General features: G+C 44.4%; 78 protein-coding genes, 16 tRNA genes, 2 rRNA genes and 1 riboswitch (2 of these 97 cut by a window edge). Of the genes, 84 read left to right on the top strand and 12 right to left on the bottom strand.

Annotated features, from left to right (window positions below):
* The 3 genes from MHB64_RS26660 to MHB64_RS26650 form a co-directional block, all read left to right on the top strand.
* Positions 1 to 477, top strand: the 3' portion of a protein-coding gene (locus MHB64_RS26660) for a DUF4097 family beta strand repeat-containing protein (protein ID WP_341135742.1). It extends 1,434 nt beyond the left edge of the window; the window shows 477 of its 1,911 coding nt (coding positions 1,435-1,911); its start codon lies off the left edge, out of view; it ends in the stop codon at positions 475 to 477.
* 126 nt (positions 478 to 603) lie between these two features.
* Complete coding sequence (locus tag MHB64_RS26655) at positions 604 to 1,035, top strand: Fur family transcriptional regulator (RefSeq protein WP_094872400.1); 432 nt, start codon at positions 604 to 606, stop codon at positions 1,033 to 1,035.
* A 244-nt stretch (positions 1,036 to 1,279) separates the two neighbouring features.
* On the top strand, positions 1,280 to 3,001 hold the full coding sequence (locus MHB64_RS26650) for a glycosyl hydrolase family 18 protein (protein WP_341135741.1): 1,722 nt from the start codon (positions 1,280 to 1,282) through the stop codon (positions 2,999 to 3,001).
* Positions 3,002 to 3,114: 113 nt separating this feature from the next.
* Here MHB64_RS26650 and MHB64_RS26645 read toward each other — a convergent pair whose 3' ends face one another.
* Entirely contained in the window at positions 3,115 to 3,480 is a 366-nt protein-coding gene (locus MHB64_RS26645; protein ID WP_094872397.1) for a DUF2614 family zinc ribbon-containing protein, read from the bottom strand.
* 127 nt (positions 3,481 to 3,607) lie between these two features.
* Between MHB64_RS26645 and MHB64_RS26640 the strand changes: the two genes are divergently transcribed.
* The 19 genes from MHB64_RS26640 to MHB64_RS26550 all read left to right on the top strand — a co-directional run bounded on the left by MHB64_RS26640 (position 3,608) and on the right by MHB64_RS26550 (position 11,220).
* The gene (locus tag MHB64_RS26640) at positions 3,608 to 4,486 is read left to right on the top strand and encodes a nucleotidyltransferase-like protein (RefSeq protein WP_341135740.1); all 879 of its coding nucleotides are present in this window, start codon (positions 3,608 to 3,610) and stop codon (positions 4,484 to 4,486) included.
* A gap of 429 nt (positions 4,487 to 4,915) precedes the next feature.
* Positions 4,916 to 6,473: ribosomal RNA gene (locus tag MHB64_RS26635) — 16S ribosomal RNA — on the top strand.
* A 233-nt stretch (positions 6,474 to 6,706) separates the two neighbouring features.
* Positions 6,707 to 9,635, top strand: a 23S ribosomal RNA gene (locus MHB64_RS26630).
* The 16S and 23S rRNA genes sit together here with 16 tRNA genes alongside, the layout of an rRNA operon.
* Positions 9,636 to 9,695: 60 nt before the next feature.
* Positions 9,696 to 9,771, top strand: a tRNA-Asn gene (locus MHB64_RS26625).
* A 3-nt stretch (positions 9,772 to 9,774) separates the two neighbouring features.
* Positions 9,775 to 9,867: transfer RNA gene (locus MHB64_RS26620), tRNA-Ser, on the top strand.
* 18 nt (positions 9,868 to 9,885) lie between these two features.
* A tRNA-Glu gene (locus MHB64_RS26615) sits at positions 9,886 to 9,960 on the top strand.
* A 55-nt stretch (positions 9,961 to 10,015) separates the two neighbouring features.
* Positions 10,016 to 10,091, top strand: a tRNA-Val gene (locus MHB64_RS26610).
* A gap of 17 nt (positions 10,092 to 10,108) precedes the next feature.
* Positions 10,109 to 10,185: transfer RNA gene (locus MHB64_RS26605), tRNA-Met, on the top strand.
* A 26-nt stretch (positions 10,186 to 10,211) separates the two neighbouring features.
* Positions 10,212 to 10,289, top strand: a tRNA-Asp gene (locus MHB64_RS26600).
* A 10-nt stretch (positions 10,290 to 10,299) separates the two neighbouring features.
* Positions 10,300 to 10,375 (top strand) — tRNA-Phe (locus MHB64_RS26595).
* A 27-nt stretch (positions 10,376 to 10,402) separates the two neighbouring features.
* A tRNA-Thr gene (locus MHB64_RS26590) sits at positions 10,403 to 10,478 on the top strand.
* A 5-nt stretch (positions 10,479 to 10,483) separates the two neighbouring features.
* A tRNA-Tyr gene (locus MHB64_RS26585) sits at positions 10,484 to 10,569 on the top strand.
* Positions 10,570 to 10,574: 5 nt separating this feature from the next.
* Positions 10,575 to 10,648 (top strand) — tRNA-Trp (locus MHB64_RS26580).
* Positions 10,649 to 10,671: 23 nt separating this feature from the next.
* Positions 10,672 to 10,747 (top strand) — tRNA-His (locus MHB64_RS26575).
* Positions 10,748 to 10,792: 45 nt separating this feature from the next.
* Positions 10,793 to 10,868 (top strand) — tRNA-His (locus MHB64_RS26570).
* Between the two features lie 19 nt (positions 10,869 to 10,887).
* A tRNA-Gln gene (locus MHB64_RS26565) sits at positions 10,888 to 10,962 on the top strand.
* Positions 10,963 to 10,968: 6 nt separating this feature from the next.
* Positions 10,969 to 11,043: transfer RNA gene (locus tag MHB64_RS26560), tRNA-Gly, on the top strand.
* 10 nt (positions 11,044 to 11,053) lie between these two features.
* Positions 11,054 to 11,127, top strand: a tRNA-Cys gene (locus MHB64_RS26555).
* Positions 11,128 to 11,141: 14 nt separating this feature from the next.
* A tRNA-Leu gene (locus MHB64_RS26550) sits at positions 11,142 to 11,220 on the top strand.
* A 134-nt stretch (positions 11,221 to 11,354) separates the two neighbouring features.
* Here MHB64_RS26550 and MHB64_RS26545 read toward each other — a convergent pair.
* Positions 11,355 to 12,104 carry an AraC family transcriptional regulator gene (locus tag MHB64_RS26545; RefSeq protein ID WP_341135739.1) on the bottom strand — a complete coding sequence of 250 codons (750 nt, stop codon included), beginning with the start codon at positions 12,102 to 12,104 and terminating at the stop codon, positions 11,355 to 11,357.
* Between the two features lie 326 nt (positions 12,105 to 12,430).
* On the opposite strand from MHB64_RS26545, the gene MHB64_RS26540 reads away from it, so the two are divergent.
* The 23 genes from MHB64_RS26540 to MHB64_RS26430 all read left to right on the top strand — a co-directional run bounded on the left by MHB64_RS26540 (position 12,431) and on the right by MHB64_RS26430 (position 37,991).
* Positions 12,431 to 13,570: a BMP family ABC transporter substrate-binding protein gene (locus MHB64_RS26540; protein ID WP_341135738.1), complete on the top strand. Its 1,140-nt coding sequence runs from the start codon at positions 12,431 to 12,433 to the stop codon at positions 13,568 to 13,570.
* Between the two features lie 102 nt (positions 13,571 to 13,672).
* Positions 13,673 to 15,235 carry an ABC transporter ATP-binding protein gene (locus tag MHB64_RS26535; RefSeq protein ID WP_341135737.1) on the top strand — a complete coding sequence of 521 codons (1,563 nt, stop codon included), beginning with the start codon at positions 13,673 to 13,675 and terminating at the stop codon, positions 15,233 to 15,235.
* On the top strand, positions 15,228 to 16,274 hold the full coding sequence (locus tag MHB64_RS26530) for an ABC transporter permease (RefSeq protein WP_042131006.1): 1,047 nt from the start codon (positions 15,228 to 15,230) through the stop codon (positions 16,272 to 16,274). Before MHB64_RS26535 ends, MHB64_RS26530 begins: the two co-directional genes overlap by 8 nt.
* Positions 16,271 to 17,209, top strand: a complete 939-nt coding sequence (locus MHB64_RS26525; protein ID WP_094874518.1) for an ABC transporter permease — start codon at positions 16,271 to 16,273, stop codon at positions 17,207 to 17,209. The genes MHB64_RS26530 and MHB64_RS26525 overlap by 4 nt, the downstream gene beginning before the upstream one ends.
* Positions 17,210 to 17,253: 44 nt before the next feature.
* Positions 17,254 to 18,207, top strand: a complete 954-nt coding sequence (locus MHB64_RS26520) for a nucleoside hydrolase (RefSeq protein ID WP_094874517.1) — start codon at positions 17,254 to 17,256, stop codon at positions 18,205 to 18,207.
* 3 nt (positions 18,208 to 18,210) lie between these two features.
* On the top strand, positions 18,211 to 19,608 hold the full coding sequence (locus MHB64_RS26515) for an ADP-ribosylglycohydrolase family protein (protein WP_094874516.1): 1,398 nt from the start codon (positions 18,211 to 18,213) through the stop codon (positions 19,606 to 19,608).
* Between the two features lie 374 nt (positions 19,609 to 19,982).
* Positions 19,983 to 20,744 carry a methionine ABC transporter ATP-binding protein gene (locus MHB64_RS26510; RefSeq protein WP_094874523.1) on the top strand — a complete coding sequence of 254 codons (762 nt, stop codon included), beginning with the start codon at positions 19,983 to 19,985 and terminating at the stop codon, positions 20,742 to 20,744.
* Complete coding sequence (locus tag MHB64_RS26505; RefSeq protein WP_094874515.1) at positions 20,737 to 21,399, top strand: methionine ABC transporter permease; 663 nt, start codon at positions 20,737 to 20,739, stop codon at positions 21,397 to 21,399. Before MHB64_RS26510 ends, MHB64_RS26505 begins: the two co-directional genes overlap by 8 nt.
* A gap of 72 nt (positions 21,400 to 21,471) precedes the next feature.
* Positions 21,472 to 22,299 carry a MetQ/NlpA family ABC transporter substrate-binding protein gene (locus MHB64_RS26500; protein ID WP_094874514.1) on the top strand — a complete coding sequence of 276 codons (828 nt, stop codon included), beginning with the start codon at positions 21,472 to 21,474 and terminating at the stop codon, positions 22,297 to 22,299.
* Between the two features lie 121 nt (positions 22,300 to 22,420).
* On the top strand, positions 22,421 to 23,095 hold the full coding sequence (locus tag MHB64_RS26495; protein ID WP_341136126.1) for an ABC transporter ATP-binding protein: 675 nt from the start codon (positions 22,421 to 22,423) through the stop codon (positions 23,093 to 23,095).
* A complete protein-coding gene (locus tag MHB64_RS26490) occupies positions 23,095 to 25,593 on the top strand; it encodes an ABC transporter permease (RefSeq protein WP_341135736.1) in 2,499 nt (832 codons plus the stop codon). Before MHB64_RS26495 ends, MHB64_RS26490 begins: the two co-directional genes overlap by 1 nt.
* Before the next feature lie 66 nt (positions 25,594 to 25,659).
* Positions 25,660 to 26,337 carry a response regulator transcription factor gene (locus MHB64_RS26485; protein ID WP_341135735.1) on the top strand — a complete coding sequence of 226 codons (678 nt, stop codon included), beginning with the start codon at positions 25,660 to 25,662 and terminating at the stop codon, positions 26,335 to 26,337.
* Positions 26,338 to 26,339: 2 nt separating this feature from the next.
* Positions 26,340 to 27,362: a sensor histidine kinase gene (locus MHB64_RS26480; protein WP_341135734.1), complete on the top strand. Its 1,023-nt coding sequence runs from the start codon at positions 26,340 to 26,342 to the stop codon at positions 27,360 to 27,362.
* Between the two features lie 325 nt (positions 27,363 to 27,687).
* A complete protein-coding gene (locus MHB64_RS26475) occupies positions 27,688 to 27,990 on the top strand; it encodes a LiaF transmembrane domain-containing protein (protein WP_042191767.1) in 303 nt (100 codons plus the stop codon).
* 44 nt (positions 27,991 to 28,034) lie between these two features.
* On the top strand, positions 28,035 to 28,712 hold the full coding sequence (locus tag MHB64_RS26470; protein WP_094874750.1) for a PspA/IM30 family protein: 678 nt from the start codon (positions 28,035 to 28,037) through the stop codon (positions 28,710 to 28,712).
* A gap of 4 nt (positions 28,713 to 28,716) precedes the next feature.
* Entirely contained in the window at positions 28,717 to 29,184 is a 468-nt protein-coding gene (locus MHB64_RS26465; protein WP_094874752.1) for a PspC domain-containing protein, read from the top strand.
* A 3-nt stretch (positions 29,185 to 29,187) separates the two neighbouring features.
* Positions 29,188 to 29,892, top strand: coding sequence for a PspA/IM30 family protein (locus MHB64_RS26460; RefSeq protein WP_094874749.1), 705 nt, complete (start codon positions 29,188 to 29,190; stop codon positions 29,890 to 29,892).
* 124 nt (positions 29,893 to 30,016) lie between these two features.
* Entirely contained in the window at positions 30,017 to 30,664 is a 648-nt protein-coding gene (liaF, locus tag MHB64_RS26455; RefSeq protein WP_094874748.1) for a cell wall-active antibiotics response protein LiaF, read from the top strand.
* A 30-nt stretch (positions 30,665 to 30,694) separates the two neighbouring features.
* Entirely contained in the window at positions 30,695 to 31,729 is a 1,035-nt protein-coding gene (locus tag MHB64_RS26450) for a sensor histidine kinase (RefSeq protein ID WP_094874747.1), read from the top strand.
* 18 nt (positions 31,730 to 31,747) lie between these two features.
* Positions 31,748 to 32,401: a response regulator gene (locus MHB64_RS26445; RefSeq protein WP_179281788.1), complete on the top strand. Its 654-nt coding sequence runs from the start codon at positions 31,748 to 31,750 to the stop codon at positions 32,399 to 32,401.
* Between the two features lie 117 nt (positions 32,402 to 32,518).
* Positions 32,519 to 33,334, top strand: a complete 816-nt coding sequence (locus MHB64_RS26440; protein ID WP_341135733.1) for a YwmB family TATA-box binding protein — start codon at positions 32,519 to 32,521, stop codon at positions 33,332 to 33,334.
* 190 nt (positions 33,335 to 33,524) lie between these two features.
* Positions 33,525 to 35,075: a glucose-6-phosphate dehydrogenase gene (zwf, locus tag MHB64_RS26435; RefSeq protein ID WP_094874745.1), complete on the top strand. Its 1,551-nt coding sequence runs from the start codon at positions 33,525 to 33,527 to the stop codon at positions 35,073 to 35,075.
* A gap of 1,317 nt (positions 35,076 to 36,392) precedes the next feature.
* Positions 36,393 to 37,991 carry a peptide chain release factor 3 gene (locus MHB64_RS26430; protein WP_094871849.1) on the top strand — a complete coding sequence of 533 codons (1,599 nt, stop codon included), beginning with the start codon at positions 36,393 to 36,395 and terminating at the stop codon, positions 37,989 to 37,991.
* Between the two features lie 104 nt (positions 37,992 to 38,095).
* Here the strand turns inward: MHB64_RS26430 and MHB64_RS26425 are convergent, their stop codons facing one another.
* Entirely contained in the window at positions 38,096 to 38,332 is a 237-nt protein-coding gene (locus tag MHB64_RS26425) for a small acid-soluble spore protein SspI (RefSeq protein WP_042130985.1), read from the bottom strand.
* A gap of 232 nt (positions 38,333 to 38,564) precedes the next feature.
* On the opposite strand from MHB64_RS26425, the gene MHB64_RS26420 reads away from it, so the two are divergent.
* Together MHB64_RS26420 and MHB64_RS26415 are read left to right on the top strand one after the other, a co-directional pair.
* Positions 38,565 to 39,224, top strand: coding sequence for a potassium channel family protein (locus MHB64_RS26420; protein ID WP_076285312.1), 660 nt, complete (start codon positions 38,565 to 38,567; stop codon positions 39,222 to 39,224).
* 315 nt (positions 39,225 to 39,539) lie between these two features.
* Positions 39,540 to 40,328 carry a TrmH family RNA methyltransferase gene (locus tag MHB64_RS26415; RefSeq protein WP_341135732.1) on the top strand — a complete coding sequence of 263 codons (789 nt, stop codon included), beginning with the start codon at positions 39,540 to 39,542 and terminating at the stop codon, positions 40,326 to 40,328.
* Between the two features lie 73 nt (positions 40,329 to 40,401).
* Here the strand turns inward: MHB64_RS26415 and MHB64_RS26410 are convergent, their stop codons facing one another.
* The 5 genes from MHB64_RS26410 to MHB64_RS26390 all read right to left on the bottom strand — a co-directional run bounded on the left by MHB64_RS26410 (position 40,402) and on the right by MHB64_RS26390 (position 46,778).
* On the bottom strand, positions 40,402 to 42,162 hold the full coding sequence (locus tag MHB64_RS26410) for an ABC transporter ATP-binding protein (RefSeq protein WP_341135731.1): 1,761 nt from the start codon (positions 42,160 to 42,162) through the stop codon (positions 40,402 to 40,404).
* Positions 42,146 to 43,918: an ABC transporter ATP-binding protein gene (locus tag MHB64_RS26405; protein WP_341135730.1), complete on the bottom strand. Its 1,773-nt coding sequence runs from the start codon at positions 43,916 to 43,918 to the stop codon at positions 42,146 to 42,148. Before MHB64_RS26405 ends, MHB64_RS26410 begins: the two co-directional genes overlap by 17 nt.
* A gap of 111 nt (positions 43,919 to 44,029) precedes the next feature.
* Positions 44,030 to 45,082, bottom strand: coding sequence for a HAMP domain-containing sensor histidine kinase (locus MHB64_RS26400; protein ID WP_218832786.1), 1,053 nt, complete (start codon positions 45,080 to 45,082; stop codon positions 44,030 to 44,032).
* Positions 45,079 to 45,750, bottom strand: a complete 672-nt coding sequence (locus MHB64_RS26395; RefSeq protein WP_341135729.1) for a response regulator transcription factor — start codon at positions 45,748 to 45,750, stop codon at positions 45,079 to 45,081. The genes MHB64_RS26400 and MHB64_RS26395 overlap by 4 nt, the downstream gene beginning before the upstream one ends.
* Positions 45,751 to 45,809: 59 nt before the next feature.
* A complete protein-coding gene (locus MHB64_RS26390) occupies positions 45,810 to 46,778 on the bottom strand; it encodes a LacI family DNA-binding transcriptional regulator (RefSeq protein ID WP_094877118.1) in 969 nt (322 codons plus the stop codon).
* A gap of 112 nt (positions 46,779 to 46,890) precedes the next feature.
* Here MHB64_RS26390 and MHB64_RS26385 point away from each other — a divergent pair, with 112 nt between their 5' ends.
* The 8 genes from MHB64_RS26385 (at position 46,891) to MHB64_RS26350 (ending at position 62,588) form a co-directional block, all read left to right on the top strand.
* The gene (locus MHB64_RS26385; protein WP_280788502.1) at positions 46,891 to 48,303 is read left to right on the top strand and encodes a glycoside hydrolase family 1 protein; all 1,413 of its coding nucleotides are present in this window, start codon (positions 46,891 to 46,893) and stop codon (positions 48,301 to 48,303) included.
* A gap of 274 nt (positions 48,304 to 48,577) precedes the next feature.
* On the top strand, positions 48,578 to 50,443 hold the full coding sequence (locus tag MHB64_RS26380) for a beta-glucoside-specific PTS transporter subunit IIABC (protein ID WP_341135728.1): 1,866 nt from the start codon (positions 48,578 to 48,580) through the stop codon (positions 50,441 to 50,443).
* Positions 50,444 to 50,510: 67 nt separating this feature from the next.
* Positions 50,511 to 51,350: a BglG family transcription antiterminator LicT gene (licT, locus tag MHB64_RS26375; RefSeq protein ID WP_341135727.1), complete on the top strand. Its 840-nt coding sequence runs from the start codon at positions 50,511 to 50,513 to the stop codon at positions 51,348 to 51,350.
* A gap of 208 nt (positions 51,351 to 51,558) precedes the next feature.
* A complete protein-coding gene (locus MHB64_RS26370; RefSeq protein WP_094871834.1) occupies positions 51,559 to 52,581 on the top strand; it encodes an ABC transporter substrate-binding protein in 1,023 nt (340 codons plus the stop codon).
* On the top strand, positions 52,578 to 54,647 hold the full coding sequence (locus MHB64_RS26365; RefSeq protein WP_341135726.1) for an iron ABC transporter permease: 2,070 nt from the start codon (positions 52,578 to 52,580) through the stop codon (positions 54,645 to 54,647). Before MHB64_RS26370 ends, MHB64_RS26365 begins: the two co-directional genes overlap by 4 nt.
* Before the next feature lie 543 nt (positions 54,648 to 55,190).
* Positions 55,191 to 57,263, top strand: coding sequence for a peptidoglycan D,D-transpeptidase FtsI family protein (locus MHB64_RS26360; RefSeq protein WP_445671623.1), 2,073 nt, complete (start codon positions 55,191 to 55,193; stop codon positions 57,261 to 57,263).
* 179 nt (positions 57,264 to 57,442) lie between these two features.
* On the top strand, positions 57,443 to 60,112 hold the full coding sequence (locus tag MHB64_RS26355; RefSeq protein ID WP_341135724.1) for a copper amine oxidase N-terminal domain-containing protein: 2,670 nt from the start codon (positions 57,443 to 57,445) through the stop codon (positions 60,110 to 60,112).
* A 232-nt stretch (positions 60,113 to 60,344) separates the two neighbouring features.
* The gene (locus MHB64_RS26350) at positions 60,345 to 62,588 is read left to right on the top strand and encodes an AraC family transcriptional regulator (protein ID WP_341135723.1); all 2,244 of its coding nucleotides are present in this window, start codon (positions 60,345 to 60,347) and stop codon (positions 62,586 to 62,588) included.
* 68 nt (positions 62,589 to 62,656) lie between these two features.
* Here the strand turns inward: MHB64_RS26350 and MHB64_RS26345 are convergent, their stop codons facing one another.
* Positions 62,657 to 63,541, bottom strand: coding sequence for a carbohydrate ABC transporter permease (locus MHB64_RS26345; protein WP_094871828.1), 885 nt, complete (start codon positions 63,539 to 63,541; stop codon positions 62,657 to 62,659).
* A gap of 305 nt (positions 63,542 to 63,846) precedes the next feature.
* Here MHB64_RS26345 and MHB64_RS26340 point away from each other — a divergent pair, with 305 nt between their 5' ends.
* The 25 genes from MHB64_RS26340 (at position 63,847) to MHB64_RS26220 (ending at position 100,796) form a co-directional block, all read left to right on the top strand.
* Positions 63,847 to 64,782, top strand: coding sequence for an ABC transporter permease (locus tag MHB64_RS26340; RefSeq protein WP_373455834.1), 936 nt, complete (start codon positions 63,847 to 63,849; stop codon positions 64,780 to 64,782).
* An 88-nt stretch (positions 64,783 to 64,870) separates the two neighbouring features.
* Positions 64,871 to 66,418 (top strand): extracellular solute-binding protein, encoded by a 1,548-nt coding sequence (locus MHB64_RS26335; protein ID WP_341135722.1) that lies wholly within the window; start codon positions 64,871 to 64,873, stop codon positions 66,416 to 66,418.
* A gap of 99 nt (positions 66,419 to 66,517) precedes the next feature.
* Positions 66,518 to 67,675, top strand: coding sequence for a glycoside hydrolase family 88/105 protein (locus MHB64_RS26330; RefSeq protein WP_094871825.1), 1,158 nt, complete (start codon positions 66,518 to 66,520; stop codon positions 67,673 to 67,675).
* A 5-nt stretch (positions 67,676 to 67,680) separates the two neighbouring features.
* The gene (locus MHB64_RS26325; protein WP_341135721.1) at positions 67,681 to 69,051 is read left to right on the top strand and encodes a glycoside hydrolase family 28 protein; all 1,371 of its coding nucleotides are present in this window, start codon (positions 67,681 to 67,683) and stop codon (positions 69,049 to 69,051) included.
* Complete coding sequence (locus MHB64_RS26320) at positions 69,051 to 69,944, top strand: dienelactone hydrolase family protein (protein ID WP_341135720.1); 894 nt, start codon at positions 69,051 to 69,053, stop codon at positions 69,942 to 69,944. Before MHB64_RS26325 ends, MHB64_RS26320 begins: the two co-directional genes overlap by 1 nt.
* Positions 69,945 to 69,961: 17 nt before the next feature.
* On the top strand, positions 69,962 to 70,933 hold the full coding sequence (locus MHB64_RS26315) for a pectinesterase family protein (RefSeq protein WP_341135719.1): 972 nt from the start codon (positions 69,962 to 69,964) through the stop codon (positions 70,931 to 70,933).
* Positions 70,930 to 72,516, top strand: a complete 1,587-nt coding sequence (locus tag MHB64_RS26310) for a glycoside hydrolase family 43 protein (RefSeq protein ID WP_341135718.1) — start codon at positions 70,930 to 70,932, stop codon at positions 72,514 to 72,516. Before MHB64_RS26315 ends, MHB64_RS26310 begins: the two co-directional genes overlap by 4 nt.
* A gap of 81 nt (positions 72,517 to 72,597) precedes the next feature.
* A complete protein-coding gene (locus MHB64_RS26305) occupies positions 72,598 to 79,971 on the top strand; it encodes a pectinesterase family protein (protein WP_341135717.1) in 7,374 nt (2,457 codons plus the stop codon).
* Positions 79,972 to 80,194: 223 nt separating this feature from the next.
* A complete protein-coding gene (locus MHB64_RS26300) occupies positions 80,195 to 81,109 on the top strand; it encodes an EamA family transporter (RefSeq protein WP_341135716.1) in 915 nt (304 codons plus the stop codon).
* Positions 81,110 to 81,282: 173 nt separating this feature from the next.
* A complete protein-coding gene (locus tag MHB64_RS26295) occupies positions 81,283 to 82,062 on the top strand; it encodes an isocitrate lyase/PEP mutase family protein (RefSeq protein WP_341135715.1) in 780 nt (259 codons plus the stop codon).
* An 18-nt stretch (positions 82,063 to 82,080) separates the two neighbouring features.
* Positions 82,081 to 83,133, top strand: a complete 1,053-nt coding sequence (locus tag MHB64_RS26290; RefSeq protein ID WP_341135714.1) for a bifunctional transcriptional activator/DNA repair enzyme AdaA — start codon at positions 82,081 to 82,083, stop codon at positions 83,131 to 83,133.
* A gap of 205 nt (positions 83,134 to 83,338) precedes the next feature.
* The gene (locus tag MHB64_RS26285) at positions 83,339 to 84,871 is read left to right on the top strand and encodes a response regulator transcription factor (RefSeq protein WP_341135713.1); all 1,533 of its coding nucleotides are present in this window, start codon (positions 83,339 to 83,341) and stop codon (positions 84,869 to 84,871) included.
* Between the two features lie 24 nt (positions 84,872 to 84,895).
* Positions 84,896 to 86,701: a sensor histidine kinase gene (locus tag MHB64_RS26280; RefSeq protein ID WP_341135712.1), complete on the top strand. Its 1,806-nt coding sequence runs from the start codon at positions 84,896 to 84,898 to the stop codon at positions 86,699 to 86,701.
* A 15-nt stretch (positions 86,702 to 86,716) separates the two neighbouring features.
* Positions 86,717 to 88,255 carry a response regulator transcription factor gene (locus tag MHB64_RS26275; RefSeq protein WP_341135711.1) on the top strand — a complete coding sequence of 513 codons (1,539 nt, stop codon included), beginning with the start codon at positions 86,717 to 86,719 and terminating at the stop codon, positions 88,253 to 88,255.
* A 114-nt stretch (positions 88,256 to 88,369) separates the two neighbouring features.
* Entirely contained in the window at positions 88,370 to 90,076 is a 1,707-nt protein-coding gene (locus tag MHB64_RS26270) for a sugar ABC transporter substrate-binding protein (RefSeq protein WP_094871808.1), read from the top strand.
* 90 nt (positions 90,077 to 90,166) lie between these two features.
* Positions 90,167 to 91,135 (top strand): ABC transporter permease, encoded by a 969-nt coding sequence (locus MHB64_RS26265; RefSeq protein WP_094871806.1) that lies wholly within the window; start codon positions 90,167 to 90,169, stop codon positions 91,133 to 91,135.
* Positions 91,136 to 91,194: 59 nt separating this feature from the next.
* Positions 91,195 to 92,094, top strand: a complete 900-nt coding sequence (locus tag MHB64_RS26260; protein WP_094871852.1) for a carbohydrate ABC transporter permease — start codon at positions 91,195 to 91,197, stop codon at positions 92,092 to 92,094.
* 53 nt (positions 92,095 to 92,147) lie between these two features.
* Entirely contained in the window at positions 92,148 to 93,680 is a 1,533-nt protein-coding gene (locus MHB64_RS26255) for a glycoside hydrolase family 43 protein (RefSeq protein ID WP_341135710.1), read from the top strand.
* A 45-nt stretch (positions 93,681 to 93,725) separates the two neighbouring features.
* Positions 93,726 to 94,745: an endo-1,4-beta-xylanase gene (locus MHB64_RS26250; RefSeq protein WP_094871803.1), complete on the top strand. Its 1,020-nt coding sequence runs from the start codon at positions 93,726 to 93,728 to the stop codon at positions 94,743 to 94,745.
* 111 nt (positions 94,746 to 94,856) lie between these two features.
* Complete coding sequence (locus MHB64_RS26245) at positions 94,857 to 95,651, top strand: Nif3-like dinuclear metal center hexameric protein (protein WP_179281655.1); 795 nt, start codon at positions 94,857 to 94,859, stop codon at positions 95,649 to 95,651.
* A gap of 84 nt (positions 95,652 to 95,735) precedes the next feature.
* Positions 95,736 to 95,909 (top strand): hypothetical protein, encoded by a 174-nt coding sequence (locus tag MHB64_RS26240; protein WP_179281654.1) that lies wholly within the window; start codon positions 95,736 to 95,738, stop codon positions 95,907 to 95,909.
* A 221-nt stretch (positions 95,910 to 96,130) separates the two neighbouring features.
* Positions 96,131 to 96,316, top strand: a riboswitch (cyclic di-AMP (ydaO/yuaA leader).
* Positions 96,317 to 96,421: 105 nt separating this feature from the next.
* Positions 96,422 to 97,231, top strand: a complete 810-nt coding sequence (locus MHB64_RS26235; RefSeq protein WP_341135709.1) for an alpha/beta fold hydrolase — start codon at positions 96,422 to 96,424, stop codon at positions 97,229 to 97,231.
* Between the two features lie 247 nt (positions 97,232 to 97,478).
* The gene (selD, locus tag MHB64_RS26230) at positions 97,479 to 98,537 is read left to right on the top strand and encodes a selenide, water dikinase SelD (protein ID WP_094871799.1); all 1,059 of its coding nucleotides are present in this window, start codon (positions 97,479 to 97,481) and stop codon (positions 98,535 to 98,537) included.
* Positions 98,538 to 98,594: 57 nt separating this feature from the next.
* The gene (mnmH, locus tag MHB64_RS26225) at positions 98,595 to 99,632 is read left to right on the top strand and encodes a tRNA 2-selenouridine(34) synthase MnmH (RefSeq protein WP_341135708.1); all 1,038 of its coding nucleotides are present in this window, start codon (positions 98,595 to 98,597) and stop codon (positions 99,630 to 99,632) included.
* A gap of 51 nt (positions 99,633 to 99,683) precedes the next feature.
* Positions 99,684 to 100,796: a cysteine desulfurase family protein gene (locus MHB64_RS26220; protein WP_341135707.1), complete on the top strand. Its 1,113-nt coding sequence runs from the start codon at positions 99,684 to 99,686 to the stop codon at positions 100,794 to 100,796.
* Positions 100,797 to 100,940: 144 nt separating this feature from the next.
* Here the strand turns inward: MHB64_RS26220 and MHB64_RS26215 are convergent, their stop codons facing one another.
* From MHB64_RS26215 to MHB64_RS26205, 3 genes are read right to left on the bottom strand one after another with little or no spacing between them, the layout of a single operon-like run.
* Positions 100,941 to 102,944: an exosporium glycoprotein BclB-related protein gene (locus tag MHB64_RS26215; protein WP_341135706.1), complete on the bottom strand. Its 2,004-nt coding sequence runs from the start codon at positions 102,942 to 102,944 to the stop codon at positions 100,941 to 100,943.
* Positions 102,945 to 102,984: 40 nt separating this feature from the next.
* Positions 102,985 to 103,137 (bottom strand): hypothetical protein, encoded by a 153-nt coding sequence (locus MHB64_RS26210; RefSeq protein WP_341135705.1) that lies wholly within the window; start codon positions 103,135 to 103,137, stop codon positions 102,985 to 102,987.
* A gap of 38 nt (positions 103,138 to 103,175) precedes the next feature.
* Positions 103,176 to 104,057, bottom strand: coding sequence for a helix-turn-helix transcriptional regulator (locus MHB64_RS26205; RefSeq protein WP_094873952.1), 882 nt, complete (start codon positions 104,055 to 104,057; stop codon positions 103,176 to 103,178).
* A 160-nt stretch (positions 104,058 to 104,217) separates the two neighbouring features.
* On the opposite strand from MHB64_RS26205, the gene MHB64_RS26200 reads away from it, so the two are divergent.
* The 4 genes from MHB64_RS26200 to MHB64_RS26185 form a co-directional block, all read left to right on the top strand.
* Positions 104,218 to 105,615 carry an MATE family efflux transporter gene (locus MHB64_RS26200; protein ID WP_341135704.1) on the top strand — a complete coding sequence of 466 codons (1,398 nt, stop codon included), beginning with the start codon at positions 104,218 to 104,220 and terminating at the stop codon, positions 105,613 to 105,615.
* A 213-nt stretch (positions 105,616 to 105,828) separates the two neighbouring features.
* Positions 105,829 to 106,542 carry a DUF3153 domain-containing protein gene (locus MHB64_RS26195; RefSeq protein WP_094873948.1) on the top strand — a complete coding sequence of 238 codons (714 nt, stop codon included), beginning with the start codon at positions 105,829 to 105,831 and terminating at the stop codon, positions 106,540 to 106,542.
* Between the two features lie 132 nt (positions 106,543 to 106,674).
* Positions 106,675 to 107,685, top strand: coding sequence for a ketoacyl-ACP synthase III (locus MHB64_RS26190; RefSeq protein ID WP_094873946.1), 1,011 nt, complete (start codon positions 106,675 to 106,677; stop codon positions 107,683 to 107,685).
* Between the two features lie 459 nt (positions 107,686 to 108,144).
* On the top strand, positions 108,145 to 115,343 hold the 5' portion of the coding sequence (locus MHB64_RS26185; protein ID WP_341135703.1) for an S-layer homology domain-containing protein. The gene runs 49 nt beyond the window's last position; the window shows 7,199 of its 7,248 coding nt (coding positions 1-7,199); its start codon is at positions 108,145 to 108,147; its stop codon lies beyond the right edge, outside the window.

Genomic DNA, 115,343 nt, shown 5'->3' with positions numbered 1-115,343 from the left:
AAAACACTGAATGGAGCTGTGCGTGCGAGATCCGTCCAGGGCAGTGTTGATTTATCAACGAGCGGTGGCAATATGAATGCATGGAATGTCACAGGAGCCTTGAAATTATCAACGGCAGTTGGCAATATCGGTGCATCCGGGAATGAAGCCGAGATCGATATTTCTAGCAAAAATGGTAATTTAGAGATTGATGGAGCTAGGTCGAAGCTGCATGCAGAATCCTTGAATGGCATCATTGATGTTCGTTCACATGAAGTCGGAGGAGACTGGGACATTTATAGTGCAGTTGGCGATATTCAATTGTATTTGCCGCAGTTAGGGAACTATAAGTTGAATGGCTCAAGTGGATATGGCGATATTATTTCAGATTTACCTATCTTAACCATTGATAAGAAGAAGATATCTGGTGAAGTGGGCACAGGTGAGTTCAAGATTCAGGTTGAGGGAAACAGCAACTTAAATGTGAGAGGTTATTGAAAAAAGTAATTTTTCTTATATAATAATGAATATAATGTATCGACTTCGTTGACAAGATTGAAAACCCAGTCTTACAATTATAAGAAATATTTTTTTTATTTTTAAATTTAAAAGGCGGTGACAGTCATGGGGAGTGGCGTACAACATGCATTGGAACAATTAAAAACAACAGGTGTCCGTATAACGCCCCAGCGTCATGCGATTCTCACGTATTTGATGGAAGCAATGAATCATCCTACAGCTGACGATATATATCGGGCATTAGAGCCTAAATTTCCGAGCATGAGCGTGGCAACCGTATATAATAATCTCAAGATGTTTATGGAAGCTGGCATGGTTCGTGAGTTGACCTATGGGGATAGCTCCAGCCGTTTTGATGCCAATGTGTCTGATCATTATCATGTTATCTGTCAACAATGCGGTAAGATTGAGGATTTCAGTTATCCTTCGCTTAGGGATGTAGAGCTGCATGCTGAGCAAGCTACAGGCTTTAAGATTACAGGATTGCGTATGGAACTGCATGGATTTTGCGAAAGTTGTAAAGAGAAGCAGCATTAAGACTAGAATAGAACGGTGTCAAGGTGATATACCAAGTGGCCACAATAAACGTGCGAAATCCGAAAGCGGAGGACTCACGTTTTTATTTTTATAAAAATATAAAGACGACAATGTCGTTTCTACTTGAATATAACAATTTGTAGGATAAATGACTATTTTCTACTGGTTATACGAAACCAAGTGGATGTTATAATCGTAATGTTAGAATCTATTAAAAATCATATTATTATCTGGAGGATATATTTTGGACAGAAGACTGGGACAGAGGCGCGTCAAAAAGCGCGGAGGTTTTTTTAGGCGTTTATTTGGACTCTTAATCATTGTAGCAGCAGCATATTGGGTAGTGTTTTATGTATTGCCAAATCGTCAGCACATAGATGTAGATTGGAAAGCTCAAGCGCATCCCATCTTTGTAAAAGGAGAGCATACAGGTTATTCTGCCTCTGGAACTGGGGATAGCATGCTATTACCATTACCATTGTTGCAAGAGTATGTGGATCCTTCCATTCGTTATGAAGAGAAGACCAAATCGGTCATTTTATCAACGGATAGTGAGCTCCTTTACATGCAGGAGGATAAAACTGATGCTAGTCTGAATAATCGTCCGTTGCAGCTGCGGTTAGCGCCTGAAGTAAAGGAGAAAGTGACCTACCTTCCTGCGGATGTATTAGAAGATCTATATGGGTTTGAAATACAGGAGGATACAAATACCGGAGCAATATTACTAATGACGGCAGGAGAGTCTGTCTCGCTAGGAAAAGTTAAAGGTGAAAAAGGCGACAAGTCAGTAGCTCTACGAAATGAGGCATCCATTCACGCACCTATAGTTGCGGATATGTCTCCAGGGGCAGTCGTGAATATTTGGAATGAAGAAAATAAGGACTGGCTATTTGTACAATTAAGCAGCGGGTATGCAGGTTATGCCAAGGCAAGTGACATTGTTCGGGATGGTCAAAAGACAGTGGAACCGAAAAAATCCACACCAACACGTGCTGAACGTAACTGGAAAGGGAAGTCAGTGAATTTGTATTGGGAGGCTGTTTACCAACGCAAACCTAACCCAGAAACCTTCGGTGAGCTACCAGGCGTTAACGTGGCTAGCCCCACCTGGTTTAGTATTATAGATGGTGATGGCAATGTGCGCAGTCAGGCCGACAGTGCGTATGTGCAGTGGGCGCATGGGCGCGGATTAGAGGTATGGGGGTTGCTTAGCAATAGCTTCGAGCCAGACATGACTACTGAGGCATTGTCCACCTATGAGAAACGGATGAATGCAATCGTGCAGATCTTAGAGTATTCGGATTTATATAATTTGGATGGAATTAATATCGATTTTGAGAATGTGTATACGAAGGACGGAGAGAATGTCACTCAATTTATGAGAGAGCTAAAACCGATGGCTCAGGCTAAGAATCTAATCGTCTCCATAGACGTGACACCTAAATCTAATAGCGAGATGTGGTCAGCATTCCTTGATCGTAAGGCTCTGGGGTCATTAGTCGATTATCTAATCGTGATGGCTTATGATGAACATTGGGCGGCTAGCCCTATCGCGGGCTCTGTTGCCTCCTTACCTTGGGTAGAGAATTCAATAAGCCGGATCATAGAGGAAGACAATGTGCCGCCTGAGAAGATGATTTTGGGGATCCCATTGTACACCCGCATCTGGACTGAGGCACAAGTAGATGGTAAGACAAAGGTAAGCTCCAAATCGGTTAGTATGAATGCCGTTGAAAAAATTATCAAAGAGAAGAAGCTAACTCCTACATTTGATAAGGATGCTGGGCAGAATTACGTAGAGTACAAGGAAGATGGCGCTCTTAAGAAAATATGGATAGAAGATAAGGTGAGCTTAAAATCAAGAGTTGAGCTTGCTGAGTCCATGGGGCTTGGAGGCATCGGATCATGGAATCGGAGCTTTAGCAATCCGTCAGCATGGGAAGCATTACAAGAGATTCATAAGTAATCATAATTATTTATAGCAAACAAAGAGGCTCCCATATCGGGGGCCTCTTTGTTGTATTAGCAAATATTTGAGTGCATTTTAACTAGTTAGTAATGAGCCTCTGTAAGGTGTGTTTAGCGGTTTAGTTGCTGATGCTCAAGCTGATCCGCAGTAATGGTGGCCTCAGCAGGATCCATAGTAAGAATGGTGTGACAGAACATACAGCGGTCTGTTTTACCGAGCATCTTGGTCAGCTTGTGACATTCAGGGCACTCTAGCTGAACAGCACTCGTTGAGAGCATACCAGCCCAGAAATAGATCGCAAGACTTGCCATCATGGAAATTAAACCGATTACAAGTCCGATTCCGGCGAATACTTTCCCGGTTGATCCCCAGAATACGATGCCTGCTGTACCCAAAACCATAAGTCCCATTCCGAGCATTGTGAGCAGTAATCCCCATGTGCGAAAAGCGTTGATCTTAGCCGTTTTAAACTTCATGAGTGTTTGCTCCTAACTAAATATAGTTGGGTTGTCCAGAAGGAACTGTCTTTCATATGTAGAATAATAATTATAACTGAATTATAACTGACTGGACGCAAATTCGCCAAATTTAATGGAGGGAAGCATGGAATTATCCAATGTAACTTTGTTGAGTGGAGAAACGTTTGAAGAAAATGTTTTAGGAGCTGTCGCTTTGCGGCAGAAAGGGAGTACTCCTTTTCAAAGCGCACTACTTCACGATTTTGATATGGTTGTGTTAGTTTTACATGAGGAACAGGATTTAGAACGTATTGTTCGCCACACCATTGCCGGTGACACACGGACCCAGTCAGTCCATATTGGCCTTTCCGCTTTGGAGAGGGCTGTCATGGCGGGAGATAATAACGAGCTCCTTACTAGTTTGATGATTGGGGAAGTGATTTGGGATCCCAAAGGAATACTAGGGGATATGCGACGGGAGATTTTACAATTTGAAGGGCCTCTTAAGGAACGAGTGGAGTTCATGGAGTTTGCACGATTCTTGCATTTGTATATGAAATCTAAACGGTATATAGAAGCTGGCTACATTATGGATTCGTATAACTGTGTATTGATGGCACTATATCATTGGGCAAGAATAGAAGTGAGTGAATCTGGTTCATTTCCAGAGCCGGCTATTTGGGAGCAGGTTAAAAGTATGAACACCTCAGTCCATAAACTATATGAGGAACTAACCATCAGCACGGAGACCTTAGAACAAAGAGTAGAGCTTGTACTTCTAGCGTGTGAATTTGGGATCATGTCCAAAATGACGGATTGTTGTGCATTGCTTTTTAATATTCTGAATAGCCGTAAGGAAGCGTGGAGTATAAAAGAATTACTACAGCATTCTGGCCTGTGTCAATTAGAGGCTGAGTTGCCCCTAGTTTTACGAAAGCTTGTTTCTCGATCGCTAATCCGTGAGATTACTTTATGGGCTGACGGTCATGGGGGAGAGGGTCATGCGATCCGATATACCTTATAGAGAAGAAATTAGATGCAGGATTTGCCGGTAATCTATAGATAAAATAAGTAGGGATAGGGAGAGGCTAAGCACTCTCTTTTTTGTTTGCACGCTATTATGAAACGCTCATATTTATTCTAATAAATTTATGGTTGACTCTTTCATAGTTCATGTGTTAAATTATAACTCGTCCCTCTGACACAGAGATGTGCTTTCGAAAACATTCGAAAGACAACCGAAAAAAGAAATTAAAAAAAAGGTTGACTAAAACGAGGATGCTGTGATATATTATAAAGGTCGCTGCTGAACAACACAACGACGAAACAAACAGCTTGATCTTTGAAAACTGAACAACGAGTGAGTAGGAAATCACAAAAGTGAAATCCAAAAAAAAGAGAATTAATTTTCTCGTCAGATGTTTCAAAATGAGCATATCGCTCTTTTCAATACTAATTGGAGAGTTTGATCCTGGCTCAGGACGAACGCTGGCGGCGTGCCTAATACATGCAAGTCGAGCGGAGTTATTTTGAAAGCTTGCTTTCAAAATAACTTAGCGGCGGACGGGTGAGTAACACGTAGGCAACCTGCCCCTTAGACTGGGATAACTACCGGAAACGGTAGCTAATACCGGATAATTTCTTTTTTCTCCTGAAGAAAGAATGAAAGACGGAGCAATCTGTCACTGAGGGATGGGCCTGCGGCGCATTAGCTAGTTGGTGGGGTAACGGCCCACCAAGGCGACGATGCGTAGCCGACCTGAGAGGGTGAACGGCCACACTGGGACTGAGACACGGCCCAGACTCCTACGGGAGGCAGCAGTAGGGAATCTTCCGCAATGGACGAAAGTCTGACGGAGCAACGCCGCGTGAGTGATGAAGGTTTTCGGATCGTAAAGCTCTGTTGCCAGGGAAGAACGTCCGGTAGAGTAACTGCTATCGGAGTGACGGTACCTGAGAAGAAAGCCCCGGCTAACTACGTGCCAGCAGCCGCGGTAATACGTAGGGGGCAAGCGTTGTCCGGAATTATTGGGCGTAAAGCGCGCGCAGGCGGTCATTTAAGTCTGGTGTTTAAACCTTGGGCTCAACCTGAGGTCGCACTGGAAACTGGGTGACTTGAGTACAGAAGAGGAAAGTGGAATTCCACGTGTAGCGGTGAAATGCGTAGATATGTGGAGGAACACCAGTGGCGAAGGCGACTTTCTGGGCTGTAACTGACGCTGAGGCGCGAAAGCGTGGGGAGCAAACAGGATTAGATACCCTGGTAGTCCACGCCGTAAACGATGAGTGCTAGGTGTTAGGGGTTTCGATACCCTTGGTGCCGAAGTTAACACAGTAAGCACTCCGCCTGGGGAGTACGGTCGCAAGACTGAAACTCAAAGGAATTGACGGGGACCCGCACAAGCAGTGGAGTATGTGGTTTAATTCGAAGCAACGCGAAGAACCTTACCAGGTCTTGACATCCCTCTGAATCCACTAGAGATAGTGGCGGCCTTCGGGACAGAGGAGACAGGTGGTGCATGGTTGTCGTCAGCTCGTGTCGTGAGATGTTGGGTTAAGTCCCGCAACGAGCGCAACCCTTAACTTTAGTTGCCAGCAAGTAATGTTGGGCACTCTAGAGTGACTGCCGGTGACAAACCGGAGGAAGGTGGGGATGACGTCAAATCATCATGCCCCTTATGACCTGGGCTACACACGTACTACAATGGCCGGTACAACGGGAAGCGAAGCCGCGAGGTGAAGCCAATCCCATCAAAGCCGGTCTCAGTTCGGATTGCAGGCTGCAACTCGCCTGCATGAAGTCGGAATTGCTAGTAATCGCGGATCAGCATGCCGCGGTGAATACGTTCCCGGGTCTTGTACACACCGCCCGTCACACCACGAGAGTTTACAACACCCGAAGTCGGTGGGGTAACCCGCAAGGGAGCCAGCCGCCGAAGGTGGGGTAGATGATTGGGGTGAAGTCGTAACAAGGTAGCCGTATCGGAAGGTGCGGCTGGATCACCTCCTTTCTATGGAGAATCGTTTCCTGCAATGGAGACATTCAAATCGGAAGTTAAACTTCCACAATCTCAGGTTTAGGCCTGTTACTCACTCGTTGCTCAGTTTTGAGAGTTTAAGCTCTCAAGTAAGACTTGATCCTTGAAAACTGGATACCGAAACGAATTTGCGTTTTAGAACATCTTTTAGCAACTTGTGCAAACAAGTAAATGTTATTAGTGAGATTTTTCTTAGGAAAAATCAAGGTTAAGCTAATAAGAGCACACGGAGGATGCCTAGGCGCCAGGAGCCGACGAAGGACGTGGCGAACAACGAAACTGCCTCGGGGAGCTGTAAGCAAGCTTTGATCCGGGGGTGTCCGAATGGGGAAACCCAGCTGTGGTAATTCGCAGTTACTCATCTCTGAACACATAGGAGATGTAGAGGCAGACCAGGGGAACTGAAACATCTAAGTACCCTGAGGAAGAGAAAACAATAGTGATTCCGTCAGTAGCGGCGAGCGAACGCGGAACAGCCTAAACCTAAGAGCTTGCTCTTAGGGGTTGTGGGACGTCTCACATGGAGTTACAAAGGAATATGGTAGGTGAAGAGGTCTGGAAAGGCCCGCGATAGAGGTAAAAGCCCTGTAGCCTAAACTGTGTTCTCTCCGAGACGGATCCCGAGTAGTGCGGGGCACGTGAAACCCCGTATGAATCCAGCAGGACCATCTGCTAAGGCTAAATACTACCTGGCGACCGATAGTGAAACAGTACCGTGAGGGAAAGGTGAAAAGCACCCCGGAAGGGGAGTGAAATAGAACCTGAAACCGTGTGCTTACAAAAAGTCAGAGCCCTATTAATGGGTGATGGCGTGCCTTTTGTAGAATGAACCGGCGAGTTACGTTTAACATGCAAGGTTAAGTCGAGAAGACGGAGCCGCAGCGAAAGCGAGTCTGAATAGGGCGAATGAGTATGTGGACGTAGACCCGAAACCGTGTGATCTACCCCTGTCCAGGGTGAAGGTGCGGTAACACGCACTGGAGGCCCGAACCCACGCATGTTGAAAAATGCGGGGATGAGGTGGGGGTAGCGGAGAAATTCCAATCGAACTCGGAGATAGCTGGTTCTCCCCGAAATAGCTTTAGGGCTAGCCTCGGTATAAGAGTAGTGGAGGTAGAGCACTGATTGGGTGCGGGGTCCGCAAGGATTACCAAGCTCAGTCAAACTCCGAATGCCATATACTTATTGCCGGGAGTCAGACAGTGAGTGCTAAGATCCATTGTCAAAAGGGAAACAGCCCAGACCATCAGCTAAGGTCCCCAAGTGTGTGTTAAGTGGGAAAGGATGTGGAGTTGCACAGACAACCAGGATGTTGGCTTAGAAGCAGCCACCATTGAAAGAGTGCGTAATAGCTCACTGGTCGAGTGACTCTGCGCCGAAAATGTAACGGGGCTAAACACACCACCGAAGCTATGGCTAGATACGTATGTATCTGGGGTAGGGGAGCGTTGTATGTGGGTTGAAGGTGTACCGTAAGGAGCGCTGGACAGCATACAAGTGAGAATGCCGGTATGAGTAACGAAAAGATCAGTGAGAATCTGATCCGCCGAAAGCCCAAGGTTTCCTGAGGAAGGCTCGTCCGCTCAGGGTAAGTCGGGACCTAAGGCGAGGCCGAAAGGCGTAGTCGAAGGACAACAGTTTGAAATTACTGTACCACCGTAATCCGCTATGAGCGATGGGGTGACGCAGGAGGGTAGTGACGCGGACTGATGGATATGTCCGTCTAAGCAGTGAGGCTGATGTGTAGGCAAATCCGCACATCGTTAAGGCTGGGCTGTGATGGGGAGCGAAAATTACAGTAGCGAAGGTCATGATCTCACACTGCCAAGAAAAGCCTCTAGCCAGGAGAAGGTGCCCGTACCGCAAACCGACACAGGTAGGCGAGAAGAGAATTCTAAGGCGCGCGGAAGAACTCTCGTTAAGGAACTCGGCAAAATGACCCCGTAACTTCGGGAGAAGGGGTGCCCCGGTAGTGTGAATAGCACGAGGGGGCCGCAGTGAAAAGGCCCAAGCGACTGTTTAGCAAAAACACAGGTCTGTGCGAAGCCGCAAGGCGAAGTATACGGGCTGACGCCTGCCCGGTGCTGGAAGGTTAAGGGGAGTGGTTAGGAGCAATCCGAAGCTATGAACCGAAGCCCCAGTAAACGGCGGCCGTAACTATAACGGTCCTAAGGTAGCGAAATTCCTTGTCAGGTAAATTCTGACCCGCACGAATGGCGTAACGACTTGGGCGCTGTCTCAACGAGAGATCCGGTGAAATTTTAATACCTGTGAAGATGCAGGTTACCCGCGACAAGACGGAAAGACCCCATGGAGCTTTACTGCAGCTTGATATTGAATTTGGGTACGATCTGTACAGGATAGGTGGGAGCCGTAGAAATCGGAGCGCAAGCTTCGGTGGAGGCGCCGTTGGGATACCACCCTGATCGTATCTAGGTTCTAACCTAGTACCGTAATCCGGTACGGGGACCGTGTCAGGCGGGCAGTTTGACTGGGGCGGTCGCCTCCTAAAGAGTAACGGAGGCGTTCCAAGGTTCCCTCAGAATGGTTGGAAATCATTCGAAGAGTGCAAAGGCATAAGGGAGCTTGACTGCGAGACCTACAAGTCGAGCAGGGACGAAAGTCGGACTTAGTGATCCGGTGGTACCGCATGGAAGGGCCATCGCTCAACGGATAAAAGCTACCCTGGGGATAACAGGCTTATCTCCCCCAAGAGTCCACATCGACGGGGAGGTTTGGCACCTCGATGTCGGCTCATCGCATCCTGGGGCTGAAGTAGGTCCCAAGGGTTGGGCTGTTCGCCCATTAAAGCGGTACGCGAGCTGGGTTCAGAACGTCGTGAGACAGTTCGGTCCCTATCTGTCGTGGGCGCAGGAAATTTGAGAGGAGCTGTCCTTAGTACGAGAGGACCGGGATGGACGTACCGCTGGTGCACCAGTTGTTTCGCCAGAAGCATGGCTGGGTAGCTACGTACGGACGGGATAAGCGCTGAAAGCATCTAAGCGTGAAGCCCCCCTCAAGATGAGATTTCCCAATTAGTAAGACCCCTTGAAGACGACGAGGTAGATAGGTTGGAGGTGGAAGTGCAGTAATGCATGGAGCTGACCAATACTAATCGGTCGAGGGCTTATCCTATACTTAAAACGCAAATTCAATTCGGATTCAGTTTTCAGGCATCAAGCCTGGTATGAATATTCCCTGATAGCTCAGTTGGTAGAGCACTCGACTGTTAATCGAGTTGTCACAGGTTCGAGTCCTGTTCGGGGAGCCATATGGAGAGGTGTCCGAGTTTGGCCGAAGGAGCACGATTGGAAATCGTGTAGGCGCCACAAGCGTCTCGAGGGTTCGAATCCCTCTCTCTCCGCCACAAATTTTTACTTAGTATGGCCCGTTGGTCAAGGGGTTAAGACACCTCCCTTTCACGGAGGTAACATGGGTTCGAATCCCATACGGGTCACCAAATTTTCACTTGATTTTACATAGTGGACTTTGGTACAATAACAATTGTTGTTTATGGAGGCTTAGCTCAGCTGGGAGAGCATCTGCCTTACAAGCAGAGGGTCGGGGGTTCGATCCCCTCAGCCTCCACCATATTCATTTAAGAACGACGCGGGGTGGAGCAGCCCGGTAGCTCGTCGGGCTCATAACCCGAAGGCCGCAGGTTCAAATCCTGCCCCCGCAACCAATTTTCATCAAGAAATTATATCTTTTGGAACCGTGGTGTAGTTGGCCTAACATGCCTGCCTGTCACGCAGGAGATCGCGAGTTCGAATCTCGTCGGTTCCGCCATTTTTACCTTGGCTCGATAGCTCAGTCGGTAGAGCAGAGGACTGAAAATCCTCGTGTCGGCGGTTCGAATCCGTCTCGAGCCACCATGATTTTCACAATAGAATGAGTGCCATGCCGGTGTAGCTCAATTGGTAGAGCAACTGACTTGTAATCAGTAGGTTGGGGGTTCAAGTCCTCTCGCCGGCACCATCCTTGGAGGATTAGCGAAGTGGCCAAACGCATCAGACTGTAAATCTGCTCACGTAAGTGTTCGGTGGTTCGAATCCATCATCCTCCACCAGTTTTAGGGGCATAGTTTAAAGGTAGAACAACGGTCTCCAAAACCGTTGGTGTGGGTTCAATTCCTGCTGCCCCTGCCAAATTCTTTCTAAAGTTTAATATGGCGATCGTGGCGAAGGGGTTAACGCACCGGATTGTGGTTCCGGCATTCGTGGGTTCGAGACCCATCGGTCGCCCCATTTACTTTAACAAAGAAGAATGGCAACGAATTTCAGTTTAATATGGCGACTGTGGCGAAGGGGTTAACGCACCGGATTGTGGTTCCGGCATTCGTGGGTTCGAGACCCATCAGTCGCCCCATTTTACTTTAAAATGTTATTGGGGATTAGCCAAGCGGTAAGGCAACGGACTTTGACTCCGTCATGCATAGGTTCAAATCCTATATCCCCAGCCATTTTATGCGGACGTGGCTCAGCGGTAGAGCATCGCCTTGCCAAGGCGAGGGTCGCGGGTTCGATTCCCGTCGTCCGCTCCATATTTTACATGGCGCCATAGCCAAGTGGTAAGGCAAAGCTCTGCAAAAGCTTTATCCCCAGTTCAAATCTGGGTGGCGCCTCCATTAAGTTCATATGTGCCGGCGTGGCGGAATGGCAGACGCGCTCGACTCAAAATCGAGAGGGAAACCGTGGAGGTTCGAGTCCTCTCGCCGGTATATCAAAAAGGTTTGTAAAGTCGCTTGTATAAGCAACTTTACAAACCTTTTTTCTTTGTCTTTGAGCTTTTATTCTTAAGCCGTTGAATTAGAGGCGTCTCTAATTCAACGGCCTTTTTGTGTGGAGTGTTGTTTTATTGACTGCTTAGGCGGAATGCTCGTGGAGTGAGACCAATTTCACGTTTAAACATATTGCAAAATTGGGCGTCATTCACAAACCCAGCAGCAGCTGATACTTCAGAGATATGCATTTGGGTATGTTGCAAGAGAGACTTTGCATAATCCAGACGTTTCAATAGTAGATAGCGTAGAGGTGAAGCACCGAATCGCTCTTTAAATAAATGGCGGAAACGATCATAGCTGTATCCAGACATCTCAGAAAGTGTTGCGACCGATAGCTTATGGCGGTAATGCTCATTCATATAGTTTAGAACATATTGGACTCTGTCTTCCGTTGGCGATTGAAACCCAGATGCGCTAAGAAGCCGTATCAGATGAACAGTGATTTCGCTCATTTGCAGGTTCAATAGTTCAGAGAATCCATCTTGTTTGCGCGTAAACTCTGCTTTCATTCGAAGCAAGATCTCTAGAACAGTATGGTCTTTATCATCTTCATATACGCCTTGCAAATTCTCCATATTTGGGTGATTTGAATGGAAGCCTACAAATAGTATAGTAGCATCCTCGCGATGATTCTCGTCATGTTTATGATTGGGTGGTATCAGCGCGAATGAAGAAGAACGAAAATGATAACTTCGCGAACCTACATTAGTAGTTCCTAATCCGTTTAAATAATAGACTAGTTCATAACATTCATGCTGGTGTGGTGGAATATAGGTATTAACCTCATGTGTTGCATTTACAATATATAGAACACGATCCATGATGACCCTCCATTAATTATGTTTTAGCCGAATCGCACAAAAATATGACCGAAATCATATAATTATTTTCATTAATATTTGATATGATCGTATCAATAAATCCGGAAATTAGCAACCTGACTGGCCATATCGTTCGGGAATTAGTCGGATTATTTGTGAAAATGATAATTTTATCTCTATTTTAGAGTCTATTTGTTAAAATCATTGAAATATTAACAATGTAACCTGCAATATGAGAGTTTCCATCTAAATCGTGAAACATACAACGGACTAAGAAGGAGAATCTCTCAAATTACTAACCAACTATAAATAGGGGGAATAGAAAAGTGAAAAAGAAAGTTCTTTCTTTGTTGTTACTAGTAGTAATGGTAATGGTCACAGCCTGTGGAAATAATACGTCGAGTAATGGATCTTCCGCGAATGTAGGATCTAATGCTGCTGAAGGTGGAGAAACAGGTTCAGGGGATAAACTCAAGGTCGTGCTATTGATTCCAGGTACGCTTGGGGATAAATCATTCTTTGATTCTGCGAATAGCGGTTTGCAAAAGGTTAAGGATGAACTGGGTGCAGAAACAAAGGTTGTAGAAATGGGTGTCGATAAAACGAAATGGGAGCCTACGTTTAACGATATCGCCGCTGAGGACTGGGATGTTATTATTTCTGGCGGATCGGAAATTACAGAGATGTTTAATGCAACGGCTGAATTATATCCAGACAAAAAATTCATTAACTATGATACCGATATAGATGAAGCACCAGAGAATATGTACAACATGTCTTATGCGACAAATGAAGTATCTTTTCTGGCAGGTGCTGTAGCAGCACTAGCTACTCAATCTGATATGGCTAATGCTAATCCTGAGAATGTGATCGGATTTGTAGGCGGCATGGACATTCCAGGAATTAACGCTTTCTTGGTTGGCTACATTCAGGGCGCTCAATATGTTGATCCTGAGGTGAAGGTCGCTGTATCCTATGCTGGTGATTTCGTTAACCCGGCTAAAGGTAAGGAGCTTTCGTTGATTCAATACAACTCCGGTGTAGATGTTATTTTTAACGTAGCTGGCGGTACAGGTCTTGGGATCTTTGATGCAGCTAAAGAGAAGAAGAAATACGCTATTGGCGTAGACTCCGATCAGGCGATGTTGCTTAACACAACAGATAGCGAAAAAGCAAACTTGATTGTTACTTCTTCTATTAAAAAGATTGATATGGCTATTTTGGGTGCCGTGAAGAAATTACAAGAGGGTACGCTTGAAATGGGTAAACGTGATGTGTTGAGCTTTGTAGATGATGGTGTGGGCATTGCAGAAAATGATATCTATAAAAATATCTTCCCTGCCGATCTTCAGGCTAAAGTTGAAGAAGTGAAGCAAAAGCTGATCAACAAAGAAATTACAGTAGATAATGCAATGGGAATGGAAACCTCTGAAGTAGAAGCCATTCGTAACGCAGTTAAGCCTTAAGTATAGCTATAAAGTGATAAACCTACAGTTGGAGATTCTTCTTTCAGAAGAATTCCAGCTGTATATTTTTGCAGACCTCCAAGTCGAAAGGCGTTGAGACCTATGAACAAAGCTCTGCTGGAAATGCGGGGAATTACCAAGGTGTATCCCAATGGTGTCGTTGCAAATAAAGACGTGCATTTTTCTTTACGTGAGGGAGAAATTCATGCGATTGCGGGCGAGAACGGCGCTGGTAAATCAACTTTAATGAAGATCATGTTCGGCATGGAAGAGCCTAGTGAAGGTGAAATCTACATCAAGGGTGAAAAAGTGAAGCTGCAATCTGCTCAGGATGCCATTGATAGAGGGATTGGTATGGTTCACCAGCATTTTATGCTGGTCCCTTCTTTTACGGTAGCAGAGAACATGGTGCTGGGCATGGAACCACGTAAGGGCGTCGGCATCCATTATGCAGAAGCTGTACGCATGACCGAAGAGACTGCGAAGAAATACAATCTGGCAGTGGATCCAAAAGCAAAAGTGGAGGATCTCACGGTTGGTATGAAGCAAAAGGTTGAAATTCTGAAGGCGCTGCTGCGAGGTGCAAAAATCCTCGTTCTGGATGAGCCGACCGCAGTGTTGACCCCACAGGAAACAGAGGAATTGTTCCGGGAGCTTAAGCAGTTAAGAGAGCAGGGACATACGATTGTTTTTATTTCACACAAATTGAAAGAAGTGAAAGCGATCTGCGACAGAATTACGATCATGCGTAGTGGACGTAGTGAAGGTATCTTCCAAACGAAGGATGTCACGGAGCAAGAAATCTCACGCCTTATGGTGGGCAGAGACGTCGTGTTGAAATACGACAAGGAGATTCTGTCTATTAGCGAGCCGGTACTCACTGTGCAAGGTCTAGGTGTAAATGATGCACACGGCAAAGCGTTGCTAACAGATATCAACTTTGCAGTACGCGTAGGACAAATTATCGGGATTGCTGGTGTAGAAGGGAATGGGCAGACACAGCTCATTGAGGCTCTTACAGGTAGCCTAAGAGGGGTCTCAAGCCAAGGCTCTGTGCTAGTGAAGGGAAAAGATATTCGTGAATCGGATATTTTGGATATTCGTAAGCTAGGCGTTTCCTATATCCCAGAGGATCGGATGCATCAAGGGATAGCCAGTGATGCGAGCATAGCGGATAATCTGCTGTCTACTCAGTATCGTACAAAAGCTATGAATAAAGGTCCCTTTTTAAATGGATCACGAATTGCCAAGCTTGCAGTATCACTTGTAGAAGAATTTAAAGTCCGCTGTTCGGGACCTTCTCAGCCAATAGGAATGTTATCAGGTGGTAACATGCAGAAGGTAGTAGTGGCAAGAGAGTGTTCTACAGAACCGCAACTGCTTATTGCAGAGCAGCCGACAAGGGGCGTGGATATAGGCGCGGCGCAGTTCATACATCAAAAGCTGTTGGAGCTACGCTCAGACGATTGCGCTATTTTGCTAGTGTCAGCAGACTTAAATGAGATCTTGGAGATCAGCGATAGTCTACTAGTGATGTATGAAGGAAAGATTGTTGCCTTTTTCGAGGAGCCTTCCAAGGTTAGTGAAGAAGAATTAGGGCTTTATATGCTAGGGATTCATCGACAGGACGAGGAGCAAATCAGGAGGGCCGTAAATCATGTTTAAAGTAAAATATTTTGAATACATTCGAACATCGGCAGTCATCGTAATTGCACTCGCTATTGCTTTTCTGATCATCTCATTGGTCAGCAATCAGCCGGTGAAGACAATTGGGATATTCCTATTTGAGCCGCTATCCAGTAAAGGCCATATCGGTAATGTGATTGAGATGGCCATTCCGCTCATGTTCACTGGATTAGCAGTTTCTTTGTTGTTCCGGGCAAATATGTTCAACTTGGGAGCTGAAGGGATTTTCTATTTCTCCGGTGTTGTGACTTCCGTGTTGGCTATTCATTTAACGCTGGACGGGTGGCTTCATCCGATCGTAGCTATTGCTGCGGGTTCTATTGTAGGAGCGTTGCTCTCGGCAATACCCGGCATCCTCAAAGCCAAATGGAATGCCAATGAGCTGGTTACATCCTTGATGTTCAATAATATTTTGTTTGGAGTAGGTTTATATCTATTGAACTATCACTTACGTGATGCAAAAGCATTTGCCAATGTATCCTACAAATTCGAGAAAACGGCACTGCTGAGTAAAATGGTACCTGGCACCCGTATTCATACCGGACTTATTATCGTTATCGTGCTTATTATTGCAGCACATTTATTCCTATACAAGACTAAATGGGGATATGAGCTGCGAATGACAGGCATCAACCGGAACTTTGCACGTTATTCAGGCATGAAGACCGCGAAGGTTATTATACTGGTTCACTTGATTGCTGGTTTTATCGCGGGGATGGGGGGTTCCGTAGAAGTGCTAGGGATGTACAACCGATTCCAATGGACCTCGTTACCAGGTTATGGTTTAGATGGTGCTCTTGTAGCGATGTTAGCCAAGAATAATCCGCTATCCGTAATCGGTGCAGCATTATTCCTTGCGTATATCCGGATCGGAGCCGATATGATGGCACGTCTGTCTGATGTACCTTCAGAGATGATTTCTATTATACAGGCGATTATCATTCTTCTCATTTCGGCAGAGCAATTTCTGAAGTTCTGGAAAAATCGGATGCTCTTGAAGGAGGCGAAGGAAGCGTGAACAGCTTATTTGATGTAATTTTTACGACTGACTTTGCGTTTTCTGTTCTTCGGGTGACGACACCGATTCTATTCGCCGCATTGGGAGCGTTAATCTCTAATAGGGCTGGTATCATCAACATTGGTATGGAAGGCATCATGCTTGTCGCGGCGTTAGCCGGTGTCATTGTAAGCAGCTACACGCATAGTGCGTGGGTAGGTTTACTTGGGGCCGTGATGTCCGGAACACTGATCGCTGGAATATTAGCTTTTTTCACACTGAAATTCAAAACACATATCATTCTCGGCGGTGTAGCTATTAATATGTTCGCTTCTGGAGGAACCGTGTTTATTCTTTATTTACTTAGTGGAGATAAGGGATCTTCTACTTCTCTGGCGAGTAAAGTGCTGCCTAGCGTAGACATTCCTTTGCTGAAGGATATTCCCGTGCTGGGGCCGATTTTATCAGGGCATCACATTTTGACCTATGTATCTATCATTGCTGTGTTTGTTGTCTACTATCTCTTAAACCGTACACCGCTTGGTCTGCGCATTCGTTCAGTGGGTGAAAATCCACACGCAGCTCAATCTGTAGGTGTAAGTGTTGTGAAAATACAGTATATGGCTTTGCTGCTTAGTGGATTTTTCGCTGGTTTGGGTGGGGCATACATGTCGATGGGTTACCTGTCACTGTTCACTCGCGATATGATCGCTGGTCGGGGCTGGATTGCCATTGCGGCAGAGTCTATGGGGAGAAGTACGACAGTAGGTACGGCGTTAACTTCTCTTTTATTTGGTACCGCAGATGCATTGTCGAATGCGCTTCAGGTGCTGAAAATTCCTGCGGAGCTAATCGGCACGCTTCCTTATGTAGCAACGGTAATTGGACTAGTGATCTATGCCGTATCTGAGACACGGAAGAAGAACAAAAAACTTAAAAGCCCGCTAATGAAATAGCGATAGAAATAACGAGGATTTATACAACTAAGGAGTGAATGACTATGCGAACACCTATTATTATTGACTGCGATCCAGGGCATGATGACGCAATCGCTATCCTGCTTGCAATAGCAAATTCGGAGAAGCTGGATCTGCGCGGGATTACAACGGTTGGTGGAAACCAGATCCTCGATAAAATTACAGAAAACGCACTTAAAGTGATCAGCTTTGTGAATGCTGATATTCCTGTAGCCAAAGGGGCTGCGGGTCCGCTGTTCGGCAAGCTTGTTACAGGTGAGGAAGCACATGGTGAATCAGGCATGGACGGCCCAATGTTGCCACCAAGTAAATTCCGGCCTGTAGAAGAAGGCGCTGTGGAATTTATGCTGAATATTATCCGTTCTTCGGAGGAGAAGATTACGCTCGTACCGATGGCTCCTTTAACAAATATCGCCCTGCTAATCACTGCTTATCCAGAGATTAAGGAAAGAATTGAAAAGATTTCACTGATGGGCGGAGGAATTTCTTATGGAAATGTAACCTCTACTGCGGAGTTTAATATCTATGTAGATCCTGAAGCCGCTCGTATCGTATTTGAATCGGGTATTCCGATTACGATGAGTGGTCTGGATGTGACTGATAAGGCAGCCATTTTCGAAGATGAGATCGCAGCATTGAAAGAGCGTGGGCCAGTGTCCACTATGGTCGGAGAGCTGTTAGATTTCTATTCGATCTTCGGAAAGAAAATGGGCTATGTCGGTAGTGCACTGCATGATCCATGCGCCGTAGCTTGGCTCTTGCATCCAGAACTGTTTGAATCCGAGCATCTATATGTAACGGTAGAGACAGAAGGCAAGCTAACACGTGGAATGACGGTTGCAGACAAACGAAAGAAGACAGATCGTCCAGCAAATGTAGAAGTTCTGGTGGGAGTAGACCGGGAAGCATTTATGAAACTGATCTTTGATTCACTGGAAAAGCTAGATCAAGAGCTGCTTGCGGCTGAAGGGAATTAACCTATGGCAGGATGGGAGAGACTTCAAGAGACGGTTCAGTTTGAATTGGTTCAGCGTGGAGAAGAAGGCTGCAAGATTGACGGCTTCGCGGATAAACTAGCTGCTGCAGGTGCCGATGAGATTAAGCTGATGCAAGTATACAACGAGTTGATGGAGCTCACGGTTGCTGAGGACTTTCCTTATGAAGAGCCATCTTCACTGGAGGAGATTCGTCGTCTTCGTCCAGAAGGTCCACGCAAGCTTGAGGCTGACTGGAGCGAAGCAGAATGGAGAGATAAGTTCTACGGAGCTTGGCTAGGTAGAAGCGTCGGTTGCGCACTTGGCAAACCACTGGAGTATTGGGACTACCTCTACGGTAAAGATGGACGCCCGGGCTGGGAGAATATTGAGCTGTGGTTCCGGGGTGCGGACGCATGGCCAATTACTGGTTATACGCCTGGGCATTCGCGGGCAGAGGTAGAATATGGCCTTGGTTTAAGCGAATGGACTTACGCTAGTACCAGCGAGACTATTAAGTTTATGGAGAGCGATGATGATATTCGTTACACGGTTCTAGGCCTTATGTTGCTGGAGCAGAAGGGGCTGGACTGGGATTCTTGGGATATCGGGAAGCTCTGGCATAAATATCTGACATATGCTCAGGTATGTACGGCAGAGACACAGTCGTATATGAATTTTGCACAGGAGACGTCTCATCTGCATGGTGAGAAGCCTGCGGATTGGTTGGCGCGGCAGGAAAGAGTGCGGATGCACTTAAATCCTTACCGGGAATGGATTGGTGCGGCAATACGCGCAGATGGACTAGCTTATGGTGCGGCAGGACACCCTGAGCTTGCAGCGGAGCTAGGCTGGCGCGATGCTTCTTTCTCACATGTGAAGAACGGGATCTATGGCGAAATGTTTAATGCGGCGATGATTTCGGCAGCTTTTGCTGAAAAAGATAACGAGCGTATTCTTGAGATTGCTCTTAGTGAGATCCCTAGTACTAGCCGTCTGACAAGTGACGTTCTACGGGGTATAGATATTGCACAGAAGGCCAAGAGTGAGCGTGAATTAGTGAGTAAAATTTGGGATACATTCAGTCATTATGATGCGGTGCATACCAATAATAATGCAGCTCTTGTGGCTGCTTCGCTAGTCTATGGCGGGAATGATTTTGAAAAAGCGGTCGTTACATCCGTTTACGGCGGAATGGATACAGACTGTAATGGTGCTACAGTTGGTTCTATTATGGGAGCGAAGCTTGGAGCAAGTGTGCTGCCGGCTTCGTGGGTTGAACCGCTCCATGATACGCTATATGCGGATCTGCCTGGGTTCCATCCGATAGCGATTTCGGAATGTGCGGAGCGAAGCTATCAGGTGTTCTTGAAGATTCGCAAGGAGCTTGACGGAAAGTCTTAGATCAGGGAATGCGAATAGAAAAAAAAGGATGTCTTAAGCTATCGAGCTTAGACATCCTTTTTTTCGTAGCTATCTAGTTCTTGAAATAGATGTAACAGGGGTTTAGGAGTTAGGTAACAGGAGAATCCTGATTTGAAGAGGGAGTTGTACAGTAATTTATTAGGGAGATAAACTCTTAAAAATAGCCCGGTATAAAGGGTTTTTATGTTATCACTATTTTTTCCTGATATATCATTTGAAGAAAAATGATGACACAGAACATAAAATGCCTTATTATTTAAAGAGATTTTTAGTAAAACAGTTTTTAAATAATTATAGTACAAACCTTGGCTTAGAAGGTTCCAGTATAAATGGAAAGGAAGGGGGAGTTTGCAATCCTATCGCTGAGTGGGGTGAGTAAAGCCTTCAAGCTGAAGGACGGCATGTATCAGGCGGTGGATGATGTATCGCTGGATGTGAAGAAAGGATCGATTCACGGGATTATTGGTGAAAGCGGTGCAGGGAAATCCACACTGCTGCGACTAATTAATCTGCTGGAAAAGCCGGACCAAGGGACAGTAACCGTAGAAGGGCAACATTTAACCGGAATGCCGAGTAAACAGCTGCGGAAAGCTAGGGAAAAGATTGGGATGATTTTCCAGCAATTTAATCTGGTCAATAACGTCACGGTAAGCCGCAACATTTCGATCCCTCTGGAACTGGCAGGGGTGCCGAAGCGTGAACGGATGAAGCGGGTGAAGGAATGTCTCGATTTTGTCGGATTGGCTGATAAGGCAGAGCAATATCCCGCACAGCTAAGTGGAGGACAACGACAACGTGTGGCGATCGCCCGGGCGCTTTCTAATAGTCCAGGACTATTGCTATGTGACGAACCAACATCCTCACTAGATCCAGGAACAACTGCGGATATTCTGAATGTCCTGAAGCATATTAATGGGGGCCTTGGGGTTACTGTAGTGATTGTTACGCATGAGATGGATGTTGTCAAAAGCATTTGCACGCACGTATCCGTAATGGAAAAGGGTCGAATCGTAGATTCGTTCTCTCGCGATGACGGTGATTTCCGGCCTGCTGCAGTTCGTACTGGCTCGTACCGGGATCAAATTCTGGGTAAAGCGGGGGAAACTCATGTTTGATAGTGTACTTCAATATCAGGCACAGATGTGGGAGTCGATTGGAGAAACTTTTATAATGGTCGGCATTTCTGTTGGTGCCGCACTGCTGCTGGGGCTTCCACTCGGGACGTTGTTGTTCTTTTGCCGAAAAGGGCAGCTCTATGAGAATAAAACATTGTCACTGGTGCTTAACAGCATCGTAAATATTATCCGTTCATTTCCATTCCTGCTGCTTGTCGTTGCACTTATTCCCGTCACTCGTTTCCTTGTCGGAACTGCGATTGGAACAATGGCAGCCACGGTTCCATTATCCATAGTTGCTATTGCTTATTACTCTCGTCTGGTGGAGCAGTCTTTGCTGGAGGTTCCTAAAGGAGTCATAGAAGCGGCGTTGTCTATGGGAGCCTCGAAGCTGGGGTTGATCTTTAAATTCCTGTATGTAGAGGCCCGTTCGGGTCTGGTGCTCGGGCTTACTACCTCTACCATTAGTTTTATCTCTTATTCGACCGTAATGGGGGTTGTTGGAGGGGGCGGGGTTGGCGATTTTGCGATCCGTTATGGCTATCAGCGTTTTGAGACTGAAGTGATGATCTATGCGATTGTTGTGATGATTGTATTAGTTCAGATGGTTCAATTCACAGGAGGAACGGTTTCGCGGCTGTTAGATAAGCGTTGATCGTTTACCCTTCATTGCAAAGCATGGAAATACAAATTTGTTTACTATATAAAGCGGGGGTTAGTCGTAATCATGAAAAAATCAATGATAATTGTGCTAATGTTAATGGTATTGGTAGTAGCGGGTTGTGGTTCTAATAATGCAGCAAAGAACAATACTGCCAAAGGTAGCGATGATTTAACCAAATTAAAGATTGCTACTTTGATTCCACCAATGACGGAAATTCTGGACATTGTAAAGCCACTTCTGAAGGAAGATGGTATTGATCTTGAAATTGTTGTGCTGTCTGACAATGTGCAGCCTAATGAAGCTTTGGCGAATAAAGAGGTAGACGCTAACTTTTTCCAACACGTTCCTTATATGAAGCAGTTTAATGAAAGTAAAGGCTCCAATCTAGTAGAGGTACAGCCTGTCTATGACGCTATTTATGGTGGATACTCCAAGCGCTACAAGAATGTTGCGGATCTGCCGGAAGGTGCAACACTAGTAATGGCTAATGATCCTTCAAATATCGGTCGTTCCTTACAGATGTTTGCTGCAGCCGATTTGATTAAGCTAAAAGAAGGCGTAGGCATCCAGGCTACACAAGCAGACATTACTGAAAATCCAAAAAACTTTAAGTTTGAGGAAGTAGATTTGTTGATGTTGGCCCGTATGCTGGATGATGGAGATCTAGTAGCAATGACTCCGGCTTATGCTAGCCCACTTGGATTGACACCGAAGAAAGATGCGCTGATTACTGAAGGCGAAGATTCTGAATTCACCATCACCTTGGTTGCACGTGAAGACAACAAGGACTCTGATGCGATTCAGAAGTTGGCTAAACGCATTAGCGGCCCTGAAGTGAAGAAATTCCTTGAGGATAATTACGCGGATATCGCGTTGCCTGCTTTTAAATAGTTAGATTAGTAATTCAACGAGACTTGTCCATTATGGGCAAGTCTTTTTTTGTGTCACTAGAATGTAAGAACTGCTCTATATAATGGGTTGTAGAATAACAAAGCGGAATGGAGATGGGGATATGTCTGTACTTAGCGCAATTAATCTCACAAAACATTACGGTAAGGGTACTAACCTGGTCAAGGCACTAGATGGTATTAACGTAGAGATACACAACGGTGAATTTATAGCGATTGTCGGGACATCAGGAAGTGGGAAGTCAACGCTCTTACATATGCTTGGCGGACTTGATCGGGCAACTGATGGACAAGTGATCATAGATGGAAAGAATATTTTTAGGATGAAGGATGATGAGTTAACCGTATTTAGGAGAAGAAAAATTGGATTTGTGTTTCAGAACTACAATCTGGTGCCGATTCTGAATGTATACGAGAATATAGTGCTACCCATAGAGCTGGATGGAAACAAAATAGATAAGGATTTCGTGTATCATATTGTGAATACGTTAGGTCTCTCGCAAAAATTGGACAACCTCCCCGGTCAGCTATCAGGTGGTCAGCAGCAAAGGGTAGCTATCGCACGGGCCTTGGCAGCTAAACCTTCCATTATCCTAGCAGATGAACCTACAGGGAACTTGGACAGCATTACTAGTCAGGAGGTCATTGGATTACTCAAAGTAACTAGCAGACAGTTTAATCAGACGATTCTAATGATTACTCATAATGAAGAGATTGCTCAGCTTGCAGACCGGACCATCCGGATAGAGGACGGTAAAATTACTGGAGGGGCATTGTGATGATGTTTCCAAACAGCAATAAACCAATTGTTAAAAAGCTGACAAGCAGGAGCCTGAAAGCCAACCGGACCCGAAATCGGTTCGTAATTATAGCCATCGTGCTTACTACCTGGCTTATTACTTCTTTTTTTAGTATCGGACTTAGCAACTATAAAACCTTCGAAATGCAGCAATTGAAAATAAACGGGACCATGGCTGATGTCTACTTGACCTCACCGTCAGAACAGCAATTAAACAAGTTAAAGGAACATTCCTATATTAAGACCATCGGACTTCAGTCCAAAGTGGGGGATGTTGTCAATACTCCTGAATGGGGAGACCTTAATTTAGCTTTGCTCTGGTATGACTCTACGGAATGGACAGAAATGCGTAAGCCGGTAATTGACGGGCTAAAGGGCAAGTACCCAGAGAAGGACAATGAAATCGCCGTTCCTTTATGGATATTACATTCGATGGGGATTAATGATCCGCAGTTAGGCATGAGCTTGCCATTTACTTACTCTGTTTCGCGAGCTGGGGTGAAATCTCAAGAGAATAACAACTTCGTACTAAGTGGATGGTTTACCGATTACAGTCATGTCCGTACCGGGAATTCTGGAGCTATGCTGGTATCGGGGGCTTTTGCTACAGCTCATGGCGTAGATCTTAAGAATCCCAAAAATGCCACTATTCTATTTAATGAGAAAAACACGGATGAACTTATCTCGCGTTTGCAACAGGATATTACTTTAGAAAAAAATCAAAAGCTCGAACCTGTCTCTAACCAATCGTCTACCTCTTCAGATAGAACAGCGACTTTGATCGGTTATGCTGGAATTATATTATTTGTTATGTTGAGCGGATATTTATTAATTTATAATGTGCTTTATATTTCTGTCTCAAGGGATACAAGGTTCTACGGTCTACTTAGAACGCTAGGAACTACACAACTGCAGATTAAAAAAATAGTTAGGGCACAGGCTTCACGGCTAGCACTTATCGCTATCCCACTGGGACTTGCCGCAGGAGCTGTGACTTCCTTCGTAATGGTGCAGCTGGCTATGAGTACAATGGATCTGGATACGGGCGTGGTGATTTCTTTTCACCCGTTAATCTTTATTGGAGCTGCGTTGTTTGCTTGGTTGACCACCATGTTTAGCGCTATCAAACCTGCCTCTATCGCTGGCAAAGTCTCTCCAATAGAAGCGGTGAGATATACAGGTACGATGGTTAAAGCTAAGACGAAGCGGGGAACTGGCGGATCTAAGCTGCATCGACTGGCTTGGCGTAATATTTTTAGAGTGAAAAAAAGAGCGATGGTTGTATTTCTCTCTTTATTTCTCGGGCTGACAACTTTTCTGGTGATCAATACGCTTGTGCTTAGTATGAGTACAGATCATTTTGTTGCTGAATACATGGATAACGATTTCACGCTGTCCAATCAGACGATGTCCTTTGGGTTTGAGGGGGAAATGAAAGCCAAGATTACAGAGGATATGATCAAGGAAATTCAGGATATAAAGGGAGTAAAAGAGGTCTTCAAAGCTTATACCGGGATAGGTCAGATCAAGTATGATCCTAAGGTGTTCAGTAAGTATATGGATGAATTCGCAAAATCATATCACACAGATCGCCCTACCGATGAACAATTAGCTGTGCCTCAAAGCATGTTCTCAATGACCCATGTTATTGGGTTAGACTCAGCTCAGGTTAAGAAGATGGAAGAGAAATTAGAAATCACTGTAGATATGGAACGCTTTGAAAAAGGTGAGATCGCCTTGCTGGACAATTTTAGTCTCAGTGGTCTTGAGATAGGAGATCCATTTCAAATAGGTCCTATAAACAGCGAAGCGACACAATCTTTCGATATTGGCGGGCTAGGTGACTTCAGCTCTCTAGGGTCGGCACATTTTGTAGCTCCGAATGTATACATCAGTCACACTGCAATGGAGAAATTTATGAAAAACCCACTTATAAGTAAAGTGTATATTAATGCTGACTCAGAAGACTGGAAGCAGATTACCGATCAATTGGACGGACTCATCGGCGGAGATAGTGAGCTGAAGCTGGAGTCGAAGCTGTATATGGAAAAATTCATGGAATCGGCAAAGCTAACCTTTTACATTATGGGTGGCGGAATTGCGCTCATTCTAGCGCTGATTGGAATTTTGAATTACGTTAATATTATGTATACAGGAGTTGTAGCTCGGAAGCTGGAGTTCGCAGTGATGGAGAGCATCGGGATGACCTCTAAGCAGATGAGAAAGCTGTTGCTGTTTGAAGGAGCAGGTTATGCGATCATATCTACGTTGCTAATCTCAACAATAGGCACATTAATCAGTTACGGTGCTTATAGCCTGTTCAGCCAAGAAGCTACTTATGCTGTGTTTAGCTTCCCAACCCTTCCGCTTTCAATTGCAATTGTACTCGTTTTTGTGGTTTGCCTGAGTGTTCCGCTTATTGCTTATAAGCAAATTAAAAAGGACAGCATTGTGGAACGTCTGCGGCAAATGGAATAGAGCTAATTAATTTACAGCGTAGCCTTCCTCTGCTTGTTACAATGATAGGTATTGAGGTGAGTTTCAATGACAACCATTCTAATTGTAGAGGATGACCGTCTCTTAAACGAGGGGCTAAAGTTCATGCTTGAAAAAGAAAACCATAAGATTATTCAGGCCTATTCTTTTCAGGAGGCGGCTTCTAGAATTCAGGATCAGACCATCGGTCTGGTCCTTTTGGACATTAATCTCCCCGATGAGAGTGGCCTTATACTGTGTCGGGAAATCCGGCGAACGAGTTCCATTCCGGTTATATTTCTAACTGCCAACGATACGGAGCAGGATATGGTAGCTGGATTTGGGCTAGGAGCTGATGATTATATTGCGAAGCCATTTAGCATGGCCGTACTTTTGCAACGTGTGAAGGCTGTTCTCCGACGAACAGGCACTGATGGTGGCTCAGAGCTGTTTCATTACAAGGATATTACAATTAACTCAGCCAAAATGAAGGTTTACAAATATGGACAAGAAATAAAACTAACCACTAATGAGTATCGTCTCCTTGCCATCTTAACCGAAAATAGCGGTCAAGTTCTTACTAGGAGGTTAATGCTGGAGAAGCTATGGGATATAGATGGTAATTTCGTGGATGAGAATACGCTAAGCGTAAATATTCGTAGGCTGCGGTCTAAAATTGAGGATGACCCGAAAGATTGTCAATACATTAAAACTATATTCGGTATCGGCTACACATGGGGAGAGTAAGGATGAAGAACCCGTTTACAAAAATTATTTGGAGCTCGTTCACCCTTTTTGCCGTAGCCGTTGTGTTGTTTGTATCTATGCTTATCTATTTTAAGCCTGAGAGGCATGTAGTTATTGTATCCGTGGTGTTTATTAGCTTGATGGTTTTGCTGTTTATAAGTTTTGTGCTCGCGCTTCGTAAAGAAATGCTAAACACTCTATTTTCATTGTCGAGACTGATTCAAGATCTTATTAATGGACAAATGACTCAGATGTTCCCGGTGCAGGAGGATACACTTCTCTCTAAATTACAGCATCAGGTTATTCAATTATCTGAGCTGTTGTCTTCGCAGAAGCAGCGCTACCGTGAAGAGAGTCAAGAAGTCAAAACATTGATCTCTGATATCTCTCATCAACTTAAGACTCCTTTAGCCAATTTAGGGATGTATAACAGCCTTCTTATGGATGAAGGACTGCCCGCTGAAACACGCAGTGAATTTACTCGCCATATGGGTAGTCAGATTGAGAAGCTGTCTTGGCTCATGGAGAATCTGATCAAGTTATCACGGCTCGAATCCGGTATTATAGAGCTTCATACGGAGAAGTATGGTCTTGAGAATACTGTGTTGTCAGCGATCAAACAGGCGTTTCCAGCAGCCGAGCAAAAGAATATAGAGATCTTACTGGAATCCGATCAGGGAATTATGCTGCAACATGATCCCAAGTGGACGGGAGAAGCTATCTATAACATCATCGATAATGCTCTGAAATATACGCTCGGGTCCTGCAGTGTTAGAATTACGATTCGCAGGTATGATCTTTTTGCAAGGATTGATGTTGCCGATGGTGGAATAGGAATTCCTGCCGCTGAGATGAATGACATCTTTAAACGATTTTACCGAGGTGCGGGTTCCAATGGAACTGAAGGTGTTGGCATAGGCCTTTATTTAGCCCGTAAAATTGTGACCGAGCAGGGTGGATATATAAAAGTGAGATCCGAGTTAAGTAAAGGAAGTGTTTTTTCTATATTTTTGCCGTTACGCTGATTCTGAATGTACTCGAAGCTTAGCCCCTAAATTGGGGGTTTTTCTCAAAATATAAGAAAGTATATGTTTCACGTTATACATTATCCTTATATTTCTCGCATAAACGCTTACCGTCCTTATAAGGACGCCAAAGGCGTTTATGCTTGTTAAAGTCGCTATTTCATTGATGAAAAGTCCTTTGCTAGCCCTATAGTGGTCTGCAGTCGCACAGCTACCTCGACTAAGGTCCAGTACCAAAAACCGTCGTTGGTCTGTTTTGAAAGTCTGCGATTTGCTCTAGAATAAGGCTATAAGGTTAAGGACAACGAAAGGCGGTGAGAAAATAATGCAAAGAAGACAAGGAAACGGATTAGCGGTTGTACTGATTGTGATTGGTGCGGTAATGCTGCTCGGTTTAGCGCTTCCTCTGATTCACGGTATTTTCAGACTACTGTTCCCAGTATTGCTGGTTGTTCTCGGTTACTATGGGATTAAGAGTGGACGCAAGGTTATCGGTTGGGTACTAATGTTCATTGGTGTCATGACCTTGATCGCGAAGCTTTCCTGGATCATCGGACCACTTCTAGGTGTGGCGTTGATCGTATGGGGAGTGTCAGCTTTAAAGGGTAGAAGAAATGGTACTTATTAAGAAGAATTGTACTTAAACAAGAAGCAGGGAGGGAGCAGGAGATTATGAGTGTTTTTCGTCGCATGAGGGATATTACAGTAGCTAATCTAAATGAACGTCTAGAGCAAAGTCAAGATCCTGTGAAGCTAATTGATCAATTTCTACATTCAACTCGCGAGGAAATCAGTGAAGCTGAAAGATTGTACCAGCAATACGCTTCCCATACGAAGCAATTGCAACAGCAAGTGAACCAAGCGACTGCCATGAGAAACAAACGTGAGGAACAGGCGTTACTCGCATTAAAAGCAGGAGAAGATCATCTTGCAAAGCTGGCTTTGCAAGAAAAGATCATTCACGAGGAAAAGTTGGAGCAGTACAGCGGGCTATTTGAACAAAGTAAGCAATCCTTGTTTGAACTTGAAGGACAGCTGAATGAGCTGAAAATAGAGTATCAGACAGTTTATAGCAAACGTCAGTATTACGCAGCCCGGATGGAGTCGCTGAGACTGCAGCAACGGATGAATCAAAGAGCAAGTGCTTATGGTAACGGTGGTGATGTTCCCAAAATGTTCGGACGTCTGGAAGATCGGATGTCAGATTGGGAATTAGAAGCGAAGAGCCTGCGCGATGTACGTCGCATGGGGCAGGAATATGCGGTGCAAGCAGGTGAGACTGTAGCTACCGTACTCGAAAGAGAAATGGCACGCTTAAAGGAGAAACTGAACAATGGTGGAAAGGAGTAGCGCTATGAGTCGATTATATCGTTCAACAAGAGATAAAGTGATGACGGGTCTTGCAGGTGGATTATCTGAGACACTCGGTATTGATTCCACGCTATTCCGGATTCTGTTACTGGTCAGCATTCCGTTTACAGGAGGTGCCGTGATTCCAGTGTACTTCATCGCTGCGCTGGTCATTCCGAAGGAGCCTACGCATTATAATCCTTTCGGACCAGGCCCTGGTGCACCGGGTGGCCCATTCGATGGTCCTTACTCAGGTAGACCAGAACATGGACACGGACCGCAGGCTAATGGCGGACATGGACCTTACGGACGCCAACCTAACTACAATCCTAATTTTGAAAAGAACAACGCTTATTCAGCTCCGGATTCCGGTTTGGATGCGATGATGAAGGATATCGAGAAGAAGGCTCTGCAAAAAGAAGTAGAAGAACTCAAACAAAAACTGTCTAAATATGAGAAAGGGGAATTGTAAATCATGGGAGTATTTCAAAGAATTAAAGATATGACTAAGGCGTCGGTAAATGACTTGTTGGATAAGGTAGAGGACCCAATCGTAATGCTTAACCAATATCTGCGCGATATGGAGGCTGAAATTCACGAAGCGGAAGTTACAGTTGCCAAGCAAATGGCGAACGAACGTCGCATGAAGCAACGCGTGGAAGAAGCAGCAAAAATGTCCGCACAACGTGGAGCACAAGCTGAATTGGCATTGAAAAACGGCCAAGAAGAAGTGACTCGCAAGCTGTTGGAAGAAAAAATCTACTTCGATCAAAAACAAGCGGAATACAGCGATCTTCATGCTCAGGCTGAAGTGCAAGCGAAGGAATTAGTTGGACAGCTGCATGATATGAAGGATGAATTCTACAAGCTGCGCAACAAGCGTAACGAGCTCGTATCCCGCGCTCAAATGGCTAAGGCGAAGAAACAAATGACACAAATCAGTAGCGTGCATTCCATCGAAAGTGGCAGTGCGTCACTCGGCTTCCACCGGATGGAAGAGAAGATTATGCAGCTTGAAGCAGAAGCAGATGTAATGCGTGCACCTTACAGCCCATCCGCTGCCTACACTAAACCAGTCGATGTTGAGAAGCAACTGAAAGTGGATGAGCAACTGGCTGCATTAAGAAGCAAGCTGAATGATACACCGGCTGCTCCTTCTTTAAACAAAAAAGAAGATTAAATCCTGTTCCTAAAACTTAAGCAGATATGATATGCTGGACAAGAAGAAGCCATACGGTATGGATCTCCATACCGATATGGCTTTTGTAGCGGCTGGCTATAATATATCTTGTAGGAGGTGCGAAATGGATAAACGAAACCGTTTGATTGCCATCGGACTGATCGGTGTTGGCTGCATGATGATTTTTGGTAGATGGCTCGGCTTTTTCTCCATTGTCGCGCTTCTATTCCTGTTCCTAGGAGTCTACCGCACGACGTCAGGCAAAGTGAAGCAGGGTTATAAGCTGCTCGGAATTGGCGCTATATTGCTTTTGCTGGATCATTTGGTGCTGGTACTGGGGATTTGCTTGATTTCTTTAGGGATGTTTTTTACTAAATCCAAAAGAGTTCAGCGTAAGGAAGGGTTCATGCAGAAGCAGAACTTTTCGTCTAGATTTGACTGGGATCGCTCACCCTGGGTGATGCATAGCCTCAGCTCATGGCATATCCTTGGAGAGGCCGATCTTGATCTTTCACTGGCTATGGCGGAGCAAAAAGAAACGGTGATGCTGTTTCAAGGTATCTTTGGGGATATGGACATTCAATTGTCAGATGATTACGGGATAGAAATCGAAGCCTTTGTGCTTTTTGGATCGATTGAATTTGGTAACCAGCGGGACACAGGTATGCTAAACCGTCTGAACTGGAAATCCCCTAACTATGAGAGCAGTGAGTATAAGGTAAAGTTTAGTGTGTCTTATTTGATGGGAGATTTGGATGTGCGATTATCCTGATTAGTTTGATACTGAAGGGAGGGTCCCCGTATGGAAAGAAAGAATAAAAATATGATGTCACGCAGTATGGGTGAGGGGGCTCTGTTCTCTTTTGTCATGCTGCTAGTGATATTGTACACCATGTATACATATGGCTATTTGAAACCTTTTGAAAGCTGGACGATTGGATTACGTACGGCCTTCACTTTAATTCTGCTGCCCATGGGGTTCGGGGTTGGCTTTGGCTTCTATCAGAGCTTTCGGGTAAAGCGAAAGTTGGAACGCCTGAGAGAAACGCTCGTATTGTGGGAGAAGGGAAACTTAACGCTATCTATGCCAGACTTGGGCGATGATGAGCTGGGAAGGCTCGGAGAACAATTGGGCCGAATCAGCGGAAAATGGGAAAACCAAGTGACAACACTGCAGCGATTGTCTACAAATAACGCGAAGCTCGCGGAGCAAGCACGAGTATCTGCTATTATGGAAGAGCGGCAACGGCTTGCGCGTGAATTGCATGATGCTGTCTCTCAGCAGCTGTTCGCGATCTCTATGACCGCCACGGCTGTAGGCCGGACCCTGGAGAAGGATTTTGACAAGGCGCAACGGCAAATTGCACTGATTGAGGAAATGTCTGCTGTAGCACAATCAGAGATGAGAGCATTATTGCTGCACTTAAGACCTGTTTATTTGGAAGGTAAGGGATTAGAGCAGGGGCTACAGGAGCTGATCAAGGAGCTTAAGGTTAAAGTACCGATAGAAATCGTGTTCGAGATGGACCCTGATGTACAATTGCTAAAAGGGGTAGAGAATCACTTATTCCGTATTGTGCAGGAGGCAATCTCTAATACGCTTCGTCATGCGAAAGCAGAAAAGATGGAAATTAGGCTGCATCGTCGAGGAGATACGGTTCGGTTGACGCTCCGTGATGATGGGATTGGTTTTGAAATGGATGATAGTAAACAAACTTCCTACGGTTTGTCGAATATGCAGGAGCGGATGAATGAAATCGGAGGTTCCATTCAGTTTATTACCGCTCCGGGTAAAGGAATGCGGATTGAAATTACCGTTCCGTTAGTCAATGAATAATAGGAGGAAAGAGTGACCATGGAGATGGAGGAAGCCATTAAGGTATTGCTTGTAGATGATCATGAAATGGTACGGATTGGACTAGCTGCTGTTCTAGGTACTGAAGACGGAATAGAAGTCGTAGGGGAAGCTGGAAGTGGGGAAGAAGGTATCCGCCTGGCACAAGAGTACAATCCGGATGTAGTCCTGATGGATCTTGTCATGGATGGGATGGATGGAATTGAAACGACCAAACAGCTAATGAAGCAGTATCCCGAAATCAAAGTTATTGTGTTGACAAGCTATCTGGATGATGAAAAAATGTATCCGGTGATTGAAGCAGGTGCATTCAGTTATTTACTAAAGACCTCACGAGCTACTGAAGTGGCAGATGCCATACGTGCCGCGGCAAGAGGCCAGTCTGTACTGGAGTCACAGGTCGCCTCTAAAATGATGAATCGTTTTCGAAACAATGCAAAGGGTGAATCTCCTGCTTATAAAGAGCTTACAGAGCGCGAGATGGAAGTATTACGTCTGCTGGCGCAAGGTAAATCGAATCAGGATATCGCGGACCAACTAATTATTGGGATCAAGACTGTGAAATTTCATGTAACGAATATTCTCGCGAAGCTGGGTGTGGAAGACCGAACCCAAGCAGCTATTTATGCATATAAAAATGGACTAGCTGAATAGAAACCAAAGGCTGAAGCCTCTTGCTTCAGTCTTTTTTTAATGCATAAGTTTAGAATCTCCTAATTCGTACATACTGTCTAGTAGATTGCTAGAGAGGTTCGAAAGGGAGAATAAATTATGCTGAAGGCTATGTTGAACAACGGAACAAAAAAAGGGACTCTTTTTATATTATTATTCCTGTGCTGCATTGTAGCTTTACTGGTAAACCTTCAAAGCGCTAAAGCAAAATCAATCGATCAAGACGAAGCTGTTTCACATACATCAGTAACATCGGAACTGAATGCTTCACTGATGAGTTTAATAGATCTCGGGACGAAAACAACGGTATCTGGTTCACCACTGCGTATCGTCTTAAAATGGCAAGGGGCAATCAGCGGTTACAATGATCCTTCTGTTGAAGTGGCTAAGCTTAGCGCCCGCCTTGGATTGACAGTACCGTCAGGAAATGATGAAGATGGGCATATGACCTATCGTTCAGCAGCGGTAAAACCATATGGATCACGTCTCTCCTTATTTTGGAGCGAGCTTGGAGAAGGAAATAGTTATGTTATTGTGACGTTAGATACTGCTGATTTAAAGGATAAGGTTAGCTTTCAGGGGGCTGCCGATGAAGTTAGTACAATCCTAGAACAGAGTAACATCAAGGCAGAATGGAATGTATCCCTTCAAGGAATAGCTGAAAACCAGGGGGGACCTGAAGGTGTATTGTCGCAAACCGAAGGGTTACTTAAAGAGCAGTTTAAAACTGTGAGTGAAAAAGAGAGCTATAAGGATGTAGCAACAGTCAGCCGTACGTATTCGATTCCTGATTTGAAACGCTCGGTAGTCAGCGGGAACCATTCGGTTTCAGCGCAAATCGCAGTGCATCAGGAAGATCAAAATGGGACGAATCGCCTAACCATTGGCTTACCATTAATCACCATCGAATACTGACAAATTCCTTTTTTATAAGCAAAGATATAATTAGTAATAAGAAATTTTAATTGAAATTCGCGAAATCCCGAGAGTATTTGTCAGGAATCTGATAGCATCCTTTTTAGGAATATGCTAAAATGACATAACGTCGTTTACTCGACGCTGAGAATGTCAATAAACTATATTACATACAGAAAGATGAGGAGCCATGGCTGAAAATCAAACCCTTGATGCACTGCACACACCCGGTGCTGTCTTTTTTATCTTTGGGGCAACCGGAGATTTAGCCCGGCGTAAGCTTTTCCCGGCGATTTACAGCTTGTACCGTGAAGGTAAGCTGGCACATGATTTTGCGGTAATTGGCGTGGCGCGGCGCCCGCGTACTCAGGAAGAATTTAGAAGTGATGTGAAGGAATCCATCCTTGAATTCTGCCGTTATAAAGCGGGAGAAGAGAACGAATGGAATGAGTTTGTACAGCATTTTGAATACAAATCTCTGGACATCAACGATATTGATGGCTTCCGTGAATTAAGAGCTCAAACAGAAGCTCTTGAAGAGAAGTTCAGAATTCCGGGCAATCGGATGTTCTATCTTGCGTTGGCACCTGAATTGTTCGGCAGTGTCTCGTTCAACCTTAAGGCTGGCGGCATGCTGGATAGCACAGGTTGGAATCGCCTCGTCATCGAGAAGCCTTTTGGATATAATCTGGAGTCAGCTGAGCAGCTGAACGAGCAGATCCGTGAGGTATTCAAGGAAGAGGAGATCTACCGGATCGATCATTATCTTGGTAAAGAAATGGTTCAGAATATCGAAGTCATTCGTTTTGCCAACGCTTTTTTCGAACCGCTTTGGAATAATAAGCACATTGCCAATATTCAAATTACACTTGGCGAAACCGTAGGTGTTGAAGAGCGTGGTGGTTATTATGACCATGCTGGAGCGTTACGGGATATGGGCCAGAATCATATATTGCAACTGCTGACTATGATCGCAATGGAACCACCAAGCCGTCTGCTTGCAGAAGATATTCGTGACGAGAAGGTGAAGGTACTTCGTTCCCTTCGTCCTTATGGTACATCTGACGAGGTTCGTGAGAACGTCGTGAGAGCACAGTATATTCAAGGCTTGCATGGTGGAAAGCCCCTTCCTGCTTATCGTCAGGAAGATAAGGTTGATCCTGAATCGAGTACTGAGACGTATTTTGCTGCCCGTGTGTTTGTAGATAACTTCCGCTGGGCTGGAGTTCCTTTCTATATTCGTACAGGTAAACGTCTACCGGTGAAGACAACGGAAGTGGTAGTTGAGTTCAAGGGAATGCCAACCAATGTTTATTTGGGACAAAAGCATACGCTGGAGCCTAACCTGCTTGTTATCCGTGTGAACCCAATGGAAGGCATTTATGTAAAGATTAATGCCAAGAAGCCGGGTTCCGAGTCTGAAATTCAACCACTAGCTATGGACTTCTGTCAGAGCTGCTTGGTTGGAATCAATTCCCCGGAAGCTTACGAGCGCTTGCTTCATGACGCGGCTCGCGGAGATTCCACTTATTTCACTCGTTGGGATGAGGTATCGTCGGCATGGTCGTTCGTGGATCGTATTGCGAAGGCTTGGAAGGAAGAGTCGCGTGATTTATCTTCTTATCCTGCTGGCACTTGGGGTCCGGTTGAAGCGGATCAATTGCTTGCTCAGGATGGCTTCCATTGGTGGCCGGTAAACGGTCAAGAAGAAGATAATGTAGTATGGCTGAAGAATAACTAAGCTTTGCGTTAATGCTATCTCCCTGCAGAGGATGCAGGGAGATTTTTTGTAATGCTGAGATTAGAAAACACTCAGCCTCCCAAGGCCACTCTGGCTCCAAATGCCGCTCGGGCGACAGGAGCATTTTTCAAATAGCTGCACTTTGTACAATTAAAATCACATATTGGGTGGAAATTAGTCTTTTAAGTGTATTCTCTGCAACTATTTTCTCCGCATAAGGCCTAAAAGCTAGCACATTGAATTTTTAATTGCATCAAATACAACTAAAGGCGATTGGAAATGCTAATACTTCTTATAAGTGTAGGAAATACAACTATTTTACTACTGCGGAGAAATGTGAAACGAATTCAAGGGAGGGGCCTGTATTCAACAGGTAGGCATGGGGAGCCCTGTTTCCAATTAACACACACCTCTTTGGGACGGACCGAGCGGACCTTAACCTCCGAAATGCATGTTTTAGTCAAGCTTACGGACAAATGTATGAGAAAAACCGAATATATTGTGCCTCCGGTAACGTAAACGAGCCAATGTATGCGAAAAACCGAATACAATGTGCCGCCAGTAACGTAAACGAGCCAAATGTATGCGAAAAACCGAATACAATGTGCCGCCAGTAACGTAAACGAGCCGATTGTATGCGAAAAACCGAATACAATGTGCCGCCAGTAACGTAACCGAGCCGATTGTATGCGAAAAACCGAATACAATGTGCCTCAGGTAACGTAACCGAGCCAAATGTATGCGAAAAATCGAATACAATGTACCTCCGGTAACGTAAACGAGCCAAATGTATGCGAAAAACCGAATACAATGTGCCTACGGTAACGTAATCGAACTAGCGCTGTTATCCGCCCTGAATCACCCAGGAAAGGCTTGTTATTAGGGAATAAGTGCAATACGATTCGTCCCTAATATATGTGCTCATTTCATCGAAATAAAGATCCGTACGGTCCGTAAGCGGAACCTCACTACGAAGGTGCATATGGATACGAGTATGGAACGGATGTACTCAGCTTGTAACTCTACCTCCAAGGACGCCGTCAGGCGTTTTTCTTGTTGAGCTATGGGAACTGGTGAACAGGATATAGACTTGATTTGGGAGATATTTTGCTGCAAAAGCTTTTTAGTAGATAATATCTGCCGGATTTTGATATACTTTAGGGGATGCTTTCACTTGAAGCGGACTGGAGCTAGACCTAAGATAGCTATTCATTCAGAAATGAAGGGGTATGAACAATGAGCAGAGCACCGATTTGAAGATAACCCCAGTGTAATTGAAGCAGAAGCAGGAATTTTATATATGAAGGGATATGTGTAATGAACAAAGCAATAGATCAGAAGCTGCAAAAGGAAGTGGACAGACGCAGAACCTTTGCGATCATTTCCCACCCGGATGCGGGTAAAACAACTTTAACGGAAAAACTACTGTTATTCGGTGGCGCTATCCGTCTGGCGGGAACGGTTAAGGCCCGTAAGGCGAACAAGCATGCAACGAGTGACTGGATGGAAATTGAAAAGCAACGGGGGATTTCTGTTACTTCCTCTGTGATGCAGTTTGATTATTTGAATCACCGCGTGAATATTTTGGATACACCGGGTCACCAAGACTTTAGTGAGGACACCTACCGTACACTAACAGCAGCGGATAGTGCGGTCATGCTTATCGACGTGGCAAAAGGGGTGGAAACCCAAACGACCAAGCTGTTTCAGGTATGTGCTAAACGTGGGATTCCAATCTTTACTTTTATCAATAAGCTGGACCGTGAAGGACGCAGTCCGTTTGATCTAATGGAAGAGCTGGAGCAGGTACTGGGCATTCGCTCTGTGCCTATGAACTGGCCGATTGGTAGTGGACGTGAATTGTGCGGCGTATATGACCGGATGAAGAATCAGGTGGAGCTGTTCCAAGGTGACGATCACTCCGTAATCAAGGTGCAAAAGGTTGACGGATATCGTGATCCAATCATTCGTGAAATGGCGGGAGAATATCTGCATGATCAATTGTGTCAGGATCTGGAGCTGCTGGATGTAGCAGGCGATGCTTTTGACTATGAAAAAGTACTAAGTGGTGAACTTACACCTGTGTTCTTCGGTAGTGCGATTAACAATTTCGGCGTACAGACTTTCCTCGATAATTTCTTGGATCTGGCACCGAAGCCTGAACCACGCCGAAGTACTACAGGTTTAATAGAACCTATGAATGAGAAATTCACAGGTTATGTGTTCAAAATCCAAGCCAACATGAACCCGGCTCACCGTGACCGAATTGCCTTCCTGCGTATTGTATCCGGTAAGTTCGAACGGGGGATGAGCGTGAAGCATGTACGTGCGGGTAAGGACATTAAGCTCGCCCAGCCGCAACAATTTTTGGCCCAAGACCGTGATATCGTAGAGGAAGCTTATCCGGGAGATATTATCGGGTTGTTTGACCCAGGTATTTTTAGAATTGGAGATACACTGAGCCAGGCAGGAGAATTGGAATTCGATGAGCTGCCAACATTCTCACCAGAGATTTTTGCTAAAGTGAGTATTAAAAATGCTTTGAAATCGAAGCAGTTCCAAAAGGGTGTCGATCAGCTGACTGAAGAGGGTATGATTCAAGTATTCCGCACGGTTAACTTCGATGATATTCTGCTGGGCGTAGTGGGACAGCTGCAGTTTGAGGTGTTCGAGTACCGCATGAAGGGTGAATATGGTGTCGATGTTCTGTTGCAGCGTATGCCATACCAGTTTGCACGTTGGATCGTAGATGATGCTAAACCGGATGCGAGTAAATTCCGTATTAACTCTACGCTCGTTACAGATAAGAAGGGGAATTTTGTTGTCTTGTTCGAGAACGAATATGCTATGCGGACAGCGATGGATAAGAACCCGACAGCTACGTTCCTAGAGATGGCTCCAAAAGCATTGCTATAATTAAGGATATAAGCTAGAACATCCTAAATGTTAATAAAAAACCTCCGCTTCCGACGTGCAATTGCACGCTGGAGAAGCGGAGGTTTTTGACTTATTACGTCACGTTATGATGTGATATTCCCAGGGGTAATAGTCTCCAGGTGATCATGCAGCATAGACACCAAATTATCTTGCTTAGCGGTGTCTAAGTCCTTCCATATCATTTCAAACACGGCGCCAAGTCCCGGGAGTGCTGCTTCCGGTCCGTCTACCGAGCCTTCAATCATATGCCGCAAATCTTCTTCAGATTGACCATGCACTTTATGAATAATCGCCTGGCGTAAGTCAATAGTAACCGGCATAAGGTACCTCCTTTTTGAAATATAGTGATATTCACGTCGTTTTAATGTACCCTGTATAGATGCTGGAAATTCAAGTTTTTGTTCAAATATAAGTAGTATAAGTTGACACTATACATCATTCTTATATTTTTGCGATAAACGATTGTCATCCATAAAGCACGACCATGACGTTTCTTCTTGGCTTATGATATACTGTTTGAGATATAGAAATGCTACAGGAGGTACATAAGACATGGCCAAAAAACAATATGCCATCATTGGCATGGGGCGTTTCGGATCCAGTGTTGCGAGAGCACTCAGCGGTATGGGGTTTGACGTACTTGCGATTGATGCGGACGAGCAGCGGACACAGGAGATTTCAAATATAGTTACACACGCTGTATCTGCAGATTCAACGGATGAAGAAGCGCTACGCGCACTTGGTATTCGCAATTTTGATGTGGTGGTTGTGGCTATTGGAGAGGACATCCAAGCAAGCATTCTTACCACTTTAATCCTGAAGGACCTTGGTGTACCAGCAATTATCGCAAAAGCAAAAAGTGAGCTGCACGGCAAAGTATTAGGCAAAATTGGTGCAGACAAGGTGATTTATCCTGAACGGGATATGGGAATGCGGGTTGCGCATCATTTGGCTTCGCCTAATATATTAGATTATATCGAGCTGTCGCCTGATTATAGTATTTTGGACATGAAGGTATCCGGATCGATGCTCGGGAAAAATCTACAAGAGCTCGATATCCGTGCAAAATATGGCTGTAACGTAATGGCTATTCGCCAAGGTGAAGAGATGAACATCTCCCCACGCGCAGAGGATCGATTGATCGATGGGGATATCCTTGTAATCGTTGGGCATAAAGATAACCTGACGAAGCTGGAGATCGCGTATCAGTAGGTGAGGCGATTCTGATGATAAGCGTTATTGCGAGGAAAGTTTGGACTTCCGGACGCTGTTGTCTCCAGATTTTTTTGATTTGAACCACCTGCTGCGGATAAAATCCGGAGACTGCTTATGCTTTCGAAGTGAGCTTTACTACGTAAAGCTTTCGGGCGAGCGCTTACGCTCCTACAGTTCCAAATTTCCTCTCCATAACGTATTCATCAGGCTTATAGGGGAGTAAAAGAGAAGAAGAACAAAGACAAAGATAAAGATAAAGAACAAAGATATAAGAGCAAGAATAAATGGCAAGGCATAAGAAAGGAAGACTTTATGGAAATCATGTCTCCGCAAAATACGCGGGTTAAAGAGTGGGCCGGGATGCAAGAGAAAAAGCACCGGGACAAAGCTCGTAAATATATCGTAGAAGGCGTTCATCTTGTACAGGAAGCGCTGCTGGCTGAAGCAGATGTGGAATGCCTTGCTTATGACTTAGACAAGGGAATGCCCGCTGAACTCAAAGGGCTTCTTCAGTCCGTTCAGGGCATGGATGTGATTGGCGTATCAGCGGCGATCATCTCGAAATGCAGCAGCACTAACACACCGCAGCCAGTGTTCGCCATTGTGCGGAAGGAACAGCAGGCGGTAGCGGCTATCCTAGCGAAGAAGGATAGTCTGGTGGTTGTCCTGGACGGCGTCCAGGACCCCGGTAATGTCGGCACCATCATCCGCAGCGCGGATGCTGCGGGAGCAGACGGAGTGATCCTCGGCCAAGGCTGTGCCGACCTTTATAATCCGAAGACCATCCGTTCAACGATGGGCTCAATGTTCCATCTCCCGGTGGTGGAGGGAGATTTAAGTGAGATTTTGCCACAGGCCCGGGAAAATGGGACACTGCTGGTGAGCACTTCGCTGCAGGGTGAAGAATCATGCTATGAGCACGATTTTCACGGCAGCCAGTGGCTGCTGATTGGCAGCGAGGGTAAGGGGATTTCGCCGGAAACGGCGCGTCTCGTGGACAAGAGTATCATCATTCCGATGGCGGGGCGGGCGGAATCGCTGAATGCGGCGATGGCGGCGACGATTTTGCTGTTTGAGGGAATGAGACAGCGAGAGGTTTAAGCTGTTTCTAATACAGGAACGGACGATAAAAAAACTGCAAGCTCATGATTGAGTTGCAGTTTTTTTTGTCGTTTTAAGAAGCCTGCTCAAATTGGCTATTGTAAAGCTCTGCATAGAATCCGTTTCGAGCCAGCAATTCCGCGTGGCTGCCGCTTTCCAGGATATCGCCGTCCTTCAGGACCAGAATCACATCAGCGTTCTTGATCGTTGAGAGCCGGTGTGCGATAACGAAAGAGGTTCTGCCTTCCATAAGCTTATCCATCGCCTGTTGAATCAGCAACTCTGTACGGGTATCCACTGAGCTTGTAGCTTCATCAAGAATGAGCATGGGAGCATCTTTCAGCATCGCGCGAGCGATAGTCAGCTGCTGCTTTTGTCCGGCGGACAGATTAACCTTATCGTTCAGCACGGTGTTGTATCCGTCACTTAAGGATTTAATGAAGCGGTGCAGGCCAACGGACTTGCAAGCCTCTATAAGCTTCTCGTCCGTTATGTTCTGCTGATTGTAAATCAGGTTCTCTTTGATGGTACCTTCAAACAGCCAAGTATCCTGCAGGACCATACAGAACAGATCATGAATATTTTCTCTCGTCAGGCTGCTGATCGGCGTATCATCGATGTAGATTTCTCCGCCCGTCAATTCGTTGAACCGGATGAGCAGATTGACCAGCGTAGTTTTGCCTGCGCCGGTAGGACCAACGATAGCCACTTTCTGCCCAGGTTTTACATCTGTCGAGAAGTTATTGATAATCAGTTTTTCTGAAGTCTCATACGCAAATTGTACTTGATCAAATTTTACTTTACCTTTAGCAGTTGGCATTGTGTTCTCTTTGTGGCTCTCGTCTTCCATTTCCTCAGCCTCCAGAAATTCGAACACGCGTCCGCCAGCTGCAGATGCAGCTTGCAGACTTTGCGCGGCCTGGGCAATCTGGGACAACGGCTGGGTAAAGTAACGTACATACATAATGAAGGCGACGATAACCCCAAAAGAAATCGTGCCGTTCATGGCGAGTACACCACCAACGATACAGACGGCAACGAATCCTAGATTACCAATAAAGCCCATCAGGGGTGGCATCAGCCCAGAGAGGAATTGCGCTTTGAAGGCGCTGTTCTTCAGTCCCTGATTTAATTCCTGGAAGGTAGTGCGCATCTGCGCTTCGCCATTATACGCTTTAACTACATTATGTCCTGTGTACACTTCTTCGACATGACCGTTGATTTTACCTAAATACTCCTGCTGGCTAGCAAAATATTTCTGTGATTTCTTCATAATGACCACCATAAGGCCAAAGCCGATGATCGTTGCCACGATAGCGGTAAGGGTCATAATTACATTGGTCTTCAGCATCATGACGATCGAGCCGACGAACATGGCTATGGCGGTCACGACATTACCAATACTCTGATTCATCGATTGCCCGATGGTATCTACATCATTCGTTACCCGGGATAAAATATCACCTGTGGCCGATTTATTATAGTAGGAGATTGGAAGTTTGTTCATTTTATGAGCCAGATCAGTTCTTAATTTCTTCGAGACCTTCTGGGTAATAATCGACATGATCAAGCCTTGCGAGAGTGACAACAACGCACCGACGCCGTAAATTACGACGAGGGTAATGCCAATGGTAGTAATGCCGTCCATATCGATGCTGCCGGCAAGACCAGCTGTAATTTTGTCGGTGATCTCGGAGAGTTTGTCCGGACCGAATAACGTGAGCACCGTTCCAACTGCCGCGCAGATTAGCGCAATCACAATAACCGGGACATATTTACGGCAGTAGCGGAGCAGCTTGATCCATGTATTCTGGCCTTTATTTTTGGTTTTCATTATGAAGCTCCTCCTTCGTAAGCTGAGAATAAGCAATTTCCTGATAGATGTCGCAGGACTGCATTAGTTCGTCATGGGTTCCCATACCTGCGATTCGTCCGGCTTCCAGCACAATGATCTTGTCGGCATCTTTAATTGTACCAATACGCTGTGCAACGATCAGCATCGTTGAATCATTCGCGTCTTTCTTAAGTTCACTGCGCAGTTTGCGGTCAGTCTTATAGTCAAGCGCGGAGAAAGAATCGTCAAAGATTAATATTTCTGGACGCCGGGCAATCGCTCTGGCAATCGATAGCCGCTGTTTTTGCCCGCCAGACAGATTCGTTCCGCCTTGGGCGATATGGGCATCATAGTTCCCCTCTAGCTTTTCTACAAATTCAGAGGATTGGGAAGTGTACACTGCATCTACAATATCTGAACTGAGGACCTGACCGGATCCGTTCTCACCAAATGCAATATTGGAGGACACTGTTCCGCCAAATAGAACAGCCTTCTGAGAGACATAGCCCATTTTATTCCGCAGCGCTTGCTGGTCGTATTCTCTGACATTGATACCATTTACCAGCACTTCGCCTTCTGTAGCATCATAGAAACGGGGAATGAGGTTAACAAGTGTACTTTTCCCGCAGCCTGTAGATCCGATAAAAGCAACCGTCTCCCCCTGCTTCGCCGTGAAGCTGATGTTCTCCAACACATATTCCTCTGCATCTGGATATTTGAAGCTAACCCCCTTGAATTCAATTTCATCTTCTCGCTTCACAGGGAATTGAGTTACTGATCCATTCTTCAAGCTAGGTACTGTTTCTAGCACTTCATTGATACGTTTAGCCGATACTTGAGCACGGGGCAGTAGAATAAAGATCATAATCAGCATCATAAAGGCCATAACCACTTGCATGGCATAAGATGAGAATACGATCATATCTGAGAACAAGCCCATCTTGGCAGTACCCTCGGCTGCTTGAATGAGCACTGCACCCACCCAATAGATGGAGAGACTGAGTCCACTCATAATCAAAGTAATACTTGGCATCAATAGGGTCATTACATTGTTGGCAAATAGGTTGGTGCTGGTAAGCTCGTTGTTGGCTACAGCGAACTTCTGTTCTTGATATTCCTCGGCATTATACGCCCGGATGACACGAAGACCGTTAAGATTCTCTCTGGATACACGATTCAGATTATCTGTAAGCAGCTGCAGCTTTTTAAATTTAGGCAGGACGAGCACGATACAGACTGCGACAATAACTACTAGCAATGCGACCGCAGCACCTGTCGTAAGAGTCCACTCCCAGCTTTTACCCGAAATCTTGAGTATCGCCCACACTGCGAGGATTGGTGCTTTCACGAGTAGCTGTAAGCCGATCACAATCAGCATTTGTACTTGCGTGATGTCATTCGTGGATCGGGTAATTAGACTGGCTGTTGAGAAGTTGCTGATCTCCTCCATGGAGAAGGACTGCACCTTATCGAACAAATTGGAACGCAGTCTTGCAGACAAGTCGGCCGCTATTCTCGCAGCAATGCCCGCTACAACAACCGAGGTCGCCAGACTGCCAAGAGCACAGAGTAGCATCCAGCCTCCTGCGACAAGAATTTCATTCATTTCGCTTCCTGGTGTCTGGATCAGCCGGGTAATATCACTCATGTAGTCAGGCAGTTCTAAATCCAGCCAGACTTGAGCGATGATGAACATAAGGCTGATTCCGAATAAGAACCATTCTTTGGGTTCCAGATTCTTGAGTAATTTCAACATAAGAATGACTCCTTTGTATTAATGATGCTCTGATTGTAAAGGAGAATAATAAACTGAAAGTTAACTTTTGCTGAAAAAAATGAAAAGCCCTGAAAGAACCCAAAGGTTCTATCAAGGCTTAGATGAGGCAGGGAGTAGCATCGTAAAGGTTGTTCCCTGCAGCGGAACACTGTCGCAGGTGACGGTTCCGCCGTGCAGTTCAATGATTTTTCGGACTATCGTAAGCCCCAGGCCATTGCCGGCAGAAGAGTGAGAGGTATCTTGCTGATAGAACTTGTCAAAGACTTTTGGAAGTGCACTTGGACTGATGCCTACTCCATTATCACGGAATGTAATTTCGACCTGATCTTTCAACCGCCTCATGGTCACTTCGATTTCGCCATGCTCTGGAGTAAATTTAATCGCATTGTCCAATAAATTCAGCCAGACCTGGTTCAGCATCTCTTTATTTCCGGGTACCATATAGTCCTGCACGTTGGCTTTAAAGGATATATGTTTTTTCGTAAGGTTAGTATGCTGCAGCAGGACGCATTGGCGAATTTGTTCTCCAACATTGAAGGGCTGCCGGTCGCTTAATATCGCCTGTGCCTCTACTTTGGAGAGATTCAGGACATTGGAGGCCAGAGCGGCCAAACGGGTAGATTCCTCGATAACAATATCTAGGTATTCATTTCGTTCATCCTTGCTCAGCTCATCATCCTTCAGGATTTCAGCGAACCCTTTAATCGACACAATCGGAGTACGGAATTCATGGGAGAAATTGTTTACAAAGTCTGTACGCAGAATTTCAATACCACCTAGTTCCTCAGCCATCCGGTTAATATTCTCGGAGAGAATTTTGAATTCTGGAGGGTGCTTGAGCTGCAGCCGCATAGAGAAGTCCCCTCCGGCCAACTGGTCGATCGCATCAATAAATGTGCGGATTGATTTCAGCATCCTGCGACTGGTAATTACCGATGTGACGGTACCGATAATGGTGCAGGCAATCAATATAATCAAGGTTAGGATTTTTTTGTCCTGGAGAATCCGTTCATCCAGCAGGCCAAAGACTAAGGACAGATAGGTTAGGATTCCGGTGATTAGCACTGTAATAAGGAAAATAATAAATACAGCAAGCGAGAAGTAGATCGGCAGGCTGATTTTGTTGCTTAGCTTTTTAATCATGTTCTCACCGCCTTGTATCCGAGACCGCGGACGGACACAAGTTCGAACTCCGGATAGTTCTCAAACCGTTTCCGCAAGCGGTTGATATGCACATTAACCGTAGTGTCTGTAGTTTCGCTGTCCATCCCCCAGATTTCGTCCATCAACTGGATTCGAGTGAAAATGCGCTCTGGATAGGATAGAAGCTTATAGAGGAGATGGAACTCCTTCTGAGGAAGTGTCTGTTTTTCATTGTCTCGAATTACTGTTAACGCATCGAAATCAAGAATGACTTTACCAACAATAAGCTTCCGGGCGCTTACAATCTGCGAGCGGCGCAGAAGGGCTTGTATTCTCAACAGCATTTCCTCTATATCTACAGGCTTGGTCATATAATCATCAGTTCCGAGACGGAATCCTTTTTTCTTATCTTCTGGAAGCTGTTTGGCCGTTGCCATGAGGATCGGGATCATGTTGTTGGCATTCCTTAGCTCTTCGGCGAATTCGTAACCATCCATTCCAGGCATCATGATATCGAGGATAATCAGATCAATGTGCTGGACTTCAAGAACTTCCAATGCCTGAATGCCATTCTCGGCTGTTAACACTTCATAACCTTCCCGTTTCAGGACAGCGTTCATCAGCTTTCTGACATGCTTATCGTCTTCCACAACAAGGATCTTAATCATGGTTTCACTCCAATACTTAGCTTAAGATTTCATTGCATTCTGAGATTGGGCAGACTTAGTTAGGTTGTCTCCCGTTCAATCAGTTGAAACGACAGTGGCTGCAGCTCCATGTCCAGTCCAAGCAATGCAGGAGCCAGCAAAAGAAAAGCATTCTCTGCCTGTCCCGCAATCGGATTCTGAATAGTGGTTATTCCGAGCGTCTGCGACAGCTTTGAATTGTCAAAACCAACGATGGCGAGGTCCCTTGGCACATCTAGCTTCTGCCTGCGAGCTTCGCTGAGAACACCTACCGCCACCAAATCATTGGCGCATAGAATGGCATCCGGCGGTTCTGGTTGTCCCATGAATGTCTTCACTAATTGCTCTCCGTCTTGAATTCCATAAATAGTGGTGTAATACCATTTCTCGAGGACGGGAAGATTATATTTGGACATGATTTGTTCGTAGGCTAATCTTCGGCTCTGAGTATTAATGCTGCTAGGACGGCCAAAAGCATTGGCGATACGTTTATACCCTCGTTCTATCAAATGCTCCAGAGCAAGTGCATATCCATCATATTGGTTCATGGCAACGGAAGGGATTTCAGGATGGTCCATGCGCTGCCATGACACGATCGGTCCGTATTTGCAGTAGGAAGTTATGACATGTTTATCGTTAACAGCGGTCAAAATAAGCAGGGCGTCGACTCTTTTTTGTTTAAGATCTTCGAACGCTTGAAGCTCTTTTTGCTTATCTCCGCCAGTGGTATAAATAATCGTCTGATACCCGTAATGGCCGGAAATTTCGACGAAGCTGTTCATAAAGCACAGAATAAGCTCATTTAGGTCTAAGGTAATCATGCCGATTTGCTGAGTTTGGCCTTTCGATAAAGAAATAGCATTCCGATTGGGAACATAGTCCGTCTCCTTCATGATGGCGAGAATTTTCTCTCTTGTCTCCTTGCTGACATGTGGGGAATCGTTCAGAACTCGGGATACCGTAGCTTTAGAAAAGCCTGATAGCTTAGCAATTTCGTCAAGAGTAGACATCGACTTCTCTCCTTTGCATGATTAATGCTTGACATGTAACGCGTTCCAAGAGTTAGGATTCGGATTAGAGCAGTAATCCTATACTATCACAATAGCAAAGGCGGGAAGAAATATGAACTTACAATTTCCAGAAGGATTCTTATGGGGCGGTGCTGTAGCTGCTAACCAGCTTGAAGGGGCATACCAGGAAGATGGAAAAGGCTGGTCTACCCAAGATGTTATGCCACACGGAATTAAATCTGCTCCTACAGAGGTTCCTACCGACGATAACATGAAGCTCATAGGTATCGACTTCTATCACCGCTATAAAGAAGATATTAAGCTGTTCGCAGAAATGGGCTTTAAAGTATTTCGGACATCTATTGCCTGGTCCCGAATTTTCCCGAAAGGGGACGAGCTGGAGCCAAATGAAAAAGGCCTGCAGTTCTATGATGATCTATTCGACGAGTGTCATAAATACGGTATCGAGCCGTTAGTAACGATTTCCCATTATGAGACTCCGCTGCATCTGGCACGAGAATACGATGGATGGGTTAATCGCAAAATGGTAGATTTTTACGAGCGTTATGTGCGAACGATCTTTAATCGTTACAAGGACAAGGTTAAATATTGGCTGACCTTTAACGAGATCAATTCCATTCTAGAGTTCCCATTTATGAGCGGTGGGATCAACACGCCATTGGAACAATTGAGCAAGCAGGATTTGTATCAGGCGATTCATCATGAGTTCGTAGCAAGCGCTTTGGCTGTGAAGATCGGCCATGAGATCAATCCTGATTTTAAAATAGGATGTATGGTGCTAAGTATGCCGATTTATCCACTCACTCCTCATCCGGATGATTTGATCCGAGCGATGCAAAGTGATCATAAAAATATGTTCTTTGCAGATGTTCATGCTAGAGGATATTACCCGGGATACATGAAGCGTTACTTCAAAGAAAACGGAATTCACATTCATTTTGAGCCAGGGGACGAAGAAATTCTCAAGCATACCGTGGATTTCATATCGTTCAGTTACTATATGAGCACTTGTGAAACGGCTGATCCAGAGAAACAGATCAGAGGGGAAGGGAACCTGTTAGGCGGGGTGCCAAATCCGTATCTGGAAGCGAGTGATTGGGGATGGCAAATCGATCCGCAGGGCTTACGTTATGTGATGAATATGTTCTATGACCGATACCAGAAGCCACTCTTTGTTGTGGAAAATGGTCTGGGTGCCGTGGATCAGCTCGTTGTAGATGGAAGCGGTGAAAAGGTGATAAACGACGACTACCGGATCAATTATTTACGAGATCATCTGGTACAGGTGGCGGAAGCGATTGCCGACGGCGTGGAAGTTATGGGGTATACAAGCTGGGGCTGCATCGACTTGGTCAGTGCAACAAGCGCCGAGCTGAAGAAACGTTATGGCTTCATTTATGTGGACCGTCATGATGATGGTTCAGGTACGCTGGAAAGATTCCGCAAGAAGTCCTTCCATTGGTACAAAGAAGTGATTGAATCTAACGGGCAGAGCCTGTTATAATAGCGAAAGTCCTGATCGTCAAGATCCTCTTGATGATCAGGACTTTTTATTATGCAAATTATGGTTATCGTTGACATGGCTAATGGGACATGTTAATTTGTAAGTAATAAATTAATCGGATATCAGGATTGCTACTGCATAGCAGGCAAAACCTAAGTTTCATTTATGTTAACGGGAGATTTCTCTCTCGTGCATGGATGTGATTTAGGTTTTTTTTCGTTCACTGTGTTCCGTGATTAATTGATCTGATCTGTTACCGAAGGGGTGTACGAAAATGAGTTATGAGCAGCTAGGTAAAGACATTATTCAATCTGTCGGTGGGGAGAAAAATATTAATAACGTGATCCACTGTGCCACTCGACTAAGATTCACACTTAACGACGAACAAAAAGTGGATAAAGAAAATCTGGAGAAAATGAAAGGGATTATTGGAGTGGTCAGCAAAGGGGGACAATTCCAGGTTATAGTGGGTACCCATGTAGCTGATGTTTATAAAGAGATTGCTAAATCCATTTCCCCTAGTAGTGACTCTGGTGAGAAAAAGGTAAAGAAACCGCTAGGGACTCTGATTTTTGATGTGATTTCTAGAAGTTTTTCACCACTGATTGGTGCCTTAGCAGGTGCGGGTATGTTGAAAGCGCTGTTAACCGTATTGACTTCGTTAAATGTTTTAGCGGCAGACGGTGAGACTTATAAAGTATTGGCTGGTGCTAGTAATGCTGTGTTCTATTTTCTGCCAATTTTCTTAGGTATTACATTATCGATGAGACTGGGTGTAAATGCTTATGTGGGTGGTAGTATCGGTGCAGCCTTGCTTGAACCTAACATTACGGGATTAGCGAGTGTTGAATCTCCACATTTTTTAGGAATTCCTTTAGTCATGTCAGACTATTCCTCAAGCGTATTTCCGATTTTTATCGCCATCTGTATATACGCTTTACTGGATAAGCAACTAAGAAAGTTTATACACAAGGATTTGCAGATGTTCTTGGTTCCAATGATATGTTTTATTGTGATTGTGCCTTTAACCCTGTTGGCTTTCGGACCCTTTGGCGTGAATGTAGGGAACTTAATTGGAGATGCTATATTGTTCCTCAGTACAAAGAGCGGTATCGTTACGGGGGCAATAGTAGGGATCTCTTGGACGTATTTGACCGTGCTCGGATTGCACTGGGGGCTTGTACCGATTATTCTTGAGAACATTGCTAAGGGCGGAGATCCGATCTATGCAATGGCAGGTATGGCTATTTTCGCCCAACTTGGTGTAGCCTTGGGGATCTTCCTGAAAACAAGAGATAAACAGTTGAAAACATTGGCTGCTAGTACATTTTTACCAGGAGCGCTCTCAGGTGTAACTGAACCTATTATTTACGGATTGTTGACTCGTTACAAACGTACCTTTATATATGTAACCATTGCTGGCGGTATAGGTGGCGCACTTAGTGGTCTTTTCAAAGTGAAGATGGAAGTCTTCGCCTTTGTGAGTGTATTAAGTCTTCCGGCATTTTCTCCATTAGCAGTGCAAGCGATCATTGCTGGTGTGACGATTATTTTGGCAATGGTGATTACAATGATGTTTGGTTATGAAGATAAAAAGAAAGTGAATGCTGTAGAAGAAAAAGTGAATGATGTCGCAGAAAAGACGAATACTGACAAGAGCGAGGTTATTCTCCCTCACGCTGTGAAAAGTTCAACCGTTGTCAGCCCTCTAGCTGGTAACGTAATTCCTTTAGGCTCCGTAGATGATGCGGCTTTTGCCTCTGAAGCAATGGGCAAGGGCATGGCCATCGAACCTACTGAAGGTAAGCTTTACTCACCGGTTAGTGGGGTGGTATCCACCATTTTTAGAACAGGTCATTGTATTGCCGTAGTATCAGACGAGGGCGTTGAAGTCCTGATTCATATCGGGATAGAAACTGTGAAATTAAAAGGTAAATATTTTGATGTGAAAGTTGAAGAGGGAACAACCGTCAAACAGGGTGAACTCTTGATTGAATTTGATCTTGAACAAATAAAAAATGAAGGTTATCAATGTACAACACCGATCATTATCACCAATACTGCTAATTATAGTGATGTGATTGGTACCAAGAAAACGGCTATCACACCGGGTGTGGATTTGATGACTGTTGTAGTTTGATCTTTTGTCGAACATTATAACAACAGACTAGCTACGCAAAATGGAAAGGATTGCAAGGAGCTGTAATATGCGGATTGAGAAAGTGTTGAACAACAATGTTGTTACTGTCATAGATGATCACAATGTTGAATTGGTAATCATGGGGAGAGGACTTGCCTTTAAGAAAAAGCGAGGAGACTTCTTAGCGGAAGAGAAAATTGAAAAGATATTTACTTTAAACAATCAAAAGCTTTCAGATAAGCTAAAAACGCTGCTTTCTGAGATTCCAATTGAGCATATGGAGTTATCAGAAGAGATCATCAACTTTGCCAAGCTACAACTCGGTAAAATGCTGGACGATAGTATTTATGTTAGTCTGACCGATCATATCAGTTTTGCCTTGGAGCGCTTCTCAAAAGGGCTGAAGATTAAAAACGCTATGCTTTGGGAAATTAAAAGGTTCTACAAGGAAGAATACGAGGTTGGGAAGGCTGCGCTGCAAATTATTCATTCCAAGTTCGGTATTAGGCTACCTGAGGATGAGGCAGGACATATTGCTCTCCATCTGGTAAATGCTGAATTAAACGAAGAAATGCCCAATATGGTAAATATTACGAAGATTATGAACGACATCTTAAATATCGTGAAACATCATTTCAGGCTAGAATATGATGAAGAATCCCTTGCCTATTACCGCTTTATTACTCATTTGAAATTTTTCGCGCAACGCCTCATTAATGGTACTCCACCGCCTGATAATGAGAATGGCTTATTTAATTTGGTGAAGGAGCAATATAAGGAAGCTTTTGCAAGTGTTGAGAAAATTAAAATCTATATCGACAAAACCTACAACCGTGAATTAACAAATGATGAAATGCTGTATCTCACCATTCACGTTGAAAGAATCACTAATCAGATCATGGAGTAGGGAGAGTCCTAACAAATCAAGGAGGCCTTGATTTGTTAGGACTTCTTTTTTAGGGGCTAGGCGCTGTATATTAAATTTTAACTTTGACTTTCGCTAAAAACACGTATAAGATAACTAGTATGATTTTCTATGATAATCATTATCAATAGATTGATAACAATTATCATAGAATCAACTTCGATAGTTAAAATACAGGGGGATAAAGAAAATGCACAAAAGGTTAATCAGTTTATTTATGATTATAGCTGTCATATTAGTGGTAGCAGGCTGTGGAAATAATTCAAAGAACAATGCGGTATCCAATACAGGAGCAGCTGACAATACGGTCTCTGATAAAACGAGCACTGAATCTACAGGCGGACCTATTGTACTAAAAGATTCTAAAGGTGAGATTACGCTGGACAAACCTGCGCAAAAGGTTGTGGTATTAGAATGGACCTTTACGGAGGATATTATTGCGCTAGGAATGCAGCCAGTAGGTAATGCCGATAACGAGAACTATAAGCTGTATGTGACTTCTGAAGCACCACTTGATGCAAATGTGACTGATGTTGGTTCCCGTGATGAGCCAGATCTGGAGACGATTGCTTCATTAAAGCCTGATCTGATTATTGCCAATACGGGTGGGCACGAAGGAATTTATGATCAACTAAAAGGTATTGCGCCAACACTGATTTTCGGTCTGTATCCGAATGAAGGAGAAGGCGATCAGTACACTTTGATGGAAGAAACCTTCAAAACGATTGCAGCGGCAGTAGGCAAAACTGCAGAAGCCGATAAGGTTCTTGCTGATTTGGATACACACTATGCGGATGCAAAGGCAAAGCTGGCTGAAGTAGGGAAAGAAGGCTTGAACTATGTACTGACCCAAGCTTACAGCTATCAAAATGCAGCAACGTTGCGTCTGTTTACAGATAACTCACTTGCGGTACAAACATTGGATCGGATTGGTCTGAAGAACGACTGGAAACCGGAGAAATTCGAAGCTTACGGATTCAGTACCTCAACTGTTGAAGCGTTGCCAGCTGTTCAGGATACTAACCTGATGTATATCGTTCAGAAGGATGATAATATTTTCACGAAAGAACTGAAGGATAATTCCGTTTGGAACGGACTTAACTTTGTAAAAGAGAATCGTACTTTCGGATTGAGCAGTACTACTTGGGTGTTCGGCGGCCCGATCTCCTCTAAAGTTATCGTGGATGAAGTTGTAAATACATTAACGAAATGAGTGCATTTATGAACGGGAAGAGTAGCAAAGAGGCCTCAAGTGGAATGACCTGGCGAATCATTGGAATATTTGGGGGCGGCCTTGCCGCCCTCTTTGTTCTATCCATTCTTAGTCTAGGCTTTGGAGAAGCCAAAATCCCGGCAGCTACGGTGTTGGAGGGATTGCTGAACCGCCAGGATGTGATGGAACATAATCTGCTCTGGGATATTCGGATGCCGCGTACGGTGATTGGCCTTCTGGCTGGTGCCGCTCTGGCAGCGGCTGGAGCCTTACTGCAGACGATAACGAAGAATCCGCTCGCTTCCTCAGATACATTGGGGATTAATGCCGGTGCTTATTTTATGGTTGTTCTTGGTATGGTTACTTTCCCGGCTTTGCAGCATCAATTCCCATTCTTGCTGGCAGTTGCAGGGGGATTGTTTGCAGCTTTAGCTGCTTATTTGCTGAGTGGAGGTAAAGCGGCTACACCTGTCAGATTGGCTTTGTCAGGTATGATCGTGTCTATGGTTCTCGGAGCATTTACATCCGCCCTACATATTTTTAACAAGAACGAAACGCAAAATTTATTCTTATGGGGTTCAGGATCACTGATTCAACTAGATTGGGACGGTGTGAAGTATGCCTGGCCTTTTGTAATTACACTGCTTATAGCCGCTGTGCTCGGAGGCAGACAATTTGATGCTTTAGAGCTCGATGAGTCCACAGCCCGTTCACTTGGGCAACGTGTTGGGTTGGCACGGGGATTAGGTCTAGGCTTATCGGTATTGTTGGCTGCGGTCGTGGTCAGCGTGGTTGGTCCGATCGGATTTGTTGGTCTGGTGGCTCCACATCTGGTTCGGCTTAGCGGTATTCGAAAGCATCACCTGCTCATTCCTGCAAGTGCGCTGTGGGGAGCCCTGCTCATTACGGCAGCGGATACGCTCGCGCGGGTAGTGCGCAGCAGTGTGGGTGAAATGCCGGTTGGTGCAGTAATGGCGATTATTGGCGCGCCGTGGCTTATTTGGCTGGTGCTGACCAAGATGAAAAATATATCGGGTTCAGGTGCTGGTCAGTCATCTATGAATATAGGAGGGACAGCGCTTCGGATGCGCTTTGTTCCGGCGGTGATATTCATGAGCATACTGCTCATTGTTGTTATCCTTGTGAGTTTGTCACTTGGAGGAACCAAAATACCAATTAGCGATCTGCTAAGCAGTCTTGTCCATAGCGGTGATGGATCTTATTCCGTCCTGCTGAATTTACGACTTCCACGTACACTCGTTGCGGCTGGAGGCGGTATTGCGCTTGCCATTAGTGGTGTCTTGATTCAAAGCGCTGTCCGAAATCCGCTGGCCGACGCGTCCATTATTGGTGTGACTTCGGGTGCTGGACTAGGAGCGCTAACCGTGATGATCGCTTTTCCGGCATTGACGGTATTAGCGGTCCCTATTGCAGCAATTGCAGGTGGTGCACTGGCAGCGGCTTTTGTGTTTTTTATGGCCTGGCGTAGAGACTTGAATCCTTCTGTCCTGATTCTGCTTGGGATCGCGGTATCAGCGATTGCCTCTGCGGGAATACAGGTTATGATCGTCAAGGGCAGTTTATGGAGCAGCAGCTCTTTAATTTGGTTAACGGGTTCGACTTACGGACGAAGCTGGAATCAATTTAATAGCTTGTTTATTTTCCTGATTGTACTCGTTCCATTGGCATATTATTTGGGGCGTAAATTCGATTTGCTAGCATTTGGCGATGAGAGTTCAACAGGTTTAGGACTACCCGTTCGAGGAACTCGGCTGTGGACGATGATTATCGGTGTGATGCTTGCAGCGGGAGCCGTTGCAAGTGTAGGAACCATAGGATTCCTCGGGCTCATGGCGCCGCATGCAGTACGGATGATGATTGGACATCACACGAGACGATCCATTGTTCTGTCAGGATTACTTGGCGGAATAATGCTCGTGATTGCGGATACGCTGGGAAGAACCATTATGGCACCAAAAGAAATCCCATCGGGTCTTATTATAATGTTGATCGGAGCCCCGTATTTCTTGTTCTTGATGTATCGGTCTCAGGTTAGAAAAGTATAGATTTTACTATAAGATAAAATAGGGGGTGTTCCAAAAGCCGTAACAATGGTCATTGGGGCATCCCCTAATTCATTAGGGCTTCCTCGATCTAGATCGCCTTAAACTTCGTTTCATTCGATGAGGAGCTTACACATACGCAGTTGCGCTATCGGACACAGCCACCCCTAAATCAGCTTTATTCCGTATCTGAAGTGGGAAATGACTGCATAGCCGCTATTGGCATAAAAATTATTCAGTTTGCCCCTCTTACTAAGGAATAACGTCGCTGGAGGTCGAATTCAAGCTCCAAAGGCTAAAAACTTGCAAATAACGTCATTTGAGTCCTTAAACCTCAGCAAATGATGACAATTCATAGTTGCAGGCCACCCAACGTCTACAAAAAAACAGCGATTCTCGCATATTGAGGATTGCTGTTTTTTTTAATTGGATATTATCGATTGTGAACAATTATTTAACTATTATTCTTAATTTTGTATATTTCAGTTTGCTAGTTTATACTTAGAACCTATATTGTAGAATTTTGGAAATAGGGAGCGGGATTATGTGAGACTCTTCGACAGAAAAGGTATAAAAGACGACAGTAAAGCTACAAATAACTCTAGTGAATTAAGAATCAATATTTTTTTCTTTAGCACTTTTATTATTTTTTGTGTGATTATCCTTCGTCTTGCAGTCTTGCAATTTGTCGAAGGATCTAAGTTTACTGAAGCCGAGGCTAATAGGGATATGAAAATAGTTCCATTATCAGCAATGAGAGGGAATATCCTCGCAGCTGAAGGTGAGAAATTGGCCTATTCTACACCCGTTCAATCTTTATATCTCACTTTGCAAAAAGAATATACTGCCACAAAAACAGATAAAACGACCCGAAAAACTACATTAACTGCCGAGGCAAATCATAAATCAAACACACTGGCTAGCAAGTTAGCAGCTGCCTTCGAAACCTATGGTGATCCTAATGAGAAAAAAATTACAGCAAAAGAGATCCTTGAGGTTATGGATTTATATTCTAAAAAATCATCTGGATATATGGCACGAAGAATTAAATCAGGTTTATCCAAGAAAGAAATTGCTTATTTTTTGGAGCACAAAAACGAATATCCCAATCTTGAGGTGTTAGAGGAAAGCTCTAGGCATTATGATGCCGATACGGTGGCTGTACAAGCGGTTGGTTATGTGAAATTTTTTAAATCCTCTACTAGTTTAGATCTTTATAAGGATGTACTTCAGGCGATGAAAACTAATCAGGACCCTGGTCTTAACTATAAAGAGGATGAACTAGTAGGCTTTGATGGCTTGGAGCTGCAATACCAGAAGGAGCTTCGAGGACAGAATGGTTATAAGGAAGTTTCGGTAGATCCGCAGAATATGGCGGAAAAAATCGTCAGTGTTGAACCTCCGGTTAAAGGGAGTAATATCTGGACTACGATAAATAAAAAAATTCAGCTGAAGACCGAAGAGGCCATTAAAGAGCAGATTCAGTGGTTGCACTCGCACACCGTACAGGGGGAAACACATCCTGATGCTTTAACAGGTTACGCTGTAGCCATGGAAGTCGATACAGGTAATATTATTACGATGGCGAGTATGCCTGACTATGATACGAATGATTGGGCTACGGGTTCGATCTTACCGGAGAAGTATGAACAAATCGAAAAACATTATCAAAACGGAACGATCACTCCCTTTTCATCAGGAAGATCGGGGCATAATTTCGAATCCACGGTGCTGCTCGGCTCGACCATAAAACCATTGAGTGTACTGATTGGATTAAAAGAGGGCTTTATCAATACATCTTCTACTTACCAAGATAAAGGAATCACCTCATTTGGTAGAGAGGGACATGAGACCTTTGTAAGGAATTCATCGAATCATGTATACCACTCTTTGTATCCTTACACGGCAATTGAAAAATCCTCAAACGTATATATGGTTGATATGATTGGGAAAAAATTGTATGACAAGTACAAGTCTAAAGGTATCGATGTATGGGACACCTATATGAAGGAATTTGGTCTTGGTGTTTCAACAGGTATAGGTTTACCTAGGGAATACCTGGGCGATCTGAATTATAAGGCTGAAGCGAAAGCTGGATCTGTTCAATCTGCGCTTGTGTATGCTTCTTTTGGACAGCAGGGGCGTTATACAGTTCTTCAGTTAGCCCAATATGCGGCTACTTTAGCCAATGAAGGGCAACGAATTAAACCGCAGCTGGTAAGCAAAATCACTGATTCAGATGGGAAGGTTATCAAAGCGTTCAAACGGGAAGTGCTTGATGAAGTGACCCATTTCGATCCATCCTATTGGCGGGAAATCAAGAAAGGGATGAACAGTGACGTTAAAAGTGCCTTCGGCGATTTCCCTTATGATTTTGCCCGCAAAACAGGGACTTCACAACAAACGGATAGTAAAAAAGTTAACCGGGATAACGGAGTGTTTATAGCCTTTGCACCACGTGACAATCCAAAACTTGCTGTGGCTGTAGTCATTCCTGAGGGTGGGTTCGGATCAAATAGCGCCGCACCTGTCGCTAGGAAAATCTTTGATGCGTATGATTGGGAGTATGGATTGGACGGAATTCCGAAGAAGAATATTGTGAAAAATACGAACGAATAATCGATGGGAGAGCGCATTCCGCGCTCTCCTTTTTCTTTTTCCAAGAGGGTTTGTGATCGATTAATGGAGCTGAGTCTAGATTAAAATATTGTAACCAGTAAATCATGAAACTTTTATATAGTTAGAAGCGTCAAAGGAGTAGGTAAAAAATGTATTCGTCATTCCAGGAGGGTGAGTCTGTGAAGAAGTTATGGATTTCAATTTTAGTAGTTTTAGTAGTCTTTCCGATGATGTTTCAATCCTCTGTAAAGGCTGCTACTCCGATCAGTATTATTATTGACGGGGTTCGATTGTCTACAGATCAAGCACCAGTGATGGTGAAGGGGCGGACGATGGTGCCGTTGCGGGCTATCTTTGAAGCTTTTAATGCCACCATCAAGTGGGATCAAAAAGCACAAACTGTAACCGCAACGAAAGATGATACAACGATTATGTTAAAGATTGGCTCAAAGACCGCCACTATTAACAATAAGGCTGTAACGCTAGACGTGCCTGGTTTGAATCTGAAGGGGAGAACGATGGTCCCAACAAGGTTCGTCAGTGAAGCACTGGGCCATGAAGTGGGATGGAACCCCAAGACGCAAGTTGTAACTATAACGACTTCAGCCTCTAACGTTGGAAATGCAGGCCCAGTATCCAACGTAGTAGCGCAGGATGTGAGTGATTTCGGTGATGGTCGTGATCTTCAGGTTAGCTTCACTCGAGCGGCAAATGAGTCACTAGTGGATCAGTACCGTGTTTTGATTGTGAAATCAGGGAATATTCTCAACTTGTCGTCCGCACAAACGATAACCTCTTACAATTATTCTACTGTATTACCAACAGGTACTAATCCTTCGATTAAATTGACTTCTGCTTCGAGGACTGTTGATGGTGATTCAATTAAGAGTAATCAAGCGTATGTGGCTTATGTCTTGACGGTTGGCAAAGGAAGTAATGCCAGTACACTTTCTAGTGGATCCTCCACTATGACACTAGTGAATAAGACTGTAGCGGCAATAAATAATGTACAAGTGAATGATATAAGCGATTATGGGGATGGAAGAGATTTATCGGTCAGCTTCAATAAGCTGTCAGATGAGTCGAAGGTAAGTTCTTATCGGATATTTGTTGTCAAAGCTACTAATTATTCGAATTTTAATTTAGCTGCAGCAAATAATGTGACCAGTGCTAATTACACGTTAGTCAGCAAGACGGGAAATAATCTTACCCAAATTTTATCCTCAGGAGCCAGAGATGTGGACGGAGCTCTTGTTAAAACAGGCGTCAGCTACAGAGTGTTTGTCATGGCGATGGATAACAGTAATGCAGCTAATAATGTATTGTCTTCTGTTTCCTCAGCAATTACGCTGTCCAACATAGGGGGTTCTAACTTAACTGTCAGCGACGTTAGCAACTATAATGATGGCCGAGATTTAAGGGTGTCATTTACTCATGCGACGGACGAAACCAATATTAGCCAGTACCGGATCATGGTCGTTCCAACGTCATATTACAGTAGCTTCAGTTTAGCTGAAGCAAATAATGTCTCAATTGCCAACTATACAGCGGTTAGTACAAATGGTACTTCCACCAGCCTAACATTGAGCTCTTCAGCCAGAGATGTACGTGGAGCTTTGATAAAGAATGGAGTCAGCTATAAGGTATATATCTTATCTATTGGAAGCGGAAGTAATTCAGGAGGGAATGTTCTTTCGAATGCTTCATCGGTAATTACATTAATTTATGATTCCAGTGTGAGTACAGTTTATAACCTCAGTGTCAGCGACGTTTATGATTATGGAGATGGCCGAGATTTGAGAGTGTCATTTAATCATGCTTCGGACGAAACCTATATCAGTCAGTACCGAATTATGGTAGTTCCGACGTCATATTATGGCAGTTTTGATTTATACGCAGCTAATAATGTAGTAAGTGGCAACTATACAGCTGTTAGTACAAGTGGGTCTTCTACCAATCAGGTCTTGTATTCGTCAACTAGAGATGTTCTCGGTGATCTGATAAAGAGTGGAAGTAGCTATAGAGTGTATGTATTATCTGTTGTAAATGGAAATTATAGGGATTCTAATGAGCTATCTTCCGCTTCATCTATAGTTACACTGTTTAATAATACCAGCTTGAAGGCTGTTACAAACTTAAATGTTAGCGATGATAATGACTATGGTGATGGCCGAGATTTGAAAGTGAGCTTTAATCACGCCACAGATGAAACGTACATTAACCAATACCGAATTATGGTGGTACCAACGTTTTATTACAGCAGCTTTAGCCTGTCCGATGCGAATAATGTATCCAGTTCTAACTATACAACGGTAAATACTTCAGGCAACAGCACCAGTCAAATATTAGATTCCTCCGCCAGAGATGTTCGTGGTGACGTGATAAAGGCTGGAGTGAGTTATAAAGTGTATGTGTTAACTGTGGGTAGTAATAATTATTCAGGTTCCAATGCATTGTCCTTGGAGTCTTCGACGATTACTTTGTTGGCAAACAAGACTCCAGTGGTCTCTGTAACCAATGTGACGTATAAAGAAGAAATAGGTAGCGGTAGAATCCTGATCAGTTTCGACAAATCCACCAATGAGAGCAATATTTCGGAATACCGAGTATTGGTGGTTCCGTCTAAACAAGGGTTTGGTACGGCGGATGCTCTTGCGGTGAATTCCTCTTATTATTCGTCGGTAATCCCTAACGGGACGAATCGTTCAACATTCACTGCGACAAGGGATGTTAATGGAGATTCAATTGTTAAAGGTGTCAAATATAAGGTGTATGTTCTTGCTGTAGCCAATAATAGTGGTGTACAGAATGGTGGTCTTTCAAATTCAACAGAAGAGTTTGAAATTTAGCTTCACCGCGTGAAGTACGGATTTTTAGCCTGGCCATTCATGGTCAGGCTTTTCTTTTATGTACATAATTTTCTTGAGTTTCAAGAGGACTTGATGAAGCGATTTTTACCGTTTTCATTGTTACATTATCCTCTGAAATATATAGGGTACTAATAATCGCATTAAAAACATTTGGTTTGGCCTAATGAAAGCGCTATAATTGAAAATAATTACATTCTTAAGGAGTCTACCGATGAAAAGAGGCAGAATATTCTATAAGATTTTTGTACCTATTCTGGTGCTGGGTATTGGCCTAGTCATTAGCTTCGGCAGCTATATTTATCTAACGACTATAAATTCAGTGATTGAAAGAGTGGCAGACGGCAAGCAGAGTTTAATTACACAAATTAAAAACACCTTAGAACAGAAAATTCAAACAATCGAATACGCTTTTAATACTTACAGTACGACTAGTTCTTTTAGGGAAGTCGTTCAGAATCCAATTACGGAGCAGGATTTTGAGGCGTACCGGGATATTAACTCTCAGCTTAATTATATTGCTACGATGGGAATGGATTTCGTAGACTATTCTTTAATTAGTCTGGAGCAGAATTGGCAAATCTCCAATGGTAAGCTCTCGCATTTATCGAAAGAAGAACGTAATACTCTGTATGAGAGCTATATCGATAATCGAAGCCGGGGATTATTCTGGATTAAGACGGATAAAGGCATCCGGTTTGTAAATACCTTGCCAGTATTTTCACAAACCAAACAGGCGATTGCCTTATCTGATATCTCACTTCAAACCTTACATAACACGCTTCAAACGGAAGGAAACACCCCGGTATATATTCTTAACCGGGAGGGAGAGCTTTTATATGAGTCCGAAACGGGGAAATCCTTACTATCAAGTAGGCAATTAGGACATATCACGTATGTTGCTGGCAGCGGAGGTACTAATGGAGCGATTGCTCTGGAGAGGGCCGACCACCAATCGATGAAGGCGATTTACGCTAAATCTCCCTACAATAATTGGGTTTATGTAACCTTGTTGGATCAACGTGAAATCTCCGATGCCTTAAAGACAACAAGATACGGGATTGTAATGATGGTACTACTAATCACACTGTTGATCGTGATCATCGCTTACGTGATCTCATTGTATTTCACCAAGCCCTTCCGGCAGATTCAACGTATTTTGCCAGTCAACTCTCAGCTGGAGCCTAAAAATGAGGTGGATTGGATTATCAGCTCTATCGATACGATTTTATCGGAGAAGGAAAGTCTTGAGGGTCTCATTGAATCTGAAATGCCTCAGCTGGAAACCCAGTTTATTCTCAATTTATTCCGTAACCGGATATCGCCTGAGGAGCTCAAGCAGGGTATGCAACGCTTCGGTCATAAGCTGTCAGAGGATTCTGTGTACGCCACCTTATTGATTCAACTGGATAACTATGGTGAACGTCAGGCGATTGATAAAGATCTTTTACTTGTTGCGGTTAACAAGCTGGTAGAAGAAAGGATTCCGCAGGAGGATCGGATGATCCCTATTCTGTTAAACGACCGCACGCAAGCGACCATTTTGATCTTTGAGGGAACGAATGAACAGGAGAACAGGAGGCAAGTATTAGAATATGCTAAGACGATAATTCGAACAGCTAGAGAGGTCTTAAAACTATCTGTCAGCGTCGGAATTAGCAATTTCTACGATGATTTATTATTAAGCAAGGAAGCTTGTGAGATGAGTAAGCAGGCGCTACATCATCGGTTAAATCTGGGGAAAGAGTCAATTATTTTCTACGAGGATATATCGAGAGTGATCTCAGGCCCTGTTCTCCTTTATTATCCGTCTGAGTTAGAGTCACAGCTATTTGATGCGATTCGGATTGGGGATGAAGAACAAGTCTCACGTTCTCTGTACCCACTGCTGGGAGAAATGATGAAGCATAGCAAGAATCCTCTGAATTTCGAAGTCACATTAATTCGTTTCGTAAACAATCTGATACAGCTAGAGCAGCTGCTAGGTGTTGAGGTTCTGTTGACGGAGGATAATTATACGTTGTACCACCGATTATTAGACATCCGTAACCCGGAAGAAATTGAACGTATCCTGGTGAAGGAAGTTATCCATCCGATGGTCTCAAGCGTAAAGGAGAAGACCGACCGTCAGTTCCGCCTCTTGTCTGATAAAATTGCAGTGATTGTCCGTTCTGAGTTCGATCAGGATCTGTCCCTGGAATTAATCGGAGATCGCCTTCATTATAGTCCTAACTATTTAAGCAGTATTTTCAAAAAGGAATACGGCATGACGTTTAGCGAGTACGTGATGAACTATCGATTAGAAATGGCTAAAAAGTGGCTGGTGGAGACCGATATGACCATTAAAGAGATCGCCGAACGATTGCAATACCATAATTCTCAGAACTTTATTCGATCCTTCCGTAAAAAAGAACATGTAACCCCTGGCGCTTACCGCAACCTGAAACAGGACAAGTAATTGATTAAATCACAAAAACAGCCAGCCTCCAGATTATGGGAGCTGGCTGTTTCGCATCTTATGGAAGCTTAGCCTTTAACAGAACCGAGCAAAGCTCCTTTTGTGAAATGCTTCTGTACAAAAGGATAAGCAATCAACATTGGAACGGTAGCGACTACGATTACCGCCATTTTGATAGTTTGTGCAGGCGGGAGAATATCGACCGAAGCATTATCACCCTGCATACCACTAGAGACGATTACGATCTGACGCAGAAGCACTTGAATTGGCCATTTCGTAGAATCTGTCATATATAAAACTGCACTCATATAAGTGTTCCAGTAAGCTACCCCGTAGAATAGGGAGAGCGTCGCGATAGAGGGCAGCGCTAGTGGAAGCATGATTTTGAACAGAACACCAAAATCATTGGATCCGTCAATCTTGGCGGATTCCTCGAGTCCTTCCGGCAGAGCCTGAAAGAAGTTGCGCATAATGATCAGGTTAAAGGCATTGATCGCAACCGGCATAATCATGGACCAGTAGGAGTCGATGAGCCCGAAATATTTGACCACGAGAAAAGTGGGAATCATCCCCCCGCTGAACAGCATGGAGAACACGACTACAAAATTGATAAAATCTCTTCCATATAGATACTTTCTAGATAACCCATAGGCCATTAAAGCAGTAAGAATCATACTTACAACAGTCCCTGCTAAGGTTACACCGATGGATACACCTAACCCTTTAAAAATCGTGGGCGTTGACAGTATATAACGGTAAGCATCCAGAGAGAAGGTTGTTGGGAACAGGATAAACCTCTTCTCTACCACTTCCTGCGTTGAAGCAAAAGAGCTGGCAAACACATTGACAAAGGGTAAAAGACAGATGAGGGCAATGAGCGAAAGTAGTGTGGTATTTACAATTGTAAACAGCCGGCTGCCCAAAGTTAATTTTTTAAAAGATGGTTGCGTCATGCAGTTATCCTCCTTGTAATCGTTTCAATGAAACTTTATCAGGGGTCTGTTATTCCGTATATAATCATTAGCTTGGGCTTTGTTCTGGGCATGAAAAGCGTGCGGAATTGCAGATGATCCTTATGTATTGTAGTAATCACTATAAGAGGTGGAGGAACGAAAAAGCTTATAACCACGCGGATTTCGTAGTATCAGTATCTGAAGATTATATACGTAATAGACGAATGATCGTAATCTGAGAATCGTAAGGAAACGCGATCAAGGAGGCCGATCAGGTGAAAGAGGCAAACGTCACCATGCTGAACATGAAAGTCAAACCAGTGAGGAAAAAGCGAACAGGGCATAGCTGGCTGAGTTTAAAAAGAAACAAATTATTGTATCTGATGATACTGCCGGGGTTTCTATATTTTGTTATTTTTAAGTACCTGCCTATGGGCGGTCTTATTATTGCCTTTCAGGATTATCAGCCGTTTCTGGGCATAGCAGATAGCCCCTGGGTTGGGCTTAAGCATTTCGTCCGATTGTTTACCGAACCAACCTTCTTTATGCTATTGAGTAATACGTTAATCTTATTTGCCTTAAACATTGTTATCTTTTTTCCGCTCCCGATTATACTGGCGTTGATGCTCAATGAGGTTCAGCACAAGCTGTTCAAAAACACCATTCAAACGATTATTTATATCCCCCATTTCATGTCATGGGTGATCATCGTCTCCATTTCCTATGTATTTATGAACGTGGATGGAGGGGTGCTGAATGAAATGATGGCCGCGCTCGGGATGCAAAAAATCAGCTTCCTGACTTCTCCAGAGTGGCTGCGTACTGTGTACATTGGACAGATCATCTGGAAAGAGATTGGCTGGTCGACGATTATTTATCTGGCAGCCATTACTGTAGTAGATACCCAGTTATATGAAGCAGCTGAAATGGATGGAGCAAGCAGATTGCGCAAAACATGGCATATCACCTTGCCAGCGATTCGACCCATTATTATCACCTTACTTATTTTGAAGATTGGTCATACGCTGGATCTAGGCTTTGAACATATGTACTTACTGATTAATTCATTGAACCGCGAGGTTGGAGAGATTTTTGATACCTACATTTATACCGCGGGCCTAAAGAACGGCCAGTTGAGTTTCAGTACCACCGTAGGTTTATTTAAAGGTGTGGTTGGCTTGGTTCTCGTGATTCTGTCGAACAAGTTGGCTAAGAAAATCGGAGAAGATGGTGTTTACTAACTTGTTCAGGACTCTAATTCATGCTTCTGTCTTTTAGGCAGAGGTGGAAGATAAAACAACAAATACATTTAAAAAAGGGGTAATGTTGATGAATCGCAATTACAAGAAACTTGTAGCCTTAATGCTGTGTAGCGGGCTGTTACTCACTGCATGCGGAGGAGGCAATAACGCGAAGGAGTCAAATTCTTCAAATGGGGGAACGAATTCAGCGGCTAAGACGACAGCGACACCAGCTGATGTTTTAGAGTCTAAAGCAAAGATTAGCTGGCTGAACATCCTGCAGACTCCGACTCCACCTACAAATACTGTTCTGGACAAAATAGAAGAAGCTACGAATACAGAGATTGAATTCTCATGGATACCCGATGCTTCCAAAGAAGAACGGATTAATACATCGCTAGCCTCCAATTCCTTGGCGGATATCGTTACCCTGACTATCCTTGATAATTCCTCGGTACGTAACGCTTTAAAGGCGGGGATGTTCTGGGAAGTAAGTCCTTATCTGGATGAGTTCCCGAATCTGGCAAAGATTTCACAAGACACACGTACCTCGGCCTCCATTGGCGGTAAATTGTATGGGGTTCCCTTCCAAAAGCCGTTGGCGAGAAATGGTGTGGTCATTCGTAAGGATTGGCTGGATAAGCTGGGATTGCAGGTGCCAAAAACAACCGATGAATTGATGGAAATTGCGAAAGCGTTTACCGAGAAGGATCCTGACGGAAATGGCAAGAAGGACACTACAGGGTTTATGGATCGTAGCGATCTTATTTATGGAGCCTTCAAGACCTTGGGTTCCTACTTTGGAACACCAAATATATGGAGTGTAGACGACACAGGGAAAATGACACCTGAATTTGACACAGATTCCTATATTAAAACCATGGATTATATGAAAGCACTCTATGATGGCGGCTATATTAATCAGGATTTCGCTGTGACAGCTAAAACAGATCAGCAGCAGAATTTTGCACAGGGGAAGGCCGGAATTTATGTTGGAGCTCTGTTTGATAGCAAGAACCTGTTGAATTTGGCTAAAGGCATTCAGGATAATATGGATTTGGTCATGGTTAACAATATCACCTCCACAGGCAATGAAGCAGATCGTGCAATTTGGTCCGCTAACAACGGAATCGGTGGACTGCTGTCTTTCCCAAAATCCGAGGTCAAGGATGAAAATGAGCTTAGACGGATATTGAAATTTATTAATGATCTCATGAATGAAGAGGTCTACGCTTTGATGACCTATGGAATTCAGGATGTTCATTACACCATCGATGCGGATCAGGCCGTTACCATTAAAGATACAAATCTGTGGAAACAGGAGGTTCAGCCATTTGCAGGCTCCCGTCCCTTAGAGTTGGGATTCACTATTCATGATGCTGATCCGCTCAAAGTAGAAGCCGAGAAGCTGATCAAGGAGAATGCCGATTATGCTGTACTGAATCCTGCTTACTCGCTGGAGTCGGAGACGTTCTCAACCCAAGGTTCTGAACTGCAGAAGATTGTGACAGATGCTACTTATAAATATATTCTTGGCAAAATTAATGTGGAGGAGTATAAGGCTGAGATTGAGAAGTGGAAGAAATCCGGAGGCAGTAAGGTGATTTCTGAATATGAGGCTGCTTATAAAGGGTAAACCCTTAATTAATACAGACGACAGGATAAGAAAATAGTGAATGGGTCCTAAACGAAAGTGAAACGTTTAGGACCATATTTATTCAAACAGGAGGAAGAAATGGCCGACAACATTGCAGTTAGAAGTACCAGCTGGGGTATCCGTATGGCTGATTCAATCATGGAACGAACACCAAGACTATATAACGATAAAGGATATCATGGAAAGTGGTCATATGATTATGGCGTCATTTTGAAGGGCTTTGAGCTACTATGGAGACAGACGGGAGAGCCTAAATATTATCAATATATCAAAGATAATATGGATTATTTTATAGAAGAGGATGGCTCAGTGAAGGGTTACCACTTGGGTGAACACAACATTGATCATCTAAATAACGGAAAGCTACTGTTTCTTCTCCATAAAGAAACGGGGCAGGAGAAATATAAAAAGGCTGCAGATTTGTTAAGGAAGCAGATAACAACGCATCCTCGAACCTCGGAAGGTGCGTTTTGGCATAAGAATATATATCCGTATCAGATTTGGCTAGACGGCTTGTACATGGGCGCGCCCTTCTATCTGGAGTATTTACTAGAATATGAAAGCGGAAAGGGTCTGGATGATGTGACCCGGCAATTTATTCTGTGTGAGCGTCATACCAAGGATGCAGAGACAGGTCTTATGTTCCACGCCTGGGATGAAAAGCGGGTACAGCCATGGTGCGATCCCGAAACGGGATTGTCTCCCAATTTCTGGGGGCGCTCGTTAGGCTGGTATGTCATGGCGCTGGTGGATGCACTTGCTTTACTCCCTGCGGAACATGCGGATTACGATGAGTTAGTGCGTATTCTTACCGATACGTTGACATCCCTTCGTAAGGTTCAGGATGCTGATTCCGGAGTTTGGTACCAGGTAGTAAACATGGGCGATCGTAAGGGCAATTATCTGGAGGCTTCAGCTTCTAGCATGATTACCTATGCTTTGGCTAAGGGCATACGGCTCGGTGTACTGAATGCCAGCTGGTTCGAAATGCTTGACCATGCCTATCAGGGTCTTCTGACGGAATTTGTAATGGAAACGAGGCATGGCTGGGTCAACTTGAACAAGAATTGCCAAGTCGCAGGACTTGGAGGAGATGATCGAAGAGATGGTACGTATGCCTACTACATCAGTGAACCTATCATTACCAATGATCAAAAAGGGCTTGGCGCATTTCTTCTGGCTTGTGGTGAGTACGAATATTTGCAGCGTCCTGCCGTGATGAAAGGGAGCGAGTGAAGCTTATGACTTTCTACAATATAGTACATTATGGAGCACACTCTAATAGTACGGAGTCTTCGACGGAAGCTATTGCTAGCGCGATTCAGGCAGCAAGCGAAGCTGGAGGAGGAATAGTTTATGTTCCTTCTGGTACTTATCATACCGGTGCAATCTTTATGAAGAGCAACATTGAGCTACAGCTTAGCCATGGAGCCGTACTTCAATTCAGCTTTGATCCGAACGATTATCCCGTGATGGAGTCTCGCTGGGAGGGAGTAAAGCAGAAAGTTCATGCTTCTTGTATTTTTGGGATCAATCTAGAAAACGTATCGGTTACGGGTGCAGGCAAGCTGGATGGAGGGGGAGCATCTTGGTGGGATAAGATACGTAATTCCCCCGAGTCGCTGATCTTTCCTCGCCCGAAGCTTATCAGCTTCGATAACTGCCGTAGAGTCACACTTAGAGATCTGACACTTGTGAACTCCCCTAGCTGGACTGTGAATCCTATCTGTTGCCAAGATGTTACGATAGATAATCTGTCGATTTTTAACCCGGCGGATTCGCCCAATACGGATGGCATTGACCCAGAATCCTGCGTGAATGTCCGGATCAGCAACTGCAATATTGATGTAGGTGATGACTGCATTGCCATTAAAGCGGGAACAGAGGAAACGAAGGAGCGAATCGCCTGCGAAAATATTACGATTACGAACTGCACGATGATCCATGGACATGGCGGGGTTGTATTGGGAAGTGAAATGAGCGGGGATATCCGTAATATCGTTATTAGCAACTGTGTATTCAAACAGACGGATCGCGGTATTCGGCTGAAATCTAGACGTGGACGCGGAGGTGTTGTCGAAGATATCCGTGTTAGTAATATCGTGATGGATGACGTGATTTGTCCGTTTATCCTTAATCTTTATTATTATTGTGGTTCTCGTGGGAAGGACAAATATGTGTGGGACAAAAATCCTTATCCGATTACCGAGGAAACACCTTGCTTCAGACGTATTCACTTTGCCAACATTACTGCGCGGAACGTTCATGCTGCTGCTGGTTTTCTATACGGTCTAGCAGAGCAGTATATTTCGGAGATTACCTTCTCAGATATTGATATATCGATGGCAGAAGACGCGATTCCTGGTCGTCCGGCAATGATGTCTGGGATTCAGGATATGAGTAATCGCGGGTTCTATCTTGGCAACGTAAAAGACATCCGCTTCCGCCAAGTAACGATTGAAAATCATGAGGGACCTGCTTTTTATATTGAAAATGGAGAGGCGATTGACATTAGCGGCTGCCAGTCTAAAAACACTCGTAAGGTGGAGGAGTTAGTCCAACAGGTGACCGTCGCTCCTTCACAGGAAGATTTGAGCGGGCGGGAAGACTGATGCTAGAACAGGATAAACTTACAGCTCTGCTTGGCGATCTTCCAGAGAACAGGCCGATTTCTGTGCAGCTGTTATGTGTAGAGGAAAGGGACGGCTATCGGCTAGAGACGCTTTTGCTGGATTTGAATGGTATAGAGAAGGTTCCGGCATATGTTGCACTTCCGCTTGAACAGCAGGGTCCTTTTCCACTCGTTATCTTCAACCATTCCCATGGAGGGAATTATGAGAATGGACGGAATGAATTCATTTGCAGCAGCCCTTATCTGCAGCAGCCTTCTTTTGCAAAGACGCTTACGGGTATGGGATATGCTGCTTGCTGCATCGATGTGTGGTGCTTTGGTGAACGGCGGGGCAAAACTGAAAGTGAGCTAGTGAAGGAAATGCTCTGGCAGGGTCAGGTCTTATGGGGAATGATGCTGCATGACTGCCGACGTCTGCTTGACTATATGTCTGAACGGCCTGATATAAACGCCTCACGGGTGGCGACGATTGGAATGTCTATGGGTGGGCTGATGTCTTGGTGGCTGGCTGCGCTGGAAGAACGAATTAAGGTAACCGTTGATATATGCGGACAGGTAGATGCTCATACCCTAATCGCCAAAAGAGGACTGGACCATCATGGGTTCTATTCTTATGTTCCAGGACTGCTGAAGCATTATACCACACTTGATATTCAGTCGAGAATTGCCCCTCGTCCTCGTATGAGTCTGACGGGTCGCAATGACCGGATGTGTCCGCTCGAAGGGGTAGAGCTTTTAGCCTCAGGCCTGCATGAGAAGTACCGAATGGCAGGGAGTCCAGAGAACTGGAAACCAATGATATCCGGTAGCGGACATATGGAAACCCTGGAAATGCGGTTAGCTTGGAAATCGTTTGTGACCAAGCATTTATAGGATGAGAGGGATGCTCTTTGCTGGTGGGGAAAGAAGATTTTTGCGATTATCATACCCTTCAAGAGGCTGTTGATGCTCTTGAAGAGCAGTTTCCAATGCAGCCTGAAACCTTATATATCTTGTCAGGCCTCTATGAAGAAGAGGTGCGAATTTACCGTTCGGACCTAACCCTTATTGGAATAGGGGCGGTTGAGATTCGGATGAACCGTTATGCCAAGGAGAGGGATGAATACGGAGAGGAAATTGGCACGTTCGCAACCCCGACCTTATTTCTGGGCGGGCGTAGGCTGACACTGGAGAATCTGATCATTTCGAATACGGCTGGACAGGGAGATACAGTCGGGCAGGCTATTGCCCTATATGCTCACTGTGATGAAGCGGTTTTTCGTTACTGCACCTTTAAAGGGCATCAGGACACACTGTTTACGGGGCCGTTACCGTCTGCTTCGAAGAAGGGTGGAGGTTTTGGCGGCGTTCCCTTGAGAGAACATCATGTCCATTACCGTCAGATGTACCAGCACTGCCGAATAGAAGGGACCGTGGATTATATTTTTGGTGGTGCGACGGCGTGGTTTGAGCATTGTGAGTTGCATAGTCTGAGCCGTTCAAACGGCGAGCTCGGCTATATTACCGCAGCTTCCACACCTAAAGAATCCGAGTACGGGTATATTTTTAACGAATGTGTATTGACGGCAGCAGACGATGTAGTGAATGTCTATTTAGGGCGACCATGGCGGGAGCATGCCGCTGCCGAGTATGTGAACTGTCTGATGGGAATTCATATTCATCCTGAGAGATGGAACGACTGGGGAAATGAAGCGAATCGTAGAACGGCCCGCTATCGAGAACACGGGATCCGGAATGCCAACAGCTTGAAGCGTCAGCGAGTGGAATGGGTGCAATATTATGAAGCGGAAGACGAGATGCCAAGTACGAATGTAGTTTTCAAAGGAAATAATTTTTGGAATTCGGAAGGAGCACAACAATGATTACAGACAATATTCAAACCGCAGTTATCCGCAATCCGGTATTAAGAGGGTTTAATCCAGATCCATGTATCGTAAGAGCAGGGGAAACTTATTATATCGTCGTCTCCTCGTTTGGCTGGTTGCCTGGTGTGCGTGTGTATCAATCAACTGATTTGGTGGAATGGGAGCATTGTACAGATGTTCTAACCCATCAGGTAAATCTGCGTGGCAATCCAAACAACTGTAGTATTTGGGCACCACAGCTTAGTTATAATGACGGCTTGTTCTATCTGATCTATACCGACGTGAAAAGTACCAAAAGGCCCTTTAAAGATTGCCACAACTTTCTGATGACTGCGAAGTCAATCGAGGGTCCATGGTCTGAGCCGGTTTATCTGAACAGCAGCGGGTTTGATCCTTCTCTGTATCATGATGAGGATGGGCGAAAATGGCTGCTGAATGAGCTGTGGGATTACCGCATCACAGAAGGCAATAAGTCTTGCGGTATTGTGATTCAGGAATACGATCCTGAGCAGCGTCAATTAAGGGGAGAGTCCGTTAAGATCTTTGATTGTACATCGCTCAAGAAGACAGAAGCACCACATATTTACAAGCGGGAAGGCTATTACTATTTAATTACGGCGGAAGGGGGCACCGGATCAGGGCACGCGGTAACCGTGGCGCGATCTAAAGCGCTACTCGGACCGTATGAGGTCGATCCGCTCAATCCGATGTTAACCTCTCGGAATAATCCTGAACTTCCGCTTCAATGTGCAGGCCATGGAAGTCTAGTTGAGACACCTGATGGGGAGTGGTACATGGCTCATTTGTGCACCCGTCCACTGGAAGGTCAGTTCGCCATTCTGGGGAGAGAGACAGCTATTCAGCAGGTGTATTGGAATGAGGACGGCTGGCTAAGACTAACCTCTGGCGGAAATACACCGCTACTAGAGGTGCCTGCACCTAAAGGGACGCAAGCACGCAAACAAGCGCAGATACTTGCGTTTGAAGATGACTTTAACGGTCCAGAGCTGAAAAAAAACTGGAATACATTACGAATTCCTGGGAATGAAAGCTGGTGTTCTCTAGCTGAAAGACCGGGATGGCTAAGGATCAGGGCTGGGGAATCGGTACAAAGTCTATTTGAGCATCATATTCTGGCTATTCGTCAGACCGATAAGAGTTTCCGTGCAGAAACAGCGCTTGAATATGAACCGTCTAGCTATCTTCAGATGGCGGGGCTGCTCCTATACTTAAATGAAGATAACTATCTGTATGCGTACATCAGTCATGAAGAAGGGCTTGGAAAGGTCTTGCGGTTAATGCGTTGTGAGAGGGATGAGTTCACTGCGGAACCTGTAAGGATTGGACTGAAAGCGGGAGAAGCACTTCGAATCGCAGTTGAGGTGAAGGAAGTAACGGGTCAATTTATGTATCAAACCAGTGAGGATACGGAGTGGAAGCTGTTTGGCAATCCATACAATATCAGCTTCTTATCGGGTGGTTTCACTGGAAATTTTGTTGGGATTGCAGCGCATGATATGCAGCAGTCTGGTGGCAGCAGTGCTGATTTTGCTCATTTCCGTTATCAGGGCAAGGAATAAACACGGCTTCACTAAGGAAGGGGTTCTGCTTCAAATGGATCAGGCCCTTTTCCTATTCCAATAGATAGTAGGAGGTCTTGTATGAAGAGGAAATGGTTTTCTGGGGCGCTGGTCGCAGGTCTTCTCGCAACAAGTATACCGTTTGGGGGTGTTGAAGCTGCATATTTGGAAGCGCTTCCTGCCTTTCCCGGCGCGGAAGGTGGCGGGAAATATGTAACCGGTGGAAGAGCTCAATCTGTGTATGAAGTGACGACGCTGGCTGATTACGGTCTCAAGGAAACACCCATTCCAGGTTCTTTCCGCGATGCGGTAAGCCAAAGCAATCGGACTATTGTCTTCCGTGTGGGAGGGACCATCCATCTGAAGGAATCCCTCAAGATTACCGGCTCCAATCTGACGATTGCCGGGCAAACGGCTCCAGGTGACGGGATCACAGTTACCGACTACACAACATCTGTTGAGGCGGACAATATTATTATGCGGTATATGCGTTTCCGGCTAGGAGACCGGGTAGCTAGTGAAGATGATGCCTTTGGATCACGATACCATAAGGATATTATTATTGACCATAGCTCATTCAGCTGGTCCGTGGATGAAGTGGTCAGTCTGTACGATAACGAGAATACTACTGTGCAATGGTCGATATCTGCTGAAAGTATGCTGATGACTAGCCATCAAAAAGGTCGCCATGGTTACGGGGGGATTTGGGGCGGTAAAAATGCCAGCTATTTCCATAATTTAATCGCTCATAGTACGAGTCGTAACCCTCGATTACCTACGATCACCAAGCTGATTGATCTGACGGAGATGACCAATAACGTTATTTATAACTGGGGATTCGCCTCGACTTATGGTGGCGGAGCAGAGGATTATCGATATAACATTACTAATAATTACTATAAAAATGGACCAAACACCTACAGCAGTGTGAATAAACAATTGTTCGGGGAAGTGGCTCCAGAAACCAGATTGTTTATTGATGGGAACATAATGGAGGGGAGTCCGGAAGTTACTGCGGACAATTGGAAGGGTGTGCAGAAGTTCTCCAATATCTCTAAGCTTGCAGAGCCTGCAACGATGCCTAATCCGTATAAAGCGGTGTCAGCGGAGGAGGCTTACGTAAATGTACTGGCTGATGCGGGAGCCACTCTGCCTAGACGAGATGCCTATGATGCACGAGTCATTAATGATGTGAAGAACCGTACCGGGCAGCATATTAATTCTCCTATTGAAATTGGCGGGTATCCCGATTATCCAGAGACAGCATCAAGCGTGGTGGATAGTGATCATGATGGAATGGATGACGCATGGGAGCTGGCGAAAGGTCTGTCTCCTTCCGATCCTGAAGATCGCAATGGAACGACGCTTTCTATGGAAGGTTACACCAATCTGGAAGTATATTTGAATGATCTAATTATTCAAGGTGAAGCAGAGGGGGAGCACATAGATAATCCTGTAACCGCTATCAATTATCCTGCGAATAATCAAATTTTTGAGTCAGGTAGTAAGGTGAACGTAACTGCTTCTGCGAGTGATAGCGATGGAATTGCTAAAGTGGAGTTTATTGTAAATGGTGTGAAGCTAGGGGAAGATCTCACTGCACCTTACAGTTTCGATTGGAACAATGTTCAAGACGGGACCCATTACCTCGTTGTTCAGGCCATAGACCATAAGGGTCTTAAGACACAATCGGATAACGTGGCTATTCATGTTAATACAATAGGCCCTACGCTCCCGTGGACGTCAGTGGATATTGGCCATCCAGGGATTGCCGGACAGACCACACTTCATCCGGAGAGTGGCAAAATCACGCTCAAGTCGGCTGGACTTATCGGAGCTACTTCGGAAAGCGAAAGCGCGGTTGATAACTTTCACTTTGCTTATCAAACCCTGAAAGGCAACGGAGAAATTATCGCTAAAATTGATTCCGTGACACCGACTGATGATTATGCTAAAGCAGGAGTCATGATTCGTGATGGCCTCAAGGATAATGCCAAGATGGCTTTGCTGGCGATCCCTTATGTTAAATATGGCAAGAAAGGCGTTCTAATTACACGTTCTACTGAAGGGGCCAAGGTAATAAAAACCGAGCCAGAAAGCTTCATCAATACGCCTTATTGGGTTAAATTGGTTCGTCTTGGTAATGAAGTGACGGGCCTAATATCACCAGATAAGTTGACTTGGAGTAAGGTCGGTACAGTAAGTCTTGGTCTTAGTGACACGGTTTATTTTGGTCTTGGAGCCGATGCAGCAAAAGTAGACAACAAGGTTAACAGATATAATACTTCTGTCTTCAGTGGTGTGGAGCTAAATTCGCTTGGGGATAAGTTTCCGAGTGTTCCTCGTGGACTTACGGCAACAGCAGGCGAGGAGAAGGTGAAGCTGGACTGGGAGACGGTAGAAACTGCTCAATCGTATAGTGTTAAACGTAGTGAGGTTTCAGGTGGTCCCTACAAGACGATCAGCACAGATGTCCTAGATAGCCAGTATAAGGATTCTGGATTGAGCCCAGGGAAAACCTATTATTACGTAGTTAGTGCGGTGAATGAGCTTGGAGAAAGCTTCGATTCCATGGAGGCTAGCGCTGAGCCTAACGGCGAGGCTGGGAATATTTATTACGTAGATGAGGACTATGAGCAGGTCGACGTGGGTGTGACTCCTGAATATTATGAGGTCACTCCGAAACCACAGACTGAAGCGCAAAAGGTTATCGTATCTGCCACACCATCCGGCAGTAAGGGGAATACTTCAGCCAAAGTACTGGATGTGTATGATGCAGCAAACGGTAATGTGCAGTTTATCCGTAAATTCGTGCCCATTACGGGTGCGTTAGTCATTGATACTGACTTTATGTTTGCGTCAGAATCGGGAACCTCAGTATTCCTTCAAGCCCAGAGTACAGACGGTACCAAAACGGCGTTCTCTATCGAGAGCAGAAAGCCAACGCTTCCTGAGGCCTCGAACAAGTTTACATTAACTATGAGCAGAGGGAGCAGCCAGTATCATCAACTGATGAATTCCTATTCATTGAATCAGTGGTATAACCTTAAGCTAAAGGTCGATGTGAAAAATGATAAAGTAGAGGTATACATCGATGATCAGCTTGCTGGCGCTTTTCCGTTTACAACTACGAATTTTGCCAGCTATGGTATTGGTCGTATTTTGTCCAAGACGCCGGGTGGAGGATCAGGCCATTATTATTTAGATAATCTTAAAGTGTATGTTGAACCGATCGAAACGCCACTTGGTTTGACAGGTCTCCCGGGGAACGAAGCAGCTCAGCTGAAATGGCCTATTCTTGAAGGTGCGACTTCTTACAATATTAAGAGAAGCCTTACGAGTGGGGGGCCTTACGATACCATAGCCAGTGCTATTACAGAGACATCATATATTGATACAGAGGTAACCAATGAAATTACTTATTATTATGTGATCTCCGCGATGGCGCCTACGGGTGAATCAGGGAATTCTAATGAAATTAGGGTTATCCCATCCGCACTTGCGGTGAAATTGCCAGCGCCAGAGTCACTTGCTGCTGTAAGCCGGAATACTCAGCTAGATCTGAGCTGGGATGTGGTGGAGAATGCAGCAAGCTATTCTATCAAGAAGTGGAATGAAGCCATAAGCAGCTATGAACCTGTGGCAAAAGACATCGTCGGAACAACTTATCGTATTGGAGGACTAACCAACGGGCATGCCTATCGGTATGTTGTATCGGCGACAAATGTTGCCGGAGAAGGCAAAGCGTCGGAGCCTGTTATTGCCACTCCGGCAGCTCCTTTGGAAACGCCGGTGGTTTCCATTCAAGCTGGTGATGGTGTGATGACATTGAGTTGGGCAGTGATCGAGGATGCGAGCCAGTATATAGTTAAACGTGCTTTATCTTCGAACGGACCTTATGAAGTGCTTGGTGCTGATATAAGCGGCACAAGCTTTATTGACCGCAAGACAGTAAACGGCACGCCGTATTATTACAAGGTCCAGGCTACAGACGGTACCCGTAGTAGTCTGGACTCAGCTGTTACCCCAGCGGTTTCATACCAGAACTTCGGTCAGCCGCAGGCTCCACAAGAAGTTATGGCAGAGCCGGGCAACAATGAAGTTCGTCTAATCTGGAGCGCAGCTGATGGAGCGAGCAGCTACCAAATTATACGCTCGGAGAGCGGGGGAAACTATGTGGTCGTAGCTGAAGGGATTGAAGCAGCAGGCTATACCGATAAAGAATTAACCAACGGTAATGCCTATCAATATGCGGTAATAGCCATCGGAGATAAGGGGGCCAGTGTTCCATCCGAGATGGTTCATGTCGTTCCAGCTCCTGTGATTATCGTGGATCAGAATGGGGCAGGAGATTATAAGACAATTAATGAAGCCATCCAGGCAGCGCCTGATAATAATGCCATAACTACGATTATTAAGGTAAAGAACGGCATCTATAATGAGAAGGTTCTAGTTCCTTCTAATAAGAAGAAGATCAACCTGATCGGGGAGAGCCGAGAGGGTACCGTTCTTGTTAATGGAGATTCAGCCAAAACCATCGGCTCAGATGGCAAAGAAGTGGGCACCAGTGGCAGCTATACACTGAAAGCTGCGGCAACAGATTTTACACTGGAGAATATGACGGTTCAGAATAGTGCAGGATTGAATGCTGGTCAGGCAGTTGCTTTGTATGCTGAAGGGGACCGGGGTGTATACCGGAATGTGAAGCTTCTTGGATATCAGGATACCCTGTTCGCGGATAAGGGGAGAGCCTATTTCGTCGACAGTCATATTCAAGGTACGGTAGACTTCATTTTCGGTAATTCTCCTGCGGTATTTGAGAATAATGTGATACAAAGTACAGGTGCCGGTTATGTTACTGCACCTTCCACTGAATCAGGTAAGCCAGGCTATGTGTTCATCAACAATCAGCTAACAGCGAATGATGGTGTAGCTGCTGGAACAGTGGATCTGGGGAGACCCTGGAGAGATTATGGCAGCTCAATCTTCATCAACACGGAGATGGATGCACATATTCGTGCGACTGGATGGCATGAATGGTATGAAGGTCGATCCAAGACAGCACGTTTCTCCGAGTATTTGAGCTATGGTGAGGGAGGTAACGCATCTTTACGTTATAGCTGGTCTAAGCAATTAACGGCAGAAGAGGCAGCAGCCTATACGATTCAGGCCGTTCTTGGTGGGAATGATGGATGGAATCCGCAGAAATCAACAATCTTGGTCAATCAAGCACAGCTTCCTGCGATACATGTGTCTTCAATTACAGTAAAGAGTAAAGATGGAGCCAGCAGCATTGATTCAGAGGGTGGGGTTTTGCAGCTGGCAGCTTCTGTTCTTCCAGAGAATGCGACGAATCCTAATGTTAGCTGGGCTGTGACTGATTCTGATGGTATAACCTCTACGGATAAGGCGGTTATTGATGAGAATGGTTTGCTTACAGCCAGAAAAAACGGGACGATTCAAGTGACTGCACGAGCGGCGGATGGCAGTGGAGTGACAGGAAGTCTAGAGATCAACATCAGTGGTCAAGGTGAACCTATAGCAGAATTACCTGTTGCAACGCTGAAAGGACCTGTTACCGTATCGTCAGGTCAAGCGTTTGCTTATCGTGTCGGGCTCACGAATGTAACTACTTCCGTCTACAAAGAAGTATATGCTGTAGACTTTAAGCTGGAATTCGATGCAACGGGTGTAGAATTTGTATCCGTCCAGACTATACCAGACGAATTGAGAATTACTCATATTGAACAAGAAACTCCAGGTCTAATAAGAGTTAGTGTAACCGGGACCAAGGCAGAGAATGTCCTGACTGACGATGCAGAATTCGTGGAAATGATCTTTAAGGCCAAGAAGATGACCAGTGAAATGGCTGTACCGCTTGGATTTATCTCATTCCGCGGCTCGAACGCAGATGGCGAATTCGACATTCTGCACGAGGCACAGTCCATTGTTCGAATCATTCCGATATCAGTCTTGGAAATTAAAGTGGCAACCAAAGACAATGTGAGCCGAATTAAAAAAGGGGAGACCCTGCAGCTGCTGGCTACGGTCCTACCAGAACATGCATCAGATCCCTCGGTCATATGGTCGGTGGTCAATGAGGATGGATCTGCGGCTGAGCGCGCATCCATTACGGATGCTGGTCTGCTCAGCGCTATAGCAGCGGGTAAAGTAACTGTGAAGGCGACGGCCAAAGATGGCTCAGGTGTTGCAGGTATAATGTCTATTGAGATTATTGCGGATACTCAGATTTCAGAATCAGGGGATACGTCTTCATCATCAACAGTGGAGCCGAAGAAATTACCGGAAGCAGCAGTGAACGCAGGGAGAGTCATTCTTTCTGTGACAGCAGATACGAAGGGCAAGGCTGTTGCGACGATCACGGCGACTATTCTACAGCAAGCCATAAACTCGATGCAGAGCGGAGGGTTAAGCATCGAAGTGAAGCCATCCGCGGACAGCTCGGTGGTTGAACTGACCCTACCAGCTCATGAACTGGCACAAGCTGCAACAAATGGTATGCAGTCATTGGAAATAGATATGGGTCTGTCCACCTTCAGAATAAATGCTGATCTGCTTCGTGCAATGGCTGGATCTGACGCTTCGAATATTAAGCTTGTAGTAGGCAGAGTGGATGCAAAGACACTGGTACTTCAGACCGATGTCGGGGATATTTATGAATTTACATTCTTTGTTGATGGTAAGCGATTTGATAGTTTTGGACGTGGACTGAAGGTAGGATTGGATTTCAAACCAAAGACGACTTCGGAAGTAGAGCAAATAGTAATTTACCAAATTCGTGCAGATGGGACAATGGAAGTCGTTAGAAACTCCCAATACAACGCAGGAATAGGGCAGATGATGTTTAGACCAGAGGATTCCAGCAGATTTACAGTAGGGTATGCAGAGAATTCTTTTAATGATATCGCTGGACTAGGTTGGGCACAAAATAGTATTCATGCTCTTGCAGCCAGAGAAATTCTGCAGGGAGTAGGAGATCATAACTTCGGACCACAGCTGGATGTAACTCGGGCACAGTTCCTGAAGATGCTGATGCTGGCTCTTGAACTGGATGATGCCAGCGCAGTAAGTACATTCCAGGATGTGGCGCTGAATGACTGGTACTATAGCTCTGTTGCTGCCGCCGGGAAGCTTGGTATTGTTCAGGGCAGACCTGATGGTACTTTCGGTGCCAATGAATTCATTAGCCGTGAGGAAATGGCATTGATGGCCTATCGTGCGGCACAAGTCGCCAAGCTTCCGGTAACGGGGTTAGGCGAGTCAGCTATTTTTACTGATGCATCTGGTATTTCGGGCTATGCGCTAGAGGCTGTTCAATCTATGAGTGGTGCAAACATCATTCAAGGAGTTGGCAAGGACAGCTTTGCACCTAAAGCACATGCTACTCGGGCTCAGGCAGCAGTGATTGTGTATCGGTTGTTTCAGTTATTGTAAACATTTCAAGTTGACACCCTGTGTGATTTATCATATTATAATTCGTATTGTTATAAGTAAATAAACCAAACTCTATCCAGTGGATGGAGTGGCGGAATTTTGTCAAAGATGTATTCTTTGGTTTCAGTCGCCCCTTGTCATTTCGATGACAAGGGGCTTTATTATGTGATTTGGACGGCTCAATAGGACGGTTCAACAGAAAGGAAAGAAGATTACGATGAATATGAAGTTACTCAAATATGCTTTCCTAGTATTTATAGGAGCATGTAGTTATGGATCGCTGTCTACGATCGTTAAGCTTGGAATGAACGATGGATTTAGAATGCAGCAACTGGTCGGGTCGCAATACTTTTTTGGATGGTGCATGCTGCTCTTGTTAGTTGTTTTATTTTCCCGAAAAAAACTCGGATTAAAGGTAGGTGCTTCGTTATTAGGCGCGGGGATTACCATTAGTATGACGGGTATTTTCTATGGGTTTGCCGTTGAACAATTACCTGCTTCGATTGCGATTGTTCTCTTATTCCAATTTACTTGGATTGGTGTGATTCTGGAGGCTGTTGTAGATAGAAAATGGCCTAGTCGAGAGAAAATAATTTCAATGGTTATCCTTTTGATAGGAACCATATTAGCTGGGGGGATTCTAGAACCTAGTGTAGGCGAAATGACTACGAGTGGTATTGTTTTCGGTTTGATGTCTGCGGTGTCGTTTGCCTTTTATATTTTTGTCAGTGGGAGAGTGGCTACGCAGGTACCTGCTGTGAATAAAAGCTTGTATATGACTACAAGTGCAATGATTATTATTATGGTTGTTTTTTCCCCTTCCTTTATTTATGACGGAGCACTTACAGACGGACTTTGGAAGTATGGTCTTCCTTTGGGGTTGCTTGGTATAGTTATTCCTGTACTTTTCTTTTCTATCGGTGTTCCGAAGCTGGGATCAGGTCTGGGAACGATTCTTGGTGCGGCGGAGTTACCGGCAGCTGTAGTAGCCTCCGTGTTAGTCCTGCAAGAAGAGGTATCTCTACTTCGCTGGGTTGGAATTTTCGTTGTTCTGATCGGAATTGCTGCACCACAAATCATACCGATGCGAACAGGGAAAAAGTCACTCAAACGATCCTCCAAAACCGTCACTCCGTAAGGCAGAACTTTAAACTGTAAACTAGCATCGATGATATGATCAGGTCCTTATAGGATGAGATTATCAATCGGTGTTTTTTTTTTGCAGAAAAAGATTGGTGTTAATTTTTCTGGTATGGCGGATCAACGGCTATTATATAGTGGTACTATTCTATTTAATGGAGATGACCACTGATGAACCGAAACGACTATGACTATTTTAAGTCTTTACACGATCAAGAAAATCCGCTAATCCTGTATAACTGCTGGGATGTAGCCTCAGCTAAAGCGATAGAACAAGCGGGTTCACAGGCTATAGCCACAAGTAGCTTCGCTATGGCAGACGCATGGGGATATTCAGATGGTGAACAGTTTTCATTAGAGCAGCTACTGTGGTATGTTTCAAGAATAGCAGAACATGTATCGGTGCCATTGACGGTAGATATTGAGGGTGGATATGCTGTAGATGTAGAGTCCTTAGCCAATAACATGGAACAATTATTCCAGCTAGACATCTGTGGGATCAATTTCGAGGATCAAAAGGTGAATCATCCGGACGATGAATTATGGGCAATCGAGGAACAAAGTCATCGTATTCGAACTATAAAGCAAGTGGCAGTCAAACTTCAAAAGAATGTATTTATGAATGCCAGAACCGATCTCTTTTTCAAAAATAGGAAGCATTCTTTGGATTTAGTGAATGAAGCTATAGAGCGTACCTGTGCTTACGCTGCTGCTGGAGCGGATGGGATTTTTATTCCGGGGCTTACCGATCGAATTTTGATAGAACATTTTGTGCAGCAGTCACCACTGCCTGTAAATTTCATGGTGATGGACGGAATGATTTCAAATGCTGAATTACAGGAGCTTGGTGTAAAAAGAATTAGCTATGGACCGTATAGTTACTTTCAGGCACAGCATAATCTTCAAGAAGATGCTCGAACCATTCTGCAGCCATCCGCGCACATTATTTAGAAATGAGCTAACGACACTATGATCACTAATAAACAGCAAATCGATAAATATTATGAGATGTTAGTCGAAAAAAACTCCAATTATGAAGGCGTATTTTTCGTAGGCGTGAGGACAACAGGGATCATGTGCAGGCCAACTTGTCCCGCTAAAAAGCCATATAAAGAAAATTGCGAGTTTTTTGCAACAGCCAAAGAAGCTTTGTTAGCGTCGTATAGACCTTGTAAAAGATGCCAGCCTTTGTCCAATCCCACGAAAATGTCTTCAGAGGTTAAGCTTCTTGTTGAAGCTATTGAGCTTAATCCGGAAAGAAAATGGACAGATAAAGATTTTGATGAGCTGTCCATGAGTGCAAATACAGCACGCCGGCAATTTAAGAAGCAATTCGGAATGACATTTATTGAATATGCACGTTCTAGACGTTTAGGGCTGGCGTTCAAACATATCAGGAATGGGGATTCAATTATTAACGCACAACTGGACAGCGGGTACGATTCGAGTAATGGGTTTAGGGATGCTTTTTCACGAACGATGGGGACTGTCCCCAATCATTCCAAGCAGATTAAAGTATTGTATTGTACCTGGATAGAAACGATCTTAGGGTCTATGCTTGCGATCTCAGATGAAGAGTGTCTTTTACTGCTGGAATTTGTGGATCGAAAAGGGCTTGAGAACGAAATTAAGAAACTACGCACCCGCTTAAATGCAACTATTTTGCCTGAAAATGTACCCGTACTAGCGCAGATTGAGGAGGAATTAAATCTTTATTTCGAAGGAAAACTCACAGAATTCAGAACGCCGATTCGTTATATAGGCTCTGATTTTCAGCAAAGGGTATGGAATGAACTTCGGAGAATTCCTGTAGGACAAACGGTCTCTTACAAGGAGCTTGCAGAGAAAATTAACAATCCTGCTGCTTGCCGCGCTGTAGCAAGGGCTAATGGAGCGAATCAATTATCAATCCTAGTTCCATGTCACCGGGTGATAAACAGCAACGGTGAATCAGGGGGATATGGCGGCGGGATCGCAAGAAAAGAATGGTTAATCCATCATGAGAACAACCTTAGTTCGTAGGTAGCTTATCAACTAAAAAATACTACATTCGATGTGTCTGAAGTTTGGGTACGTCGTTTTTTTTATGTTTTTTCAGGCTCCAAAGTACTGTTTTAATCAAAAGAAGGAAAATTTATGAATTCACAACAATATCCAATTATGATAGCATAATATATATTTTCATAAGAAAACGCAGCCTTATTTTAAGAAGATTGGAGCGAAAATCATGCTGAAGGTTCTGATCGTGGATGATGAACCCTGGGTACTTGAAGGGCTGAGAACGATGATTGACTGGGGGAAATATGGCTTTGAAGTGTGTGCTGAAGCTCAAAATGGCTCAGAAGCGATGAGACTTATTCAGGAATATAAACCGGAATTGGTCTTAACAGACATTAATATGCCGGTTATAAACGGACTAGAGCTTATCGCACAGTTAAATGAAGTGATGCCAAATCCTCCGAAATTTGTGGTGTTGACCGGGTACGACGATTTTAATTATGCACGTACGGCATTGCAACAACGAGTGAATGACTATTTATTAAAGCCTATTGATGATGAAGAAATCGATTCTTTATTAAGCAGGATTACGCCTATGATCCAAAATGAAATCGCTTCCAATGAGGCGTTTGATAAGAAGCAATTTTTTATCGTAAACAATATCGCCAACCGTCTAATTCAAGGTGAGTATAACGAAAATTTAGAGCATCTAACCCGGAGCACATTGAACATTCAAGTGAATGCAGAGTTAATGTGTATTCTTATCGAACCAGCCACGTCTATGAATCCATTCCAGCCACGGATCATTGACTATTTTCCCAAGGAATGTACTAGTTTCTTTCAAGATCGATCGGGAAGAACAGGGATCATTCTTCAGTCAGCTTCTATAGGAAATGAGAATCTGGACGCGATCGTCAACCAGATTTGTTCGGATATCGCTGAACAATTTCATGAACCGGTTCTCCTAGCGATTAGTACTAGATTGATAGGGGTATGTTCGATTCGAGAAATCTATACGCAGGCACTTGATGTATGGAAACGAAAGAAACATCAGCAAAAGAATGGAATCTTTTATTATTGTGAGCTTGGAATCCTAAAGAAGAAAGAACATCATGAGGATCACTTCAAGCGGCTGCTGGATAAAGTCTTGGCGAATGATATAGAACAGATCCAGCCATGTGTAAAAGAAGCGTTTGCCTCTTTTGTAGAGTATCAGTTGACGATTGAGGTCGTGCAAGCCCAAGTGGCTAATTTGGAGCTTACGATCTGTACACATATTGCCCAAATGAATGGTGTACCGGATACGATGATGACAAAGCTTCAGCTAGAGTATGGGAATCTAGGTGAATTAAATGATTATTTGGTATTAAGCCGCTATGTTCAAAGTCTGTGTACGCTGGCGACAGTCTATCTATCTGAATTAGAGCAGCAGAATGAACGAAATACGATTTACAAGGTGATTCAGTATGTGGATCGTGAATTTCGGAATAAATTGAAGCTTCAGGACTTAGCGAGGCAATTTCATATCAATTCTACCTATTTGGGACAGCTATTCAGGAAACAAACGGGTCAGGGCTTTAGTGAATATTTAAATGCCAAAAGGATTGAGGAAGCCAAAAGTCTGCTTAAGAGAACGCAACTGAAAATATCGGATATAGCGGTGCAGGTGGGATTCTCAAACACAGACTATTTTATTGATAAGTTCAAGCTGCTTGTAGGGGTAGTACCATCCGTCTATAAAAATGAAAATAAAAACCATTAGCTCTAGGGGAAGCAAGGTGTTCATATGGAAAGAAAGAAATTTAGATTTAGAAAAGTAGTGAATGACATTCCACTGAACTATAAATTTTCCCTCATTTACATTATAGGTGTCCTCCTCCCTATTATTATTATCAACCTTGTTTTTTTGGACCGGATTTCCGATTTGATCAAATCTAGAGAACAGCAGAACTTAGAAATATCTTTAGAGAGAGCCAGAAAGGATATTCAAGATTTCATTGAGGGTGGAGTAGCAGTCAGCTACACGCTTTCCTCAGATAAGAATTTGTATGAATTGTTAGAGCGAAGGTATGGGAACTCTATTGAATTTTATGACACCTTCGACGAACAGCTTCGAGGCCGGATGAACAGTTATATGCCAGTTAACAATCAGCTTGAACGGATTACTGTATTTACGAATAATGAATCCATTGTTTCCGGCAGCAACTATCAGGTCATCACTGACAAGGTAAAGGAGAGCGAATGGTACAAGCAGTTCAGAGTTGCGAATAAACATGTGTTTCTTGCTGCTTATCATATGAGCGAGGCCCCAAATGTGGCTTCTACTGCCCCCTATTTGAGCGTAATTGAACGAATGGACGTATACAGCTCATTGAATACATTTGAAAAGCTGCTTAGAATCGACTTGGATCTCAGTAAAATATATGACGTCATTATCAGAGAAAAGGATTATTTGAGTCTTTATCTGGTGAATGAGCAGGATGAAATCATTATGTCTGCACTGAGCGGATATCAGAGAGGGACGAAAGATCCTTATCCGGTGTTCAAGCTACTTGATGATGAACGCAAGGAAGATGTACATATTGTGTCGGTCGGCGGGGCCAGTTATATAAAAGGCTGGCGAATTATAGGGGTTACACAAGGGGAGCGTATTGCTCAAGCAATACTGGAAATTCGAATTTATGCAGGTGTTCTGGCCTCCATAGTAACCTTGCTTACTACCGCCTTTTTATATGTGATGTTGAGATCCTACAATTATCGGGTAAAACGGTTGTCGAGGCATATGCAGAAGGTAACAAATGAGAAATTCGATTTGATTCGAATCGATGAAGGTCAGGATGAGATTGGCGGATTGATACGTAATTTTAACATGATGACCACTAGAATTAATTCTCTGATCAATGATGTATACAAGCTGGAGATTCAGAAGAATAGTCTGGAGATGGAAAGGGTAAGGGCTGAACTGAATTTTCTGCAAAGTCAGATGAATCCTCATTTTCTATTTAATACGTTAAACGCTATCCTAGTGGTATGTACCAAAAATAATTACTCGGATGTAACGGATATCATTAAGAGCTTATCGAAATTGCTTAGAAGACTGCTTAGCTGGAAGGAAGATCTCGTGACATTGGAAGAGGAAATGACCTTTATTGAGATGTATTTAAAAATTGAGAAGTTCCGGTTCAGGGATAAATTTGAATATCAATTTGAGATCGATGAGCAGTCGCTACAATATAAAATTCCGAAGCTAAGCATGCAGCCGTTAGTAGAAAATTCCTGTAAACATGGCCTGCAGACCATAGAAGGACTCGGCATCATTAAAGTTAAGACGGAAATTGTGGATGGCCGTTTGCAAGTTACGATTTCTGATAATGGCAAAGGGATCGAACCGGGCCAGCTTAAACAAATATTATTTAATGTTCAAAATGAAGAAGCCTCCTCAGGAACGAATATCGGAATTCGCAACGTGTATCGCAGACTGGAGTTATATTATGATGATCAGGTTCGCTTTGAAATCAACAGCGTCCCAAATGAAGGAACTGTTGTCACGTTTGGTATTCCGCTAAAGCTCCTGGAACGAAAAAATAGCTAGAAGGTGAGGGAGCTTATGAAATATAAAGTGTTATTGATCGATGATGAGCCTAGCGCTCTTGAGGGGATGCAATTATGGATAGACTGGCAGGCGCTTGGCTTTGAGGTGTGTGGAACCTCCAGTAATGGCAAAGAGGGCTTACAGTTAATGAAGCAGCTTCTGCCGGATCTTGTAATTACAGATGTAAATATGCCGCTGATGAATGGCCTGGAGATGGTTGCAGCCTGGCAGCAAGAAGAGACTAAGAAGATTAAGTTTGCCATACTAAGCGGTTATAGTGAGTTTGAATATGCTAAGACGGCTATACGCTACGGCATTAATCATTATCTGATGAAGCCGCTTTTCGAAGAAGAGGCGGCAGAAGAACTGAAGGAGATATATCAGGAGTTAGAACAGGAAAAAGAGAAGCGAAGCTTAAATCAAATGGCAACCTCTGAGGAAGTTGTCTCTCTTCTTAAGCGTATTCTGAATGAGAAAGCGGAAGATAAATCGGATTATACAGTACTTACCGGTTTATCGGAAGGCAAAAGCCTTTGGAATATTTGTTTACTACAGACAGACCCGACGATGTATACGGAAATAAGAGAGAAGGCGGTAGCTCTCCTAACGAATACGGAATCGATGTTTCTGATTGATCTGGAGACCTATTGCTTTGGCATCGTATACGGGTATCCCTCGGAGTCTGATGAGGGTGCTGCTATATACCCTACAATATCTCCCTTGTTGAATGAACACCCTATGCAAGCCATGTATATTGCAGTAGGGGCTAGTGAGAGTTCCTTGCTTCAAATTGCGAATAGTTATCGAACGGCGAAAGAAGCGTTAATGTATTATTTTTATAATTCTGATCATTCGGGGTTCTTGACCTATCAGGGAACCAAGGATAGTCAGTTCAGCTATCACTATGATCAAATTAAACTGATGGATGACTTAATGAAAGCTATTAATACATTGGATACAAAAGGCTTTAAACAAGCTGTGGGCTTAGCCTCCCGCAGTTTTCGTGAGATGCGCATCGCTCCAGAGGTTGTGAAGAAGATCGTTATTCATATTATGTATAAGATTGTTGAGTTTACTTCGGAAGCTAGTGAAGTTCAGGTGTCATCCTTGTTAACTCAAATAACAATCCCTGAAGTGCGGGATTCGATGATGAAGTTGAACGATTTAATGCGAAATTTACTAGCATGTGGTGAGGCAAGTATTGATATTCTTCTAAGAGAACAAAGCCAAAGATCGCAGGGGATTGTGCAGGAAATTAACAACTATATTGAACAGCATTTTCGTGAAAATCTTACGATTAAAAAGCTGTCGGAGGTATTCTTCCTGCATCCAGTGTATCTGGGACAATTATTGATCAAGAAAAATGGCATTAATTTTAATGAGCAGCTGCATGACCTCCGGATTAAGGAGTCCACACGTTTACTTCAACATGGCAAGCTGAAAAACAGTGAAATCGCAGAGAAAGTAGGCTACTCCAATTATAGCCAGTTCCTCAAACAATTTGAAAAAAAGATGCATATGAGCCCTAATGAATTTAAACATCAGAACACCTAAACTTTTTGGGGGTATACCTTTAGTTCTGGCGTATTCTCAGTACATTATCACCCCTATAATTTAACTTGTAAGGGCTTACAATATTGCTACACCAACAAAATATGGAGGTGCTTTATGGGGGGCAAGTCAATATCAAAGTTCAAACTTAGTCTGATTGCAGTGTTATCTCTGAGTTTTACCTTGGCAGGATGCGGTGGAAACAATAACAATAATACCACTGCTAAGGGGGAGAACAAACCGGCAGAAACAACCGCTGCAACTACTGCTGCTGGAACAGATGACAAGAAGATTGAACCATTTGAAGTTAGTATTTTCATAGGCGAGGCGGGCCAACAGCCAACTCCGGATAACAAAATCTACAAGAAAATCAAAGAAGAAACAGGTGCCTCTTTTAATTTTGAGTTTTTGGCAGGGGATATCAACCAGAAGCTTGGAGTTATGATTGCAGGTCAGGACTATCCTGATTTGATGACAGGTAATACCAAGTTAACAGGAGCAGGTGCATTTATTCCGCTGGAAGATTTGATAGAAGAGTACGCACCAAATTTGAAAGCGCATTATGCAGATTACTGGAACATGATGAAGGACCCAAATGACGGTCATATCTATGTTCTGCCTAACTATGGCGTCTATAACGGTAAAGTAAACAGCTCTTGGTATTCAGGACCAGCATTCTGGATTCAAAAGGCGATTCTTAAGGAGTTTGGTTATCCAAAGGTCCAAACACTGGATGAGTATTTCGACCTCATTGCCAAATATAAAGAAAAGTACCCAACGATTGATGGAAGTCCAACTATCGGATTTGAAATCCTTAATAACGACTGGAGAAACTGGGGTCTCTTTAACGCTCCTCAGCACCTGATTGGTCATCCGAATGATGGTGGAGTTGTGGTTAAGGATGGTGTAGCAGAGCTATTTGCGGATAAAGATTATGCTAAGCAATATTATAAAAAACTTAACGAAGTGAATGCACAGGGTCTGATCGATAAAGAAGCTTTCGTACAGAACTATGACCAATACATGGCGAAATTGTCCAGTGGTACTGTTCTCGGAATGTTTGATCAACACTGGAACTTCAATGCCGCAGAAGATTCCCTTACCACGCAAGGGAAGATCGAAAGAACTTATGTAGGACTGCCGCTTGTATATGATACAGCGACAAAAGATTATTATCGTGATCTTGCCGTTCTTAACTTGAATAACGGTTTCGGGATCAGTGTGAATGCTAAAGATCCAGTGAAAATTATCAAGCTTCTGGATACGCTGATACAAGAAGATTGGCAGAAGGTCCTCTCTTGGGGAATTGAAGGAGAAGATTACATCGTTGAGAATGGCAGATTTATGAGAACGCAAGAGCAACGCGATCAAGCTGCTGATGCTACATGGCAGTTGGCTAATAAAGCTAAAAAATTCATGGACTTTGCACCTAAGATAGAAGGTAGCTATAGTGACGGCAATGCGACAGATGCTGCTGCACAGCCTGAAGAATATAAGGCGGGTCTGAAGCCGTTCGACAAAGAAGTTCTTGATGCTTACGGATTTAATAGTTATGTAGATTTCTTCAGTGAACCTCCTGCCAATCCTGTAGCTTACCCAGCCTGGTCTATTGATTTAGTAGAAGGCTCTGACGCTAAAGTGGCTAACACCAAGATCAATGATACGTCCACCAAGTATCTGCCAAAAGTAATTTTGGCTAAACCATCCGAATTTGATTCTGCTTGGAGCGAGTATGTATCAGAAATCGGCAAAGCTAATGTCAAAGCCTATGAAGATAAAATCAACGAGCAAATTAAATGGAGAATTGAAAAGTGGAGTAAATAAGCAGAAATTCTATGAATAAGATCAGCAGGTGGAAGGCTATTAAGCCTTCCGCCTACTGAAATATAGGATTGCGTGGGGAGATTACTATATATGGATGAGATCTTAGCAGGGAAAAAAGTTGACCGGCATCCTAAAAGAAAAAAGAAACAGCCTGTTACTTGGTCTTTGATCAAGAATCAGAAGCAATTGATTTGGATGTCTTTGCCTTTGACACTTTATATCGTTCTTTTTGCTTACGTCCCAGTCTGGGGATGGACTATGGCTTTTCAGGATTATAAACCGGCCCGCGCTTTTAGCGAACAAACATGGGTTGGATTTAAGCATTTCAAGTTTCTTTTTACAGACGATAACTTTTTGAGGGTACTACGCAATACGCTTGCGATGGGTATCATTAATCTGATTTTAGGTTTTACAACTGCGATAATACTTGCTTTGCTGCTGAATGAAATCAAAAATGTGATCTGGAAGAGAGCCGTGCAGACCATATCTTACTTGCCCCACTTTCTGTCTTGGATTATTGTAACAGGAATTGTAGCTACCTCCCTCTCGGTTAATGACGGGATTATCAACATCGTACTGATGAAATTACATCTTATTGATTCACCGATCCTTTGGTTGAGTGAAGGGAAGTATTTCTGGGGTATTGTGGGGGCTTCACACGTCTGGAAAGAGGTTGGATGGAGTACAATCATCTACTTGGCTGCTATTGCTTCTATTGATCCAGCTTTATATGAGGCTGCTGAGATTGATGGGGCTAACCGGTACAGAAAAATGTTCAATGTAACCTTGCCGGGAATTAAATCAACCATTGTAATCCTGTTGATAATGTCCGTAGGTCATGTACTGGAAGCCGGATTTGAAGTTCAGTACTTGTTAGGAAACGGGCTTGTTGTAGACTGGTCGGAGACGATTGATATATTTGTATTGAAATACGGGATTGCACAAGGGAATTATTCCTTAGCCACTGCGGGTGGTATTTTCAAAACAGTCGTAAGTATAACGTTGCTACTATTAGCAAACTGGACTTCGAAACGGCTTGGGGAAGAGAGGCTGTTATAATTATGGAAAAAACTCAATTGATTCCTCAAAAATCTCCAAAAAGTAATGTTGGAACCCGCATGAGAAATAGGGGGATCGAACCAGTATTGTTCGGCACCTTCAATACAGTATTTATGATTTGTCTAGTTATTGTTACCTTGTATCCGTTTCTGAATACGATAGCAGTCTCGTTAAACGCGGGGAACGATACCATCCGTGGTGGCATTTACCTGTGGCCTAGACAGTGGACTTTACAGAACTATAAAGCAGTGTTCGCTTCAGGTACCATTTATGATGCCTTTTGGATTTCTGTTGCACGGACAGTAATATCGACGATCCTGAATCTCTTTTTAACCACAATGCTTGCTTATACGTTAAGCCGGAAAGAATATGTTTTCCGTAAGCTGATCACCGTGGTATTTGTTCTTACTATGTATTTTAATGCGGGACTTATTCCGAACTATTTCCTGATTAAAGATCTTCATTTGCTCAATACGTTTTGGGTATACGTCGTACCTACTATGATAAGTGCGTTTAATATGATCGTTATCCGCACATATATTGGTACCTTGCCAGAAAGTCTCTTGGAATCGGCGAGAATTGATGGTGCTGGGGAATTTAAAATCTTCATGAGAGTCGTCTTCCCGTTATGTAAACCGGTACTGGCTACGATCGCCCTTTTTGTTGCAGTAGGTGCATGGAACGCATGGTTTGATGCTTTTATCTACACCTCTTCCCGCCAGAACTTGAGCACATTGCAGTATGAATTAATGAAGCTGATATCATCTAGTATGAATGCGAATAGTAACCCTAGTGTAGCCAACGGGGCAGGGATGAATGCGGAGTCGGCGCAGTTAGTTACTCCAATGTCCATACGGGCAGCTGTTACTATCGTTGCTTCGGTTCCAATTTTGATAGTCTATCCATTCTTGCAAAAGTATTTTGTAGTCGGATTGAACGTAGGTAGCGTGAAGGAATAAGTAGCTTACTATCACTATTGAGTAATGGGAATGGAAAGGTTGTTTGTTAAAATATGACCCCATCTTCAATCACATATTCAAATCCAATACTTCCGGGCTTCTATCCCGATCCAAGCATCACTCGGGCAGGGGATGACTACTATTTAGTTTGCAGCTCTTTCGAGTATTTTCCTGGCGTACCTATTTTTCATAGTCAGGATTTGATTCACTGGACACAAATAGGTCATGTGCTGGATCGTATAAGTCAGCTAGATACACGTAAAAGCAAGAGCTCTGGAGGAATATTTGCACCAACCATTCGTTATCATGATGGAACCTTCTATATGATAACGACCGAGGTACACGGGAAGGGGAACTTCTATGTTACGGCTACGGACCCGGCGGGTCCGTGGTCCGATCCAATTGTTATTCCTTATGGGGGCATTGACCCTTCCCTAATGTTTGATGAGGATGGAAAGGTATATGTAACCACCCAGCAGGGAGCAGATTATGACTCTCATGCCATCCAATATGAGATAGATATTGCTACGGGAGCAGCATTAACAGAACCTGTTGTCATCTGGACTGGGGATGGTGGACCTTGGACGGAAGGGCCACATTTGTACCGAATAAATGGAATGTATTATATCATGACGGCTTCAGGAGGAACGGCGAAGGAGCATCGGGAGATCGTTGGCCGCAGCTCCTCTCCATATGGACCGTTCGAACGATTACCATATCCAATATTAACGCATAGTCAAACCGAGAGTCCCATTCAATATTTAGGGCATGCCGATCTGATTGAAGATCAGAACGGGGATTGGTGGGCCGTGTTTCTTGGCGTAAGACTAGTGGAATCCAAGTATACCGTACTAGGAAGAGAAACCTTTCTTGCCCCTGTAACGTGGAATGAAGACGGATGGCCGATGATTGATAATAATGAAGATATTGTAGGATTGGAAATGAAGGTGCCGCGGGTTCCTGGTTCCTCTCCTAAACCTGCTTCAAGCGGAAGATATGACTTTGATGACGAAGTCTTACCCTTGTCATTAGCCTTTCTCCGTAATCCTGCTGAGGCAAGCTGGTCTTTAGAGGAACGTCCGGGATGGCTGTCTTTTCGGGGTCAAGCTGAAGGTCTTAGTGATATCGGACAGGTGGCTTTTATAGGTAGAAGACAGCAGCATACTTCAGCAGAATGGAGCACACTACTGGAGTTTAACCCAAGTAGGGACGGTGACGAGGCTGGGCTTTGCGCCAGATTGGATGAGAATGCACATTATGAGATTGCTCTATCGCAAAGAAATGGACAAAGAGTAATCGTAGCTTGTTTAACCGTTGATGGAATAACACAGGTGGCGGCAGAGGTTCCAACGACAGCTGGACATCTTTATTTGAAAATTCGAGCGGAGCTAACCGAATATACCTTATTGTACGCTTTGGATGGGCAGGAGTGGATTGAGCTATCTAAGGCTCTAGCCTACCCATTATCTCCTCAAGCTGTAAAAGGAAACGGATTTACGGGTGTTCTTATCGGCTTATACGCGTCAGGTCATGGTCAAGTGACTGAGCTACCTGCCTGCTTTGATTGGTTTGATTATCGGTCTTAATAAGTCGAACACGGAATATAATTGCGTTTGTTAGGAGGGAACTTGTTGAGACAAGCTAGTGATTTTACTGAGCCTGCATTAAAGACAGTGTTCGCTAAGGATTTCAAAATTGGCGCAGCCGTCAACCCATTGACGATCCAATCACAGGAGCATTTACTTGCCTATCATTTTAATAGTATCACCGCTGAAAATGAGATGAAGTTTGAAAGTCTGCATCCGCTTGAGGACATTTATAATTTTAAGACGGCAGACCAGCTGGTTGCCTTCGCCCGGAAATATGATATGGCGATGCGTGGACATACCTTGATCTGGCACAACCAGACTACAGATTGGCTGTTTGAGGATAAAAATGGTGGATCTGTAAGTAAAGAAACTTTGCTCTCACGAGTTAAATCACATATTCAGACCGTAGTAGGGCGTTATAAGGAAGATATTTATGCTTGGGATGTTGTCAATGAAGTTATAGCCGATGAAGGAGAAGAGCTTCTTCGCCATTCCAAGTGGCTCGACATTGTGGGCCCGGATTTTATCGCCAAAGCGTTTGAATTCGCCCATGAAGCTGATCCTAAGGCAATATTATTCTACAATGACTATAATGAATCCCATCCACTAAAACGTGACAAAATTTATGAACTGGTGAAGTCACTGCTGGAGCAGGATGTGCCGATCCATGGCGTCGGATTGCAGGCACACTGGAATTTATACGATCCTAGTCTAGATGATATCCGTGCAGCTATTGAGAAATATGCATCCTTAGGACTTCAGCTCCAACTGACAGAGCTGGATGTATCCATGTTCCGTTTCGATGACAAACGTAAGGATCTAAGGGCTGCACCAACTGATATGCTTGAACTGCAGGCAGAACGATATGAAGCGATGTTTGCCCTGCTGAAAGAATACCGTGACGTGATTAGCTCGGTCACGTTCTGGGGAGCAGCAGATGACTATACTTGGCTGGATGATTTCCCTGTTCGTGGACGGAAGAACTGGCCGTTCCTATTCGATGAAGGGCATAAGCCGAAGCCAGCTTTCCATCGAATGATCGCCTCTGAAATGAAATCATAGAGTGGGCAAGCTGCTCAAATAATGAACTGTGAACCCGTCCTTATATCGATTAAGGGCGGGTTATTTATACGTTGATAGATTAGTAGAATAGATCTCAAAGGGCGGATGAAAGTGAGTGTGACAATTAGAACGATTCTGGAAGATTTAATGGGAACTGTGGAACAGATAGATGGAACTGTAGATACTCTAAAGCCGGGGAATCCGGAAACGGTGATTACAGGGATGGTTACGGCATTTTGCGCTACGCAATATGTTGTGGAACGAGCGATTGCTATGAACGCCAATTTGTTGATCACGCATGAAGGGTTGTTTTACAGTCATCATGATCCGAGCGAGTGGTTAGAGAATGACCCTGTTTATCATTCAAAACTGAGTTTAATTGAGCGTTCTGAACTGGCTATTTTTCGTTATCATGATTATTGGCATCGGCATCAACCGGATGGGATCATGGTGGGCTTGCTACGAGAGCTTGAATGGTCAGCCTATGTGGTTGAGCAGCAACCCACTGCAACAATCCTATCGATTCCAGCTATGACGGTAAGTGAAGCGGCTCAGTATATAAAAAGAAAGCTAGGCATCCCCTACGTACGCGTTGCCGGCGATCTATCACAGACATGCAGGCATGTGGGGATATTAGTAGGTTACCGAGGAGGTGGGACGATGGCTATTCCTCTTTTTAATCAGCACAATCTTGATTTAATCATTGCTGGCGAGGGCCCGGAATGGGAAACTCCAGAATATGTGAGGGATGCAGTCCATCAAGGCAGATCAAAAGCGCTGATTATGTTAGGTCATGCGGAAAGTGAAGCTCCAGGAATGAAATATTTAGCTGAAGTTCTGGCACAGAAATATCGAATAATTCCTACTTATTTTATTGCTGAACAACCGATCTATCAGCTAGTGTAGTCCATCGAAATGGAAATGAAGAATAAATTTGCATATTATGGAGAAAATGATGGGAAACTAGGTCACTGAGAAAGGAGTGTTTCAATGGAAATTCCTTTGGAGGCTGATGAAGTGTTAACTCGTATCAAAAAGCTTCAAACCGATGGAAGCTCGATCAGCAAAAAGCAAGTGAAGCAAAGCGACCCTGATCTAATGAGAAGTGCGCTGTTCTTTTTTCCGAGCTGGGAGCATGCATTGAAAAACGCCGATCTGTTGTAGCCATATGATTGTATAAAGAAGCCGAGTGGTTCAGGGATTGATCTCTGATGTCCGCTCGGCTTTTTCTAGATATATTGAGTAAACAAGAGCAAAAGAAAGAGAAAACGAAGTGTATGCTCAATATGAAATGAAAAGCATGGCTTTCAACATTATTTTGCCCACAGCTCAACTTTACAAGAAACCTTACACGGAGTATGATTCATCACATAACTGACAATTACATATGAAGTCCGCTTAATTTCCGTTAAGGAAAGCGGGGGAACCAACAACTGGGAACCAGTGTAACAATCGGTACTAGTTATGGGGTGAATCCTGTTCCGGGTGCATAACATGCAACCTTGCAGGTAGGGCAACTCTCACTGCCCGAATCCGACAGCTAACCTCGTAAGCGTATGGAGAGAGGATGAATGGCGTGTTTAGTGATGAATAGCCACAGAGAATCCCTCTGTGGTTTTTTGCTGCGTTTATAAGCAGATACAGTCGTAGAATTTATTATGAAAGAGGTGTTACCTTTGCCTATCGCTAAACTGAACGGAACTTCGCTCTATTACGAAATCAATGGAACTGGCACTCCGGTTGTGTTTATCCATGGACATGGATTAACACACAGTATGTTCAAACCACAACTGGAGTACTTTTCCGATAAATATAAAGTGATTTTGTGTGATTTACGGGGGAATGGCAAGTCAGGTGAACTCCTAGAGGCCCCTAATGAGATTATTGAAACGCAATGTCTGGACCTGATTATGCTGTTAAATGACCTGGGGGTTCGTGAAGCAGTTTTTGTTGGGATCGCCTATGGCGGTTTAGTCGTGCAACATATTGCCAAACAATATCCTGAGCGTGTAAAAGCAATCGTGGTCGCGGATAGCTTCTGTAGGAGCCACGGATCAACCCTTGTAGGGAAAATACAGCTTATGGCAGCGTATTGCAGCTTGCTAATGTATTATCTCCCAAGCGAGCTGGTGCTGCCTTCGATTCGGATGATGTACCGAGAGCGCTGGAGTCTCGCCTATAATGAGATTAGAAGAGGGCTGCTGGACAAACGCCCACGGGAGTTATATCGGCAAAGGCTGGCCACGAGCCATGTGGATTACACCAGATGCTTAAAAGCTTTTAACCGTCCCGCTTTATGTATTGTAGGGGACTTTAATGAATTTGGAGTGAAGTGTATGAAGGAAATGGTGTCTCAATTGCCGCATGCGCAGTTGGCGATTATCCCGAATGCATTAGATCCGAGTAATCTGTGTCAGCCGGAGCAGTTTAATGCGATTCTTCAACGTTTTTTGGAGAAGCAGCAGGGCACTCAGCAGATTAGCTGATCCTATGAAATTGAGAAAAGAAGGAGTGCTCCCGCAGCCATTGAAATTATGCGGGACACTCCTATTTCATTAGAGCTATAGGGCAGATTTCCCTAAAAAATTGGATTTCAAACCAAAGGCTGACTCAAGGGTAGTGAATGCTACGTGTGAGCCAGCTTTTTTAGTAGCTTCGTATTTTGTACAATGCTGTCTACTGATGTAAGATTAAAGATATTCGACATTAACTATTTAAAGGAGCTGAGTCATGATGTCTCAAGCCGAAACCATAAAATTGACCTCATTATCTTCAAAAGGGGGCTGCGGCTGCAAAATTGGTCCTGCTGATCTCATGCAGGTTATTCGCAGTCTGCCACCAACCGTTCCAAATCCGGATCTACTTGTAGGTCTGGATACCAGTGATGACGCTGGAGTATATCGATTAAGTGATGATCTAGCATTAGTGCAGACTGTTGATTTTTTCACGCCGATCGTGGACGACCCTTATTCCTTTGGGCAAATTGCAGCAGCCAATGCATTAAGTGATATTTATGCTATGGGCGGTAAGCCGCTTACGGTACTTAATATTGTGGCCTTCCCTATTTCTGTTCTGGACAAAAGCATTCTCGGTGACATTTTGCGCGGTGCAGCAGATAAAGTGCAGGAAGCAGGAGCAACACTTGTGGGCGGACATTCCATCGACGATAAAGAGCCTAAATTTGGATTGGCTGTTACGGGCCTTGTGCATCCGGACAAAGTAAGAACGAATGCAGGTGCGCAGGTAGGAGACAAGCTGATTTTGACCAAACCTATCGGTGTGGGCATCTTAACGACTTCTATTAAAAAGGATCAGCTATCCCCAGAAGAAACTACACGCCTTACGACAGTCATGTCTACACTAAATAAAAAAGCGGCTGAAGTCATGGAGCCCTATGATGTACATGCTTGTACAGATGTTACCGGATTTGGGCTGCTGGGACATGCCTCGGAAATGGCAAAAGGGAGCAATCACGGACTGATTATTCGTCAAGGGGATGTACCGATGCTGCCAAGAGTAAGAGAGCTCGCGGAGCAAGGCTTTGTTCCAGGTGGCACTAAGAATAACTTTGCCCATTTGGAGGGCAGTATTCTTTATCCGGAGGAGATGGACCAATTAAGCCGCTATATTCTGTGTGATGCTGTGACTTCTGGTGGATTGCTAATCTCTGTTGCTCCTGAACAAAGTGAGGATTTGCTAAAAGAGTTAGTAGATGCAGGTGTAGAAGCGGCATTGATAGGAGAGGTCACGAAAGAACATCCGGGTCAGATTGCAGTTATAGCTGCGCAATAACGATGGAGTTCAGCTTACAGGCGACCTAAGAAGTTAGCCACCAGAGGAGAGAGCGCATTGTTTCAGGATATTACACTGGAAGAACTAAGAGTGTTAAAGAATAAGAAGCAGATCACCGTTATCGACGTTCGATCTCCTTCTGAATATAAAGATGCGACATTGCCAGAGAGCTTGAACATTCCTTTTTTTGACGATAAGGAACGAGCTGAAGTAGGTACGCTGTATAAACAGACAAGTGTGCAGGCTGCGAAAGAACGCGGTTTGGAGATTGCTGCGGCGAAGCTACCTTCCTTTGTCAAAGAATTTGCTGAGATTCAAGGGGACAAGGCTGTATTCTGCTGGAGGGGAGGTATGCGCAGCCGTACAACTGCGACTGTACTTTCTTTAATGGATATTCACGCTTACCGATTGATTGGCGGCTATAAAGCTTACCGTAAATGGGTACTCGATGAACTGGAGTCCTTTGAATTCAAGACGAAGCCTTATGTAATTCATGGAAATACGGGGACAGGCAAAACAAACCTGCTGCACCGCCTGAAAGCGCAAGGCTACCCCGTTCTGGATTTGGAAGGAATGGCGGGTCACCGCGGTTCTATCTTTGGCGAGATCGGACTTCAGGCAAATAATCAGAAAACGTTCGATAGTCTTCTTTTGGAAGAATTAATTAAGCTTGAGGATGCTCCTTATGTACTGTTTGAAGCAGAGAGCAAGAAGATTGGGAAGGTCGTAATGCCTCCATTTATGACCGAGCAAAAAGAGACCGCAACGCAGATTTGGATTGAACTGCCTTTGCAAGCTAGAGTGCAGCAAATCCTTAAGGATTATCGTCCAGAAGAATATAAAGAACAGTGTATTTCAGCCTTTCGAAGTATCAAATCCCGAATTCATATCCCCATTGCGGCGGAAATCGAACGGTGCTTGCAAGCCGATTTGTTCGGGGAAGCTGTGGCGCTGCTGTTAGAATACTACTATGATCCTAAATATGATTACACGTCTACTCAGTATGAAGGCATTGAGAGAGTTACCTTTAAGGTGAACAATTTAGATGAAGCTGAGACTGCGGTGCGTTCTTTTTTGAAAAATAATCAGGCTTAATAAGCTTTATGTATCGTGATGTATGAGGGGTTTAGAGGAGGCTCAGTACAAATGATCTATTTAGACTATAACGCTACAACACCTGTAGATAAGGAAGTAGCAGAGGTTATGATTCCTTATCTTTATGGTCATTTTGGCAATCCTTCAAGCAGTCATTCTTTGGGGCAAGAAGCTAAACTCGGAATCGAGCAAGCGAGAACACAGGTGGCTAATTTCCTGAATTGTGCGCCGGGAGAGGTGCTTTTCACCAGTGGGGGTAGTGAATCGAATAATACCGTCATCAAGGGAGTCGCCCAAACCTATCGACATAAAGGCAATCACATTATTGTGTCTGCTGTGGAGCATCCTGCGGTAATTAAACCGTGTCAGTATCTGGAGCAGTTGGGCTACACGATTACCTATGTACCTGTTGACGCGTATGGAATGGTGCAGGTAGACGATGTGAAAAAGCAGCTTACAGACCAAACTATACTAGTCTCCATTATGCACTCTAACAACGAAACGGGCACGATTCAGCCGATCAAAGAAATAGCCAAGGTCTGCCACGAACGAGGTGTTCTTGTACATACCGATGCTTCACAGTCCGCTGGAAAAGTAGTACTCGATGTGGCTGAGTTAGGGGTGGATTTTCTAACGCTGGCAGGTCATAAATTATATGCGCCAAAAGGGATTGGAGCACTGTACATCCGAGAGGGCATTCACATCGAACCATTAATTCATGGGGCAGGTCATGAGCAGGGAAGACGAGCAGGTACTGAAAACACACCTTACATTATTGGATTAGGAAAAGCCTGTGAGCTTGCTTCGGACTCTGCTTCCAGAGAACGTGTGAAAGAGATTGCGGATTATTTCTATGATCGATTGCAGGAGGTTTTTGGCGACAACATTCACCTGAACGGTCATAGGCATAAACGATTGCCCAACACACTTAACATTAGCTTTTTAGGAGCGGTGGGTCACGAAGTGATTGCTTCGCTAGAAGATGTGGCTGCCTCAACAGGCTCAGCTTGTCATTCTGGAGAAACATTGATTTCACCTGTTCTAAAGGCAATGAATGTCTCAGCAAGTATTGGGCAGGGAGCGGTTCGTTTTAGTGTGGGACGGTATACGACGAAAACGGAGATCGATGAGGTTATCGGTAAGCTGAAAGGATATTTGTTGTGAATAGATTGCCAGTGGTGGAGTAGCTAATGGCGCTTGTGTGATTCCGGAAAATCTAGAAGTTGAATCTGCATATCGTATATTTTAAAAAAAAGCATCTGTCACTCCTTCAAAAGGATAGGCAGATGCTTTTATTGATTTTAGCGATTATACAATTGTAAAGCCAGCACTTGCATAACCAGTGACTGTATTTACAAGGGTGAGACCTGTGGCAGTAGCTGAGAATACCATAAGCAGACGTGTCTGCGGTGTTACAGCAAAATCGATACCATTTGTAACTCCGCTGACAAACGTACCTAGAGTAATAGCGCCTGTGATAGGTGGCAGTGGTACTATGGCTCCAGGAATAGGAGTGAATGTGTTATTTGGTGTGGCAGATTGGTACAATTGTGCTGTCACAGTTACAGTAGTACCAATAAGTGATAGAGCTATGGTATTACTGAAGTAAGCAGCAAGGGATGTTATCACTCCAGCACGCGGAGTCGAGAATGCAAAGTTGATAAGAGGTCCAAGAACTGTACCTGTCAAATCTATATTCCCGCCAACAAGAGAAATGCCTGTGGCTGAACTTCCGAAGCCAACAAGGCTTGTTGTTCCAACCAAACCACCTAAAATCGTAGTCATAATAATAGGTCCACCGGAAGCCAACGGAATGATTGCACCAGCCCCGGTTGCACCAGTAACGCCAGTAACTCCGGTAACACCCGTAGCTCCCGCAAGCCCAGCCGTACCCGTCGCACCCGTAGCTCCCGCAAGCCCAGCCGTACCCGTCGCACCCGTAGCTCCCGCAAGCCCAGCCGTACCCGTCGCACCCGTAGCTCCCGCAAGCCCAGCCGTACCCGTCGCACCCGTAGCTCCAGCAAGCCCGGCCGTACCCGTCGCACCTGTAGCTCCCGCAAGCCCGGCCGTACCCGTCGCACCTGTAGCTCCAGCAAGCCCGGCCGTACCCGTCGCACCCGTTGGCCCCGCAAGCCCAGCCGTACCCGTCGCACCCGTCGGTCCAGCAAGCCCGGCCGTACCCGTCGCACCCGTCGGTCCAACCAGCCCGGCCGTACCTGTCGCACCCGTCGGCCCCGCAAGCCCGGCCGTACCCGTCACGCCTGTCGGTCCAACCAGCCCGGCCGTACCCGTCACGCCTGTAGCTCCCGCAAGCCCAGCCGTACCTGTCGCACCCGTCGGCCCCGCAAGCCCGGCCGTACCCGTCACGCCTGTCGGTCCAACCAGCCCGGCCGTACCCGTCGCGCCTGTCGGTCCAACCAGCCCGGCCGTACCCGTCGCGCCTGTCGGTCCAACCAGCCCGGCCGTACCCGTCGCACCAGTCGGTCCAGTTGCCCCTGCTCCAGGACCTGTCGGTCCCTGTATTCCTTGCGCTCCTTGTGCTCCTTGAGGTCCTTGAGGTCCTTGAAGTCCCTGAGATCCCTGAGATCCTGGTGCTCCCTGCGCTCCCGTCGCGCCTGTCGCTCCACCAGCAATTAATAAATAATCTGACGAACTACCTGGTGTTCCTTTGGGTCCAGCAACAGTAGCTATATAAGTGCTGCCATTAAAGGTTACTACTTGACCCGCTGGATAAGAAGGACTTTGTGCGGGATTGAAGACTACAATACCTTGCAGTCCTGCACCAGTAGATCCTTGAGGACCCTGGAGTCCTTGAGGACCTTGGAGTCCCTGAGGACCCTGTGGCCCCGTCGCACCCTTAATAGGTAAGCCAAGTGCTTGTGAAATAGAAGCCTGAATATGTCTGATTTGAATGACCAACTGATCTTTGCAATGAGCGTCAATCTTCGTAGCGAGAATAAAAGATAATAACTCGGCTAACAGCTGTTGAAGATTGGTGCCAACGCTTACGACTGAGAAGGGACTGACTTCAGTAGAAACAATGGTTATTTCTACTACAGAAAGAAGCTCCGTTCTAAAAGGGCTGCATATCTTAGCGTCATGCAAGAATTCCATGAGTTCTCTTAACACTCTTTGAAGATTCGTAATATGAAGTGTTGTGGGATTCGTAAGCGCGGGAGGTACCACTGCAGAGAGCTCAGTGACTATTTTTAATAGAGCGGCACACTCCCTTTTTCTAATAGGACTGCTTATTCTTCCTTGCTTGTTTAGGATAGCGTCACCTTTAAAGGGTCTATGATTATGTTCCGACATGTTACTGTATCTCCTCCTTGAGCTTCTCCTCTTCATTCCTTTAAAAATTGGGAACCTGCCCAATCAGCATATTCAGAGAAATGGAAGTTGTTACAGTAATCGCTCTGGAAGTCGATACACATGAACCTACATCAAAAAGGCAAGCCACTGCTAATACGGTAGCTGCCTTTTTGATAGAGTAGTTAATTAACATCGCTCTTCATAATAGCGATTCTTTAATATTAAGGGCAATTACGAGAAACGTTGGCGGAATTCCCGTGGAGTGGTTCCTTCAATACGGACGAAGCTGGAGCTGAAATAAGGCGCTTGATTGAAGCCAACCTCCTCGGCGATCCGGGCAATCGTGTAACTGGTCTGCATCAGCAATAGCTTACTCTGCTGAATTCGGTAGTGCAGCAGGTAATCCATAGGTGCACAGCCGTATTCCTTTTTCATGCAACGAGCGATATATACAGGATGAAAGTTCAGGTTCTCCCCTAGCTGCTGTGCTGTGATACGCTCACGGAAATGACTGCGCAAATAGGAGGCAGCTTGCTCTGCACATATTTTGGAGGGAGAGGGACGCTCATGGCGCAGAGAGGCAGATAATTGCTGGAGAACCTCTTGAAATAACAACTGCTGCTGAAATGGAGTATCGCTCAAATGGGAATTAGGCGCTAGTTGATTCAGCTGCGAGAGCAGTTCTTCCATCTTGGACGGTTGTAACAGAGAGGTATATTGGGGCAGCTGTAAGGTAAAAGTGCGTATATTAAATTCGTCTGAATGAAGAGGATGCTCCACTCTGGTATGTTCTGTCTCTGGTGTTGAAGCTGTAGCCTCGGAAATATTCCAATCGCCCACTGTCTGAAAATGCAGCCAATAATAAGAGGTGTGTTCCTTGCAGCTGTCCGTACTGAAATGATGGCTATCTGGACGAAGAAGCAGTGCCTGACCTGCGCGTACCTGAAAGGTGAGACCTCCTTCATTCATATATAGGCAGCCCTGCTTGACTACAAGCAAGTCAAATACCTTAATATTGTGGCGGCTCATGTGGTAATGCCCTGGTGAGAAGGTGTGCAATCCACTTACGATATAATAGAGCATTGGCGGGACGGTGAAATTAATAATGTTCATGGAGAGATCTCCTTTTATGAGGTTGATATAATGAAATTATTGGTTTGAAATATGTACCATCACCAAAAGTATATCATCTATAATTTAGTCTGACCTAAAGAAGAAATATGCTGTATCTTAGGTCCAATATGCATGTTTGGTTTAAGGGGAGGTTTATTTAGTGAAAAAAGAAAGACAGGGCTTTGGACTATGGGTATTGGCTTGGCCTATATTTATAGAGGTGTTTCTTCAGACCCTGCTAGGTACGGTGGATACACTCATGGTCAGCCGTATTTCAGACGATGCAGTCGCCGTAGTCGGCATTTCCAATCAATTGTTCGGTGCGTTGACCACCCTTTTTACCACCTTTGCGGGCGGGGCGGGGATCCTGATCGCGCAAAGAATGGGTTCAAAACGTTTCAGCGAAGCACGTACGATTGCAATTATGGGCGTATCGGTTAGTCTCATTCTTGGTATTGTCGTGAGTATCATCCTGTTCTTCTATGCGGGTCCAATAGCGGGGATTCTAAATATTTCGCCTGAGCTATTATCACTGTCCAATATTTATATCTCGTATGTCGGTGGCGGTCTATTTTTGGTGGGGATGATTGCTTCCCTTGGAACAGCGATTCGTAATACAGGGAACACCAGAGGTCCAATGTACACAGGGGTCATCATAAATGTCATTCACATTATTCTGAACTATACCTTTATATTCGGGATGTTCGGTCTGCCACAGCTAGGGCTTGCGGGAATCGCAATCTCAAGTATTATTAGTAGACTGGTCGGAGTGATCATGCTGTATACCATGTTTAGAGGTTCCTTCGAGATTAAGATTAGACTTAGGGATTTCCGTATATTCAACGGCAAGCTATTCAAGGAAATTATAAAGATTGCTTGGCCACTTGGAATTAATTCTTCCTGCTGGGTGTTCTCGCAGTTGATTGTCTATTCCTTTCTAGCCGCACTGGGGGCAGAAGCGTTAGCCGCACGGACTTATCTCAATACCTTAGAATCCTTTTGCTTCACGTTAGGTTATGCAATCGCTCTGGCTGGACAGATACAGATCGCGCATTTGTTCGGGGCAGGGAAGCTGAAGGAGGCTTATCGTAGTGCATATCGCACGCTGTATATCGGCTTGGCTATTGTATCAGCGAACATGTTACTGCTATTTCTTTTCGGCAGGAATCTACTAGGTTATTTCACTTCCGACCCGCGGATTATTGCGATTGGGATTTCTCTACTGGCTCTAAATCTCCTACTCCAACCTTGCAAAATGCTGAACATGGGCATGGGTAATGCGCTGAACGCCATCGGTGATACCCGTTATACGATGTATACTTCTATCGTGTCTATGTCCATTATTGGAGTTGGTTGTTCCTATTGGTTTGGAATCAGCTTAGGCTGGGGGCTCACAGGGATCTACTGCTGTATGATTGCTGATGAGTTTGTGCGGGGGATGCTTGTTCTAATGCGCTGGAGAGGTAGGAAAGTTCTCCGTCAGGCGGATATTTTAAAAAACGAAGAGAATGCATCTATTCACAGAGGGAGTAAAAGAAGGGCCTCCCTTAGCATTTAAGGAATGAATAGAATACAGAAAGCGATTTGCCTGTGGTTTTTTGGAGAAAGAGGTGATCTTATGAGTAGAACTTATTACTTTGAGATAACCTCTTTTTTCTGAGAATATATAGGATTAATTTATATTAAGTTTGATTCAAAGGGATAAATGAGTTAGCCTTTAGAGCATGGGTAGCTGTTTTAGGAATACATACTATTGAAGGGTTTGAGAAAAATGCCGTTAAAATGGAGAGGCTTGACGATCCTAGTACTGCTCTTAATGATGATATTAATATCGGGATGTTCTAATGGTACAGTTCACGTCACGGTGAATAAGAATAAAAGCGTAGATTTAGCAATGAATGTGAAATTGGATTCCCGAACAGAAGCATTGATCAGCGATAAAATGGAGAAGAGTCTGACAGATAAATTGAAGGAGGATGGGATTCAGCTAGAAAAACGACAAGAAGGTAAGTCTACAGTCTATGAAATCCAGAAAAATTACGCTTCATTTGAGGATATAGGTTCAACCTCTATGGGGTTGGATATTGTGGATCTACAGCTCGTTACTAAAAAGAATTTGTTATATACCACGTATGATGTTGAGGCGCAGCCTCAATTTAATAGCTATATGGATACCATTATGGATAACATGGGAACATTGAGTTTATCGAAGCCGATTATTCGGGCGGTGCTGAAAAACTTGGCATTTGATTTTAAACTAACGTTGCCAATAGATCTAATTGGTGATAATAATGCAGCTGTTGATGAAGGCAGAACACTTAGTTGGAATGTTACGCTTGGGGATACAGAGCCAATCAAAATGCAGGTTTATGTGCCGAACGTATGGAATATTGTGATCGTGATAATCATCCTAGTAGTGGTGATCATTGCTGCAATTCTATTGTTCGTCAGAAAAAGAAAACACCGTAAAGTAAATCGTGCTTAAGTGAGTCGAGATACGTATTGATAGTGCCGGGAAGCCATGCTGCTTTACCGGCTTTCTTTACTTTATAGCAGGTGTAGAGTTATAATTAGTACCAAGTACTAATATTAGATACTAATTGAAGAGGTGATTGGAATGACAGGTGCAAAAATTACAGCTATCGGAACTTATGTCCCGGCAAAAAGATTGACGAATGCCGATCTTGAGCAGATGGTGGATACTAATAATGAGTGGATTGTTCAGCGGACTGGAATTCGTGAACGCAGAATTAGTCGAGAGGATGAATACACAAGTGATTTATGTGTAGCTGCAGTACAGGACCTAATGAAACGTTATGGAAAAAGCGTTCAGGATGTCGACATGGTCTTGGTAGCTACTAGTACACCTGATTTTTCCTTTCCCTCTGTAGCTTCTTTGATTCAAGACCGTTTAAATATTCCACAGACTGCTGGAGCTATAGATTTGAGCGCAGCCTGTGCGGGTTTTGTATATGGGCTTCATACGGCTCATAGCTATGTCGCTTCAGGGATGCACCGTAAGGTTCTAGTGATTGGTGCGGATACGATCTCCAAGATTACCGATTACACTGATCGAAGTACATGTATCCTTTTTGGTGATGGAGCTGGGGCAGTGCTTGTGGAGAGTGATAAGGAATCGACGGGATTTTTAGGCTTTCAGCTAGCTAGTGATGGCAGCGGGGGGCATCATGTGTATCGCACAGGTCTAGCCCATACGGTTAACAATATTGAACTGGTAGACACACAGATGCTGGTACAGAACGGGCGCGAGGTGTTTCGCTGGGCGGTTAGAACCGTCCCTCTTGGTATACAGCAGTTGCTTAAAAAAGCAGCAGTGGGTCTGGAACAAGTCGACTGGTTTATTCCACACAGCGCGAATATGCGGATGATTGAGCCGATTTGCGAGCGATTGAACTATCCGATGGAGCAAGTGCTGCATAGTCTTGTGAATTTTGGCAATACTTCTGCCGCTACAATTCCTTTAGCCCTTGATTTGGGGATACGTGATGGCAAAGTAAAGAATGGGCAAAAGATTCTAATGTATGGCTTTGGCGCGGGATTGACCCAGGCGGGTCAACTGGTAGAGCTGAACTTAGATGAGCGGGTAGGGGAGCCAACTTCATTGTGAGTTGTTCAGGTAAACATAAAATATAAAAGATTGTAAACATGCGACCGTTTCTCGGTATTTTTCCGAGGGATGGTCGTTTTTGTTTCGTTACTAAAAGTATTTTTGGGCATGTGTTATGCATGTATTTGGCTACTGTTATGATCATATTGGTCTGATAGTATGCAGATGTTATTCATTTGATAGGCGACTTTTGGGATTGAGTTAGGCGTTTTGACCCATATCACAGTCTTTGGATGCATCTTTTGAATTTTACAGATATTTAATGTTATGCAAATAATCCATACCTACAATATACACAGCAGACCCCAGGCTACCAAATAATAGTATGGGATGTACTTTGAATCGGATGAAGAAAGGAGGCGTTATCGAATATATCCGGGATAGGGTAGCTAGCTCTTCTGTCGATGGTGAGTTCTCATGTGATTCAAAACTATAAAATAATGCTTGGGAGAGATGATTTTGTTCAGAAAAGGTAGGAAATTTGTTGCATTATTACTGGCACTCACAGTGATTTGTTCCACAATGCCGAATATCACCCCTGTGTTTGCAGCTGAAGAATCTGAGATTCTATCTGTAGATCAACCAACGACTTCTGTATCGACCGGCCGATATGAAGAAGTACAAACGATCCACCTTACAACTGCAACGCAGAATGCTGACGTTTACTATACACTCGACGGCACGCTTCCGGATATTAATAGTTTGAAATATAACGGGCCGATCCTAATTTCCAAAACAACAAATTTGTCAGCCATTGCGATCAAAAATGGCGTGGCAAGTAAAGGAGTAACCTTCTCTTATATCATCAAGACCAAAGAAAAGCCCTTGCTCCAGTTTGTAGCGATGTCAGACGTACATGTAGGCTCACATGCTTCAGCGGATGCCCGTTATACCCAATTCTTTGATACGATAGGGTCGATTTTCCCGAACCCGGATGCAATACTCGTCGTTGGCGATATGATTAATGATAATGGGAATGACAAGCCCAATGATCATGTGATGGTTCGAGAAATTTTTGAGCAAAATTTAGCTAGAAAGCAGTGGAATAACACCCAAATCCGGATGGCTATAGGCAACCACGATTCCACCGTTGCTAAAGTCAACGAACATTATCCTGCGGACTGGTTCACAAGCCAGCCGAATGGCTACTATGAATCTGAAATCGGTGGCTATCATTTCATATTTTTAAACGGGAACAATTACAACTCAGATACAGGTCAGCGTAATTGGCTAAAGGGTAGACTTGCAGAACTCACAGCTGATCCGAAAAATCAGAATACCCCCATCTTCGTGAATGTGCACCAGCCTATATCGAATACGGTAATGGATGGGCAACAGGCATCCAATCCTAATCTTTATACGGATCTCAAAGACTATCCTCAAGTGATTACCTTCTCAGGACATTCCCATCTGAATATTAGTGATGATCGCTCCATTTACCAGAAGGATTTCACTTCAGTTAACCTTGGCTCCATGTCTTACATTGAATCCGATCGAGGCTACTCCCAAGTGACTAAGAAGGGACTTGAAGGACGTTTTGAATTTCCTGTCAGTCAGGCCGACTTCGTTGAGGTATATGCGGATCGGGTTGAAGTGGATCGTATTGCGTTTAACGCAGATCCTGGAGATATCTACACAGACGGTAAATGGACGGCTGAGCCGCAGCCTTCATTCAACAGTGCGGGTACAGTTGCTGGAGAGAAGTGGGTCATTCAGCTAAAAGGCTCAACGAATGAAGCTATGAAGAGCAATTTCAAGTACACTACGGCTAATCGTAATAAGGTTGCTCCAGTATTCAATAGTGAACTCGGCATAACGAATCAGGATACGGTACCTTTACTTTCCTTTAAGCAAGCGAAAGATGATCAATCTATGCATCATTATGAAATCAATGTCATCGATAAAAGGTCTGGAGTCAGCAGCAAATCTGTAAATGTATTCTCTGACTATTACTTTTCCCCGATTCCGAATGTAATGAATATTCCACTCGAAGGACTTGCTCCTCAAACTTCATACATTGTTCAAGTGACAGCTGTGGATGCCTACGGGAATCGCTCTGCAACGCTAGAGCAATCGTTCACAGCCGGCAATGAAGGACCTGAACTGACGCCAATTGATCCATCGACCATGTGGAAGGATCTAGTTGTCGATATGAAATTGGATGGTAACCTATCCGATGAAGCTAAAGACGTGACAGGGCTAGCAAGTCTAGCAGGCAATGTAACGTATGTCGATGGTAAAGCCAATAAAGCTGCGCTCATTGCAGCGGGTAATAGTAATTATATTGATTTGGGCAGGCGTGATGATTTGAAATTCGGAGCAGGAAGCTTCACCGTGTCTTTCTGGCACAAAGGCAATCTTTCCGGGGATCAGACTATCCTTTCCAATAAAAACTGGAATAGTGGAAGTAACCTAGGCTGGTATATTGGACCTGCCTCCACCAATGGTATGACCTTAAATATTAGTGATGGAACGAAAAGAGCGGATATTACAGCATCAAGTGTAGGAATGGAGTGGCATCTCTTTACCATTACAGCGGACAGAACAAACAACTTAGCAAAAGTTTATGTAGATGGGACGGAGAAGGCATCGGGGAGTATTGCCTCGCTTGGTACTCAAAGTGTAGATACAACCTTTAACACGCTGATTGGTGTGGATGGCAACAAAGGAAATGGCGGAGCAACGATTACCATAGATGATCTGAGAATTTGGAAGAGATCTCTCACAGCCACGGAAAACAAAGCATTGTCGGATTCCTATAAGGGTGTTCAGCTTTTTACCTTTGAACAGCTCACTACATTAATTCATGACGCTACATCCTTTCAACAGAACAGCGATAAAGTCAGTGGTGTATCTTACCCGAAAGACCAGCTGGGCGAGCTTGCAAGCCAACTTCAGAAAGCCAGACAACTGACGGCAAGTAATAGCCCAACCGAAATTGACCTTGCTTATGTCGAGCTTCAGTGGGTCTATAAAAAAATACAACAGGCAGCAATATATTCCTTTATTCCTAAGAACGCATTCACTATCGACTCCTTTAGTTCTTATGCGGACAATGAAAATGCCAATGCTGCGAACATCCTTGATAACGATACGGCTACGATTTGGCATTCCAAATGGCAGGAGCCTGTCGCTTCATTTCCACATTGGGTCATTATCGACATGAAGGGTAGTAAGAACTTAACTGGTATTGGGCGCACTAGCCGCTTAAGTCAGACGGCTCTGGAATTTCCAAAGGATTTTGAACTCTACGCCTCGGATCAATTATCGGATTTGACCGATCCGGTGTACCTGAGTAATCCGGCGAATAAAGCGAGCGGCACATTCCAGAAAACCTGGAAAGGCACGAGCTATCAAGATTTCAATAGGCTGGATAAAGCGATACAAGGCAGATATGTGAAATTTGTTGTCACGAGCACCTATAACCCAACCGTTTTATTCACCAGTATGAGTGAGATCGATTTTACCGGTAGCTCAGTATTCTCTGCGGACGCACTTCTACAGATGTCCTTCGAGAATAATTTGGAGGATCAATCTGTAAATGCTATACCGGCAACACCGGTTAAAGATCCACAGTTCGTGAAAGGTCGCGTCGGACAAGCCTTGAGTATCGATTCCAAGAGTTCAGCGCTGCAATATGTTGATCTTGGCAAACCAATAAGTCTGCAATTCGGCAAGGACAAGAACTTCTCGTTCGCATTTTGGGTTAAATCACCTTCTGTCTCAGGAGACCCTGCGATTCTATCCAATAAGAATTGGGATTCTGGTGCAAATGTAGGTTATGCCTTAGCGCTGAAGGGAAGTGCACTTCAATGGAACTTCAATACATCCGGCGAATCGCGTGCAGATGCCCAAATTCCAAATGTTGTAGATGGCACCTGGCATCATATCGCCATATCGCATGATCGTGCTTCAGGGCGAGTTGATTTTTATAAAGATGGTGTTCCTGTAAATGTGACCAAAGTTAATGGCTCGAACTATCAGGGGATCGCAAGTACCATGACGATTGCAGGTCGAAAGGGTACGCTGGATACAGGATTGTCAACCATGATCGGAAATGATGGTACAGGCAATTACAGCAATGCGCTGCAAGTACAGCTTGATGAGCTTCATATGTATGGAAGAGCATTAACCGCTCAGGAAGTTTCTAATATGTATAACAGTGCTCCGCCGCTTGCTTCCATTGAGGATTTTTCAGGTTCATTAAATCTGATCGGAGCTAAGCACACGATTCAAGGTACGCAATTCCGATATAACCTAGATCTGCGTACACCTGATATGACGACTAAAGTGGACAAAGCTGTCGTTGAGATAGCCTATGATCCAGCACAATTCGAATTTGTCAGCGCATCTCGCGCAACGAAGACAGACACTTCGACCCTTGGTATCGTTAGACTAGAACTGCCAGGGGGTAATGTCTATAACATCGAGAATCCGCTGGAGTATGCGAAATCCAGAATTTCGGAGCTTAAATTCAATACGCTTGGTGCTTCCGGCCAAGGTATCATCGAAGTAAAGCATGCAGATTTCTATACCGGATCAACAAAACTAACGATTAAGGCATTTGAATCGGTGCCTGCCGTTATTCAGATCCATGCCAAAGCTTCCGAAGATCTTAATGAAGATGGTTATGTTACGATAGGTGACCTTGCACTTGCGAAAGGCATTTCGGATAAAGAGTTAACAGATATTGCAGCCGAGGTCCAATACCAGCCCTATAAACGTGTAGTAGTTATCGGGATTGATGGTGGAGGTGTATCCGTCTCAAAAGATGCTCCTTATTGGGAGACACCTAGCTCCAAGAAAGAAAAGGTAGGCGATCGTCTGCAAATTCCAGCCATTCGCAATATTATCGAGCATGGAGCCATTAGCTATACGGCCAAAACCACGTTACCATCCAGCTCGTCTCCAAACTGGGGCTCGATGATTAATGGTGTCGGTTATGAGAAGCATGGTCTATATAATGACGATACCGCAGCCTACACGTACAGTGAATCATGGGACTACCCAACGGTATTCAAAAAAATAAGAGAGGCATTACCTGCTACGAAACAAACGGTGTTCTCTACATGGAGCAACATTGTGCAGGGGCATATTGAACCTTCTGTTGGTGTTGAAGGCTATTCCTTGGGGGATGAAGAGGATGTAGCGGCATTCACGCAATACGCAGCTAGCGGCAAAGCGAAAGATACCTCGTTAATTTTCTTCCAATTGGATGATATGGATGGGGCTGGCCACGGTGAAGGGTTCTATACGAAGGCGTACTATGAACAACTAAAGAAGACGGACAAGAATGTTCAGACTATTTATGATGCTTTAAAGAACAATGATTTGCTGGAAGACACGCTTATCCTCATGCTGCCTGACCATGGTGGGGGCAAAGAGAATGCAGACGGAACTTTGGGTATGGCAACAAGTCACGGGCAAGATGAGCCCCTTGCCACCACAATCTTCTTCGCAGCGAATGGTAGAACGGTAGCCACCGAAGCAGGCAAGGAAAAATTATTGCAAGGTGGGAATACAAGAGACTTGGCTGCAACGGTGCTAACTGCACTTGGCTTGAATCCGGCCATTGGAGATTCTCATGTCATTGACGGTATGTTCATACCGCAGACCGAGCAGAAACAATCGGGTGCTGCAGATTTACAATTCACGAAAGTAGTGGATGCTGCTACACAACAGCTCAAAGGTTATGAAGTATCGATCAACAATGCTATTTCAGATGTGACAGCCATCGATTTGAACATAGACGCTAGTACCCTTAACTTCTCATCGATTGAACCGGCTCAACCAGGTGTTAAGATGGTTCGTAAAGAGACGGTTAATGGAGCGACAAGAATCATTCTAACGTCAACAAATGGCATTCAAGCAAATGCTCCTATTGTTAAGCTAGAAGTAACACCGCAAGAAAAGGCTACTGCTGTACAAATTACGCAAGCGATGATTGCAGATGCGAAAGGGCATGAAATGATGCCGAATTTGACCACTGCAACTAAAGAAGTACAGATCTCTCAGGCAACACTAGTAGATCTTCAGATAAATGGTCAATCGTTGATGGGCTTCACACCGGATCAAATGAATTATTCGGTTCGTGTACCTAATAATGTTTCGGTCGCAGAGGTTACTTATAAGGTGGCAGATCCTTTGCTAAGTGTTCATGTCATGGGTGGTAAATCTCTGCAAGTAGGCGAGAATCTTGTGGAAGTGCATGTTCAAGCTCCAGACGGCAGCTCGAATATGTATACGATTATCGTCATCCGTGAGTCAGAATCCTTACCTAACCAAATTCTGCTGTCCGATCTACGAATGAATGGGGAAACTCTGCCAGCTTTTGCACCTAGTACGTTGAACTATAACGTAACGGTTCCCTATAGTACGTCGGTAACGGATATTACCTATACGGCATACGATCCGACTAGCGTAGTTAAGATTACAGGTAGTGGAGATTTACATGTCGGCACTAATATGATCACCGTAACTGTGACAGCTCAAGATGGAACCAAACAGATTTACACAATTACTGTTATGCGCAAAAATGATACGTCGACAACACCACCAACGGGTGGGGGGAACCCAGGATCAAGCGTTACGCCGCCAGTGGTGGTGAAGCCGGAGCTGCCCGCAGGGGCGGTTGTTATCCCAGATGAACTCTTAACGAAGAGTGCTGAAGGAAACATCATCTTACAGCTTCAAGGAGATAAGAATCAAGTAATGATTCCGATCGATCAACTTGATCAGATCGGCAATAGGGATCTAGAGATACAAGTGAATGGGGTTCGTGCCATTATGTCCTCCAAAGTATTGAACGAGCTTCGTAAGCTTCTGCCATCAACTGCGAAGACAGCAACAATACTTTTGAAGATGGAAGCTATTCAATCAAATCAACTAACAATAACTCCACCGTATTCACGGGTTGGTGACATCATGGACTTCTCATTAATCATGTCAGATGAGTCTGGTAATAAATATTCACTGAAACAATTCCCTATACCCGTGAAGATAACACTACCGATTCTGAATGGAACCAATCCAGCTCTAGCTGGTATTTATCGTATTGAGGACAATGGGAACTTTACCTATCTAGGTGGGACGATGAATCCGTCCAAAACCAGTCTTACCGTAGATTTGAATCATTTTAGCCAATACGTAGTTCTTTCGTTCCAAAGCAGCTATCGAGATGTACCTGAAAGTCACTGGGCATACAAGACCATTCAGGAACTATCTGCTAAACAAATTGTGAAGGGACAATCTGACTCTATGTTTAACCCATCGGGTTCCATCACAAGAGCGGAATATGCAGCTCTCCTAAGCAGAGCGCTTTCCTTAACTGCGAGTCGTCCGACTTCATTCCAAGATGTAGACGCTGGATCGTGGTATGAAGAGGCGGTCAGTGCAACCTTTGAAGCAGGTATTATTCAAGGCGTATCCGAGGATCGTTTTGACCCGAATCAACAGATTACCCGCGAGGAAATGGCGGCTATGCTTGTAAGAGCCTATGCATATCGTACGGGCGTTAAGCCGGAAGTAAGTTCATTCCATGCGACTAAGGACAGCTCTAAAGTTAGTTCTTGGGCGGTAACCTATGTACAAGGTGCGCTAGAAGCTAAGCTTCTGTCAGGTCATCAGGATGGTAACTTCCTTCCGCAATCGATGACAAC

The sequence above is a fragment of the Paenibacillus sp. FSL K6-2859 genome (assembly GCF_038008265.1).
Classification (GTDB): Bacteria; Bacillota; Bacilli; order Paenibacillales; family Paenibacillaceae; genus Paenibacillus_AQ; species Paenibacillus_AQ nitricinens.
Note: the sequence above shows the minus strand (reverse complement) of the source record. Positions and strands in the feature narration are given on the sequence as shown.

What these genes read in the sequence shown, in the direction of transcription:
- MHB64_RS26655 (WP_094872400.1), top strand. Translation starts at nt 604, where the DNA reads ATGGGGAGTGGCGTACAACATGCATTGGAACAATTAAAAACAACAGGT.
- MHB64_RS26645 (WP_094872397.1), bottom strand. Translation starts at nt 3,480, where the DNA reads ATGAAGTTTAAAACGGCTAAGATCAACGCTTTTCGCACATGGGGATTA.
- MHB64_RS26640 (WP_341135740.1), top strand. Translation starts at nt 3,608, where the DNA reads ATGGAATTATCCAATGTAACTTTGTTGAGTGGAGAAACGTTTGAAGAA.
- MHB64_RS26545 (WP_341135739.1), bottom strand. Translation starts at nt 12,104, where the DNA reads ATGGATCGTGTTCTATATATTGTAAATGCAACACATGAGGTTAATACC.
- MHB64_RS26535 (WP_341135737.1), top strand. Translation starts at nt 13,673, where the DNA reads ATGAACAAAGCTCTGCTGGAAATGCGGGGAATTACCAAGGTGTATCCC.
- MHB64_RS26530 (WP_042131006.1), top strand. Translation starts at nt 15,228, where the DNA reads ATGTTTAAAGTAAAATATTTTGAATACATTCGAACATCGGCAGTCATC.
- MHB64_RS26520 (WP_094874517.1), top strand. Translation starts at nt 17,254, where the DNA reads ATGCGAACACCTATTATTATTGACTGCGATCCAGGGCATGATGACGCA.
- MHB64_RS26515 (WP_094874516.1), top strand. Translation starts at nt 18,211, where the DNA reads ATGGCAGGATGGGAGAGACTTCAAGAGACGGTTCAGTTTGAATTGGTT.
- MHB64_RS26505 (WP_094874515.1), top strand. Translation starts at nt 20,737, where the DNA reads ATGTTTGATAGTGTACTTCAATATCAGGCACAGATGTGGGAGTCGATT.
- MHB64_RS26500 (WP_094874514.1), top strand. Translation starts at nt 21,472, where the DNA reads ATGAAAAAATCAATGATAATTGTGCTAATGTTAATGGTATTGGTAGTA.
- MHB64_RS26495 (WP_341136126.1), top strand. Translation starts at nt 22,421, where the DNA reads ATGTCTGTACTTAGCGCAATTAATCTCACAAAACATTACGGTAAGGGT.
- MHB64_RS26490 (WP_341135736.1), top strand. Translation starts at nt 23,095, where the DNA reads ATGATGTTTCCAAACAGCAATAAACCAATTGTTAAAAAGCTGACAAGC.
- MHB64_RS26485 (WP_341135735.1), top strand. Translation starts at nt 25,660, where the DNA reads ATGACAACCATTCTAATTGTAGAGGATGACCGTCTCTTAAACGAGGGG.
- MHB64_RS26480 (WP_341135734.1), top strand. Translation starts at nt 26,340, where the DNA reads ATGAAGAACCCGTTTACAAAAATTATTTGGAGCTCGTTCACCCTTTTT.
- MHB64_RS26475 (WP_042191767.1), top strand. Translation starts at nt 27,688, where the DNA reads ATGCAAAGAAGACAAGGAAACGGATTAGCGGTTGTACTGATTGTGATT.
- MHB64_RS26470 (WP_094874750.1), top strand. Translation starts at nt 28,035, where the DNA reads ATGAGTGTTTTTCGTCGCATGAGGGATATTACAGTAGCTAATCTAAAT.
- MHB64_RS26465 (WP_094874752.1), top strand. Translation starts at nt 28,717, where the DNA reads ATGAGTCGATTATATCGTTCAACAAGAGATAAAGTGATGACGGGTCTT.
- MHB64_RS26460 (WP_094874749.1), top strand. Translation starts at nt 29,188, where the DNA reads ATGGGAGTATTTCAAAGAATTAAAGATATGACTAAGGCGTCGGTAAAT.
- liaF (WP_094874748.1), top strand. Translation starts at nt 30,017, where the DNA reads ATGGATAAACGAAACCGTTTGATTGCCATCGGACTGATCGGTGTTGGC.
- MHB64_RS26450 (WP_094874747.1), top strand. Translation starts at nt 30,695, where the DNA reads ATGGAAAGAAAGAATAAAAATATGATGTCACGCAGTATGGGTGAGGGG.
- MHB64_RS26445 (WP_179281788.1), top strand. Translation starts at nt 31,748, where the DNA reads ATGGAGATGGAGGAAGCCATTAAGGTATTGCTTGTAGATGATCATGAA.
- MHB64_RS26440 (WP_341135733.1), top strand. Translation starts at nt 32,519, where the DNA reads ATGCTGAAGGCTATGTTGAACAACGGAACAAAAAAAGGGACTCTTTTT.
- zwf (WP_094874745.1), top strand. Translation starts at nt 33,525, where the DNA reads ATGGCTGAAAATCAAACCCTTGATGCACTGCACACACCCGGTGCTGTC.
- MHB64_RS26430 (WP_094871849.1), top strand. Translation starts at nt 36,393, where the DNA reads ATGAACAAAGCAATAGATCAGAAGCTGCAAAAGGAAGTGGACAGACGC.
- MHB64_RS26425 (WP_042130985.1), bottom strand. Translation starts at nt 38,332, where the DNA reads ATGCCGGTTACTATTGACTTACGCCAGGCGATTATTCATAAAGTGCAT.
- MHB64_RS26420 (WP_076285312.1), top strand. Translation starts at nt 38,565, where the DNA reads ATGGCCAAAAAACAATATGCCATCATTGGCATGGGGCGTTTCGGATCC.
- MHB64_RS26415 (WP_341135732.1), top strand. Translation starts at nt 39,540, where the DNA reads ATGGAAATCATGTCTCCGCAAAATACGCGGGTTAAAGAGTGGGCCGGG.
- MHB64_RS26410 (WP_341135731.1), bottom strand. Translation starts at nt 42,162, where the DNA reads ATGAAAACCAAAAATAAAGGCCAGAATACATGGATCAAGCTGCTCCGC.
- MHB64_RS26405 (WP_341135730.1), bottom strand. Translation starts at nt 43,918, where the DNA reads ATGTTGAAATTACTCAAGAATCTGGAACCCAAAGAATGGTTCTTATTC.
- MHB64_RS26400 (WP_218832786.1), bottom strand. Translation starts at nt 45,082, where the DNA reads ATGATTAAAAAGCTAAGCAACAAAATCAGCCTGCCGATCTACTTCTCG.
- MHB64_RS26395 (WP_341135729.1), bottom strand. Translation starts at nt 45,750, where the DNA reads ATGATTAAGATCCTTGTTGTGGAAGACGATAAGCATGTCAGAAAGCTG.
- MHB64_RS26390 (WP_094877118.1), bottom strand. Translation starts at nt 46,778, where the DNA reads ATGTCTACTCTTGACGAAATTGCTAAGCTATCAGGCTTTTCTAAAGCT.
- MHB64_RS26385 (WP_280788502.1), top strand. Translation starts at nt 46,891, where the DNA reads ATGAACTTACAATTTCCAGAAGGATTCTTATGGGGCGGTGCTGTAGCT.
- MHB64_RS26380 (WP_341135728.1), top strand. Translation starts at nt 48,578, where the DNA reads ATGAGTTATGAGCAGCTAGGTAAAGACATTATTCAATCTGTCGGTGGG.
- licT (WP_341135727.1), top strand. Translation starts at nt 50,511, where the DNA reads ATGCGGATTGAGAAAGTGTTGAACAACAATGTTGTTACTGTCATAGAT.
- MHB64_RS26370 (WP_094871834.1), top strand. Translation starts at nt 51,559, where the DNA reads ATGCACAAAAGGTTAATCAGTTTATTTATGATTATAGCTGTCATATTA.
- MHB64_RS26365 (WP_341135726.1), top strand. Translation starts at nt 52,578, where the DNA reads ATGAGTGCATTTATGAACGGGAAGAGTAGCAAAGAGGCCTCAAGTGGA.
- MHB64_RS26350 (WP_341135723.1), top strand. Translation starts at nt 60,345, where the DNA reads ATGAAAAGAGGCAGAATATTCTATAAGATTTTTGTACCTATTCTGGTG.
- MHB64_RS26345 (WP_094871828.1), bottom strand. Translation starts at nt 63,541, where the DNA reads ATGACGCAACCATCTTTTAAAAAATTAACTTTGGGCAGCCGGCTGTTT.
- MHB64_RS26340 (WP_373455834.1), top strand. Translation starts at nt 63,847, where the DNA reads ATGAAAGTCAAACCAGTGAGGAAAAAGCGAACAGGGCATAGCTGGCTG.
- MHB64_RS26335 (WP_341135722.1), top strand. Translation starts at nt 64,871, where the DNA reads ATGAATCGCAATTACAAGAAACTTGTAGCCTTAATGCTGTGTAGCGGG.
- MHB64_RS26330 (WP_094871825.1), top strand. Translation starts at nt 66,518, where the DNA reads ATGGCCGACAACATTGCAGTTAGAAGTACCAGCTGGGGTATCCGTATG.
- MHB64_RS26325 (WP_341135721.1), top strand. Translation starts at nt 67,681, where the DNA reads ATGACTTTCTACAATATAGTACATTATGGAGCACACTCTAATAGTACG.
- MHB64_RS26320 (WP_341135720.1), top strand. Translation starts at nt 69,051, where the DNA reads ATGCTAGAACAGGATAAACTTACAGCTCTGCTTGGCGATCTTCCAGAG.
- MHB64_RS26310 (WP_341135718.1), top strand. Translation starts at nt 70,930, where the DNA reads ATGATTACAGACAATATTCAAACCGCAGTTATCCGCAATCCGGTATTA.
- MHB64_RS26305 (WP_341135717.1), top strand. Translation starts at nt 72,598, where the DNA reads ATGAAGAGGAAATGGTTTTCTGGGGCGCTGGTCGCAGGTCTTCTCGCA.
- MHB64_RS26300 (WP_341135716.1), top strand. Translation starts at nt 80,195, where the DNA reads ATGAAGTTACTCAAATATGCTTTCCTAGTATTTATAGGAGCATGTAGT.
- MHB64_RS26295 (WP_341135715.1), top strand. Translation starts at nt 81,283, where the DNA reads ATGAACCGAAACGACTATGACTATTTTAAGTCTTTACACGATCAAGAA.
- MHB64_RS26290 (WP_341135714.1), top strand. Translation starts at nt 82,081, where the DNA reads ATGATCACTAATAAACAGCAAATCGATAAATATTATGAGATGTTAGTC.
- MHB64_RS26285 (WP_341135713.1), top strand. Translation starts at nt 83,339, where the DNA reads ATGCTGAAGGTTCTGATCGTGGATGATGAACCCTGGGTACTTGAAGGG.
- MHB64_RS26280 (WP_341135712.1), top strand. Translation starts at nt 84,896, where the DNA reads ATGGAAAGAAAGAAATTTAGATTTAGAAAAGTAGTGAATGACATTCCA.
- MHB64_RS26275 (WP_341135711.1), top strand. Translation starts at nt 86,717, where the DNA reads ATGAAATATAAAGTGTTATTGATCGATGATGAGCCTAGCGCTCTTGAG.
- MHB64_RS26270 (WP_094871808.1), top strand. Translation starts at nt 88,370, where the DNA reads ATGGGGGGCAAGTCAATATCAAAGTTCAAACTTAGTCTGATTGCAGTG.
- MHB64_RS26265 (WP_094871806.1), top strand. Translation starts at nt 90,167, where the DNA reads ATGGATGAGATCTTAGCAGGGAAAAAAGTTGACCGGCATCCTAAAAGA.
- MHB64_RS26260 (WP_094871852.1), top strand. Translation starts at nt 91,195, where the DNA reads ATGAGAAATAGGGGGATCGAACCAGTATTGTTCGGCACCTTCAATACA.
- MHB64_RS26255 (WP_341135710.1), top strand. Translation starts at nt 92,148, where the DNA reads ATGACCCCATCTTCAATCACATATTCAAATCCAATACTTCCGGGCTTC.
- MHB64_RS26240 (WP_179281654.1), top strand. Translation starts at nt 95,736, where the DNA reads ATGGAAATTCCTTTGGAGGCTGATGAAGTGTTAACTCGTATCAAAAAG.
- selD (WP_094871799.1), top strand. Translation starts at nt 97,479, where the DNA reads ATGTCTCAAGCCGAAACCATAAAATTGACCTCATTATCTTCAAAAGGG.
- MHB64_RS26220 (WP_341135707.1), top strand. Translation starts at nt 99,684, where the DNA reads ATGATCTATTTAGACTATAACGCTACAACACCTGTAGATAAGGAAGTA.
- MHB64_RS26215 (WP_341135706.1), bottom strand. Translation starts at nt 102,944, where the DNA reads ATGTCGGAACATAATCATAGACCCTTTAAAGGTGACGCTATCCTAAAC.
- MHB64_RS26210 (WP_341135705.1), bottom strand. Translation starts at nt 103,137, where the DNA reads ATGTTAATTAACTACTCTATCAAAAAGGCAGCTACCGTATTAGCAGTG.
- MHB64_RS26205 (WP_094873952.1), bottom strand. Translation starts at nt 104,057, where the DNA reads ATGAACATTATTAATTTCACCGTCCCGCCAATGCTCTATTATATCGTA.
- MHB64_RS26195 (WP_094873948.1), top strand. Translation starts at nt 105,829, where the DNA reads ATGCCGTTAAAATGGAGAGGCTTGACGATCCTAGTACTGCTCTTAATG.
- MHB64_RS26190 (WP_094873946.1), top strand. Translation starts at nt 106,675, where the DNA reads ATGACAGGTGCAAAAATTACAGCTATCGGAACTTATGTCCCGGCAAAA.